Source organism: Acetatifactor muris (assembly GCF_024623325.1).
Lineage (GTDB): Bacteria > Bacillota > Clostridia > Lachnospirales > Lachnospiraceae > Acetatifactor > Acetatifactor muris.
The window spans coordinates 1-90718 of record NZ_JANJZD010000023.1 but is presented as its reverse complement, the minus strand read 5'-3'; the positions used below and the strand labels follow the sequence as shown (position 1 = coordinate 90718).

The 90718-nt window shown below is 48.1% G+C and carries 90 protein-coding genes, 1 tRNA gene and 1 pseudogene; 60 read left to right on the top strand and 32 right to left on the bottom strand.

Annotated features, from left to right (window positions below):
• The 5 genes from NSB25_RS19810 to NSB25_RS19790 all read left to right on the top strand — a co-directional run.
• A partial coding sequence (locus NSB25_RS19810) for an ATP-binding protein (RefSeq protein ID WP_172455311.1) occupies window positions 1-308 on the top strand: 308 nt, incomplete at its 5' end.
• A complete protein-coding gene (locus tag NSB25_RS19805) occupies window positions 305-502 on the top strand; it encodes a transposon-encoded TnpW family protein (protein ID WP_016227620.1) in 198 nt (65 codons plus the stop codon). The genes NSB25_RS19810 and NSB25_RS19805, both read left to right, overlap by 4 nt.
• Before the next feature lie 133 nt (window positions 503-635).
• A complete protein-coding gene (locus NSB25_RS19800; RefSeq protein ID WP_257479303.1) occupies window positions 636-2255 on the top strand; it encodes a recombinase family protein in 1620 nt (539 codons plus the stop codon).
• Window positions 2256-2509: 254 nt separating this feature from the next.
• Window positions 2510-2722, top strand: coding sequence for a helix-turn-helix domain-containing protein (locus NSB25_RS19795; protein WP_103242497.1), 213 nt, complete (start codon window positions 2510-2512; stop codon window positions 2720-2722).
• Between the two features lie 39 nt (window positions 2723-2761).
• The gene (locus NSB25_RS19790; protein ID WP_103242499.1) at window positions 2762-3256 is read left to right on the top strand and encodes an AAA family ATPase; all 495 of its coding nucleotides are present in this window, start codon (window positions 2762-2764) and stop codon (window positions 3254-3256) included.
• 44 nt (window positions 3257-3300) lie between these two features.
• Here NSB25_RS19790 and NSB25_RS19785 read toward each other — a convergent pair whose 3' ends face one another.
• Window positions 3301-3624, bottom strand: coding sequence for a helix-turn-helix domain-containing protein (locus NSB25_RS19785; protein WP_103242496.1), 324 nt, complete (start codon window positions 3622-3624; stop codon window positions 3301-3303).
• Between the two features lie 128 nt (window positions 3625-3752).
• Between NSB25_RS19785 and NSB25_RS19780 the strand changes: the two genes are divergently transcribed.
• Entirely contained in the window at window positions 3753-4571 is an 819-nt protein-coding gene (locus tag NSB25_RS19780; RefSeq protein ID WP_103242495.1) for a hypothetical protein, read from the top strand.
• 45 nt (window positions 4572-4616) lie between these two features.
• Here the strand turns inward: NSB25_RS19780 and NSB25_RS19775 are convergent, their stop codons facing one another.
• Window positions 4617-5429: a helix-turn-helix domain-containing protein gene (locus NSB25_RS19775; RefSeq protein WP_103242494.1), complete on the bottom strand. Its 813-nt coding sequence runs from the start codon at window positions 5427-5429 to the stop codon at window positions 4617-4619.
• A 248-nt stretch (window positions 5430-5677) separates the two neighbouring features.
• Between NSB25_RS19775 and NSB25_RS19770 the strand changes: the two genes are divergently transcribed.
• The 6 genes from NSB25_RS19770 to NSB25_RS19745 all read left to right on the top strand — a co-directional run bounded on the left by NSB25_RS19770 (window position 5678) and on the right by NSB25_RS19745 (window position 7795).
• Window positions 5678-5824, top strand: coding sequence for a hypothetical protein (locus NSB25_RS19770; protein ID WP_172455310.1), 147 nt, complete (start codon window positions 5678-5680; stop codon window positions 5822-5824).
• A 137-nt stretch (window positions 5825-5961) separates the two neighbouring features.
• A complete protein-coding gene (locus tag NSB25_RS19765; protein ID WP_172455309.1) occupies window positions 5962-6153 on the top strand; it encodes a hypothetical protein in 192 nt (63 codons plus the stop codon).
• Entirely contained in the window at window positions 6154-6492 is a 339-nt protein-coding gene (locus NSB25_RS19760) for a DeoR family transcriptional regulator (protein ID WP_103242491.1), read from the top strand.
• Window positions 6489-6788, top strand: a complete 300-nt coding sequence (locus NSB25_RS19755; protein ID WP_103242490.1) for a DUF3847 domain-containing protein — start codon at window positions 6489-6491, stop codon at window positions 6786-6788. The genes NSB25_RS19760 and NSB25_RS19755 overlap by 4 nt, the downstream gene beginning before the upstream one ends.
• Entirely contained in the window at window positions 6785-7105 is a 321-nt protein-coding gene (locus tag NSB25_RS19750; RefSeq protein WP_103242489.1) for a transposon-transfer assisting family protein, read from the top strand. The genes NSB25_RS19755 and NSB25_RS19750 overlap by 4 nt, the downstream gene beginning before the upstream one ends.
• 336 nt (window positions 7106-7441) lie before the next feature.
• The gene (locus NSB25_RS19745) at window positions 7442-7795 is read left to right on the top strand and encodes a VOC family protein (protein WP_103242487.1); all 354 of its coding nucleotides are present in this window, start codon (window positions 7442-7444) and stop codon (window positions 7793-7795) included.
• 49 nt (window positions 7796-7844) lie between these two features.
• On the opposite strand, the gene NSB25_RS19740 is transcribed toward NSB25_RS19745, so the two are convergent.
• Window positions 7845-7997 (bottom strand): hypothetical protein, encoded by a 153-nt coding sequence (locus NSB25_RS19740; protein ID WP_172455308.1) that lies wholly within the window; start codon window positions 7995-7997, stop codon window positions 7845-7847.
• On the opposite strand from NSB25_RS19740, the gene mobQ reads away from it, so the two are divergent.
• From mobQ to NSB25_RS19645, 19 genes and pseudogenes are all read left to right on the top strand, one after another.
• Entirely contained in the window at window positions 7980-9569 is a 1590-nt protein-coding gene (gene mobQ, locus NSB25_RS19735) for a MobQ family relaxase (protein ID WP_103242486.1), read from the top strand. The genes NSB25_RS19740 and mobQ overlap by 18 nt on opposite strands.
• Before the next feature lie 63 nt (window positions 9570-9632).
• Window positions 9633-10268, top strand: a complete 636-nt coding sequence (locus NSB25_RS19730; RefSeq protein WP_103242485.1) for a CHC2 zinc finger domain-containing protein — start codon at window positions 9633-9635, stop codon at window positions 10266-10268.
• A 13-nt stretch (window positions 10269-10281) separates the two neighbouring features.
• Complete coding sequence (locus NSB25_RS19725) at window positions 10282-11574, top strand: virulence-associated E family protein (protein ID WP_103242484.1); 1293 nt, start codon at window positions 10282-10284, stop codon at window positions 11572-11574.
• 240 nt (window positions 11575-11814) lie between these two features.
• Entirely contained in the window at window positions 11815-12012 is a 198-nt protein-coding gene (locus NSB25_RS19720; protein WP_103242483.1) for a hypothetical protein, read from the top strand.
• Between the two features lie 6 nt (window positions 12013-12018).
• Window positions 12019-13683: a recombinase family protein gene (locus NSB25_RS19715; protein ID WP_103242482.1), complete on the top strand. Its 1665-nt coding sequence runs from the start codon at window positions 12019-12021 to the stop codon at window positions 13681-13683.
• A gap of 89 nt (window positions 13684-13772) precedes the next feature.
• Window positions 13773-13856, top strand: a pseudogene (locus tag NSB25_RS19710) (Maff2 family mobile element protein); the annotation flags it as partial.
• 19 nt (window positions 13857-13875) lie between these two features.
• Window positions 13876-14745, top strand: coding sequence for a VirB6/TrbL-like conjugal transfer protein, CD1112 family (locus tag NSB25_RS19705; protein ID WP_103242481.1), 870 nt, complete (start codon window positions 13876-13878; stop codon window positions 14743-14745).
• Between the two features lie 177 nt (window positions 14746-14922).
• The gene (locus NSB25_RS19700) at window positions 14923-15324 is read left to right on the top strand and encodes a PrgI family protein (RefSeq protein WP_009447135.1); all 402 of its coding nucleotides are present in this window, start codon (window positions 14923-14925) and stop codon (window positions 15322-15324) included.
• A complete protein-coding gene (locus NSB25_RS19695; protein WP_103242480.1) occupies window positions 15275-17713 on the top strand; it encodes a VirB4-like conjugal transfer ATPase, CD1110 family in 2439 nt (812 codons plus the stop codon). The genes NSB25_RS19700 and NSB25_RS19695 overlap by 50 nt, the downstream gene beginning before the upstream one ends.
• A complete protein-coding gene (gene dcm / locus NSB25_RS19690) occupies window positions 17710-18657 on the top strand; it encodes a DNA (cytosine-5-)-methyltransferase (protein WP_103242479.1) in 948 nt (315 codons plus the stop codon). The genes NSB25_RS19695 and dcm overlap by 4 nt, the downstream gene beginning before the upstream one ends.
• A 25-nt stretch (window positions 18658-18682) precedes the next feature.
• Window positions 18683-20752, top strand: coding sequence for a C40 family peptidase (locus NSB25_RS19685; RefSeq protein ID WP_257479304.1), 2070 nt, complete (start codon window positions 18683-18685; stop codon window positions 20750-20752).
• A 38-nt stretch (window positions 20753-20790) separates the two neighbouring features.
• Window positions 20791-21069 carry a DUF4315 family protein gene (locus tag NSB25_RS19680; RefSeq protein ID WP_009003586.1) on the top strand — a complete coding sequence of 93 codons (279 nt, stop codon included), beginning with the start codon at window positions 20791-20793 and terminating at the stop codon, window positions 21067-21069.
• Window positions 21062-21781, top strand: coding sequence for a DUF4366 domain-containing protein (locus NSB25_RS19675; RefSeq protein ID WP_103242735.1), 720 nt, complete (start codon window positions 21062-21064; stop codon window positions 21779-21781). Before NSB25_RS19680 ends, NSB25_RS19675 begins: the two co-directional genes overlap by 8 nt.
• Window positions 21778-21966 carry a hypothetical protein gene (locus NSB25_RS19670; RefSeq protein ID WP_004607959.1) on the top strand — a complete coding sequence of 63 codons (189 nt, stop codon included), beginning with the start codon at window positions 21778-21780 and terminating at the stop codon, window positions 21964-21966. The genes NSB25_RS19675 and NSB25_RS19670 overlap by 4 nt, the downstream gene beginning before the upstream one ends.
• Window positions 21967-21981: 15 nt before the next feature.
• Window positions 21982-24072 (top strand): DNA topoisomerase 3, encoded by a 2091-nt coding sequence (locus NSB25_RS19665; RefSeq protein WP_103242736.1) that lies wholly within the window; start codon window positions 21982-21984, stop codon window positions 24070-24072.
• A 239-nt stretch (window positions 24073-24311) separates the two neighbouring features.
• Window positions 24312-28601 (top strand): YodL domain-containing protein, encoded by a 4290-nt coding sequence (locus NSB25_RS19660; RefSeq protein ID WP_257479302.1) that lies wholly within the window; start codon window positions 24312-24314, stop codon window positions 28599-28601.
• Between the two features lie 3 nt (window positions 28602-28604).
• Complete coding sequence (locus NSB25_RS19655) at window positions 28605-29558, top strand: hypothetical protein (protein WP_103242751.1); 954 nt, start codon at window positions 28605-28607, stop codon at window positions 29556-29558.
• On the top strand, window positions 29555-29767 hold the full coding sequence (locus NSB25_RS19650) for a transposon-transfer assisting family protein (RefSeq protein ID WP_004607965.1): 213 nt from the start codon (window positions 29555-29557) through the stop codon (window positions 29765-29767). Before NSB25_RS19655 ends, NSB25_RS19650 begins: the two co-directional genes overlap by 4 nt.
• Window positions 29764-30129, top strand: coding sequence for a cysteine-rich VLP domain-containing protein (locus NSB25_RS19645; protein ID WP_103242660.1), 366 nt, complete (start codon window positions 29764-29766; stop codon window positions 30127-30129). Before NSB25_RS19650 ends, NSB25_RS19645 begins: the two co-directional genes overlap by 4 nt.
• Before the next feature lie 177 nt (window positions 30130-30306).
• Here NSB25_RS19645 and NSB25_RS19640 read toward each other — a convergent pair whose 3' ends face one another.
• The 4 genes from NSB25_RS19640 to NSB25_RS19625 all read right to left on the bottom strand — a co-directional run bounded on the left by NSB25_RS19640 (window position 30307) and on the right by NSB25_RS19625 (window position 32883).
• A complete protein-coding gene (locus NSB25_RS19640) occupies window positions 30307-30558 on the bottom strand; it encodes a helix-turn-helix domain-containing protein (RefSeq protein ID WP_103242661.1) in 252 nt (83 codons plus the stop codon).
• Between the two features lie 63 nt (window positions 30559-30621).
• Window positions 30622-31971, bottom strand: coding sequence for a relaxase/mobilization nuclease domain-containing protein (locus tag NSB25_RS19635; RefSeq protein ID WP_103242662.1), 1350 nt, complete (start codon window positions 31969-31971; stop codon window positions 30622-30624).
• Window positions 31932-32261 (bottom strand): plasmid mobilization protein, encoded by a 330-nt coding sequence (locus NSB25_RS19630; RefSeq protein WP_004081247.1) that lies wholly within the window; start codon window positions 32259-32261, stop codon window positions 31932-31934. The genes NSB25_RS19635 and NSB25_RS19630 overlap by 40 nt, the downstream gene beginning before the upstream one ends.
• Before the next feature lie 268 nt (window positions 32262-32529).
• Window positions 32530-32883, bottom strand: a complete 354-nt coding sequence (locus NSB25_RS19625) for a helix-turn-helix transcriptional regulator (RefSeq protein WP_103242663.1) — start codon at window positions 32881-32883, stop codon at window positions 32530-32532.
• Between the two features lie 182 nt (window positions 32884-33065).
• Here NSB25_RS19625 and NSB25_RS19620 point away from each other — a divergent pair, with 182 nt between their 5' ends.
• The 11 genes from NSB25_RS19620 (at window position 33066) to NSB25_RS19570 (ending at window position 41176) form a co-directional block, all read left to right on the top strand.
• On the top strand, window positions 33066-33710 hold the full coding sequence (locus NSB25_RS19620; RefSeq protein WP_103242664.1) for a TetR/AcrR family transcriptional regulator: 645 nt from the start codon (window positions 33066-33068) through the stop codon (window positions 33708-33710).
• A gap of 78 nt (window positions 33711-33788) precedes the next feature.
• On the top strand, window positions 33789-34625 hold the full coding sequence (locus tag NSB25_RS19615; protein ID WP_103242665.1) for an ABC transporter ATP-binding protein: 837 nt from the start codon (window positions 33789-33791) through the stop codon (window positions 34623-34625).
• Window positions 34626-34627: 2 nt separating this feature from the next.
• Window positions 34628-35398, top strand: a complete 771-nt coding sequence (locus NSB25_RS19610; RefSeq protein ID WP_103242666.1) for an ABC transporter permease — start codon at window positions 34628-34630, stop codon at window positions 35396-35398.
• 100 nt (window positions 35399-35498) lie between these two features.
• The gene (locus tag NSB25_RS19605; protein ID WP_103242667.1) at window positions 35499-35825 is read left to right on the top strand and encodes a PadR family transcriptional regulator; all 327 of its coding nucleotides are present in this window, start codon (window positions 35499-35501) and stop codon (window positions 35823-35825) included.
• A gap of 99 nt (window positions 35826-35924) precedes the next feature.
• The gene (locus tag NSB25_RS19600; protein ID WP_103242668.1) at window positions 35925-36653 is read left to right on the top strand and encodes an ABC transporter ATP-binding protein; all 729 of its coding nucleotides are present in this window, start codon (window positions 35925-35927) and stop codon (window positions 36651-36653) included.
• Window positions 36653-37375 carry an ABC transporter permease gene (locus NSB25_RS19595; protein ID WP_103242669.1) on the top strand — a complete coding sequence of 241 codons (723 nt, stop codon included), beginning with the start codon at window positions 36653-36655 and terminating at the stop codon, window positions 37373-37375. The genes NSB25_RS19600 and NSB25_RS19595 overlap by 1 nt, the downstream gene beginning before the upstream one ends.
• 34 nt (window positions 37376-37409) lie before the next feature.
• Window positions 37410-37598: a cysteine-rich KTR domain-containing protein gene (locus tag NSB25_RS19590; RefSeq protein ID WP_103242670.1), complete on the top strand. Its 189-nt coding sequence runs from the start codon at window positions 37410-37412 to the stop codon at window positions 37596-37598.
• Window positions 37599-38072: 474 nt separating this feature from the next.
• On the top strand, window positions 38073-38513 hold the full coding sequence (locus tag NSB25_RS19585) for an RNA polymerase sigma factor (protein ID WP_103242672.1): 441 nt from the start codon (window positions 38073-38075) through the stop codon (window positions 38511-38513).
• Window positions 38494-38754: a helix-turn-helix domain-containing protein gene (locus tag NSB25_RS19580; RefSeq protein ID WP_103242673.1), complete on the top strand. Its 261-nt coding sequence runs from the start codon at window positions 38494-38496 to the stop codon at window positions 38752-38754. Before NSB25_RS19585 ends, NSB25_RS19580 begins: the two co-directional genes overlap by 20 nt.
• Window positions 38755-39231: 477 nt before the next feature.
• Window positions 39232-39399 carry a transposon-encoded TnpW family protein gene (locus tag NSB25_RS19575; RefSeq protein WP_257479301.1) on the top strand — a complete coding sequence of 56 codons (168 nt, stop codon included), beginning with the start codon at window positions 39232-39234 and terminating at the stop codon, window positions 39397-39399.
• A 100-nt stretch (window positions 39400-39499) separates the two neighbouring features.
• Entirely contained in the window at window positions 39500-41176 is a 1677-nt protein-coding gene (locus NSB25_RS19570; RefSeq protein WP_257479300.1) for a recombinase family protein, read from the top strand.
• Window positions 41177-41224: 48 nt separating this feature from the next.
• On the opposite strand, the gene NSB25_RS19565 is transcribed toward NSB25_RS19570, so the two are convergent.
• The 7 genes from NSB25_RS19565 to NSB25_RS19535 all read right to left on the bottom strand — a co-directional run bounded on the left by NSB25_RS19565 (window position 41225) and on the right by NSB25_RS19535 (window position 45377).
• A complete protein-coding gene (locus NSB25_RS19565; RefSeq protein ID WP_103241121.1) occupies window positions 41225-41431 on the bottom strand; it encodes a recombinase family protein in 207 nt (68 codons plus the stop codon).
• Window positions 41424-41621 (bottom strand): hypothetical protein, encoded by a 198-nt coding sequence (locus NSB25_RS19560; RefSeq protein ID WP_103241122.1) that lies wholly within the window; start codon window positions 41619-41621, stop codon window positions 41424-41426. The genes NSB25_RS19565 and NSB25_RS19560 overlap by 8 nt, the downstream gene beginning before the upstream one ends.
• A gap of 297 nt (window positions 41622-41918) precedes the next feature.
• Window positions 41919-43235: a DNA primase family protein gene (locus NSB25_RS19555; protein WP_172455204.1), complete on the bottom strand. Its 1317-nt coding sequence runs from the start codon at window positions 43233-43235 to the stop codon at window positions 41919-41921.
• On the bottom strand, window positions 43192-43848 hold the full coding sequence (locus tag NSB25_RS19550) for a CHC2 zinc finger domain-containing protein (protein WP_103241123.1): 657 nt from the start codon (window positions 43846-43848) through the stop codon (window positions 43192-43194). The genes NSB25_RS19555 and NSB25_RS19550 overlap by 44 nt, the downstream gene beginning before the upstream one ends.
• Window positions 43849-43973: 125 nt before the next feature.
• Window positions 43974-44291: a hypothetical protein gene (locus NSB25_RS19545; protein ID WP_242982540.1), complete on the bottom strand. Its 318-nt coding sequence runs from the start codon at window positions 44289-44291 to the stop codon at window positions 43974-43976.
• 373 nt (window positions 44292-44664) lie between these two features.
• The gene (locus NSB25_RS19540; protein WP_103241125.1) at window positions 44665-44994 is read right to left on the bottom strand and encodes an HTH domain-containing protein; all 330 of its coding nucleotides are present in this window, start codon (window positions 44992-44994) and stop codon (window positions 44665-44667) included.
• Window positions 44995-45038: 44 nt separating this feature from the next.
• Window positions 45039-45377, bottom strand: a complete 339-nt coding sequence (locus NSB25_RS19535) for a DeoR family transcriptional regulator (RefSeq protein ID WP_103241126.1) — start codon at window positions 45375-45377, stop codon at window positions 45039-45041.
• Window positions 45378-45757: 380 nt separating this feature from the next.
• Between NSB25_RS19535 and NSB25_RS19530 the strand changes: the two genes are divergently transcribed.
• Window positions 45758-46099, top strand: a complete 342-nt coding sequence (locus NSB25_RS19530) for a plasmid mobilization protein (RefSeq protein ID WP_103241127.1) — start codon at window positions 45758-45760, stop codon at window positions 46097-46099.
• 428 nt (window positions 46100-46527) lie between these two features.
• On the opposite strand, the gene NSB25_RS19525 is transcribed toward NSB25_RS19530, so the two are convergent.
• From NSB25_RS19525 to NSB25_RS19485, 9 genes are all read right to left on the bottom strand, one after another.
• Window positions 46528-48207 carry a sensor histidine kinase gene (locus NSB25_RS19525; RefSeq protein WP_103241128.1) on the bottom strand — a complete coding sequence of 560 codons (1680 nt, stop codon included), beginning with the start codon at window positions 48205-48207 and terminating at the stop codon, window positions 46528-46530.
• A complete protein-coding gene (locus NSB25_RS19520) occupies window positions 48204-48881 on the bottom strand; it encodes a winged helix-turn-helix domain-containing protein (protein ID WP_016230362.1) in 678 nt (225 codons plus the stop codon). Before NSB25_RS19520 ends, NSB25_RS19525 begins: the two co-directional genes overlap by 4 nt.
• Before the next feature lie 2 nt (window positions 48882-48883).
• On the bottom strand, window positions 48884-49528 hold the full coding sequence (gene phoU, locus NSB25_RS19515; protein WP_016230361.1) for a phosphate signaling complex protein PhoU: 645 nt from the start codon (window positions 49526-49528) through the stop codon (window positions 48884-48886).
• Window positions 49528-50307, bottom strand: a complete 780-nt coding sequence (gene pstB, locus NSB25_RS19510) for a phosphate ABC transporter ATP-binding protein PstB (protein ID WP_103241129.1) — start codon at window positions 50305-50307, stop codon at window positions 49528-49530. The genes phoU and pstB overlap by 1 nt, the downstream gene beginning before the upstream one ends.
• The gene (pstA, locus tag NSB25_RS19505; protein ID WP_016230360.1) at window positions 50304-51167 is read right to left on the bottom strand and encodes a phosphate ABC transporter permease PstA; all 864 of its coding nucleotides are present in this window, start codon (window positions 51165-51167) and stop codon (window positions 50304-50306) included. Before pstA ends, pstB begins: the two co-directional genes overlap by 4 nt.
• Before the next feature lie 6 nt (window positions 51168-51173).
• Window positions 51174-52043 (bottom strand): phosphate ABC transporter permease subunit PstC, encoded by an 870-nt coding sequence (gene pstC, locus NSB25_RS19500; protein ID WP_103241130.1) that lies wholly within the window; start codon window positions 52041-52043, stop codon window positions 51174-51176.
• A 38-nt stretch (window positions 52044-52081) separates the two neighbouring features.
• Window positions 52082-52891 carry a phosphate ABC transporter substrate-binding protein gene (locus tag NSB25_RS19495; RefSeq protein WP_103241131.1) on the bottom strand — a complete coding sequence of 270 codons (810 nt, stop codon included), beginning with the start codon at window positions 52889-52891 and terminating at the stop codon, window positions 52082-52084.
• A gap of 411 nt (window positions 52892-53302) precedes the next feature.
• Window positions 53303-53671 carry a hypothetical protein gene (locus tag NSB25_RS19490; RefSeq protein WP_103241133.1) on the bottom strand — a complete coding sequence of 123 codons (369 nt, stop codon included), beginning with the start codon at window positions 53669-53671 and terminating at the stop codon, window positions 53303-53305.
• 191 nt (window positions 53672-53862) lie between these two features.
• Window positions 53863-55200 carry an ATP-binding protein gene (locus NSB25_RS19485; protein WP_103241134.1) on the bottom strand — a complete coding sequence of 446 codons (1338 nt, stop codon included), beginning with the start codon at window positions 55198-55200 and terminating at the stop codon, window positions 53863-53865.
• A gap of 309 nt (window positions 55201-55509) precedes the next feature.
• On the opposite strand from NSB25_RS19485, the gene NSB25_RS19480 reads away from it, so the two are divergent.
• A complete protein-coding gene (locus NSB25_RS19480) occupies window positions 55510-56799 on the top strand; it encodes an RNA polymerase sigma factor (protein ID WP_103241135.1) in 1290 nt (429 codons plus the stop codon).
• Window positions 56800-56860: 61 nt separating this feature from the next.
• Here the strand turns inward: NSB25_RS19480 and NSB25_RS19475 are convergent, their stop codons facing one another.
• Window positions 56861-58054, bottom strand: coding sequence for a glycoside hydrolase family 5 protein (locus NSB25_RS19475; protein WP_242982541.1), 1194 nt, complete (start codon window positions 58052-58054; stop codon window positions 56861-56863).
• A 285-nt stretch (window positions 58055-58339) separates the two neighbouring features.
• Between NSB25_RS19475 and NSB25_RS19470 the strand changes: the two genes are divergently transcribed.
• The 7 genes from NSB25_RS19470 (at window position 58340) to NSB25_RS19440 (ending at window position 67954) form a co-directional block, all read left to right on the top strand.
• Complete coding sequence (locus NSB25_RS19470; RefSeq protein ID WP_103241137.1) at window positions 58340-59314, top strand: ABC transporter ATP-binding protein; 975 nt, start codon at window positions 58340-58342, stop codon at window positions 59312-59314.
• The gene (locus NSB25_RS19465) at window positions 59311-60138 is read left to right on the top strand and encodes an ABC transporter permease (RefSeq protein WP_242982542.1); all 828 of its coding nucleotides are present in this window, start codon (window positions 59311-59313) and stop codon (window positions 60136-60138) included. The genes NSB25_RS19470 and NSB25_RS19465 overlap by 4 nt, the downstream gene beginning before the upstream one ends.
• Before the next feature lies 1 nt (window position 60139).
• On the top strand, window positions 60140-60916 hold the full coding sequence (locus NSB25_RS19460) for an ABC transporter permease (RefSeq protein ID WP_103241138.1): 777 nt from the start codon (window positions 60140-60142) through the stop codon (window positions 60914-60916).
• 162 nt (window positions 60917-61078) lie between these two features.
• The gene (locus NSB25_RS19455) at window positions 61079-61438 is read left to right on the top strand and encodes a response regulator (protein ID WP_103241139.1); all 360 of its coding nucleotides are present in this window, start codon (window positions 61079-61081) and stop codon (window positions 61436-61438) included.
• A complete protein-coding gene (locus tag NSB25_RS19450; protein WP_103241140.1) occupies window positions 61438-63999 on the top strand; it encodes a hybrid sensor histidine kinase/response regulator in 2562 nt (853 codons plus the stop codon). The genes NSB25_RS19455 and NSB25_RS19450 overlap by 1 nt, the downstream gene beginning before the upstream one ends.
• A 49-nt stretch (window positions 64000-64048) precedes the next feature.
• The gene (locus NSB25_RS19445) at window positions 64049-66733 is read left to right on the top strand and encodes a DegV family protein (protein WP_103241141.1); all 2685 of its coding nucleotides are present in this window, start codon (window positions 64049-64051) and stop codon (window positions 66731-66733) included.
• A gap of 60 nt (window positions 66734-66793) precedes the next feature.
• Window positions 66794-67954, top strand: coding sequence for an amidohydrolase (locus NSB25_RS19440; protein WP_103241142.1), 1161 nt, complete (start codon window positions 66794-66796; stop codon window positions 67952-67954).
• A 117-nt stretch (window positions 67955-68071) separates the two neighbouring features.
• On the opposite strand, the gene NSB25_RS19435 is transcribed toward NSB25_RS19440, so the two are convergent.
• The gene (locus tag NSB25_RS19435) at window positions 68072-71128 is read right to left on the bottom strand and encodes a type III restriction-modification system endonuclease (protein WP_103241143.1); all 3057 of its coding nucleotides are present in this window, start codon (window positions 71126-71128) and stop codon (window positions 68072-68074) included.
• A gap of 17 nt (window positions 71129-71145) precedes the next feature.
• The gene (locus NSB25_RS19430) at window positions 71146-73104 is read right to left on the bottom strand and encodes a site-specific DNA-methyltransferase (RefSeq protein ID WP_103241144.1); all 1959 of its coding nucleotides are present in this window, start codon (window positions 73102-73104) and stop codon (window positions 71146-71148) included.
• Window positions 73105-73261: 157 nt separating this feature from the next.
• On the opposite strand from NSB25_RS19430, the gene NSB25_RS19425 reads away from it, so the two are divergent.
• The 6 genes from NSB25_RS19425 (at window position 73262) to NSB25_RS19400 (ending at window position 79917) form a co-directional block, all read left to right on the top strand.
• Window positions 73262-73993, top strand: coding sequence for a response regulator transcription factor (locus NSB25_RS19425; RefSeq protein WP_103241145.1), 732 nt, complete (start codon window positions 73262-73264; stop codon window positions 73991-73993).
• Window positions 73994-73999: 6 nt separating this feature from the next.
• The gene (locus NSB25_RS19420) at window positions 74000-75772 is read left to right on the top strand and encodes a sensor histidine kinase (RefSeq protein ID WP_103241146.1); all 1773 of its coding nucleotides are present in this window, start codon (window positions 74000-74002) and stop codon (window positions 75770-75772) included.
• Window positions 75773-75934: 162 nt separating this feature from the next.
• Window positions 75935-77335 carry an ABC transporter substrate-binding protein gene (locus NSB25_RS19415; RefSeq protein ID WP_103241147.1) on the top strand — a complete coding sequence of 467 codons (1401 nt, stop codon included), beginning with the start codon at window positions 75935-75937 and terminating at the stop codon, window positions 77333-77335.
• A 123-nt stretch (window positions 77336-77458) separates the two neighbouring features.
• The gene (locus tag NSB25_RS19410) at window positions 77459-78364 is read left to right on the top strand and encodes a carbohydrate ABC transporter permease (RefSeq protein WP_103241148.1); all 906 of its coding nucleotides are present in this window, start codon (window positions 77459-77461) and stop codon (window positions 78362-78364) included.
• A gap of 22 nt (window positions 78365-78386) precedes the next feature.
• A complete protein-coding gene (locus NSB25_RS19405) occupies window positions 78387-79235 on the top strand; it encodes a carbohydrate ABC transporter permease (RefSeq protein ID WP_103241149.1) in 849 nt (282 codons plus the stop codon).
• Window positions 79236-79371: 136 nt separating this feature from the next.
• On the top strand, window positions 79372-79917 hold the full coding sequence (locus tag NSB25_RS19400) for a Uma2 family endonuclease (protein WP_103241150.1): 546 nt from the start codon (window positions 79372-79374) through the stop codon (window positions 79915-79917).
• Between the two features lie 63 nt (window positions 79918-79980).
• Here the strand turns inward: NSB25_RS19400 and NSB25_RS19395 are convergent.
• Window positions 79981-80053: transfer RNA gene (locus NSB25_RS19395), tRNA-Ala, on the bottom strand.
• Between the two features lie 232 nt (window positions 80054-80285).
• Here NSB25_RS19395 and NSB25_RS19390 point away from each other — a divergent pair.
• Window positions 80286-81866 (top strand): hypothetical protein, encoded by a 1581-nt coding sequence (locus tag NSB25_RS19390; RefSeq protein ID WP_103241151.1) that lies wholly within the window; start codon window positions 80286-80288, stop codon window positions 81864-81866.
• Here NSB25_RS19390 and glnA read toward each other — a convergent pair.
• The 5 genes from glnA to NSB25_RS19365 form a co-directional block, all read right to left on the bottom strand.
• Complete coding sequence (glnA, locus tag NSB25_RS19385) at window positions 81854-83233, bottom strand: type I glutamate--ammonia ligase (RefSeq protein WP_330406172.1); 1380 nt, start codon at window positions 83231-83233, stop codon at window positions 81854-81856. The genes NSB25_RS19390 and glnA overlap by 13 nt on opposite strands.
• A 221-nt stretch (window positions 83234-83454) precedes the next feature.
• Entirely contained in the window at window positions 83455-84492 is a 1038-nt protein-coding gene (locus NSB25_RS19380) for a sensor histidine kinase (protein ID WP_103241152.1), read from the bottom strand.
• A gap of 2 nt (window positions 84493-84494) precedes the next feature.
• Entirely contained in the window at window positions 84495-85277 is a 783-nt protein-coding gene (locus tag NSB25_RS19375; RefSeq protein ID WP_146040122.1) for an ABC transporter permease, read from the bottom strand.
• 21 nt (window positions 85278-85298) lie between these two features.
• Window positions 85299-86222, bottom strand: a complete 924-nt coding sequence (locus NSB25_RS19370) for an ABC transporter ATP-binding protein (RefSeq protein WP_103241198.1) — start codon at window positions 86220-86222, stop codon at window positions 85299-85301.
• A 268-nt stretch (window positions 86223-86490) separates the two neighbouring features.
• Entirely contained in the window at window positions 86491-87174 is a 684-nt protein-coding gene (locus tag NSB25_RS19365; RefSeq protein ID WP_103241199.1) for a response regulator transcription factor, read from the bottom strand.
• Between the two features lie 438 nt (window positions 87175-87612).
• On the opposite strand from NSB25_RS19365, the gene NSB25_RS19360 reads away from it, so the two are divergent.
• Both NSB25_RS19360 and NSB25_RS19355 read left to right on the top strand, forming a co-directional pair.
• Window positions 87613-89859 (top strand): helix-turn-helix transcriptional regulator, encoded by a 2247-nt coding sequence (locus tag NSB25_RS19360; protein ID WP_172455200.1) that lies wholly within the window; start codon window positions 87613-87615, stop codon window positions 89857-89859.
• Window positions 89860-90034: 175 nt separating this feature from the next.
• Window positions 90035-90718, top strand: a 684-nt coding sequence (locus NSB25_RS19355) for a sugar ABC transporter permease (protein ID WP_257479299.1), incomplete at its 3' end; no start/stop codon positions are given.

Here is a 90718-nt window from a genome sequence, read left to right as displayed (position 1 = left end):
GCCTTTGCAGCTTCCACCTGCTTATCCTTGACGATTTCGGCATGGAGCGTGGCACGGAATACGGTTTAGAGCAAGTCTATAACGTGATTGACAGCCGATACCGCAGCCAAAAGCCGCTGATTGTCACAACGAATTTGACGCTGGAAGAATTGCAGAACCCGGAGGACACCGCCCACGCCCGGATATATGACCGCCTTACGGAAATGTGTACCCCCGTCCGCATTACCGGGGAGAATTTCAGAAAAGCCAAAGCACAGGCGAAAATGGAACGCCTTAAAATGCTGCTGAACAGAAAGGAGAGCCTATGACCGACACCCCCAACAGAAACGCCGCCACTACCGCCCGCCGCCCGGATTGCGTGACCGAGGTACGCCGGGGGAATACCGTCCTTGTGGTTTCCGGCTATTTCAAACAGGACACCACCGCCACCGCCGCCGACAAGATGATGAAAGTGCTGGAAGCGGAAAGCGCAGCCGGGGGAACTGCCGCCCATGCCATGTGAAGTGACATTCCTTGCTGAAATTTATCCGACATTATGTGTCATAAAGTAACAAAAAGGACTGTACAGCCAGCCCCGCCCTATGGTATAATAGACATACGGAATAGTGGGCTGGCTGTCGGAAACGGAGGAAACCATGTTAAGACAGACCACCCAAAAAATCACCGCCCTTTATCCGAGGTTATCCCATGAGGACGAGCTGCAAGGCGAGAGCAATTCCATTAGCAACCAGAAGCGAATCCTTGAAAACTACGCAAAACAGAACGGCTTCGGCAATCTGAAATGGTACACGGACGACGGATTCTCCGGGGCAAATTTCCAAAGACCCGGCTTCCAGTCCATGCTTGCCGACATTGAAGCGGGGCTTGTGGGAACGGTTATCGTAAAGGATATGTCAAGGTTAGGGCGAAACTACTTACAAGTGGGAATGTACACGGAAATGATTTTCCCACAGAAAAACGTCCGTTTCATTGCAATCAATGACGGCGTTGACAGCGCACAGGGCGAAAATGATTTTGCGCCTTTGCGAAATATTTTTAACGAATGGCTGGTGAGGGATACGAGCAAGAAAATCCGGGCGGTAAAACGCTCAAAAGGCATGAGTGGGAAGCCTGTCACAAGCAAGCCCGTGTATGGCTACCTCATGGACGAGGACGAAAATTTCATCATTGACGAGGAAGCCGCCCCCGTGGTGAAGCAGATTTACAGCCTTTGCCTTGCCGGGAACGGACCGACCAAGATAGCCCGTATGCTTACGGAACAGGAAATCCCCACGCCGGGAACGCTGGAATACCGCCGGACAGGGAGAACCCGCCGCTACCACCCCGGCTACGAGTGCAAGTGGGCGGCGAACACCGTGGTGCATATCCTTGAAAACCGGGAATACACGGGCTGCCTTGTGAACTTCAAAACCACCACCCAATCCTACAAGTGCAGCAAGATTATCTACAACAGCGAGGACAAACAGGCAATCTTCGAGAACCACCACGAGCAGATAATCGATAAGGACACATGGGAGCGTGTGCAGGAGCTACGCAAGCAACGCAAACGCCCTAACCGCTATGATGAAGTGGGCTTGTTCTCTGGCATACTGTTTTGTGCGGATTGCGGCAGCGTCATGTACCAGCAGAGGTATCAGACGGATAAACGGAAACAGGACTGCTACATATGCGGCAGCTACAAGAAGCGCACGGCAGACTGTACGGCGCACTTTATCCGCACCGACCTCTTGACTGCCGGAGTGACCGAGAATTTACGGAAAGTCACCAGCTACGCCGCCAAGCATGAAGCCCGGTTTATGAAGCTGTTGACCGACCAGACCGAGGACGGGAGCAAACGCCGGAACGCCGCCAAGAAGAAAGAGCTGGAAGCGGCAGAAAAGCGGATTGCGGAACTCTCCGCTATCTTCAAGCGGCTGTATGAGGACAGCGTGGCGGGGCGCATATCGGACGAGCGTTTCATGGAGCTTTCGGCAGACTATGAAGCCGAGCAAAAGGAACTGAAAGAGCGTGCCGCCGTTCTGCAGGGCGAGCTTTCCAAGACGCTGGAAGCCACGGCAAACGCTGAAAAGTTTATGAAAGTAGTCCGCAAGTATACCAGCTTTGAGGAACTCACCCCTACCCTGTTGCGGGAGTTTGTGGAGAAAATCGTAATCCACGAATCGGAAGCCCTTGACGGGAAACGGCGGGGGAAGCTCCGCAGACAGGAAATCGAAATCTATTACTCTTTTGTCGGCAAGGTAGAATTGCCCGACTAAAGCCCGACCCGTCCGGCAGTCAGCCGGACAGGGAACGGCAAAATTTTTTACACTTCTTTTACTTCTTTATCTCACATGAGCAAAAAGCCAGGGCATGAAGCAGCTTATGGCTAAGTAGATGTAATCAAGAGAAGAAAGGAAAAGCACAATCCAGACGGAACCGGCGGTTGTGTCAAGAAATGTTTGTGGGATAGCAAGAATTTTGATATAATAGGAGCAGGAACCCCGTAACCGGGAGAAAGGCAGGAGGATAAATGCACATAAGCTATAAACCCCTCTGGCATACGCTGGTTGAGCGCAATATGAGGAAAGAGGACTTGCGGATTGCCGCCGGTCTTACCACAAATATGATTGCAAACATGGGTAAGGGAAAAAATATCAGCATGGAAACGCTGGTTCGTATCTGCGAAGCTCTGAATTGTGGCATTTTGGATGTGATAGAATTAGAAAAAGATGATAATAACTGAGCAAAAGACTAAGAAATCTCAGATTCTATGGAGATGATTATGAAAACATTATACCTTATCGGTGGGACAATGGGCGCTGGTAAAACGGCAGTAAGTCAGCAGCTCAAAAAGGACTTGCCAAATTCTGTCTTTCTTGACGGAGACTGGTGTTGGGATTCCAGCCCATTTCAGGTAACAGAAGAAACGAAAAAAATCGTAATAGACAACATTTGCCATTTGCTTAATAATTTTTTGAGTTGTTCGGTATATGAGAATATCATTTTCTGCTGGGTAATGCACGAACAAGCCATTATTGATTCTATTATCGAAAATTTGGATATAACCAACTGCGATGTGAAATGTATTTCACTTATTGTAGACTCTGATAATTTGATGAATAGGCTAACAAGAGATGTTCAGAAAGGTATTCGTAGTGCTGATGTTATTGAAAGAAGCATGGCAAGAATTCCTCTGTATCAAGCATTAAATACAATCAAAATAGATACAAACAACAAAACGATACCTATGATTTCAGATGAAATAAAACAACTTTAATTATCCGTAATAATTCAGCCAGCCGGAACCGGCTGGCTGTTCTGTTACTCCTTATGCTCCAACACTGCTTTTATCATGGCAAGTGCAAGCGCCTGTTTGCTGGGAGAAGTATCCTTCCAGAGTGCTTCTATCTCCCGGATGGTACTAATTTCATTTTCTTCCAGTTCGTCTTGCAGAAGATAATCCGGCGAGATTTTCAGAGCCTTGCAAATGTCTATGAATACCGGCAGGCTGGGCATTTTTACGCCGCCCTCAATCTGCCGGAGGTAAGTAGCGTTGATATTGCACATTTCCGAGAGCCGGTCAGCAGTTAAGCCCCGGTCTTTCCTTACTGCGTTGATACGCTTCCCTAATCCATTCTTTTCCATAGTCTACACCCATCTATTAGCTATCAGTTATCATTTTGTACACTTTAAGACTATAATATGATTGCTGTTTTCAATAGCTTCTGATAGACTATAAGATATTAGCTTATGGCTTTTTGGAGGGTATGGATATGAAAAATATATGGAGAAAGCTGCGGGAAAATTGGCTGGATTTCTGGGAAGATGATGAACTGGACATGGACAAAAAACATCTAAGCCAGAACGACAAGCGTTCCCTGCTCTATGGTGGTTTTATGATAGGGGCTGTCACATTTATTTTTCTCTCAATCGGGATTATGGTTGGAAATATATGGACGAACCACCGAAATCAAAAAGATATGGAAGAACTCTTAGGAACAATCGCTACCTACATGGCAACGGCCACTGATGATGAATACGAGGAAATCGCCCAAACTATCCGGCATGATTTAGTGTACAGCCAGTACGGGCAGGACATTGAAAATCTTATCCGTTATATCCCGAATACGGCTGACGGCTGCTGTCTGGAACGGGGCTTCCCTGAGCGTATCAATCTGGTTTTCCTGAATACCGGCGAAGCCTATGGGATGGAAATATTCGATGAAACCGAACCGATTGAAAGCCAACGGGAAAGAGGCGGCACAATGATTACCTCTGGATACGATGAAATCAGTGAAGCCCATTTGATGATGATGTCAAATCCCAACATGGACAGCGCCACCGCTTCCATTGACCGGGGACGGGGCATTGTGAGCGCCCACAAAATGAAAACGCATTTTTGTGATGATTGTATCCGGAAAATCCTGACTACCGTTGAAGATGAATTTATGGACGAGGCCGTAATCTATGACGCCGAGGAAAAGACCTTCTACCCTGTCACAGAAGGGGATTTACAAATTGGAGATTATTCTTTCCACACCTACTATGAGGATGGCGGCTATGAGATAAAAATTGCATATACCGGCGAATAAAAGACGCTGCCGTTGCAGGAACACCCATTCCCACAACGGCAGTTTTTATTTTCCCTTGCGCCGGAAGTTGAACGGGCTGTTTTTGATGTTCGGAGATTTTGACAGTATCTTTTTCAATATCTTCTGTTCATCCGGCGGCAGTTTGTAAAAGTCAATGCCGAGCATGTTGAAAATGACCGCCCACACCTTTCCGAGATAGTCCCCGGAGGATTGAATAGCTTTCCGAATATCTAACGCCACTTTTTTTGCAGCAGAATAATCCGGCGTACTGTCAATGTCATGCTCATGGGCTTTCCGTATGTCGTGGAGAATGGCGTCCCATGTTTTGTGCGTCACATGGCAGAAGAAATCTTCTTCCTTTACTTCTGCGGCAAGGATAGTCTTTGAATAGAAATCATTTTCTGCCTGTTTGTATTTCTGAACGATAGTCTGCCGCTGTTCTTCCAAAGACTCATAAAGGGTACGGAAAGTAGAGGTCGCATGACCGTCTATATAAATCTCCGTGTCGGTCATAAGCTGCTCAAATTTATCGTTGGTAGCAATCTCGCAAAGGAGCCGGTTGTTGATACGACCGCTTTTCAGCAGCGCCACCATTTCATCTGTCAAATGTAATTCCATTAAGGGCGTGTTGGCCTGCTCTCTGTTTTCTGTCCGGCACAGCAGATAATCAACGGACACCTGATAGAAGTCTGCCAGCGTCACAAGGTTGCCGTGGTTGATCTCCTTATAGTCGTTTGCTTCATAGCTGGCAAGGGCAGATTTTGAAATACCTGTCGCCTTTGATAATTCCTCCAGATTTAAGCCTTTATCCTTGCGTAGCTCCCAAAGACGTTCCTGTATGGTAGTCGCTCTCAGCATAGATTGTTCACTCCTTCCTGCGGCTGGCTGCCGCTGTTAATGCCATTATACCATACCCGTCCGCAATCGTGGAAATTTCCGTTTTTCTCCCCGAAATCCTACTTTGTGGATATACGGCACAGGGCACAAAAATGGTCTATGATACAGGTAGTTCATCGATGGATTATTCCAATCGAATGACCGGCCTGTATGGGATATGTCCCCCGGCGAAGTAGCGCAGCGACTTCCGGCAAGGAATTGGAGGAACCTTGACCGCAACGAGCGTACCAAAGGGGACAAAACGCCGCCGCAAGAACCGGGGGCAGGAACGACATCAGGGAGAACCGGCGAAAATGAACACCGAATTGATACCGAAACACAACAATCCGATAGGGCATAGTCTACCCTATCCGTAATACTGCGGGGGATTTCCGGGCGGCTCTATGGCTGTATTTTCCTTGAAAATCGCCCCGAAACACGACACTAAAATCTGCTATCCGTCTATTGCGGCTGTTACGGCTGAAATGGGCGGATTTTTGTTTAAGGAGGCACCATGCCGAGAATGCCGAAAAAGAGGAAGCTGGAGTTGTCCTTCTTCCTCAATGAACGGGGGCGGGTAACGTACAACGACCTTTGCCGGAAATGCCAGCGTACTTGTAAGCAGAGCTTCCGGGCGGTCATTGTAGACTGTCCCCATTATCTTTCCAAACGCTCAAAACGAAAAGTAAAGGAGGACACCGATTGAATGGAAGTTGAATTTATGACCGCAGACACCGCCCTGCCGCCCTGTATGCCGCTGCCGAGAGCCATGCTGCGGCTCCCGATCAGCAGCACCGCCAAGGTCATGTACGCCCGGATGTTGGATATGATTTTCCTATCCGGCATAGAGGACGCCAATGGGATTTTATTTATCCATTTCCCCATTGTGGAACTGGCGTCGGCACTTGCCCGCAGCGCCATGACCGTGAAGCGTTCCCTGAATGAATTAGAAGACGCCGGACTGATACTGCGAGTGCGTCAGGGCTTCGGAGAACCCAACAAGATATATGTACTCATTCCCAAGAAGGAGGACAACCGCTTATGAGTGAAAAGCTGGAAAAGCTCAATCAGGAGATAGAGAAAACGGAAAAGAAGCTGCGCTGGGCGGAGCAGGAGGAAAAACGCCTTATCCATCAGGCAAAGACGCTTACCCGGAAGGAACGGACGCACCGGCTTTGTACCAGAGCCGCCATGCTGGAAAGCTACCTTCCCCACCCGGGAGCCATCACGGATGAACAGGTCAGTTTGTTTTTGAAGCTGCTATTCCATAAAGACAGCACCCGGCAGCTTATGGAAAAAGTATTTGCCGGAACCGGCACAGCAAAGGAGGGCACAGAATGAAGATGGATTTTTCTAAAGACGAGCTGGCTATGGTCTATCAGTACGCCGCCGGTACAAAGGACGACACCCTTGCGGGGCTGAAAGAAATCGTGCCGGTTATCCGTGACCGGCAGACAAGGGAGATTGTGGAGAGTACCATCCGAAAGCTGGACGCCATCCCGGAGCCGGAGTGCCGCCGCTTTATCGCTGATACAAAACAGCACTTTATCCAGAAACGGGACAATTCCATCCGGCGCAGGCTTGCCGAAGCCAGGGCACAGACGAGGACGCAGAAGCCACAAACCAAGAGAAAGCAGCCAGACCGGGAACGGTCATAATCGCTTCCAGAGCCGCCGCCCGTGGGCTGCCCCTCTGGAAGAGGGCGCAACTATACACCGGTCGAGCCGGTGCGTTGCGCCCTGCCGGGGGCTTCCTGCGGAAAGCGGATGATTTCCAGCACACTTGCGGCTGCTTCCAATCATCACAGGGGACGCTGCGCTTCCCCTGCGCTGGCTTGTGCCAGCTACCCCTTTGTGTACTTACCGCCCGAAAACATTTTGCGCTGTAAGCTGTTCTCGTTTAGCAAGTTTACAATTCTTCTATTCCCAAAAGTGACCGGTCATAGTATAATAAAGCTAGCGACAAATCGGAATTGAATTTATGGAGGTGTTTTTATGAAAATTGGCGAAGTGGGTTTATTAACAAACGACGTACCAAGGCTTGCAGCCTTTTATAAACAACTACTTGAAATTGAAAATGACAGTAATGATGAAACCCATCAGTTTATTATTACCGAAGAAACCACTTTGACCATTTATAATGATGGGACAGAAAAGAATAATCAAAATCAGAATATTTGCTTAGCGTTTACTGTCGATGATATAGAAAAAGAATATGAAAAGGTATTAGCTATGGGAGTCAAAATTATCGAAGGCCCTACAAAACGACCTTGGGGTGCAATTAACATGAGTTTTTATGATCCTGATAATAACATGATTTTCTTTAGGAGTTTTCCAAAAAACAGCTAACTTCCCATTTATCGACCTGTCCATCATCGGGCCAACCTGACCCGAACTTTCAAAACTGAATATAGCCGCCACCAGCGGCATCACCGAGCAGGAAATCAGAAACGGTTTCTTGCTTTTCTTTTGCCCAAAATGAGGTGGCAAACCACCACTCTATCCAATCAAACACAGGAAGGAGGAAGCCGTTATGCCCTGTCCCCACCATGATATAAAAATCGTCCAGCGCAGCAACCGCCAATCAGCCGTAGCCGCCGCAGCTTACCAGAGCGGCGAACGGCTGTTTTCCGAGTACGACCAGAAGCAGAAATACTATTCCGAGAAACGAGGGATTGTTCACACCGAAATCATGCTGCCACCCCACGCCCCGCCGGAGTACGCAGACCGCAACACTTTGTGGAATGCCGCCGAAGCCGTAGAAAAACAATGGAACTCCCAGCTTGCCCGCAGGATCGTACTTGCCATACCGAGGGAAATTCCCCGGTCGCAGCACGCCGACCTGATCCGGGACTATTGCCGGGAGTTTTTCGTTTCCAAAGGCATGATTGCCGACTTTGCCATTCACGATAAGGGGGACGGGAATCCCCACGCCCACATCTTGCTGACCATGCGGGCAATGGACGAAACCGGGAAATGGCTTTCCAAGAGCCGGAAGGTTTATGACCTTGACGAGAACGGCGAGCGTATCCGGCTCCCATCCGGGAACTGGAAAAGCCACAAGGAGGACACCGTGGACTGGAACGACCAGAAATACGGCGAGATATGGCGGCAGGGCTGGGCGGCTGTCGCCAATCGCTATCTGGAAGCCAATGACCGCCCGGAACGCCTTGACCTTCGTTCCTATGAACGGCAGGGGCTTGATAAAATCCCCACCGTCCACATGGGGCCAGCGGTCAGCCAGATGGAGAAACGAGGGATACAGACCAACATCGGCAACCTGAACCGGGACATTACCGCCGCCAACCGGCTCATGCAGTCCATCCGTCAGATGGTGCGCCATCTGAAAGGCTGGATTGCAGACCTGAAGGAGAAAAAGGCCGCCCTGCTGGAAGCCTTGCAGGAAGCGAAGGAACCCACCCTGCCGGAACTGCTGAGCAAATATCTGGATTTGCGCCGGGAGGAGCGCACCGGCTGGACGAGCAAAGGCCAGCTCAAAGGCACTGTAAATGACTTCAACAAGGTAATGGAGGCCATCCGCTATCTGCGGGAAAAGGAGCTGTCCACCGTGGAGAGTTTGGACGCCTATCTGGATACCGTCAGCGGACAGGCCATTTCCATCCGGGAAGAGATGAAGCCGAAGGAAAAGCGCATGAAAGAGATCGACACCCTGCTTTCCCATATCGCTAACTTTGAAGCCCACAAGCCGGTTCATGCGGAATATGCCGCCATCCGGTTTAAGAAACCAAAGGAACAGTTTGCAGCCGACCGTCGGGACGAGCTGGACGCCTACAATGCCGCTGTCCGCTATTTCAAGGTGCATTTGGAGGGAACCAAGTACAGCACCAAAAAGCTGAATGAGGAACGGACGCAGCTTGCCGGAGAGGTGGCCGAGTACAGGGAACGCCTGTCGGCGTTGCAGGAGGATGTGAAGATTCTCCGGGATGTGCGCCACTGGCTCAATCAGGTGCTTCCGTCCGAGCAGTACCGCCAGACCGCCGAACCGGGCAAGAAACCGTCCATCCAGCAGGCGGTCAAAGGCCGGGCGCAGCGTATCCGGGAGGAACAGACCGAGAAACGCCAGCAGCCCCGCACAGAGAAAAAACAGGATATAGAACTTTAACAGGCGCTTGCCATTTTCTTTTCGAGAATGACAGGCGCTTTTCTTATTTTCAGGAGGATTTAGTTGAATGTATTTGAAGCTGTCAAGCAGTCTGTTACCACCAGGCAGGCTGCCGAGCATTTCGGAATCCGGGTGGGACGGAACGGGATGTGCGTCTGTCCCTTCCATGCAGACAAAAACCCAAGCATGAAGGTTGACCGGCGTTTTCACTGTTTCGGCTGTCAGGCAGACGGGGATGTGATTGATTTTGTTTCCCGTCTGGAAGCTGTCAGCCCCAAGGAAGCCGCCCTTATGCTGGCGCAGGCGTTTTCCATCCCTTATGAGGACAAGGAGCCGCCCCGTCACAGAAAGCCCCGGCAGGAAACCCCGGAACAGCGGTTCCACCGCATGGAACGCTATTGCTTCCGGGTGCTGTGCGATTACCGAAACCTGCTGCGCCGCTGGAAACGGGACTATGCCCCCAAGACACCAGACGAGGATTTCCACCCGCTGTTTGTGGAAGCCCTACAAAAGCAGGACTATGTGGACTATCTGCTGGATGTGCTGCTCTCCCCGGACATGGAGGAACGGGCAGCCCTTATCATCGACTGTGGAAAGGAAGTGAGCAATCTTGAAATACGAATGGAAGAGCTTGCCGCCGGAGATACGGCAGGCCGCAGAACAGACCATACAAGAAGCACCGCCGCCCCGGAGCGTTGAGGAAGTCAAAGCCATGCTGGAAAGCACCGAGAAAGGCGGCGTCCGCAACAGTATCCGCAACTGCCTGACCGTCTTTCAGAATGACCCGCTGCTTTCCGGGGCAATCGCCAAAAATCTGCTGACCGAGCGCACCGACATCATCAAGCCCATCGGCTACCACCGTACCGGCACCGCCATCACAGACACGGATATGAACTATCTGCTCCTGTATCTGGAAGAAACCTATGGGCTGACCAGCGAAAAGAAGATTGCCGCCGCCATCGGGATCGTTGCCAACGAAAACGGCTATCACCCCATCCGGGACTACCTGAACGGCCTTTCATGGGACGGAACCGAGCGTATTTGTACCTGCCTGCACCACTTTTTAGGAGCCGACAGCGACCAGTACACCTATGAAGCCCTGCGGTTGTTCCTACTGGGAGCCATCCACCGGGCATTTCATCCCGGCTGCAAGTTTGAGGTCATGCTCTGTCTGGTGGGCGGTCAGGGAGCTGGGAAATCCACCTTTTTCCGGCTGCTGGCCGTGAAAGACGAGTGGTTTTCCGATGACCTTCGCAAGCTGGACGATGACAATGTGTACCGCAAGCTGCAAGGCCACTGGATTATTGAGATGTCGGAAATGATCGCCACCGCAAACGCCAAGAGCATTGAGGAAATCAAGTCTTTTTTGAGCCGACAGAAGGAGGTCTATAAAATCCCATACGAAACCCACCCGGAGGACAGGCTGCGGCAATGCGTGTTCGGCGGCACTTCCAATGCCCTGGACTTCCTGCCCCTTGACCGTTCCGGCAACCGGCGCTTTCTGCCGGTCATGGTGTACCCGGAACAGGCGGAAGTTCACATTCTGGACGATGAAGCCGCTTCCAGAGCCTACATGGAGCAGCTATGGGCGGAAGCCATGACCATTTACCGCAGCGGGGATTTTGAGCTGTCTTTCAGCCCTGAAATGGTGCGCTATCTCAAAGAACACCAGGGGGATTTTATGCCGGAGGACACCAAAGCCGGGATGATCCAAGCATATCTTGATCGCTATACCGGCAGCATGGTGTGTTCCAAGCAGCTTTTCCGGGAAGCTCTGAACCGCCCCTTTGACGAGCCGAAACAATGGGAAATCCGGGAGGTCAACGACATTATGAATCATTGTGTCACAGGCTGGCACTACTTTTCCAATCCCCGGATGTTCCCGGAATACGGCAGGCAGAAGGGCTGGGAGCGTGAAACGAAAGCAACGGGCACCAGCAACAGAGCCGAAAAAATTCCGGAGGGATTTGTGGAGGTCACAGAGCAGATGGAGCTTCCTTTCTGAAAATCCTCCCCGTTGCCGACTTTGTTGCACTCCCGTTGCCGGGCTGGTTGCCGGAGAAAGCCCCATAACTGCGGGCTTTTTCCCCTATCAGCAACCAAAGCAACAGAAAAATAAAAGAAAATATAAATTGTAACCAAACCGCCAGACAGAGATGGTTTTGAAGTTTTTTGAAGCCCGTTGCCGGACTTCGTTGCCGACCTTCTCCTTGTCTGCCTATTCTATTATGGAGGATAACTGCCTATGGCAAAAACGAAAACAGAGATTCATGTTACCACAGTTTTTGACGGCGAGCTGGACGCAGCGGATGTCTTTGTGAGCCTGATTGCCCAAAAATTTGGGCAGAATACCGGCAAGGATAATCTTGTGAAAACACAAGATTTAGGGTATAATAAAGACGAGGTTCAGAAGAACCGTGTTCCGTCTGGATTGTGCGGGTAAACGGTTATGATGAACGGATACGAATACACAGGCATGGACGCAATTCTGGCGGGCAGCTTCCGGGCGGCCATCTATTGCAGGCTTTCCAAAGACGATGACCTTGACGGGGAGAGCGCCAGTATTGCCAACCAGCGGGATATGCTGGAAAGCTACTGCGAAAAGCAGGGATGGGAGGTTGTGGCAGTCTATCAGGACGATGGTTACACGGGGCTGAACATGGAGCGCCCCGACCTGAAACGGATGTTAAAGGCCATCGAGCGCAGGCAGATAAATCTTGTGATAACGAAAGATTTATCGAGGTTGGGCCGAAATTACTTGCAGACCGGCACACTGATCGAGGACTTCTTCCCTCGTCACGGCGTCCGCTATATCGCCATGAATGACGGTATCGACACCATGCGGGACAACAACGACATTGCGCCGTTCAAGAACATCCTGAACGAGATGTACAGCAAGGATATTTCCAAGAAGGTACATTCCTCGTATCTTCTGAAAGCCCAGCAAGGCCAGTTTACCGGCTGTGTGGCTCCCTTTGGGTATCGGAAAGACCCGGAGGACAAAAACCACCTGCTGGTGGACGAGGAAACCGCCCCCATTGTCCGGCAAATCTTCCTTTGGGCGTTGGAAGGACACGGCCCCAACTTCATCCGGCGCAGGCTGGAAGAACAGAAGGTGCCTTGCCCTACATGGTGGAACCGGGAACGGGGTTTCCGCAATGTCCGCACCAAATGGGAAAAGAAAGACCCGGAAAACGGGCGGTATATGTGGGACTTCTCTGTGATAAAGGACATCCTGATGAATCCCGTTTATACCGGGGCGATAGCTTCCCAAAAGAAGGACTACCGCTTCAAAATCGGCACCATTGGCGAGAAGAAGCCGCAGGACTGGATTGTGGTGGAGGAACGGCACGAACCGCTGATTGACAGCAAAAGTTTTGCCATCGTGCAGGACAAGCTGAAATCCCGCCAGCGCCCCCGGCAGAATGGGGAAACTAGCCTGTTTGCCGGACTTATCAAGTGCGGCGAGTGCGGTAAGTCGCTGACCATCCGCACCACCCACGCCAAGCACCCGCAGCAGATTTACGCCTGTAAGACCTATGGTGCGTTCGGCAAGAACCACTGTTCCCAGCACCGGGTGGAATACGATACCCTTTACCACCTTGTCCTGAACAAAATCCGGGAGTGCGCCAAGGCTGCCCTGACCGACGGGGAGGCCATTGCCGGGAAGCTGACCGACACCTGCGAAGCCGAGCAGAAAGGCCAGCGGGAAGCGTTAGAGCGTTCTCTTTCCAAGGACGAGGAACGGATCGAGGTGCTGGAAAAGATGGTGCTGCGGCTCTATGAGGACATGGTTGCCGGGCGGATCAGCGAAGCCAACTTCAATCTCATGCTGGACAAGACGCAGAAGGAACAGGCTGAACTGAAAGAACGGGTTGCACAGGGGCGCAAGAAGCTGGCTGATGAAATGCGGCTGGCTATGGACGCCAAACAATGGGTGGACGCCATTCAGGAATATGCCGACATCACGGAACTGGACGCAGCCACCTTAAACCGCCTGATTAAAGAAATCGTTGTCCATGAACACATCGACAGCGATAAGACACGACACATTTCTATCGAAATTCACTTCAATCTCAAACCCATCCCGGAGGTGGAACAGGTCAAGGGCTGACCTGTCCTTGCCGGGGCGGTTCTAAAACAATTCCATATATTTTTTGACACGCCGCCGCCCGCCATCGAGCAAGGTTTTACTCCTAATTAGGGATAAAACAGCTCATGGCGGGCGGCGGTGTCGCCCTTATCGGCATGACCCTTGTACCGCTGCTTTCCGGGCTGTTCGGTTAAGAAGCGCGGGTAAAGGCTTATGCAGAGCATACTTGACGCGATTAACGAATGGATAAAGGAAATCCTCATAGGAGCCATAAACGGTAATCTGTCAACTATGTTCGGGGACGTAAACGAGAAAGTCGGCACCATCGCCGCAGAGGTAGGGCAGACCCCGCAAGGGTGGAACGCGGGTATCTTCTCCATGATACGGACGTTATCGGAGAATGTAATCGTACCCATTGCGGGGCTTGTCATTACCTACGTCCTATGCTATGAGCTTATCAGCATGGTAACGGAAAAGAACAATATGCACGACGTTGACACTTCCATGTTTTTCAAGTGGGTGTTCAAGGCTTACGTCGCAGTCTATCTTGTGACGCATACCTTTGACATCACTATGGCGGTGTTCGATATGGCGCAGCACGTTGTTTCCGGCGCGGCGGGGGTAATCGGCGGTAGCACAGAGATTGATGTTGCCGCCGCCCTGTCGTCCATGCAGAGCGGGCTTGACGCTATGGAAATCCCCGAACTGCTCTTACTTGTCATGGAAACAAGCCTTGTGAGCTTGTGCATGAAGATAATGTCCGTACTGATAACCGTTATCCTCTACGGGCGCATGATAGAAATTTACCTTTACTGTTCGGTATCGCCTATCCCATTCGCAACAATGACTAACCGGGAATGGGGACAGATAGGAAACAACTACCTAAAATCCCTGTTCGCTATCGGTTTTCAAGGCTTCCTCATAATGATATGCGTCGGCATTTACGCGGTTTTGGTAAACAACATGATAATAGCGGACAACCTGCACAGCGCGATTTTTTCCCTTGCAGCCTATACCGTTATCCTCTGTTTCTCCCTGTTCAAATCCGGCGCACTGGCGAAGTCGATTTTCTCCGCGCATTAGCGGCGTGTCAAGGGTAGGGTGGAGATTTTCAGAGCGAAGCGGCGAAAATACGACCCGACCTTGACGCGGGAAAACCCCATAGAATAGGGACGGGCAAAGGGCAGAAATTGACCTTTGCCTTGATTACCCCTATGGGAACTTACAGCAGCACAAAACCCAGAGAAAGGAGGTTTTCACTTGGCGTATGTACCCGTACCCAAAGACTTATCCAAAGTCAAGACAAAAGTAGCGTTCAACCTTACCAAACGGCAGATTGTATGTTTTGCGGCGGCTCTCCTGTTCGGCTTGCCGCTTTTCTTTCTGCTTAAAGACAGCACAGGCACAAGCCTTGCGTCTATGGCTATGATTGCCGTCATGCTGCCCTGTTTCCTCTTTGCCATGTATGAGAAGCATGGACAGCCCCTTGAAGTGGTGGTGAAGAACATCATACGGACAAAATTCATAGCCCCTAAAGAACGACCATACAGGACAGACAACTTTTATTCCGTCTTAGAACGGCAGAGAAAACTTGAAAAGGAGGTATCAGCGATTGCAAAAGGAAACACGAAGAAACAGCGCGGCGGGAAGCGTAAAGCCTAACCCGCCCCGCAAGCTCACCCGCGCCGAGAAGAAGCAGATTGCGGAAATCATCAGACAGGCAAAGGGCGACGGGAAAGCCCACACCGCGCAGCAGACAATCCCCTATATCCAGATGTACCCGGACGGTATCTGCAAGGTTACGCAGCGCAAATACTCAAAGACCGTCGCCTTTGAAGATATTAACTATCAGCTTGCACAGGCAGACGACAAGACCGCCATTTTTGAAAACTGGTGCGACTTCCTAAACTACTTTGACGCTTCCGTTTCGGTGCAGCTCTCTTTCATCAATCAGGGGACGCAGCGGGGCGAAGCGGAAAAGGCGGTCAATATCCCAGCACAGGACGACGCTTTCAATTCTATCCGCACAGAATACCGGGATATGCTGCAAAACCAGCTTGCAAAGGGCAACAACGGGCTTGTCAAGGCGAAGTATATCACCTTTGCCATTGAAGCCGACAGTCTGGGCGCGGCGAAATCCCGCCTTGCCCGTATCGAAACGGACGTGCTGAACAACTTTAAGCTCTTGGGCGTAGCTGCCCGCCCCATGACAGGCTATGAACGCCTTAAAATGCTGCATGGCATTTTCCACCCGGAGGGCGGGCAGTTTGCCTTTGATTTTTCATGGCTTGCCCCGTCCGGGCTTTCCACAAAGGACTTTATCGCCCCGTCCTCTTTCCGTTTTGGCGAGGGGCGTTATTTCCGTATGGGGCGCAAAATCGGCGCGGTTTCATTCCTTGAAATCCTTGCGCCGGAGTTAAACGACCGTATCTTATCGGATATTCTGGACTTGGAAACGGGCGTTATCGTCAATCTGCATATCCACAGTATCGACCAGACCGAAGCCATAAAGACAATCAAGCGGAAAATCACCGACCTTGACAAAATGAAAATCGAGGAACAGAAAAAGGCGGTACGCAGCGGCTATGACATGGATATTATACCGTCCGACCTTGCCACGTTCGGCAGCGAAGCGAAAAATCTCTTACAGGACTTGCAGAGCCGGAATGAAAGAATGTTCCTCTTGACGTTCCTTGTGGTGAACATGGCAGACACAAAAAGGAAACTGGAAAACGACGTGTTCGCGGCGGCGGGCATAGCACAGAAGAACAACTGCGCCTTAACCCGCCTTGACTACCAACAGGAAGCGGGGCTTATGTCCTCTGTACCGCTTGGGGAGAACCTTATCCCCATTCAAAGGGGGCTTACCACGTCAAGCACCGCTATCTTTATCCCCTTTATCACACAGGAGCTTTTTCAATCTGGCGCGGCTTTATACTACGGCTTAAACGCCCTGTCTAACAACATGATACTCTGCGACCGCAAGCAGCTAAAGAACCCCAACGGCTTAATCTTGGGTACGCCGGGAAGCGGGAAATCCTTTGCAGCCAAACGGGAAATGACAAACGCTTTCCTCATTACCGACGACGACATAATTATCTGCGACCCGGAAGCAGAGTATTTTTCCCTTGTGCAGCGGCTTGACGGGCAAGTGATACGCTTGTCGCCTACGGGCAAGGGCATTGACGGGAAGCCCCAGTATGTGAACCCTATGGATATTAACCTTAATTACAGCGAGGACGACAGCCCCCTTGCGCTGAAATCCGACTTTATCCTCTCCCTCTGCGAGCTTGTCATAGGCGGCAAGGAGGGCTTGCAGCCCGTCGATAAGACCGTCATTGACCGCGCCGTTAGGAACGTGTACCGCCCTTTCCTTGCAGACCCCGCCCCGGAGAAAATGCCGATTTTGGGCGACCTCTACGACGAGCTTTTGAAGCAGCCGGAGCCGGAAGCGGCGCGTATTGCGGCGGCGTTGGAGCTGTATGTTTCCGGGAGCCTTAACGTATTTAACCACCGTACCAACGTGGAACTTTCTAACCGCCTTGTCTGCTTTGACATCAAGCAGCTTGGGAAGCAGCTCAAAAAATTAGGTATGCTCATTGTGCAGGACCAGGTATGGAACCGCGTCACCGTCAACCGGGCAGAAAGGAAATCCACCCGGTATTTTATGGACGAATTTCATCTTCTCTTGAAAGAGGAACAGACCGCCGCCTATTCCGTTGAAATCTGGAAGCGTTTCAGAAAATGGGGCGGCATACCCACAGCCATTACGCAGAACGTCAAAGACCTGTTGGCAAGCCGAGAAGTGGAGAATATCTTTGAAAACTCTGATTTTGTCCTCATGCTCAATCAGGCGGCGGGCGACCGGGCTATCCTTGCAAAGCAGCTCAACATCTCCCCGCAGCAGATGAAATATGTCACCCACACCGAAGCGGGCGAGGGGCTTATCTTCTACGGGAACGTGGTGCTGCCCTTTGTAGACCGTTTCCCGAAAGACACCGAGCTTTACCGGGTAATGACGACGAAGCCGGAGGAAGTAGGCGAAGCATGATAAAAAACGAAAAAAATATAAAACCACTGACACATTTAAGCCTGTTTACCGGGATAGGCGGCATAGACATAGCCGCCGAAGCCGCAGGCTTCACAACCGTCTGCCAGTGCGAATGGGCGGATTACCCAACCGCAGTATTGGAAAAGCACTGGCCGGACGTTCCACGTTTCAGAGATATACACACTCTGACAAAGGAGGCTTTTTATGAACGGACAGGAAAAAAAGAACTCACACTGCTCTCCGGCGGCTTCCCATGCCAGCCCTTTTCCAGTATCGGGCCAAAAAAGGGGTTTGAGGACACCCGTTACCTCTGGCCGGAAATGTGCCGCGTCATTAACGAACTCCGGCCCCATTATGTGCTTGGCGAAAATGTTGCTAACTTCATCAATATGGGGTTCCACAAAACGCTCATTGACCTGGCAAAGGCGGGATATGCTGTTTGGACATTCGTACTTCCTGCTTGTGCCGTCGGCGCATGGCATGAACGCAAGCGAACTTTTATCGTGGGGATTGATGTTTCCTACTCCCCTTGCCGCCGACACAGGCTCAAGGACAAGGACGGAACGGATAAGCATATCCCCAAACGGGGCGTTCCGCCGGAAGAAACGGGACGGGAGGTACTGGTCGGCGGGGCTTTCGGAAACAATCTATTTTCTGACGCCGGTAACAGACCCGTCCCTGCGCTTCAACCCGGAATGGGTGGAATGGCTGATGGGCTTCCCACAGGGGTGGACGGAAATATCCTCTGGTGCATAGAGCCTACGGATATTCCCCGGCTGTCCCCGAACACAAAGGACAGGTCAAAACGCCTAAAAACGCTTGGGAACGCCGTAGTGCCGGCACAGGTTTACCCAATCTTAAAATATATCGCGGACATGGAAACCGGGAAATGTTCGGAATGGTGCGTCTGGGAAAAGGAGGGGGCAGACCATGAAACAGTATAAATCCAGTGACAAGACCATGCTGAAAATGACCCGCGAGGGGGCTGTCGAGGTAAGCGCCGCCACCGGGAAAAAGAAACGTATCAGCAAGCGGATAAGGGACGCGGACTTTGCAAAGACCGAAGCACCGCAGCCGCCGGAACAGGCAGCGCAGCCCCTACCGGGCGGCGCAACTTCCCCGCCCTTAACCGACACGCCGCCACTTCCCCATGCGCCGGGGGCAGAACGGGAACAGGACACCGCAGCAGCCGAGCGCGTCTTGGAGCGTATCGACGGGGCGCGTACCAGAAAGGCGAGCAAAAAGGCAGCGAGGAAAGCACAGGCAGAAGCCACAGCAAAAGAAAAATCTTCCCGCTTGCAGTTTACCGACGAGGAACGGGCAACGCCGGAGCTTGAAAAGTATATCCGAAAATCGGACAAAGCAGCCGACCGTCTGGACGCGGCAAAGGCGGCTATCCCCAAAGAAAAGAAACTTGTACGGGAGCGCACCTTTGACGAAGCCACCGGGAAAGGCAAGACCCGCCTACGCTTTGAGGAACGGGAAAAGCCCATAGGAAAGAACAAGCCCCACAATAACCCGCTATCCCGCCCCGCACAGGAAGCGGGTATTTTCGTCCACAACAAGATACATTCCGTTGAAAAGGACAATTCCGGCGTTGAGGGGGCGCACAAATCCGAAGAACTGGCAGAGCGCGGCGCAAAGTACGGGGCGCGGAAAGTCAAGGAGGGCTACCGCAGCCACAAGCTCAAACCCTACCGGGCGGCGGCAAAGGCAGAGAAAGCGGCGTTCAAGGCGAATGTGGATTTCCAGTACCACAAAGCCCTGCATGACAATCCGCAGATTGCAAGCAATCCCCTTTCCCGCTTCATGCAGAAACAGCAAATCAAGCGGCAGTATGCAAAGGCAGCGAAAAAAGGGGGCGCAAAAACGGCGCAGAAAGCCGCAGAGAACACCCGCAAGGCAGCAAAGAAAACAGCCGAGGAAACCAAACGGGCAATCGCTTTTGTAGGGCGGCACCCGGCGGGCGTATGTATCGCCGTTGCCGCGCTGCTCTTATTCATCATGGTATCGGCGGGGCTTTCCTCTTGCGGCTCTATGTTCTCCGGCTTGATGAACGGCATACTTGGGACTTCCTACACGTCGGAGGACAGCGACCTTGTGGCGACGGAAAATAATTACGCCGCAAAGGAAAACGAGCTTCAGCAGCAGATTGACAATATCGAAAGCACCCACCCCGGCTATGACGAATACCGCTATGACCTTGACAGTATCGGGCATAACCCCCATGAGTTAGCGTCCTACCTCACCGCCCTTTTACAGACCTACACCCCGCAGAGCGCACAGGCAGAACTAAACCGCGTCTTTGCCATGCAGTACACTTTGACGCTGACGGAAGAAACGGAAATCCGCTACCGCACAGAAACAAGCACAGACCCGGAAACCGGGGAAACGACCACCGAGGAAGTACCCTACGAGTACCATATCCTCAACGTGAAGCTGACGAACAAGCCCATTTCCGAGATTGCGGAGGAACTTCTAACGCCACAGCAGCTTGAAATGTACCGCGTCTATCTGGAAACAAGCGGCAACAAACCGCTGATTTTCGGCGGCGGCTCCCCCGATATGGGCGCGTCCGAGGATTTAAGCGGCGTACAGTTTACAAACGGCACACGCCCCGGCAACACCGCCGTTGTAGACCTTGCGAAGCGGCAAGTCGGCAACGTAGGCGGGCGACCCTTTTGGAGCTGGTACGGCTTTAACAGCCGCGTGGAATGGTGCGCCTGTTTCGTTTCATGGTGTTACAATCAAGCCGGAAAGAGCGAGCCGCGCTTTGCCGGGTGCCAGTCACAGGGCGTACCCTGGTTCCAGTCACGCGGGCAATGGGGCGCAAGGGGCTATGAGAATATCGCCCCCGGCGACGCTATCTTTTTTGACTGGGACGGGGACGGGAGCGCAGACCATGTAGGGCTTGTTATCGGAACGGACGGGGAGCGCGTCTATACCGTCGAGGGCAATTCCGGCGACGCCTGCAAGATAAAGAGCTATCCCGCCAATTATGGCTGTATCAAGGGCTACGGCTTAATGAATTGGAACTGACAACAAAAAATTGAAAATCTGAAAGGAGAAATTGATTTATGGCTATGAACAAAATTGAACGTATCGACAAGGAGATTGCAAAGACCCGCGAGAAAATCACCGAGTACCAGAATAAATTAAGGGGGCTTGAAGCGCAGAAAACCGAAGCGGAAAACCTGCAAATCGTACAGCTTGTGCGCTCCATGCGCCTTTCCCCGCATGAGCTTTCCGCTATGCTTTCCGGGGGCGGTATTCCGGGCATGGAAGCCGCGCCGGGCTACCCCGCAGAACCCGCAGACCATGACAACGAAGAAATGGAGGACACCGAGAATGAATAAGAGCAAATTTATCCGCAGCTTTTTTGTGCTGCTTACCACATTTATCTGTATGGGCGGCTTTTCCGTCACCGCCTTTGCACAGACCCCGGAGGGCGAGGACGCTACCAATGACAGCGGCGTTGTCTACGAGGAACCCCAAAAGGAAGAACCCCTCACCCCGGACGGGAACGCGACCCTTGTAGACGATTTCGGCGGCAACAAGCAGCTTATCACCGTAACAACCAAAAACGGCAATTACTTTTATATCCTCATTGACCGGGACGACGAGGGCGAGGACACCGTACATTTCCTTAATCAAGTGGACGAAGCCGACCTCTTAGCACTTATGGAGGACGGAAGCACCGAAACAGCCCCGCCCGCCGTTTGCAGTTGCACCGAGAAATGCGAAGCCGGGAAAGTAAATGTGAGCTGCCCCGTCTGCAAGGACAACATGACCGCTTGCAGCGGCAAGGAAGCGGAGCCGGAAACCGAAGAACCAACGGAGCCGCCCAAAGAAAAAGGCAATACGGGCGGGCTTGTGCTTTTCCTTGTCGTGGCACTTCTTGGCGGCGGGGGCGCGTTCTATTATTTTAAGTTTATGAAGCCGAAGCAAAACGTCAAGGGCGACACCGACCTTGAAGATTTCGATTTTGACGATTACGACGAGGACGAGCCGGAGCCGGACGAGGGGGACGGGCTTTCTGATGAAGAACAGGAGGACGAGGAAGCATGACCCTGTTTACCGACAATCCCTTTGAAAAGATGATGATTCAAAGACCGGGCGGGCGGCGTGACAATGCGCCGCCCGTTCCCCATTCCCCGGCTTGCGCTTCCTGTCCGTACAAAGGGCAGCTCCCTTGTGTGGGCTACTGTCTGAAACAGGTACAGGAGAAAAAGGCAAGCGAGCCGGAACGCTGAAAGGAGGATTTTTTCATGGCACTTAGACTTGTGATTGCAGAAAAGCCGAGCGTGGCGCAGACTATCGCCGCCGCGCTTGGCGTTAAGGAAAAGAAAGACGGATATATCGAGGGCGGCGGCTGCCTCATTTCATGGTGCGTCGGTCATTTGGTACAGCTTGCGGAAGCTGCCGCCTACGGGGAGCAATATAAAAAATGGAGTTTTGAGAGCTTACCCATTCTGCCGGAGGAATGGCAGTACGCCGTTGACCCGGACAAGGGGAAGCAATTCAAAACCCTAAAAGAGCTTATGCACCGCGCCGACGTTTCCGAAGTGGTAAATGCGTGTGACGCGGGGCGCGAGGGCGAATTGATATTCCGCTTTGTCTACGAAGCGGCGGGCTGCAAGAAGCCTATGCGCCGCTTGTGGATTTCCTCAATGGAGGACGGGGCGATTAAGGCGGGCTTTGCTTCCCTCAAAGACGGGCGGGAATATGACGCGCTCTTTGCGTCTGCCCTCTGCCGCGCAAAGGCTGACTGGCTTATCGGCATTAACGCCACCCGGCTTTTCTCCTGCCTGTATGGAAAGACCTTGAACGTGGGGCGCGTCCAGACCCCGACCTTAAAAATGCTCACCGACCGGGACGCGGCTATCTCCCATTTCCAGAAAGAAAAATATTATCATGTGCGCCTTGATTTATCCGGCGCGGAAGCGGCAAGCGAAAGGATTTCAGACAAGGCAGAAGCCGCCGCGCTGAAAGGGGCTTGCGAAACAGAAACGGCGGTATGCGTTTCCCTTACCAGAGAGAAGAAAACCGCAGCCCCGCCGAAGCTCTTTGACCTTACCTCTTTGCAGCGGGAAGCGAACCGCATTTTTGGCTACACCGCGAAGCAGACCCTTGACCTTGCACAAGCCCTTTATGAAAAGCGGCTCCTTACTTATCCGAGGACGGACAGCAGCTTTCTTACTGACGACATGGGCGGCACCGCAGCGGGCATTATCACGCTGCTCTGCGAAAAGCTCCCCTTTATGGCGGGCGCGGGCTTCACGCCGGATATTGCAAAGGTATCAGACAGTAAAAAAGTATCAGACCATCACGCAATCATTCCCACTATGGAGCTTGCAAAGGCTGACCCGGACGCGCTGCCGGAAAGCGAGAAAAATATTCTTACCCTTGCGGGGGCGCGTCTGCTCTTTGCCACCGCCGAGCCGCATATCTTTGAAGCGGTTACGGCGGTTTTCTCATGCGCTGATACAAAGTTTACGGCGCGGGGAAAGACGGTGCTTTCCGACGGTTGGAAAGGGATTGAACACAGATACCGGGCGACGCTTAAAGATAAGCCCGACCCGGAGGACGGGGAAAATGAGGGCGTGACGCTGCCGGAACTTTCCGAGGGACAGGGCTTTTCTAACCCCGCCGCAAAGGTAACGGAGCATACCACAACGCCGCCGAAGCCCCACAGCGAAGCGTCGCTTCTCTCTGCTATGGAGCGAGCCGGGAACGGGGACACCGACCCGGATGCGGAACGCCGGGGGCTTGGCACTCCCGCCACCCGCGCCGCCGTCATTGAAAAGCTGGTAAAGGGCGGCTTTGCAGAGCGCAAAGGCAAGCAGCTTATCCCCACGCAGAACGGAGCCGCCCTTGTATCAATCTTGCCGGATATGCTCACTTCCCCGCAGCTTACCGCAGAATGGGAAAACAATCTGACGCAGATAGCAAAGGGAGCCGCAGACCCCGGCGAATTTCTGTCCGGCATTGAAGCTATGGCGCGGGAGCTTGTGCAGACACACGCCGCCGCACTGGACGGGAAAAAGGATTTGTTCCGAGAGGAAAAGCCCTCTATTGGCAAATGCCCCCGGTGCGGTTCCCCCGTCCATGAGGGAAAGAAAAACTACTATTGCAGCAACAGGGAATGTGCCTTTGTCATGTGGAAGAACGACCGTTTCTTTGAGGAACGCAAGACCGCTTTTTCTGCGAAGATTGCCGCCGCGCTCCTTAAATCCGGCAAGGCGAATGTGAAAAAGCTCTATTCCCCGAAAACAGGCAAGACCTACGACGGAACTATCGTTTTAGCCGATACTGGCGGGAAATACGTCAACTACCGTATCGAAGTGCGGAAGAACTAAAAACTTGAATAGCAAGCATAGGAAGCGGGTACCCACTTCCGTAAATCCCTGTCCTGCCGCTGACGCGCCGGACGGGGATTTTGCTTGTTGGGAAGTTTCCCAAACCCTCTTTTGCGGAGGGCTTCACCCTCTAAAAATTTTCAAAAATATTTGGCAGAAATGCGGGCGTACCCGTAGTAGACCATGCAGCCCAAAAATGCAGCTTATGACGCTGCCGCAGAGAAAGGAGGTTTTTCACTATGGCAAGTTTACGGGACACCGTAAAGGACTATCAAGACGAGCTTAGGGACGGTATCGCATGGGTGGCGTTCTGGAAACAGGGGCGTTCATGGAACGCGGAATATTTTCATCTTGATATGGACGATACGCTCTACCCGGAGGACAGGAGCCGGTTAGAGGAAATCAAAAGCACCGACCCCGCCGCCGTTATCTTAAACGGTTATTACTGCGGGCATTTAGGCGAGGACATGAGCCTTGACGAGCTGACCGCCGGAGTGCGCTACCACTATGAAAACAGCATGAACGACATTGACGGTTTTATCGGGGCGCATGACGACAGGCTTCCCCCGGAGGTTATCGAGGAAGCGAGAGCCTCAGCCCATGAAGCGGGGCTTCCCTTTTCCGAAAAGCCCTACCGGGACGGGGAGGATTTTAACCCCTATGTATTTGACGGGAGCATGAGCATTGAAGATTTTGAGCTTATGCACCGCATGATGAACGAAGAAAGGAGCGAACAAATGGCAGAACCGATTTTAAGCGGCTATCTTTCCAATCTTGGGAAGTACACCGAGGGCAGACCCGCGGGCGAATGGGTGACGTTCCCCACGACTGCCGAACATCTGAAAGAAGTCTTTGACCGTATCGGGATTGACTTCAAGCACTACGAGGAATGGCATTTCACAGAATTTCAATCCTCTATCCCCGGCTTGACGGAACATTTAAGCGAGTATTCCCACCCCGACGAGCTGAACTATTTAGGGAAGCTCTTGGAAATGCAGTTTGACGACGACCGGGAGAAATTCATTGCAGCCATTGAATACGGCGACCATGCCGACAGCTTACAGGACATCATCAACCTTGCACAAAACCTTGACTGCTACTGGCTTTATCCGTCCGTCCACAGTGAAGAAGAATACGGGCATTATCTGGTTGATGAACTGGAAGAACCGGAGCTATCCGACGAAGTGAAACGGTATTTCATGTATGAGGAATACGGGCGGGACGCTTCCATTAACGACGACGGTATGTTTACCGAAAAGGGCTATATCTACAACAACCGCAACACCTTTACAGAATGGTACGACGGGCGCGACGTGCCGGAGGAATACCGGGTAACGCCGCAGCCCCCGCAGCCAGAACGCCCCGACCCGGAAAAAGAAGATTTTGACACTTCCGCAGCGCAGCCCGCCCTTGCCGCCGAGCCGCGCCCGGTTATCCCGATTATCCCTACTGCGGACACTTCCGACGGGAAGCTGAAAGAGATTGCCGCCCATTTGGAGCGCGGCATTACAGAACTGTTTGACAGTGAACGCTATGCGGACTATCTGCGCGTCATGTCAAAGTTTCCGACGTACAGCTTACGGAACACTGTCTTAATCGCCATGCAAGCCCCAGACGCTACCCATGTCATGGGCTATAACGCATGGAAAGACCCGCTTATCGAGCGTCATGTAAAAGCACATGAAAAGGGCATACGGATTATCGCCCCTACTGAAAAGACCATACGCAAACAGGTTGAAAAACTTGACCCGGACACACAGAAGCCCATAATCGGCGCGGACGGGAAGCCCGTCACCGAAGTACAGGAAATCAAGATACCGAAATTTATCGTCGTTTCTGTCTTTGACGTAGCGCAGACCGAGGGAAAGGAGCTTCCCACCCTTGCCACCGAGCTGACGGGCAATGTGGAACGGTACCCGGATTTTTTCGCCGCCCTTGAAAAAACGTCGCCCTTTGCCGTTGGCTTTGACGAACTGACAGGCAACGTAAAAGGACGCTGCAACTATGAGGAAAGAAAAATCATCATCAACGAGGGCATGAGCGAATTACAGAACATCAAAACCGCTATCCATGAAATCGCCCATGCGACGCTGCATGATACCGCTATCGACGCGCCGGAACGCCCAGACCGCCGCACCCGCGAGGTACAGGCGGAAAGTATCGCTTACACCGTCTGCCAACATTACGGGCTTGACACGTCGGACTATTCTTTCGGCTACGTCGCCGGGTGGAGCAGCGGGCGGGAGCTTTCCGAACTGAAAGGCTCTCTTGAAACCATCAAAAGCACCGCCGCAAAGCTGATTGAAACCATTGACGGGCATTTTGCAGAAATCCAAAAGGAGCAGACGAAAGGACAGGCACAGGAACAGCCGCAGCCCGAAGCAGTCACAGAGCAGCCGGAAATCTCCGCGCCAGAACAGCCGGAAACACCCCCACAGGAACAGGCAGACGCGCCACAGGAAACCCGCAGCGAAGCCACGCAGCCCGAAGCCGGGACACAGGAAACGCCGCCCGCTGCCCCTTACTATTCTATCAATGAAACCGCCGCCCGCCGCGCAAAGGATATGAACAGCTTTTACGATTACAAACCGGGCAGCGCAACGGCAGAATACCGCAGCTACATTGACGAAGCCGTACAAATCGCGGAACGGCAGAAAAAACGTGTTGACCCTATGTACCATGAAAAGATTGACAGTCTGCTTGACACTTATGCCCGGAAACTGGCGGCGAATATGAACAAGGGCTATGAAATTGCGGGGCGCGTTCCCTCTATCTTGATTGCCGGAGGTTCCAACTTCCCCACAAGGAAGAAAGAAAAGCAGAACGCCGCCACTGACCGGAATATGCAGGAATACCGGGACATACAGGGCTTGCTTGATAAAATCCGCAGTACAGGAATGGGCGGTATCAGCGCGGACGACCCGCAAGCAGTCGAGAAACTTCAAAAGAAACTTGCGGGACTGGAAAAATCACAGGAAACCATGAAAGCAGTCAACGCCTATTACCGCAAGCATAAGACCCTTGACGGTTGCCCGCATTTGCCGCCGGAGCAGCTTGAAAAGCTGAAAGCGGATATGTCGAGCCAGTGGCATTTAGGGGACAAGCCCTTTGCGTCGTGGGCGTTATCCAACAACAACGCAGAAATCCGGCGCGTCAAAGACCGCATTAAATCCCTCTCACAGACAAAGGAAATCGGTTTTGTCGGTTGGGAGTTTGAGGGCGGTAGCATGGAAGCCAACACCGAAGCGAACCGTCTGCAAATCTTCTTTGACGGGAAGCCCGACGAAGCGACGCGGGAAGAACTGAAAAGCAACGGTTTTCGGTGGTCGCCCAAAGCCGGGGCATGGCAGCGGCAGCTTACCAATAATGCCTATTATGCGGCAGATTATGTGAAATCCATTCAGCCCCTTACCGGGGAAAAGCCCACTGATTTACTGCGGGAGCATATCCGCAGCCAAAAGGAAGCGGCACAGGCGCAGCCCCCACAGGAGTACATCTATCAAGTACACGCGAACCCCCGAAGCGACAGCCGGGAAAATCTTTCTATTCTGCAAGCATACGTTCCACAGGAGGACGGGAAAGCCAAAATAGGCGACGTTCTGTATATCGGCACACCCGAAAAATGCCGCGAGCTTATGGGGCAACTGAACGCTGGGGAACTGACACAGGCAGAGGTAAAAGAACTTTACGCAAAGGCACAGGAAACGGCGCAGACCGCCGGACAGGACAAAGACACCTTTTCCATTTACCAGATAAAGGGCGGGGACGAAACAAGGGACTTCCGCTTTGAGCCTTACGACCGCCTGCAGGCGGCGGGGAATGTGGTTGACAAAGCGAACTATGAACTTGTCTATTCCGCGCCCCTTGCGCCGGAAACTTCCCTTGAAGATATTTACACCCGCTTCAATATCGACCACCCCAAAGATTTTAAGGGACACAGCCTTTCCGTTTCGGACGTGGTAGTGCTTCATCAGAACGGACAGGACACCGCGCATTACGTTGACAGCTTCGGTTATAAGGAAGTGCCGGAGTTTTTACAGGAGCAGAAACAGCTTACCCCGGACGACTTGGAAACGGGCGAAACTGTCAAGACACCGAGGGGGACTTTCCATGTAACCGCCATGAGCCGGGAGCAGATAGAAGCCGCCGGATATGGCTTTCACCACCAGTCGGACGACGGAAAGTATCTGATTATGGGGAACGGGACGCGGGCGTTTGCCGTTGCCGCCGAGCAGCCGCAGCGGGACAATCCGCTGAAAGCCGCCGAGCAGAGCGCGGAGCAGAACGAAAACATGATTGACGGTATCATCAACAACACCCCTACCGTTGACGAACTCGAAGCAAAGGTAAAGGCGGGCGAGCAGATTTCCCTTGTTGACCTGGCTAACGCGGTCAAAGCCGACAAAGAGCGCGGCAAGGAAACGAAGCCGGAAAAGAAGCCCTCTATCCGGGCGCAGCTTAGGGCTGACAAGGAAAAGGCGCAGAAGAAAAACGCAAAGCAGAAATCGCAGGATTTGGAAAGGAGCTGACCCATGCCAAAACAGAATAAATTTGAAAACGTGGATTTGTTCGCTTCCCTCAATGCGGTTATGAAGCAGAACACAGGATTTTACCAGAGCGATTTAGAGATTGACAAAGAGATTATCGCAAAGGCGGCGGCAAGCCCCCGCAAGGAGGACAAGACCCTTTTGTGGTTCTGCCGCCCGTCCGGGACGCATTGCTTCCGGGAGCGCGACGTTTTCCTCAAAGATACCGCGCCCCACAACACATGGCGTTTTTACATGGAGCAGACAAGCGACCGCGTTCTTGCCTATGCAATCGAGCTGATGGGAACGGAGCGCGGGAAAATCAAGGGCAACCTGTACGAACTGGACTATGCCAAACATTATGAGCGCGTCAAGGAAAAGGAGCTGCCCGCCGATACGGTCAAGCTGATTTATGAGCGTGGGGAACGGGAGATACCCGCCGGGCGGTTCTTCAACGGCAATCCCGACCCGCAGCTTGGGAAGTTTGAACGCTTTGAAGCCGTACCCAACGACCCGGACGCGCTGCAATCGCTCTTACAGGAAGAACGGCGCAGCCGGGAGCAGCTTTCACCGGGGGACTTCAAGGCGCATATCACAGCCTTGCGGGACGGGCTGATTGAAACGGAAGCGCGGCGCATTGTGCGGGAAATGAAGCGGCACTATGAGCCGAACAGCCCCAACAAGACCCATTTCATGGCAGAGCTTTCCCCGGCGTTCATGCGGCTTGCAGCCACAAAGGACACTGACCGCCTTTTCTCCATGCTGCCCTACAAGACACTTTCCTTTTCCAAAATCGAGGGCAGACATGGGACGTATGCGCTGATTGACAAGGGGGAGAACCGGGACAGGGAGATAAGGAAGCCCCGCCCCTCTATCCGGGCGCAGCTTAAAGCGGACAAGGCAAAGACCGCCCCGAAAAAGGCGGCGGCGAAAACAAAAAATCACGATATGGAGGTATGAGCATGATTAGACTGACTGTTGAAGAAACAAACCTTTTGAGCATTTACAACGAGGGCGGCAAGCGGGCTTTGATTGAGAATGTCAACGCCGCGCTGCCCTACATGGACGCGGATATGCGGGAGCTTGCAAAGCGCACCCTTTCCAAAGTGGACGCTTTGACCGAAGCGGAATTTGCAGAGCTTCCCATTTACGCCGCTGATGAAGTATGAACGGGGTTAAGCGGCTGACGCCGCCCCAGAGCCGGAAAGTCAACGCCCTTGTGCGCCGGACGTGCTGCAACTATGATAACGGGAACTGTATCTTACTGGACGACGGGGACGAGTGCGTTTGTCCGCAGCTCATTTCCTATTCGCTTCTCTGCAAGTGGTTCCGGGTTGCGGTGCTTCCCGCCGACAGGCTGCTTTATGCGGAGCTTTACCAGACAGGGGATAAGAAGAAGTGTACCGAGTGCGGCGCGTTCTTTGCGTCAACCTCTAACAGTGTCAAATACTGCCCCGTCTGCCGGAAGCGTATCACCCGCCGACAAGCTGCCGAGCGCATGAGGAAAAGCCGCGCCCCTGTTACGCAGTAGGCGCGGAAAACCCCTTGATTTACAGGGCTTTCCGCGCGTGAAAATCGGACAGGCGATACTTTATACCTTTACCCCCGAAAATGGCGTTCTACTGCGTAACATTCACGAAAACAGCACCCATAAAAAGACAGGGCGCGGAAGTCATATACTGGCTTCCGCGTCCTGTTCTTTTTTTGCCTATCTGACATTTCCCTTTTCCATTTCTTCAAGTGGGAACTGCGGGAGGGCTTCTATCAGCTTCTTTGTGATAGACTGGCGCATATCTTCGTTGATTTCCTGTTTCGTGCTTCCGTCCGGCTGTCTGACCGCTACCGTCGATAGCCTGTCGATTTCGTCCTTGTAGCACTCCACGACTTTCTCCACCGCCCAATTTTCCCCGGCAACGGCGGCGCGTATGGTTTCATATTCCGGCATTTTCTGGTTTTCCATGTTCAACGCTCCTCTGCTTTTTGATAGCCCTATCATAGCACAGCGGCGGGGATTTTGCTATCCTTATCCACGCTCTGTTTCTTTTTCCCGTTCCGGCTGTCTGTCTGCCTGTAAAATGCTGTCAATGTTCTGCTTGATAATATCATATTCCCGGACTTTCTTTTTCAATTTTCCATAGTCGGCGTAAAGGGCTTCTTTCTGCGCTTGGAGGGCTTCATACTCCGATTGCAGCGCGGCGAGGTTCGGGAGCTTCGCAATGCCCGCCGCTTTCAGTGACCTTGCGGCGGCTTCATGGAGGATAATTGCCTGTTCCTGTCCGGCGCGGTACTTCTCCCTGTTCCTTGCCTTGCGGTATGCGTCATAGACAGGCTTTGTCTTTTGATAGGTGGAAACATTCTTGATAAGCACCGCCATTTCCGCAAGCCGCTTTTCGGCGTTCTTCAATGCGTCTGCCGCCTGTCCGCTTTCCGCTGCCATTTCCAGGATCCGGCTGACTAAATCCGCGTACTGTTCAATCTTGTTTTCGGTGAGAAAGTTCATAGTCTTTGCCGCCTGTTTCAGATTATGGATTTTCGCCCACTGTTCATAGCCCCGGCTCTGCGCCGCCTTGATGCTGTTCTCAATGTCGATAAGCAGACTGACGCCGCCGCGCTGCTGTTTAGGAGCTTTGACGGTCCGGGTGCGCTTGCCCGCTATCCGTTCCCTTATGGCTTCCTCTGTATAGTCTGCGCCGAGGGTTTTAAGGCGGGTGAAGCGTTCCTGTCCGGGGGCGCGGCATGACACATATTTCCCCGGCTTTATCTCATAGCCCGCCGCCTGTAACCGCGTTAGCAATTCCTCAAAACTGGAAACTTGGGGGATAAGCGCGTCAACAGCGGTTTTCAGCTTGCCTTTCCAACTTGTACCCGTCTTTTCTGCCTGGTACTCTGCATAGCTCTTTCCCTTGCTGCCCTTGCCGGGAACGACGACGGACAAACCATTCTCCCGGCACAGCTTGTCGCTCATGTTCCGTATGCCGTAATAGCTCCTTTTGTTGGAATTGTATTTGTGGTGGTCTACAAAATTCACCGCGCAGAAAATGATATGGTTATGGACGTGTCCTTTGTCAATGTGCGTCGTGAGTACATATTCATGCTGCCCCTTTGTTACCGCGTCGGCAAGCTGCTTTCCGATTTCATGGGCTTTCTGATAATCGACTTCCCCCGGCTCAAAGGACTGTATCAGATGAAAGGCTAAATTGTTCCCCTTTTGAAGTGCTTGGGACAAGGTATATTCAAACTCAATATCTGCCGTTTCATAGGAGCAGCCGAAAGAGGATATGAGCATTTTTCCGTCCGTCTTGTCCGGGTTTTCGATATAGTCAAGGGCTTTGCTTAGAGTGCTTTTAATAGGCTTAATCTTTGTAACCGCCATATCTCCGCAAGCACCCCCTTTATTTCCTCTATATCCTCTTGGTATGCGTTTCCCGTCGCGTTTACGCGGCGTGCTATCTGGTTGACGTTGACCCCGATTTTCTGTATCTCTGCGGTCATTGCCTTAATGTCGCTGTGGTCTATCTGAATGATGTACCCGTCAATGGCAATCTTCCGCAGATATGCCGCCATGTTCCGGGTGGGTACGAGCTTCATTTTTTCCAGTATTAAATCCCGTTCCGCTTCCGTCACTCTGAATTTGATTTGCACCGTCCTTTTCCGTCCGTCCATTGCTTCGCTCCTTTCCTTTCCGTTCCGAGGGTTTGGGACACTTCCCAACAAGCCATTTTCAACCGACGCGCCGCAGCGCGGGAGGGGGAAAATACGGAAGTGGGTACCCGCTTCCTATGCTTGCTACGAATGTTTTTATCCTTTAGGCTCTTATCCCCTACTACGGAGAAAAAGCGATTTTGCCAAACTTCCGCAAAAGAAAAACGCTGCAATCTCAAAAAAAGATTACAACGCTCTCTATACTCTGTTCAGTTTTGACGGACACATCTTATCTGCCCTCTGTTTCGACTTCCGCTATCTCTTTTGCCGTTGCGGTCACAATCCGTATGCCTGTATCGCTCATACCGTCAAGGAGCGCGTCAAGCTGCCGCCGCTGCGTGTTCTTCTCCGGCGGCGTTTCCAAAAGGAACTGGTCTACGGAGATATTGTAGCGGAGCATAAGCTCAAAGAAAATCTGTAAACTTGGGTGCTGCCCCTTGTTCTCAATGTTCGCAAGGTAGCGCGGCGAGATAAACATTTCGTCGCTTACTTTCTTGCGGCTCTCCTTGCGCCCCTCACGCGCTGCCTTGATTGCTTCACCAAAAGCCTTAAAGTCGTATCGTGGTACTGGTCTTTTTGCCATAGTTATTCACCCTCTTACATTTTACTGTTCCCCTTTCTTCTTGGATATGTCTACACAGTTCTATCAGTTAGCCAAAATAGAGCATATATACTTGTAACCTTTTCCTTGAAGTCTATTGACAACGCAAAGAATAAGAGCTATAATAGGCAAAACATACATACGTATGTTTTGGAGGTGATTGTATGCCACGTTCTGATAAAAAAACGAAACAGGAGATATTAGAAACAGCCACACGTCTTTTTGCCGAAAAGGGATTAGAAAATGTCAATGTTGAAGATGTTGTAAAGGAGCTTGGCGTAACTCGCGGAGCATTTTATCATTACTTCAAATCACGTGAAGAATTGATTTCCGGCGTTATGTATAAGTCTTTTAATGACAACAATCCGTTTGTCCTTGCTAACAGGCAGAAAGAGCTAAACGCCCTTGAAAAACTTAGGTTTGTATTCAAACTTGACCTCACGCCCCGTTTGGATATGAGCGATAGTTTAAGAGCAGAAATGAAAAAACTATCAGATAGCCCTGTTGTCTTTAAGAACGAAATGCTTACGCAAGTAAATGTAGTAGCTCCCTACGTTGAAAAACTGTTGATTGAGGGAAATACGGACGGTTCGATTTCCGTAAAATACCCAAAGCAAACAGCGCAAGTTATCTCTATGCTGATTGCTTCATGGTTAAGTCCTTTTACATTTCAAGTATCTTACAATGAGTATTCCGATAAAGTATCATTTCTCGAACAGTTGGGACAAGTGTTGGGCGTACCCTTTATGGATAAAGAAATGAAAGAGCTTCTGGACGAAATAGGCAAACACGAATTTGAAATAGAATAAAGTCTTAATTTAACTGCCCATATAGGCAGTTAAATTAAGACCAAAAACATACATACGTATGTATTGAAGGAGGATAACATGATAGAAACTATGATTGACGTATCGGGATTAAAAAAATCTTATAAGGCAAATCACGTCTTGAAAGATGTTAGCTTTACTGTCCGTAAAGGCAGTGTTTTTGCTCTGCTCGGCTCAAACGGCGCAGGGAAAACAACTGTCGTAAAAATCCTTTCTACATTGATGAAGCCGGACAGCGGCAAAGCAACCATTAACGGCTTTGATGTGGTTCGTCAAGGATATTATGTGCGTGAGTGCATTAGTCTGACAGGGCAATTCACAGCGGTAGATGAAGTTTTGACGGGTAGAGAAAATCTAAACCTTATCGGACAGCTTAAACGTCTGAACGATGTCAAAAATAAGGTGAATGAGTGGTTGGCTTTCTTCCATTTGCAGGACGCAGCAGACAGCAAAGTATCTACTTATTCTGGAGGTATGCGTCGCAGATTAGATATAGCCATGAGCCTTATGGGAAAGCCACAAATTATTTTTCTTGATGAACCCACCACTGGGCTTGACCCTCAAAATCGTATCGCTATGTGGGATTTAGTAAAAGAATTAGCTGCCGGAGGAACAACGGTATTCCTTACTACACAGTATTTGGAAGAAGCAGAATATCTTGCGGATTATATCGCCATTCTTCATGGTGGTGAGATACTTGCAGAGGGGACACCGCAATACCTAAAAACAATAATGCCGCAGCGCGGCGCCCAACTCAATTTTCAAAGTGAAGAACAAGCAGCCGAAGCAATGGCATTATTAAATGAGAACGGTATAACGATTGACAGCTTTGAGCAAAAACTCCCCTCTTTGGAAAAAGTGTTTTTAACGTTGACTGATGAAAAAGGAGGAAAATAATCGTGCATAAACTCAAAAGTATATCATTTCTTGACTCTTGGATAATGTTTAAACGCTGCCTGCTTATTTCTTTGCGAAACCCCGAAGCATTGTTAATGGCAACAATAACACCATTCTTTTTAATGCTCTTGTTTGGAACGGTATTTGGGAATATAGCAGATGTGGGAAGCCTAAACTACATTGATTTTATTGTGCCGGGAATTATTATGCAAAGTCTTGGACAGGCCTCTCAACACTCGGCAATGAACGTCGCAACAGATATGACAAAAGGCATAATAGACCGTTTCCGTTCTATGTCAATTTCAAAATCTGCCGTACTGATAGGTCATACTGGTGCGGGCGTAGTGAGAAATACAATTTCAAGCACCGTAATCATCATTACCGCCTTTGTCCTTGGTTTTCGGCCACATAGCAGCTTTGTGGATTGGCTTATTGTTGTAGCCTTGCTTATCTTAGTAAACATTGCGATTTCATTGCTTGCTGTACTATGTGGACTAATTTCAAAATCGCCGGAAGGCTCCAGTGGTCTAATGTTCCCACTCTTTATTTTGCCTTTCATCAGTTCCGGCTTTGCTCCTACTGATACCATGTCCGGCGGTATTAGGTGGTTTGCAGAAATACAACCTATGACACCGATTATTGACAGTATTCGTGCCTTGACGCTTGGCTTGCCTTTGGGGAACAGCTTGTGGATAGCTCTTGCTTGGTGCATAGCAATAATTATAATTGCGTTTAGCGCAGCAGCACAAGTTTATAAGCACAGACTATCATAGGCACATTATACCTTTTACATATTTTTTTATAACAGCTTTATAGATTCACATATGGAGAGAACTTTATGAGATATATAAAAACAGGAAAGGAGTATATTGCATGGTTTTTAACACAGGCGCGGCATTGCTGGATGCCGTTGTGCTGGCTATGATATCCCATGAGCCAGAGGGTACATACGGGTATAAGATTACACAGGAGGTGCGGCAGGTCATTGAAATTTCTGAATCTGTGCTGTATTCAGTTCTGCGCAGGTTACAGAAAGATGAGTGTCTGGAAGCGTATGATATGGAATGTGCGGGGCGCAACAGACGTTACTACAAGATTACGGAGAAAGGAAGAACACAGCTTAATCCGTATATTAGCGAGTGGTATCGGTATTCTGCCAAATTGAACGGTATCTTTGAGGGATGTTTAAGGAATGGATAGAACAGAATTTATGAGCAAACTGTCGGCTCTGCCTGGTGATGTGCCGTCTGCGGAGCGGGAAAAGGCAATACAATATTCAAAATACGAGGAGGAAATCTAATGTCAACAGAACAAGCCATTCACACGAAAGGATTATGCAAATCCTTTGGAAAAAATGAGGTGCTTCGTAAATGCTCATTAACCGTAGAAAAAGGAACAATATACGGCTTTTTGGGTATCAATGGAGCAGGAAAAACAACTATGTTCAAAATACTAACCGGCTTATTAACCCCTACTTTGGGCGAGGTTCAAGTATTAGGAAAAGATGTTACAGTACAGAAAGCTGATATATTACGGCATATCGGCAGTATGATTGATGTTCCTGTTTTTTACGAACATTTATCAGCAAGAGAAAACCTAAACATACATCTTGCCTATATGGGTGTTAAAAAAGCCGATACGGAAACGGCCTTATCCAAAGTTGGATTGCAGAGCGTTGGCAATCAGCCCGTTTCGGAGTTTTCACTTGGTATGAGGCAACGTTTGGCTATTGCACGTGCAATGGTACATCAGCCTAAACTGCTTATACTGGACGAGCCTGTTAATGGGCTTGACCCCGTAGGTATTCGTGAAATGCGTGATTTATTCAAAAGCCTTGTAGAAAAGGACGGAATAACTATTCTTTTTTCAAGTCATATTTTATCTGAGGTAGAACATATAGCGGATAAAATCGGTATCATTTCAAATGGTGTGATTGTGCGGGAAATGACATTGCAGGAATTGAAAAAAGACAGCTCATTTAACCTTGAAGAATATTTCATTTCGATTGTGAAAGAGGGGGAAAGATAATGTTGAATTTGATAAAACTTGAAATTAAACGTAACCGATTGAAAGGCTACATAACTGCGGGACTTTTAATTACAGTTGCAGTATTAGGTCTTGTTTACTTATTTGCTGCAATACCACATCTTGACGCTTCTGATACAGATGTTCAGATATTTATTACATATAACGGCATAGCCACCTTATCGTTAGTTGTTGCTACGGCTTGCTTTTCTATCTTATCGTCGGCAATGTATAACAGATTTATTGTTGAAGAATATGCAAGCAAAAAAGTTTTTTTGCTTTTCTCATACCCTGTTAAGCGAAGCCGAGTATTATTGGCAAAAGTTATAACTGTATTTTTGTTTACATTTGTTTCCATGCTGTTTAGCGGCGTGATTACTTTTGCAATATTCTTTACCACCGAAGCGTTTGTTCCTATTTGTCAAGAAGCTATAACAATGTCAACGCTATTCGGGATTGCAATATCGCTTATTGCTTACTCTATAATAGCTGCTGCATTGGCGGTAATATCTTTGTGGTTTGGATATTGGAAAAAATCCGCTTCTGTAACAATTATAGTGGGCGTGATTGTTTCATGTGTTTTCGGTAGCTTTGCGTCTGAAATCCTTTTAGCAGGAGGGATATTTAACAGCGTTATTGTTCTTGTGATTGCGGCGGCAAGTATATTAGTTGCTTTCGTTTTGACAAAAGCACTCTCTAAAAAAATCAGCACTATGGAGGTGTAACACTTTCAACTTGGACGGAAAACAAGGATTTTCTATGATAGCTGAACAATGGTTATTATGCCCGATATGCGGCAACAAAACGCGGGTAAAGATACGCGGCGACACGATACTTAAAAACTTCCCATTGTTCTGTCCGAAATGTAAACAGGAAACGCTTATCAATGTAAAGCAACTGAATATGTCAGTTATTAAAGAGCCAGACGCACAGACGCAGAGCCGATAAACTTGCGAGTAATCGCAGTTTGTCGGCTCTCTTTATATCCCCCAATATTAAGCCGTTTCTATAAACTCATTACCCTGTCTATCAGTGGCGGCTTTGAATAAATCAAGGCTGCCGTTTCTTTCTATCCTCTAAAAAGAAATGACGCCACAAACGCCAACAGATACGGCGGCTAAAAGGAGGTAGCCGCCATGAAGCGCAAAGCGTATCGACAAAATCCGACGGTCATTGACATATCAAAAAAAGCCCGACCACCGCCGGGAACCTCTCTACCCTTGAATATGAACTGTCTAATCATCTGAATACTTTTTACAATACCCTTGCGCCTGTCCGGGCTTTTCGGACAGGCGTATTTTGCTGCTCAAAAAATTTTTTGAAGAAATTTCAAAAAATCTTCGGCGTTTTTGAAAACCGCCGTATTGCCCCGCGAAAAGGGGGAAGCACCACCAACTTTCCAACGAGAAAGGAGGTGAGAATGTGGAACCTAATAGCAAGGAGTTTTACAAACAGTGTGCTTTTCAGAAGTTTTGTAATACGGTATTGCACAATGAAGCGTGCGACACTCATAGAGAGCTTCGCAGACACAAGGCAAAGGAAGTGACCTTTTCTGACATGACCTTAGACGAAACACGACAGCTTCATACGTTTGATGAATATTTCAAACGGGAAACCGCCGAAACCGTCTTTGAGAAAGCCGGTAAGAAAATCACGCCGAAGCTGCTTCTTGAAGCAATCCGTACTTTGCCGGAAGAAAAGCGCAAAGCCATATTGCTGTATTACTTCGAGGGAATGAACGATACCGAGATTGCGGAGCTGTTCAATACGTCGAGAAGCACGATACAGTACAGGCGGACAAGCTCTTTTGAGAAATTAAGAAAATATCTGGAGGAAAATGCTGATGAATGGGACGAATGGTAACGAACCCGGCTACCCGGAAAAAGCCCTTGTTCCCTATCCTGTCATTGTGGCAGCGACAAAGGGCGACCCGGACGCCATGAAGATTGTCTTGCAGCATTTCAGCGGCTACATAGCCCGCCTTTCCATGCGGAAGCTGTACGACGAGCGCGGGAACGTCTATTTCGGCGTAGACCACGACATTCGGGAACGGCTGCAAGCAAAACTGATGATGGCTGTCCTCACCTTTAGGACAGAGGAATAACCGCAGCGGCGGCGGGACGCTTTCTCTCACCCCCTTTTCCGTTCCGTTGCTGACGCGGGCAGCACAGCCATTCTGAACCTTGAAAAAGAAAGCGGCGCAAGATAACGGCGACGCAGCATAGGGCAAATCGGATACGTTCCTTTTGCGCCGAGCCATACGGCGGGTGCGCCATGACGCTATCCCGGCAGGAGTATTCCCGCCCGGACAGACGAGCGACCAACACCGCGCCGGAAAGCAAGTGTAGCGGCTTGCGGGCGACGACACGCAGAATATACAATGATACTTCCTTACAGCCACAGTCCGAGCGTTAAGAGCGTCGCAGGCAATGGGTAGGGCTGCATGAGAACCATGCCGGGGTGAAATTCCCATGAGGTTATGCTAATAACCGTCCGATTAAAGCCTTTGTTTTCTTGAATAGTGGACTTGCTGCTATTCATAGACTGTATTATATGTTTGCGAAAGAAAGGGGGATTTTCTTTGACGCAAAACCAGACGCCCGTTACCACAACGGAGCATAAAATCGGAAAAGTTACTTACCTTATATGTTCGTCCGCAAGTGAACACGCGACGGACACACTGGATAAAAAGATAAAAAAGCTCATTCGCAAAGATATGGAGCTGAACACCGCAAACGCCCGGAAATAGGGCGTTTCTTCACATTTTATACATGACACAGGCAGCGGTATGTGGTATAATATAGACAGTACAAATACCATGCTTGTCTGTCGTCGGAAAGGAGGACAAAATGTTACAGACAGACAAGATTACCGCTTTATATTGCAGATTGAGCCAGGAAGATATGCAGGCCGGGGAAAGCGAGAGCATACAGAACCAAAAGCTGATTTTACAGAAGTATGCTGACGAACACCACTTTTTCAACACGCGCTTTTTCGTAGACGACGGATTTTCCGGCGTGAGCTTTGAGCGTGAGGGGCTTCAAGCCATGCTGCACGAAGTTGAAGCCGGGAACGTGGCGACCGTCATAACAAAAGACCTCTCCCGTCTGGGACGTAATTATCTGAAAACCGGGGAGCTGATAGAGATTGTCTTTCCCGAATACGAAGTGCGCTACATTGCCATTAACGACGGTGTAGACACAGCGAGGGAAGATAACGAGTTTACCCCTCTGCGGAACTGGTTCAACGAGTTTTACGCCCGCGACACTTCAAAGAAAATCCGGGCTGTCAAACAGGCAAAGGCGCAGAAAGGCGAGCGCGTCAACGGCGAAGCCCCTTACGGCTACCTTATCGACCCGGATAACCGCAATCATCTGATACCCGACCCGGAAACGGCGCACGTCGTAAAACAGATTTTTGCAATGTATGTACGGGGCGACCGTATGTGTGAAATCCAGAACTGGCTGCGGGACAATGAAATACTGACCGTCGGGGAACTGCGCTACCGCAGAACAGGAAGCAACCGCCACCCCCGCCCACAGCTCAACGCATGGTACAACTGGCCGGATAAAACGCTGTACGACATTCTGACAAGGAAAGAGTATTTAGGGCATACCATAACCGGGAAAACCTACAAGGTATCTTATAAGTCGAAAAAGACGAAGAAGAACCCGGAGGAAAAACGGTATTTCTTCCCCAACACTCACGAACCTTTAATTGATGAAGAAACCTTTGAGCTTGCACAGAAGCGGATTGCCACCCGGCACCGCCCGACAAAGGTTGATGAAATCGACCTGTTTTCCGGGCTTCTCTTTTGCGGGGACTGCGGCTACAAAATGTATGCAGTACGCGGAGCCGGGACGCTTGAACGGAAACACGCCTACACTTGCGGCAACTACCGCAACCGGGCAAGAAATGATATGCTCTGCACTACGCATTATATCCGCAAAAGCGTATTGAAAGAACTTGTCCTTGCAGACTTGCAGCGCGTAACGTCTTATGTGAAAGAGCATGAACAGGAATTTATCGAAACCGCTAACGAGTGTAGCGCAAAGGCAGTACAAAAGACGTTGACACAGCAGCGGAAAGAGCTTGACAAGGCGCAGAACCGTATGAACGAGCTGAACATCTTATTCCGCAAGCTCTACGAGGATAACGCTTTAGGAAAACTTTCAGATGAACAGTTTGCTTTTCTGACTTCCGGCTATGATGAAGAAAAAAAGACGCTGACCCGGAGGATTGCGGAGCTGTCACAGGAAATCGACAACGCCACCGAGCGTAGCGCGGACGTGAAAAGGTTTGTCGCACTGGTACGCAAGTACACCGCCATTACCGAACTGACCTACGAAAACGTCCATGAATTTATTGACCGTATTCTTATTCACGAACTGGATAAGGAAACGAACACCCGCAAAATCGAAATCTTTTATAGCTTTGTCGGCAGAGTTGATACAGGCGATAAGCCTACCGAAAGTATCTCCTATTTCAGACAGATAGGAGCCGACGTAAAGAGTTATGCTATCTAACATACATCAAAAAGAGGTAAGATAACACCCTCTGCAAAAAAGGTATCGTTATCTTACCTCAACAAAATTCGTACCGCTCCAACCGTCGTCAACGTAGGTTTCCACAACCTCTATCCCGTGGTACTGTGCGTACTGCATGAGCATCTGCTTCTGGCTCGTTATGGAATTGCTTTCCCTGTCCGTGATGCCGTCATCAACGGACAATCGGGTATATAACCCGCCTTTTGGTGCTGTTTTGTATGTAGTCCTACCCATTCGCTTCTCCCTTCCAGGAAAAAGCTGGTGAACTGCAAAGTGGTTCTTCGGTTTCTATTATATCGGAATCCCACGATGCCTGCAAGCACTTTTCCTCTTTGTCGGAATTTAATATTGCCCTCACAAACGCATCCTGCGGCGTTCTCCTGCTGTCAAATACCCTTGTCACGATAAGTTTTGTTTTATTCAAATATATTCCCTCCAAATTTCACTCTAATATCAGATGTTTTCCGTGCCCTGCCCTGAAAAATAAACGCCCGGCAAGGTGTAAAATTACTCTGCCGGATAACAGACGCTTTGAAAGGACGTAATATAGACGCTTCCAAAATGCGCCCGAACCCTTGTATTTCCTGGCTTTATACGCTAAGACACTTCTTTTTCTATTTTAAATTTAAAAGAATTTATATATATAACAGGGAATCCCCCATAGCCGTATGTATATATAAAAAGGATTTGGCGATTTACACGTCTAAGCGTCCGTTGCGTCTTAATGCCTTTCCCCTGTCCGCATTTTTACATGGATACCCTTAAACCCCCTTGCGGTCTTTCCGTTTCCGAGTGCGATATTATTGGTATAGGTCAGTTTGTATTTATCCTCATTCTGCCGTAAAAAGTTGGAGAAACTGCGCTCCCCCAAAGGCTTTTCAAGGTTGTCCTCGCACCACTGGCCGTATGCGCCGTAAAGCTGCTTTGACGTGGCGTGTGTGCCTTTCTCAAGCCGGATATAGCCCTCCGACTGCATGAATACGATGATGTTGTTCCCGTCCTGCATGGCTTTTGTCAGGTTGTCCTCCGCCCGTTTGCTTATGGTGAAGCTGTACCCGTTGTCAATCAGGCGGTGCAGCCCCTCAAGACACCATAGGAATATGCCCTCAGCTTCAGCAATGAGCTTCTCTCCGAGGAACGGGTCGTATTTCCTGTCCGGCTTGCGCTCCTTGACAGTGAGGACAATCTGCCGCCGGAAAAAGCCGTAGGAACGGTCATACAGTGAACCGAGGTTGCCATTCCCGAAGCAGATGAACCTCACGCACAGATACCCCTGCTCGCTCTGCCTGCCCTTGCGCTCCAAATCCGTTTTATCTTCCAGCGTCACTATGGATTTGATGTTGTTCGTCTGCGGGAGGGCTTCCAGCTTCATGTCATCATCAAGCATCAGCAGTTTCCATTCAAGGTCTGCCCTTGCGAAGCGGTCAACCTCCACTTTCTGTATGCTGCCCGTGTTCATGCTGTCACCGAGCAACGCCCTCAGCACCCTGCCGATGCGTGACTTGCCTTCCCCGCCTTTGCCTATGACAATCATCATTTTCTGCCCTTTGGTAGTCGGCTGCAGCATATATCCCATAAATTCCTGCAACGTGATGATGTCCTCCGGCTCTAATAGCTGCCCTACAAAGGAAAGCCACTGTGACGGCTCAGGCGCATCCGGCGCATACCGCACCGGGAGCCTGTTCATGCAGAACTCTTTCTGTGAGGAAAAATCCCCCGACAGGAAATAGGTTCCGTTCGCCACATGGATACGGTCTGTCTGGTAGGGTATCGGCGGGGAGTAGCACCTGATCCGCAGCGCATCCAGGAGCGTTGTCGCCTTTTTTGCGATGCCTGATGTGACATAAGGCGCAATCTTGTAGTATATCTCCGCTTTAATCTGCTCCGCATCCCCGATTGCCCCGTTTACGTCAAAAAAAGTGCCGTGTATGCACTTCATAGGGTGTCCTGCGAGGAAATCCTCACAGAAAAGCACGTCATTGACCTTGTTCCCGTCAAACCATGTTTCCGGCTGTGACGCCTGCTCCATTTTCTCCATTGTCTTTTCCAGCGCCGCCCTCTGCTCCGGCGGCACACTGTTCCAGTCTTCTTTCAAATTTCAACACTTCCTCTCCATAATCCGCCACTAACTGCACACGCTCCGGTAGCGGAGCGCACAATAAAACATCCAGCAGGTACTCAATATAGTCTTTCTTTTCCAACGCTTCACAGAATAACGGGTTCCATTCCCCGTCCGGCTCCTGCGGCGCATATTGTTCTTTCCACTGCCTTAAACAGCACAGGTAATCGGAAAGCACACGGAAACACTTCTTTTCCGCCCTCTCAAACCTCTGCTCCGGTGACAGCTTCCGCTTCCGCTTTGGCGGCGGCTTCCTGCCCCTGTTATCCTCAAAACTGATACCGAAATCCGACGCTATCCGCAACGCCGCTTCTTTCTTCCCAAGCCCGTAATACTTCGCCACAAAATCAATGGCATCGCCCCTTTCCCCGCACCCGAAACAGTAATAGCGGTTATCAATCTTCATGCTCGGGTTTTTGTCCTTGTGGAACGGGCAGACCGCCATGCCGCTGCGGTTTATCTTTATCCCGCAATACTCCGCCGCCTGCCTTGCGGTAATGCCGTTCTCCCTCACCGCTTCAAATACATTCATTGAAACCTCCATGCACGCAAAAAAGGCAGCTACAAACCTGTCAAATAGGTTCATAACTGCCTTAACGCTGTGTAAATCAATTATCAGTGGACAATGCCCACAGTCATTCTCACTTAACCAAAAATCTAAAAACTGTCTATATAAGTATGGCTGCACCCTTTCCGCCAGTTCCCGATCAGTGCGTAGTATAATGGGATAACATGGCTGTTGTCCTCCGCTGCCTTCACGCCGACATACCCGTTATGTGCGCTGAATGTTTCAAAACAAAGCGCAACATCCTCAAGCTGCTCCGAGCCGACGATATCCTCCGACAGATAGACCATGCCGCTTTTTGTCACCCTTATCTGGTTGTTGTGCCTGTCATTCCCGCAGGCAATCAGCATACGGAACTGCTCAAGGGTGATTGTCCTGATGTCATACGCCTTTATCCTCTGCCCGTTCAAAATAATAGATTTTCCCCTCTGTATGGGAAACATTTCCTCTTGTATCATCCGCCAATAAAAATCCCCGTTTTTACAAAATTTTATATCCCGCAAGTAGCTTCTGGGAGGGAAGCCCACATTGGAATCGCACCATCATCTTTGTGACCGTTTTACGGAAGTATCATTATCAGGAAACAGTGTCATGGCGCAAGGTTCCCACACCTTGTTTGCTTTAAAACATCTCTCGCTCTTGCCTGTCCAGTACAGGCGGTCATGGCGTGCTTTGGCACAGCTCGGCTGTTTCATACGTCTTGCAGGATTGCCCATATTCAGTTGTCAGTATACCTTGCGGTTTTCTCTCCGCACCATAAATAAGGTATGCCCGTCTGCCCGGTTAAATTTCCAGCTTGTCCGCCCCGTATTTATGGATAATCCGGAACAGGATTTCCTTCTCTTTCCCCTCCGCTTTCCCATATAGCCTGCACAGTGTTTCAAGCTCCGTTTCTGTGAGGGTATTGGTATAGGGCTTGTAGTTATGCGTGATAAAAACCCCGCCGCCACAACCCGGCTTTGTATAAATCGGGTAGTCAAAAGTCAATGCGAAAATATCATGGTGTATCGTGCGTATCGTAACGCCCAATTCCCACGCAAGCTCCCTTGATGTTATATGCCCTTTGACAGATAAAATGCTGATGATTTCCATTCTCCGGTGTGCCGTGTCCATGCTGCACCTCCCCTCACTTCCCGGCTTGAAAACTGCCGGATTTTTTATGTATTCCTTTCACAGTACGGCCCGAATTCATGTATGATTGACAGGACGGTTTCCCTGTCTTTCCCCATACATCCCACAGCGAGTTTTTCCAGGCATTCCAGTTGTTCACGGGATAGGGAGTTCTGGTATTTTCCTGCCCCGTCCATGAGGGAGTAGCCGCCGTTATATCCCTGCTTTGCAATCACGGGAAGTTCCTCACCAATAACTTCAAAATCCCTGCGTATGGCGTTCTTCCCGACACTGTACATAGCCATGAGCTTCGGCACGGTCAGCCTTTTCCCCGACAGCAGCATACGCTCGATTTCCCGCCGCCGCTGGAATGCGTGGTCTAACATTTTTTCACCCCCTTTCTCCGCTGTTTGTGATGTTAATTGTAGATAAAGGAAGTTCCCGTATATGGGTACGTTCCTCAAAAAAATTTCTGCCTTTTCTTACAGACAGCTAAAACCAGAAACTTTCTCTTTGAAGTAATAGCAAGCACTGCCTGTGTTCCCTCACAGGCTCCGATTTTCCCAAATCCCCCCGGAGCGGGAATCTGGAAAATCTGCTTGTAAGGGGAAGAATCCCCCTAGCCCCCTCTACGCTCAAAAATCATAAAATCTCCTGCCAGGATTTCTGATTTTTTTCACTGTTTTTTTGCACGAACAACCCCCATAGCAGGATTGAAGATTGTGTAAAATCCTTTCAAAAATCCAACACGGAAAGGAGATAATAAATGGCAAACCGTGAGCGCAAAAATGAGCTGAAAATATATCTAAGTGACAAGGAGCAATACATACTGGAACAGAAAGTAAAAATCTCCGGCATGAAAAGTAAATCCTCTTTCCTCCGCCGCCTGATTTTGTACGGCTTTGTCTATGACATTGACTATTCAGACCTGCGGGAATACAACTACACGCTCGGAAAAATCAGCGGCAACTTAAACCAGATCGCCAAGCGAATGAACGCCACAGGCAACGTCTATAAAGCCGATGTGGAGGAAGTGAAAAAGCCGATGAAACAGGTGTGGGATACACAAAAATCCATGCTCTCAAAACAGCCCTCCATGAAGCAGTAAGCCCAAGCGGAATCCACTTCCAGAAAGGGAATAGTTCCAGCCAGATTTTTCACATAAATACGCAACAGATAAACTGTAATAAAAGCCAAAATCAGACAAATTTCGCACCATTAAAAAAGGTGTACCGCAGTGAAGTTTATTTCTTCCTTGCGGTACACCTTTATGTGTGCAATTATTCTTTGTTTTTGTCTTTGGTGTGTATACAGTTTTCGCTTTTTTCTAATCATATCTTTTCCTTACTGATAGTCTATAAAAAAGAATGGCAGTTTTACATTCAAATAAAACCGCCATTCTTAAGCTCATGCGCTATATATTTTTCATAAAATTACCGTCAGCGTTTGCTTTGAATATTTATAAAGATAATTTTATGAATGCTTTGTAAAATATAAAAGTTATGTTTTGTATAATTTATGTAAAATACAGGTTCTTTAGGAAAACTGCACCATATCACTTTTATCTTGCTGAAAAATAATCTGTATAACCGTTCCTTGCCCCAGGCTGCTTTGCAGTTCAATCTTGCCATTCAAGTATTGTACAGCATGTTTTACAATAGATAGTCCTAATCCCGTTCCGCCTGATTCCTTAGAGCGGCTCTTGTCTACACGGTAAAATCGTTCAAAGATTCTTGCCTGATGTTCCGGCGGTATGCCGATTCCCGAATCCTTCACAGTAATCGAGGCACTATTTTCCTGACTGCTTATAGCTACTTCTACCGTACCGCCGTTCTTATTATACTTGATAGCATTATCACAGAGGTTAAAAATAATTTCTGTTAAGAGCCGCCGGACACTTTTAATATAAACCTTTTTTCCTGTTAAAGCCACTTCAATATCTTTTGCCGCTGCTATATCTGCCAGTCCTGCCATCACCTCAGATGCGACCTCATATAAATCAACATTTTCAAACGGCATATCGCATCCCTCGTCTAATTGGGATAAACGGATAATATCATCAATTAATGTTACAAGCCGCCCTGCCTCTGTGCGGATATGCCCTACAAAGCGTGTCATATCCTCCGATTTTACAAGACCGTTCTCCATTAACTCCGCACTCCCCATTATGGATTGAAGCGGAGTTTTCAATTCATGTGATACGTTGGCAGTAAACTCCCGTCTGTTCCTTTCTGCGAAAGCTGCTTCTGTTATATCAAAGGCAAGAACAACCGCCCCAATTACAATACCGTTAGATTCAATGCGGTTGACATGGATCTGATACTCTTTTCCCTCACGTTCTATGCGGATTTCGCTGTGTCCACTTGAAAATGCGTCCTGTATGGCGTGGCTCACATTATGGCTTCTCTCTACTGTCAGAAAATCTTTACCTATGCTGGAACATTTCGTATGAAACAGCTTCAGCGCGGCAGGATTAATGTTCAGAATTATATTTTTCTCATTCAAAAGGACAAGCCCTTCCGTCATGCCATATGTAATCTGTGCAAATTCATCATTTTTCCTTTGGAGTTCCGACAACTGCATATCAATCTGCTTATGCTGTTTATTGATACGGTTTAATAGGGGAGCCAGCTCCTCATAAGTATCGTTTTCCAGCGGTTTTTCTAAATCAAGTCTGTTTAACGGCTCCATGATATGTTTAGAAATACGGCTTGCTAATACTCCTGATAAAATGAGTGTTACAACAACTACAATTAAAATCGGCTGTATCATCCCCAAAACAAGCACCCATATCGTAACGCTGCTGACAGAAATCCTTAATACTGAACCATCATTAAGCCGCCTTGCACAGTAAAGTGTTTTTTCTAAAAGAGTCGTGGAATAACGTGAGCTTTTTCCCTCTTTATTCCGCAGGGCTTCTTGAATTTCTTCCCTGTCCGCATGGTTTTCCATACTTTCCCCGTCAGACTGTGTATCATATATAACATCTCCATTTTCAGCAACCCATGTCAGACGGTACTCCCTTGACTGTAATTCCTCCAGATAGTTCCGTCCATCCTTTTCAACGGCTATGGCAGCTAAAGACAGTTCATCCTCCAACTGTTTTCCCTGAACATTACTGAAATAACTGTAAAGACATCCCATGATGATAACAAGGCTTGCAATCAGGACAGCCCCCGCTACAACCATAATTGATTTAAAAATTTTCTTTGTCATGCCTGCACCTCTAACCTATAACCAACACCACGCACTGTTTCAATCATTTTCCCATAATCCCCCAGTTTTACACGCAGAGTACGGATATGCATATCAACCGTTCTCGTTTCACTGACATAATCAGCTCCCCATATGTCATTAAAAAGCTGGTCACGGGAAAATGCGATGCCCGGACGGGAAAGGAACAGCCGGAGAAGTTCAAATTCTTTTAAGGTAAGCTGTATTCTTTCATTATCAATGGAAACTGTATGTTCGTCCAGATTGACAACAAGCCCCCCGGCTTTCAAAAGATGTTCTACCTCTGTAGGATTGCACCGGCGGAGTACCGCTTTCACACGGGAAACCATCTCCATCATCCCAAAAGGCTTTACAAGATAATCATCCGCACCTAAATCAAGGCTCTGGATTTTATCATACTCCATGCCTTTTGCAGTTGCCATGATGACGGGAATCCTGCAAGTGTCAGGGCTGTCTTTTAAAAATTTCAGCAGTTCCACGCCATCCTCTCCGGGCAGCATAATATCAAGAATTATCAAATCCGGCTTTTCCATAGATAAAGCGTCACGAAAGGCTATTGCATCCAAAAATCCTTTTGCTTCAAAATCAGTGGAATTAAGCGTATATACCTCAATATCCCGGATACTGTCATCATCTTCCACACACCATACTTTCATAATCATGCTCCTTTATGTTCTCCTGTCACGGAAAAAGCCACCCACTCTGCAATATTTACCGCATGATCCCCGATACGCTCAAAATATTTGGCAATCATCAGTAAATCCAGCGCATATCCTCCGTCTGTCGGTTTTTCTGCTATCAGCTTAATCAGAGATGACTTGACCTGTAAAAACAAATCGTCAACCACATCATCACGGTCAATCGCCGCACCAGCCAATACTACATCCTGTTTTACAAAAGCGTCAATGCTTTCTGTAACCATCTGGCTCGCCGCATCTGCCATAAACCGGATCTGTTCACATTCCCCTCCAGTCCTTCCGTCAAGAAACGTGATAATTTCCGCAATATCCGCCGCCTGTGTTCCAATACGCTCCATATCAGTAATCATTTTAAGGGCTGCAGATATTTGCCGTAAATCCCTTGCTACCGGCTGTTGCTGTAACAGCAGTTTCAAACACAGTGTTTCGATTGTGCGCTCCATCCGGTTAATCTCTCCATCAAGGGATAAAACCTTGTCTGCCAGCTTTATGTCGCCCATAGTTAATGCTTTTGAAGCAGCGGCAATCGCTTCCTCACACATTGCCCCCATTTGGGTAAGCTCTTTATTCAGCATAGCAAGCTGTTCATCAAAACGACTTCTCATTATCCAAACCTCCCCGTAATATAATCCTCCGTCCGCTTGTCCTTTGGTTGCTCAAACATCTTTTCCGTATTTCCATACTCAATTAAATTGCCAAGGAGAAAGAAAGCCGTATTATCGGAAATCCGCACAGCCTGCTGCATATTGTGCGTTACGATGATAATAGTATACTTTTCTTTAAGTTCCATTGCAAGTTCCTCTATTTTAGATGTGGAAATAGGGTCAAGTGCGCTTGTAGGCTCATCCATCAGAAGCACATCCGGCTCCACCGCTAATGCACGGGCAATGCAGAGCCGCTGCTGCTGACCGCCTGACAGTCCTAATGCCGATTTTTTCAGCCTGTCCTTTACTTCATCCCAGATTGCCGCCCCACGCAGAGAGCGTTCTATTATATCGTCCAATTTTGCCTTATTTTTCACTCCGTGTGTCCTCGGCCCGTAAGCAATATTGTCGTAGATGCTCATAGGAAAAGGATTCGGCTTTTGAAAAACCATGCCAATACTGCGGCGAAGCTCATTGACATCGACATCTGCATCAAAAATATTATCGCCCCTATAATACACTTCTCCTGTAATCCGTACACCAGCGATAAGGTCATTCATTCGGTTTAACGATTTAAGGAAAGTAGACTTCCCACACCCGGAGGGGCCAATCAGTGCCGTAATGCTCTGTCCTTCAATCTCAATATTTACATCTTTCAAAGCCTGTGTACTGCTATACCACAGGCACAGGTCTTTTACCACCATGGCAGGACTTTTGTCATGATTCATTATATTATTCATACATTTCTCCTTTTTTGGAAATATCTGCTCGCCAGTGTAGCCGACAGATTGATGAACATGGTCAAAATCATCAGGATAGCGGCAATTGCAAAGGCTATACCAAATTCCCCGTTTTCTTTTGCATAGACATATAATGCGACCGTCAATGTTGCCCCTGCACTGCCAAGCCCTTCAAGAATCCCGTTCAGGGCATGGGCAAAACCAGCCGTAAAAAGAAGTGCCGCTGATTCTCCCAAAATTCGCCCCACTGACAATATACAGCCTGTTATGACTCCATCAATACAACCTGGAAGCACAACGGTATAAATCACACGCCACTTTCCAGCTCCCAGCCCAAAAGCACCTTCACGGTAACTTTGCGGTACTGTTTTCAGGCTTTCCTGCGTTGTGCGCATAATCGTAGGCAGATTCATGATTACCAACGTAAATGCCCCCGCTAAGAGGGAAGTTTTCATACCAAAAAACTGACAGAAAAACAGCATACCTACAAGTCCATAAATAATAGACGGAATCCCTGATAAGGTTTCGGCTGCATACTCAATCATTTCTACCAGTTTCTTATTTTTGGCATATTCTGTAAGATAAATCGCCGCACCAACTCCAAGCGGGAGAACAAATACCAAAGTTGCCGCAACAATATAGACTGTGTTAAGAATATCCGGCAGTATCCCGATCCGGTCAGACAGATAACTCGGTTTCGTAGTAAGCAGCTCCCAAGATACATTCGGCAGCCCTTTCCACAATACATAACCAATCAAAAATAATACCAATGCACAAGTAATGCATACGGAAATCCCCATCAACACACGCATGGCTGTAATATATGTTTTCCTTCTAAGGGAAATTGATTGTTTTTCCATCTATATTTACTCCTTGCTTTGTTTCAAAAAGAAATTTAATACGGCATTTATCAGCATGATAAAGAGGAATAAAACCAGCGCAATCGAAAATAATGCCTGTTTCTGTAAACTTCCGTCAGACGCATAAGACATTTCACTTGCCACAGCGGTTGTAAGGAAACGGACGCTCTGAAAAATTTTCGGCATATTGGGGGCGTTCCCCGCCACCATCATAATAGCCATAGCCTCGCCGATAGCCCTGCCAACGCCTAACACAACAGCCGCCGCAATGCCGCTTTTTGCCGCCGGAACGGATACACGGAAGTATGTTTCAATCGGTGTCGAACCAAGCGCAAGGGAAGCATCCTCATATTCCTTTGGAACAGCTTCTAATGCCGTAAGCGACACTTTAATGATTGAGGGTAATATCATAATTGCAAGTACAATGATAGCAGCAAACAGGCTGGCTCCATCGGGGATATGGAAAACAATCCGTATCCCTGGCACAAGCACCATCATTCCCACAAGCCCATAAACTACCGACGGAATGCCAGCCAATAAACTTACCGCTGTTTCAATAACGGTTTTTATTTTTAACGGCGCAATCTTAGCAAGATAAACTGCTGTCATAAAGCCAATTGGCACTCCAAGTACGATTGCGCCAGCCGTACCATAAATACTGGTAAGGATAAACGGAAAAATCCCATATTGCGGCTGTGCTGCTGTAGAAGCCCATTTCTTCCCGAAAAGGAAATTCAAAACTCCTATTTTTCGGATAGCCGGAATCCCTGATATGACAAGGTAAACGGTAATCAGGAGTACACAGCCAACTGTAATCAGACCAAGTATCAGGAATATGCCATGTATGGCATTCTCCATGAACTGTTTTTTGTTCATTTGACTTCACCTTCCAAAACCTTTCATAATCCGCCGGATTATTTATTTACTGGTACTGCACCCGCAGATGAGATAATCTCGCCTGCTTCAGATGAAGTAATATAATCAAAGAATTTCTGTGCAGTTGCCGAAAGCTCTGCGCCGCTCTTTGTCACTAACACAAACGGACGCTGCACCACATAGCTACCATCTTTTACCGTTTCCTCCGCAGGTACAATACCGCCGACAGAAAGGGCTTTTACCGTATCCTTTACAGATGCAAGGGAAGCATATCCGATTGCCGCCGGATTGCCTGCCACCGTTGTAATCACATCCCCGGTAGATGTAAGCTCCTGACGGTATTTGCAGGCATCCTCCGTGTCCGTAATGGATTCAAAGCCATCTCTTGTACCGCTCCCGGCTTCACGTCCAATCAGGACAATTTCCAGATTATTGCCGCCTATATCCTGCCAGTTTGTTATTTCCCCTCTATAAATCCTGCTAATCGTTTCAAGGTCAAGGTCATTTACCGGATTATCCGGATTTACAATGACAGCAATCCCGTCAAGCGCAAGCACCGTTTCAGTCAATCCCTGCGCTTTTTCTTCTTCCTTTAAGTTACGGCTGGAAAGACCAATATCGCAGCGTCCTTCTGCCACAGCCGTAATTCCGGAGCCGGAACCGGTAGGGTTATATGTAAAGGTTACACCGGAATTGTTTTCCTCAAAAGCTTCGCCCAAAGCACCGATTACTTTTTCCATAGAGGTTGAGCCATCCGTGGATACTGTTTTGCTGTCCGCCTTCCCGCATCCGGTCATAGCTACGAGTGCAAGTGATAAAGTGGCAACAAAAGTAACAATTTTTTTCATAATAATTTTCTCCTTTTTTCTTTGTGATATTTTCTTCTACGCTTTTTATCATAAATACTGCTTGTAAAATCAAAAACATAACTTATGTCAAATTTTTGTAAAATGAACAGACTTACCATAAAAACTGCATCATGGAAATGTGCATAACTGACTATTCCGTCATGGATAACTCTATTCACAGGACATGGAAAAGCAAAGTGCAGCTTTCCCACATCCTGCAAACAGAGTTACCCACAACTCCATAAGATAGCCAGTTATACGACATTTCCACAATGCCGATTACGGCGAAATCCCACTCATTCATTCCACTTTTTCATAAAACACAAATAAGAAAAGCTCTGCATCTCACAGAGCCTTTCTAACCTTTGATTATTCGCCAACTACCGTTCCATTTTCCTCACAAAAACAACATTATAGATATATCTCTGCCGCTTTTGCAAAAGCAGCTTTCCTCATGATAAGTTCCGACTGTTTTTCTTCCGGCAAACCCTCAAACACACCTTTATAGCCCTTCTCCAGCAACGGTGTGCCTTTTGCCAGTAAATACAGTTTTGTATTCAGCCATTCTTCCCACAAATCTTCAAATAGTTCCACACTGTCTGTAAAAGTTATGGCATCTTCAAAACCATGTGGCAGATTATAATATTTTAGCATTACAAAGCCATACCTGCCTACATCAAGCACTACGATATTCTCCATCTCATACAGCTCTGCAAACGCATCTACCACCTTTTGACACTTTGTCCGTTCTTCCTCTGTGATATAAATTTTCTTTTCCATATAGCCTTACCTCGTTTCTTATAAAATTTTACCATATTCATTTTATAAGAACCACCTGCACACCAGCTTTTCTTCCACTTGTTTTTGGCAAAACCCACTTTACTAACAATTCACTTCACCAAAAAAGGGGGGCTGCTCGCCCCCTTTGATGTTTTTCGCTTCCACAATAAATCAACACATCCTAATTCCTATCATGGTCTCTGTTCTACTTTCCAATATCCTTTTTTAGCGGAGCCCACTCTGATAATGCTCCCACTTTCTTTCAGCAACTTTATTTTCTGTGAAATCGTTTTCCGACTGACATTCAGTCTGCCTGCTATCTCCTCATAAGTAGCATATGGATTTTCCATTAAAATTTCCAGCACTTCTCTGCTGTTTTCAGTCACCTTTTCAGTCACCTTTTCAGTCACCTTTTCAGTCACCTTTGCACTTTTCAATGCCTTAAATTTCACCATTATGTCTTCACCATGCACAATATATTCTGGTTCTTCCGCACCTAATTTTTTACAGGCATCACAGATTTTCTGAATACCTCGCCCCCAGCTTTCAATGTATCCGGCCCTGTAAAATACTCTTGCAATATCCGGATTATAGGGTTTTGAAGTATGAGCACTTAAGAGAGTCTCTGCCGTCCACCCAAAAGGCAACATACTACAATTACTGACATACATCACCTCATCTTCTATCCGAATCTGAACTGGTACATTATCTGCCCAATTACAATGTATCAGAGCATTATAGACAGCTTCCCTTATTGCATCACGCGCAAATGGATAGGTCTCCACCCTCGTCTCTTTATAATAAGAAACAGCGGCTTTTAAATATTTCAAATAGATTAATTCAATCACCCGATCTGCCATAATAAGAAGTGAACCATGTATTTCGTCCTGATATAAAAGCTCACTTCCCTCAAATTTACCGATTTTCACATAACAACCGCCAATTATCTTCTCTGGATTCCTGTAAAAGCATAAAGCGCCGGCACGCTTCAATTTACCATCAACCAGCAAATACAATTTTTCTAAAAGCTCCTCATCAGGAATGTTCAAGTCTTCCTTTGCCATACGACCGCTTCGAAACGCTTCCCTCCTGAAAATATCAAGGCTTTCCCTGTCTAAATCTGCTACTGAAATATTAGATACTACTGCCGCGTCCCACTTCGTACCTGTCTTTACCATTAAAAAGTTGGTCAAAGCATTTCCTCTTAACTGCTGTTTTGTACTTCCGCTGCGGTAATGATACTCACCATCGTAATTTACTGGGAACATCCATGGATTTACTACTATTTCAATATAATCCAGGCCGTTTTTATTCAACAAATTTACATCTGCAACAATACCAAGTTTATTCTGAACTTTGTTAGGAATATCCTCCAACAATTTCTTACTGTTTTTCACACCGATTACAGTACCATCATCTTTCGTCCCAATATATATTTTCCCACCCTGAGCATTGGCAAATCCACAGATCCACCTCAAATATTCATCTCGCCAGGATTCCTTCCACTCTATATTCTGACTCTCTCCCATTACAAGCCTCCTTCGTTCAAATGGATATGATATTTACTTCCTTCTCCATATAGTCATCAACATTTCCATTGACATTCTTATCTTTCCTGGTCTATTATAGGAACCGCTTCGCGAACCATATAATCATATTACTATAACAGAGGCTGCTTCACAATTTCTATTATGCAGATTTTATTATAGCCAATAGAAATAAATACTACAATTAAAATTGCAGGAAATATTTTATTTTACCGGAATGAACCTTTTGTGTCATCCGCCCGTCTATATAAATGAAACCGGTTTTATTTCAGACAGACTGGAGGTGATGATATGGATGATTTTGAGCAAATGCTGCAGACCGAGCGAGTATCCCTGGAACGATTTGTACGGTATCGTCTGCCTTCCAGAGAGGACGCGGATGACGTACTCCAGGAAATATACCTGTCAGCCTATCAGAAATTTCCTCAGCTGAAAAACAAGGCTTCCTTCAAAGCCTGGCTTCTGGTCATTGCCAGGAACAAATGCAATGATTATTTCCGAAGAAAAGCGGCTCAGCTTGAAATTCCCGTGGATGAACTGACGGAGACAATACTCTCCGACAGCAGGCAGGGACTTTCTGAGAGAAGTTATGTACAGGAAACACTGGATTTGCTGGGGGATAAGGACAAACAGATTCTTTACCTGTATTTCTGGAAGGAAATGCCCCAGACAGAAATTGCCAAAAAGCTGAATATCCCTGTGGGAACTGTAAAAAGCAGGCTTCACACGGCAAAGCAGAACTTCAAAAACCAGTATCCGTATCCCACTGGTAATATGTATCCCGGAAATGGGACGAAAGGAGAATGTACGATGAAGAAATTACCTGAATTTATTCCGGAATATACGATAACGGAAAGCAGCAAACCCCCGTTTTCCGTAAAATGGGAGGAACTCATGGGATGGTTTCTTGTCCCGAGACCGGGAGAAAAGCTTTCCTGGGGAATGTACGACATTCCCTCCCGCAAGTGCAGCCATGTATATGATATGAAAGTCACCGGAAAGGCAAAGGTACATGGTATCGAAGGTATAGAACTCACAGCAAGGGAAGCTTCTTATTCAGACAAAAGCGACGTAATCCAACGTACCTTTGTGGCTCAGCTTACCGATACCCATTGCCGATATCTGGCAACGCTCCGAAATGACGGTGATGTCAGAAATTATATCACATTTCTGGACGGCGATGAGTTCATGCCTAACTGGGGCTTCGGCGAGGACAACTGTGGAAATGAGATAAATCTGTCTCCGAAGGGTGATATCCGGAGAACAGGCACCATTGTCACAAGTGCTGGCAAAGAATTTCTGCTGGACATTGTGGGAAGATATACCGTGACAATCGGAGGAAAGCATTACGACACTGTCTGTGTCATGGATATCGAGACCTATAACTGCGGCGTGGTATCGGAACAGTACCTGGATACCAACGGAAGAACCATTCTCTGGCGCCGCTTTAACCGCGATGACTGGGCCTTCGACCGCTATAAGAAGAAATGGAGCGAACAGCTTCCGGAAAATGAACAGCTCACCGTAAACGGTATCACATATGTTCAGTGGTATGACTGTATTACGGATTATATTCTCTGAGATACCATGGACTATCGGAGATAATGAAACGGACACGGAAGACCTGAGACAACCGTGTCCGTTACTTTACCTGACCACTGTCAGACCAGCTTCTCGAATTCTCCCCCACAGAGGCCGCATCGCGCCGCTCCCTCAGCATCCCATACAGCCATTTGCCGGAATCGCTTAAATCTTCCACTGAAAAACTCTCTGTTTTCTCACAGTTGCTCTTGAGAATTGCCGAGGTCTCCGCCTTATTCGACAGATTCCAGGCAACATAGCTTATATTATGGGAATCCATGACCTCAATCCACCTGTCTGCCTGCTCCGCATTGATGGCACCATTGCCGGAGGCATCGCAGATGCCATATTCCGACACAAAAACGGGAAGACCGGATTCCACAGCCTTCACCATGGTATCCCGCAGGGAATCTGTATGTGTGGCCGCATAGAAATGCAGAGTATACATAATATTGTCATACCCCTGAATGGGATCTGCAGCTGCCTGGTCCACATACTGAGACCAGTTTGGCGTTCCCACCAGAATGACGCCCTCTTTGTCATTTCCCCGAATCACTTCAATCACCTGCTCCGCATAGCTCTTTATCTCCCCCCAGGAAACGTTCCCGTTGGGCTCATTACAGATCTCATAGAGCACATTGGTATATCCTGCATATGCTTCCGACATTTCTCCGAAAAATGCCAGTGATTCCTCAAGATATTGATTGGGATTCCCGTCTGATAAAACATGCCAGTCAACAATAACATACATGTCATTATTTGCAGCATACTCCACTCCCCCTTTGATCAGAGCCTTTAGCTCCTCTCTGTCTCCGTCTGTACAATACCCTCCATTCTCCGCAGTGTACATGGCCAGCCTTATCACATTGGCTCCCCACTCTTCTTTCAGCTGTCGGAAACAGGCCTCGTTCACATACGACGGATACCAGGCCAGACCATGGGTGCTGATTCCCCGCAGCTGTACGGGATTGCCGGCGGCATCCACCAGCTTTGTCCCCTCCACTGACAGCTGGCCTACAGTCTGCTCTCTTCCCTGCGAACCTTCCTCATCACCGGAAGGCACATCCATATACCCCTTCGAAGCTTCTCCCATAGAATGTTCCTCTTTGTTTTCACTTTTCGAAGCACTTTCTTCCATCGATTCTTCTAACCGGTTTTCCCCGGCGGTAATTTCACTCGGATTGTCTTCCGCCACATCTGTTGCTTTTTCTGTAATTTCTGCTTCAATTATGCTTATTTCCGATTCTGCTTCCACAGCGGAATTCCCACAGCCGGAAATGCAGAGTATTCCTGTTAACAATATAGAAAATGCAATGTACTTACTGACTGATTTCCACATCTTTGTTTCAGTCCACTCCTTCTCGGTTTTTATATTTTATTTCAAAAAAATAAGGACGCAAAAACGTAAATTATTTTTGGCGGTCCTAATTGTATATGTTACCACAAACAAAAATACAAGTCTACTCTTTTTTCTGAAAAATGTTACTATATTGTTGCGGCTGTCACAGGCCGACTACCAGAATGCAGGAGGTGCGACGCAATGATAGAACTCTCAGGAATAAGTAAAACATACCGTGTGGCCAGAAGGCCGGCGGGTATGGGAAATGCATTGAAATCCCTTTTTTCCAGAGAATACACTTTGATCCCTGCCCTGACAGATGTGAGCTTTACCATCCGTGACAGAGAGATGGTGGGATATATCGGTCCCAACGGCGCGGGAAAAAGTACCACAATCAAAATTATGTGCGGAGTACTTACTCCGGACAGCGGAACCTGTGTGATCAACGGCAGGGTTCCCTACAGAGAAAGGATTGCCCATGTGCGGGACATCGGCGTGGTATTCGGTCAGCGAAGTCAGCTCTGGTGGGATGTCCCTGTGGCGGACAGCTTCGAGCTGATACGTGACATTTACAAGGTAAAGGAGGACCGCTACCGGAAAAACGTCAATGATTTGACAGAACTTCTGGATCTGGGAGACATCCTGCAGACTCCGGTCCGAAACCTGAGCCTGGGCCAGCGAATGCGCTGTGAAATAGTGGCCTCCCTGCTCCACGATCCCAAAGTGCTCTTTCTGGATGAACCTACCATTGGGCTGGATGCCGTCTCCAAAATTGCCGTGCGGAAATTTATCCGGCGTCTGAATGTGGAAAGGGGTACCACCATCCTGCTGACCACTCATGATATGCAGGACATCGAAGCGCTGACACAGAGAGTGCTGTTGATCGGTAAGGGAAAGGTTCTGGTAGACGGAACCCTCGCCGGCCTGAAGAAGCATATCGCCTCCCGCAAAACCATGACAATTGAATATCGCGGACCACTTCCCACACCGATAGAAGGCATGATGCCGCTGCAGTCCGACGACGGAAGACTTGTCCTGAGCTTTGACCCTTCCGAAATTCCGGTATCCGAGGCAATCACATATTTCGCGCAGAATACAGATCTGCTGGATGTGTCTGTCTCAGATGTCACCACGGAAGAAATGGCGGCAAAACTGTATAAGGAGTATAACCTGTGAAAATAAATATGAATACAAACTGTAAAATGTATTTCTCCCTTTTTCGTATTCGTTTCAATTTCAATCTCCAGTACCGGGCTGTGGTATTGGGCGTCATCATAAAAGGCTTTTTCTGGAGCCTCATGGAAGTTCTGGGATATCTGGCTCTGTACCGCACAAATCTCACAGCTTTTCCCATGGAACTGTCCCAGACAGTTTCCTATGTGTGGGCTCATCAGTCCTTTATCGTGCTTTTTACAGTGGTATTTGCAGATGGGGAGATTTACTCGTCCATACGCTCGGGTGCCGTGGCCTGTGACCTGGCAAGACCCGCAGGGCTTTATGGATGGTGGTTTTGCCAGTCAGCTTCCAATCGACTTTCCTTCGCCCTGGTAAACTGTCTGCCGGTTCTGCTTCTGGGAATGCTCCTGCCAAAGCCTTACGGACTGACGCTTCCCACATCTCCCACACAATGGATCCTCTTTACACTGTCTGCAATGACTGCCTTTGGCGTCACGGTGGCTTTTGCCATGCTGATGTATGTGTCCCTTTTTTACCTGGTCTCTCAGCGCGGCATTCAAATGATGGTGCGTCTTACCTCCATCTTCTTCTCAGGAGGAATCATACCGCTGCCCTTTTTCCCTGAGCCGGTGCTGCGGATTGTGCAGTGGCTTCCCTTTGCCGCCATGCAGAATATGCCTCTGCAGATTTTCTGCGGCCGGATGATGGGAAGCGATGCGGTAAGGGGAATCTGCTTTCAGCTCTTCTGGCTGGCCATACTGGTTCTGACCGGCAGAGCTGCCATGGCCCAGGCCACAAAAAAAGTGATTATAAACGGAGGCTGATATGCGATTATACTGGAATTATTTTGTAATGGAGCTGAAAAGTCAGATGCAGTACAAAGTCTCTTTCTTTCTGACAACACTGGGGCAGTTTCTCACTGCCTTTACCTCTTTTTTCGGTATCAAATTTATCTTTGACAGAATCAACGGGGTAGACGATTTTACCTATGGCCAGGTACTTTTGTGCTTTTCTGTGATTATGTTGTCCTTTTCCATCGGCGAAATGATTGGGGGCGGGCTGGCAGTATTCCCCGGTCTGCTGAAAAGCGGCGAACTGGACCGTATCCTGGTAAGGCCCAGAAGCATTCTCCTGCAGCTTATTGTACCCAACATGGATTTCACCAGACTGGGCCTTCTCGTCCAGGCCATTATTGTCCTGTGCATAGCGGTTCCGGCCAGCGGAATCCGGTGGACTCCGGCGAAAGTGACGGTTTTCATCATGATGGTAATCTGCGGAAGTGTCATATTCTTCTGCATTTTTCTGATGATTGCCGCTGTTGCCTTCTTTACCATAGGTTCTCTGGAATTTCTGAACATTTTTACCTATGGAATGCGTCAGTTCGGAAGATATCCCTTTTCCGTGTATGGAGAACCTATCCTGAAGTTTCTCACCTTTGTGGTCCCTCTGGCACTGGTGCAGTATTATCCGCTGCTGTATCTGCTGGATCAGGGAGACAGCTTTCTATATATAGTGTCACCTCTGCTTTCATTGCTCTTTCTGCTGCCGGCCGGCCTGCTGTATCGGGTTGGACTGCGGAATTATAAATCCGCAGGATCGTAAACTGTTTGAACTGCCTGTATGTTTTGACTGTCTGAACTGTTCCATAAATAGTCATTTATACATGAAATCCCGGCATCAGAACTGTTGACTTTAGAGGCATACTGATTTAAAATAGAGAGTGGATTGTTTTCGGAAATCATAAGAATTGAGAAGGAGACGCCTATGCAGAAACGTATCTTGATAGTGGATGATGACGCAATGAATTTGAGAAGAACCGCACTGATTCTGGTGAAGCATTATGAAGTAGTGTCTGTGGAATCAGGAGAAGCTGCTCTTTATAAGCTTGAAAAGGAAAAATTTGATCTGATCCTCCTGGACATTGCAATGCCGGGGATGAGCGGTATTGAGACTTTTGAACACATGAAGGACAAAAATATTGAAACTCCGGTAATTTTTCTGACCGCGTCCGGAGATGAGGATGACGTGATGAATGCCATCAGGCTGGGGGCAGTGAATTATCTGAAGAAGCCCTTTATGCCTAATGCTTTACTGGATCGTGTTGAAAAGGAGCTTGATCAATAATGAGAACGGAAGCACAGACAAGCATGCATATACTGATGGCCTCCACCCTCAGTATATTGAGCGTAATACTGAGTCTGATTACTCTGAGCATGATGTGGGAGCTGTGGATGATTCCTCTGATTATCATCAGCTGTCTGGCAGTGTGGTGGCTTCATATCGGAAGAATCGGTTCAGATCTGCTCTATGAAAATATCTGCACAGGATTACTTTTAATTGAATTCTTTTTCTTCGGAGTACACCATACTACACTATACGACATTCCTCTGGTTGCCTGCGTGGTGCTCCTGCTTTTGTCCCTGCTGAATCGAAAGCGGCTGCTGTATATGGCAGCCGCTCTGTATGCGTCACTTCTGCTGTATCATGCCCTGGTATTGGATAATATCAACACCAGCCTGACAGAGCAGTCCGTGCTGCGGCTGCTGATGGGTGTGGCAGCAGTAGCAGGTGCAGTGACAGTGGGAAGGTATCGAATCAACAGAAGACGCAAGGAGTATGAAAAATATGCTTCCATGCAGGAGCAGCTGGCGATAGCCGTGCAGCAGAATGCCGATTTTCTGTCAAATGTATCCCATGAACTGCGGACTCCGGTCAATATGGTAATCGGAATCAGTGAAGTGACGCTGGGAAAGGACATTTCTTCCGAAGTTCGGGAAAATATACAGTCCATAAAACTGGCCGGCAAGCGTCTGTCAAGCCAGATCAACAATATTCTTGACTATACGGAAATCGTGGAGAACACTCTGTCCGCAGCGAAGGAAGCTTACAAGATTACTTCAGTGCTCAATGATGTAATTACCACAACGGCACTGCAGAACAGCAGCCACCACCTGGAGCTGATATTTGATATGGATCCGCGAATACCGACCACTCTAATAGGAGATGCGGAAAAAATCTCTCATGTGCTGAACATTCTCCTGGAGAATTCTCTTAAGTTTACCGAAGAAGGCGGTATAGATGTCCGGGTCGGCTTCCGGCGGGAAAACTACGGAGTCAATCTGACCATCGATATCAAAGATACCGGCATCGGCATGAAGTCTGAACAGCTTGACCGGATGATTGACGATTTCTATCAGGCGGACTCCGGAAGTCGTCGATATGTGGGCGGACTCGGCCTGGGAATTCCCATTGCCAGAGGCCTGCTTCACGCCATGGGCGGTTTTGTCCATTTTGAAAGCGAATCGCAGCAGGGACTGCAGGTACATATCACAATTCCCCAGGGTGTGGAGGATGAAACTCCCTGCATTATAGTGCCGGAAGCTTCCAAGCTGTGCATTGCATGCTTTTTCAAGCCGGAGAGGTACAGTCGTGATGAGGTCAGAAAATATTATGATGATATGATCCTGCACATAGTGGAGGGGCTGGGTATTGAAGGCTATCAGGCCCATAACTTTGAGGGATTATTGAAGCTGCAGCGAGATCATAAGCTGACTCACATCTTCATTGCCCAGACAGAGTATATGGCCAACCCTCCTTATTATGAGGAAATGGCGAAGACAATACCCGTTGCAGTGATTGCTGAGAAATCCTTCACTCTGGATGAAGACAGCCGTCTGAAAGTGCTGCGTAAGCCTTTCTTTGTTCTCTCTATCGTAAATCTGCTTGGTGTTACAGAAGAGGATACCTGTTTCGAAGAAGCCCGTGCTGCAGGGCACAGACCTTTTACCTGTACAAATGTCAGAGTATTGGCGGTGGATGATGAAGAAATGAATCTTCTGGTGGCCAAAGGTGTCCTTGGAAGCTACGGCATTCAGGTGGACACATGTCTCAGCGGAAAAGCGGCTGTAGAGCGGTGTGCTGAAACTTCATATGATGTAATCTTTCTGGATCATATGATGCCCGGCTTTGACGGGGTGGAAACACTGCGGCGTATCCGGGAAATGAATAACGGCATGTACAAGGATCTGCCTGTGATTGCTCTGACGGCAAATACCATCAGCGGTGCCAGAGAAATGTTTCGAAGCGAAGGCTTTACGGAATTTATTCCCAAACCCATTGAACGCTCTGTTCTGGAAAGGGTTCTGCGCCGGGTTCTGCCGGAGCACTGTATGGTATATGACACAGGTACTTCAGACACAGAGCCGCTGTCAGAGAATCCGGAAGAAGGCAATACTGTCAGTGCGATAGAAGAAAAGGTCTCCGAAGCCGAAGATATACGCCACCGTGACGATCCAGTTCCTGAAGATTCTAACACAGAGACGGAGAAATCTTCCCGGTCTTATGGTTCGCTTGTACGGGCCGGTATTAACGTGGGGCTGGGACTGGATTACTGCAGCGGAGAAGAAGAATTTTACCTGGAAATGCTGCAGATGTTCCATGACCAGGAAGCAGAGAAGCGTTCAGAGCTGATTGCTCTCTATGACTCTGCCAACTGGAAGGATTATGCCATCAAGGTCCATGCACTGAAGAGTACTTCACTGACTATTGGTGCTGAAGAGCTCTCCAAACAGGCCAAAGCCCTGGAACAGGCAGGTAAGGAAGAAAATGTCGCATACATTCAGGAAAATCACCCGCTGTTGTTGCAAATGTACCGGGAAATCTGTGAAAGTATTTCCGGTATATAGACAGTTATTATGATTTGGGCTGCCGCAAATCGGCAATATGGAGGTCAGCGTGATTAAAAAATGGTTGGAAATTATCTTTGATCATAAAGTCAGTTTACGGGAACGTATGTTTCGCCTGGTTACCGGTATCAGTATGGTGGCTTTGATATTCATACTGATTCTGGGCAGATATACAGGAAACCTGTTTCTGTTGGCAGGAAGCCTTATCTATATGTACATAGTGGCCAAAATCAGTATTCAGAAAGAAGCCATCAATGCAGGAGCCACAGCCACCGTAATTCTCCTGCTTGTGCTGTTTCCGGTGGTTTTTTTCACTGGGGGCGGCATTTACGGAGGCGTACCGGAATGGTTTGTTCTCTGTTTCATTTATATCAGCGTTACGTTGGAGGGAAGGCGTAAACCTCTGTTCTTCCTGCTCTGTATCGCGGAGACATTGATCTGCTATTATATCGCCTATCATTATCCGGAACTACTCATACCCACTACCACGGCCCAGGCCTATTTTGATTCCGTACGTTCCGTGATTCTGGCCGGTGTCCTGACCAGCGTGCTGCTCCTGTTTCAGAACCATCTCTATGAAGTGGAGAATAAGCTCACCATTCAGCAGAAGAAAGAGATTGAAGAACTGAATCAGGCGGAAAATCACTTTTTCTCCAGCATGAGCCATGAGATCCGTACCCCTATCAATACCATTATCGGACTGAATGAAATGATCCTGCGTGGAGACATTTCCGATGATATCGCCGAAAATGCAAGGAATATTCAGGGCGCCAGTAAAATGCTGCTGACTCTTATCAATGATATTCTGGATTTGTCCAAAATCAAATCCGGTAAAATGGAAATTGTCAACACATCCTATGAGACAGGAGAACTTTTTTCAGAAATTGTGAACATGATCTGGATTAAGGCCAGGGAAAAAGGTTTGGAATTCCGGCTGCAGGTAGATCCTTCCATGCCCAGCATGCTCTGTGGAGACGAAGTACGTATCAAGCAGGTACTGGTTAACCTGCTGAATAATGCGGTAAAATACACCAAGGAGGGCTCTGTCACCCTCTCCGTGCGCTGTGAACGCGTAGGGGTGAACAGGGTGCGGGTCTGGTATTCTGTAGAGGATACCGGATTGGGCGTAAAAAAGGAAAATATTCCTTATATCTTCGACGCCTTTAAGCGGGTGGACGAGAAAAAAAATCGTCATATCGAAGGCACCGGGCTGGGGTTGAGTATTGTCAAACAGCTGGTAGAGCTGATGAACGGTGAAATCAGTGTCAACAGCGTATATATGAACGGCTCCACCTTCCTGGTGACACTGGAACAGGATATCATGAACGAAAAAGAGCTGGGAACCTTCACTCTGACCTCCCGCACAAAAGTCCATGAGGGAGCGCAGTATCAGCGCACGTTTGAGGCACCGGATGCTCATCTGCTGGTAGTGGATGACAATGAGATGAACCTGTTGGTAGTCAGCAAGCTGCTTTCAGATACCAAAATACATATTGATACGGCTTCCAGTGCTGCCGAGTGCCTGAAACTGACGCAGTATCAGCATTATGACTGTATTCTGATGGATCATCTGATGCCTGAAATGGACGGAATTGAATGTCTTCATGCCCTCCACGCCCAGCCCGGAGGCCTGTGTCAGGATGTTCCCGTAATCGCGCTGACTGCCAATGCAGGAAGTGACAATCAGCAGCTTTACCGAAAAGAAGGCTTCAGCGGTTACCTGGCAAAACCTATCAGTGGTGCACTGCTGGAAGCTGCTGTGCTGAGTATCCTGCCCAAAGAACTTGTGCATCTCAGCGAAGTGGCCAGTCAGTCTGAAATCGGAAAAGATGTCCTGATTTTTGAGCAGGCTAAGAGAATATCCCTGATGGTCACCACAGACAGTGTATGTGACCTTCCCGAATCCCTGAGAAAGGAGTTCGGCATTAAGATATGTCCTTATTATATCTGTACGGAGCAGGGACGTTTTCTGGATAATTCAGAGCTGATGGCAGAGGAATTGCTGTCCCATATAGCAGAAGGAAACGAGGGCAATTCCCATCCTCCGGAAGTGGAAGATTACGAAAAGTTTTTTGCCAGAAGGCTCAACGAAGCCCAGAATGTGATACATATCACCATGGCAAAGCATGTCAGCGAAGGATATCACAATGCGGTGGAAGCGGCAAAATCCTTTGAAAATGTTACGGTAATCGATTCAGGCCATCTTTCCAGCAGTATGGGACTGTCAGTGCTGTATGCGGCATATATGGCGGAGCACCACGCTTCGAAGGACGAAATCATTAAGACAGTGAAGAAGCTGCGGCGCTATATTTCCTCTGCATTTATTATTGACAGCACTCATATGATGTGTCGGGCGGGCCAGATATCCAGAAAGATACAGATTATGTGTGATGCGTTGCTTCTGCACCCGGTTATTGTACTGCGGAAGAGCCGCATGGCCGTAGGCAGCATGGAGATGGGCAGTTTCAACCATGTGATAAAAGGCTATATCAAAAAGGTTCTTCTGCACCCCGGGGCAATTGACAGACGTATCCTGTTCATCACTTACGCCGGAATGGATGATAAAAGTCTGCAGTATATTCAGGAACTGGTACGCCAGTACTGTCCTTTTGAACGGGTTTACCTGCAGAAGGCATCCTCCGCCATTGCCTGCAACTGTGGTCCCGGGTCCTTTGGTCTGTTATTCATGCGGAAAAACGATGCCTTGATTACCTACTCCGACGCAGGGAAATAAGGCTATAGAATATCAAAAAGCAGTACAGCACATGTTCTGCGGACAAAAGGAGGCAGCATTATGTTATTTGTAAAAAATGGAATGATTCACGACGCTATCCATCCGGAAGCTTTTCTGGCAGATATCCTGGCAGAAAACGGAAAAATCAGGGCAATCGGAGAAAATCTGGCCGTTCCTGACGGTGCAGAGATAGTAAACGCAGAAGGTTTGCAGGTCTATCCCGGTTTTGTGGAAGCTCACGGCCACATTGGCCTGGACGGTTACGGAATCGGCTATGAAGGAATGGATTACAATGAAATGAACGACATCCTCAGCCCTCAGATGAGAGGTATCGATGGTGTAAAGCCTCTTGATGCCGCCTTTCCCAAAGCCGCAGCAGCAGGTGTCACCTGTGTCTGTGTAGGGCCCGGAAGCGCCAACGTGCTGGGCGGCACATTCACCACCATCAAGACTGCAGGTAAAAGGGTGGATGATATGGTGGTGCGTGACAATGTTGCCATGAAATGTGCCTTCGGCGAAAATCCAAAGAGAGTCTATCGAGATAAAAAAGATTCCAGCCGTATGACCACAGCTGCCCTTCTGCGTGAGATTCTGTTCAAGGCCCGGGAATACATGGAGAAAAAGGAAAACGCAGGAGATGATATCTCCAAACGCCCGGCCTTTGACATCAAACTGGAAGCTCTGATTCCTGTCCTGAAAAAGGAAATTCCCCTGAAGGCTCATGCCCATGCGGCGGAAGATCTGTTCACCGCTCTTCGAATTGCGAGAGAATTTGATCTGAAGATTACGCTTGAGCACGTGACGGAAGGGCATCTGATTGTGGAAGAGCTGGCGAAGGAAAACGTTCCTCTGGCAGTGGGCCCTACCCTGACCAGCGCGTCCAAATACGAGCTTCGCAACAAGAGCTGGACCACTCCCGGCCTGCTGGCTGCGGCAGGCTGTCAGGTATCCATCATCACGGATTCCCCTGTCATTCCCCAGGAGTATCTGCCCCTCTGCGCAGGACTGGCAGTACAGGCAGGAATGGATCCCTTTGCAGCGCTGCAGGCCATTACCATCAACCCCGCCAGACATGCCGGCATTGCGGACAGAGTCGGTTCTCTGGAAGCCGGCAAGGATGCGGATATCGTTATTACCGACGGTTGTCCTTTCCAGGTGTCCACGACGGTAAAACATGTATTTATAAACGGAAAAGCCATTTCGCCTGACTGCTCTGTGTAAATGCGGAGCAGTTCTGCAGTTCCTCCCGCAGGGTTGCCGCCTGGGCCATTTTGGACAGGGGCGCCCTGTAAACCTGCAGAGAAAGCGTATATTGCAGCGCGCCTCCTGCCGCTGACATTACCCCATCACTTTATCCAGCAGCGCCTGATAACTGTCTACCACTTCATAGGCCACACTGTCGCCGCAGATTGCCTGAAAATGCACCCTGGCACAATGGACTTTACTTTCTTCAATCATCCTCAGCTGCATGGGCGTCCCGGCCCCCTTTGTCTCAGCCACCAGAAACCTGTATTTTGCCATTCCCGGCCGAAATATAATAGCCCAGTCCGGACTGTAACGCCCCACCGGTGTGGAAATGGTAAATCTCTTCGGCAGCTTTACATACATAAGCACCTGGTCATCGGCTTCCAGCTCGGCAGCAAAATCCCGTTCATTCGTCGAATCGTATAATACATGATCATACAAATGTTTCTCCGCCTTCATGGCGTTGAGTCCCAGCCTTCCCTTCATGCCCTGCATGGTGAGAATGGCCTCGTCATACCTCTTATCCAGCTTCCTGTACGTAATGTGCCTGATAACAGCGGCCGCCTTCTCCTCATTAATCAGAGCCGCCGCCCTGATCAGGAATTCTTCCGGATTCTCTTTAAACTGGTCGAAGACCTTTTTCTCTATCCCGGTAAGAATGGCGATCACTGCCTTCCGTGTCAGATCTGTTTCTTCCACAAGCTTCCCCACCAGATCATACTTTACACTGTTATTTATCCTTAACTGGTCCTTCGTGCCGTAAGTAGAAGACTTCTTTTTCTCAAAGGAAGCGCCTTCCTTCAGTTCTTCTTTCGATCTGATTTCCTTCATTTCCCCGGCTTCCACCCGGAAAAATAATTTCGGAACCCGCAGTCTGCCGTTCAACGTGAAAATGGACTGACGAATCAGCTCATCCGTATCAAAGTCCACCCGATAGACGGACCTTGCGCTGATTTTCTCCCACAGCTCCCTGAATTCAGGAAGCTGAATTTTTCTCTCATCCAGCTTTAATACTACATTGCCTTTGCGCGCGTCCTCCGGAGCCATCTGTTTCTCGTCATAGACAGCATCCAGAATTTTAAGAATTGCCGCCGCGCTGTCGGCCACCTCCTCCGCAACCTGCACCGCTCCGTTGGCTTTCGCTTCATAATACTGGTCAGTCAGTCCGCCCTTTTTATTCACATAACCATTGACCACCAGGTCAAAATAAATGGCCTGCGCGGTCTCGGCATCTATCACCTGTTCATTGCCTCCCACATCCCGAATCACTTTTCCCTTGAAAAGCTCTGCGTTCACTACTCTGGGACGGTCTCTCACTGCCTCTGCAAGTTCGGACTGCAGGCCTTTTGCAAAGCTGTCATAGCTCTCGCTGGCAATGACAGTCAGCACGTTCACGTTATGAACCTCGTCTCCCAGCATTCCCACGTCCATACGCTCTCCGTCCTGATTGACGCACAGCCGAAGCCCCCGCCCTACCTCCTGGCGCTTGCGGACCTCACTGCTGCTCTGCTTCAGAGTACAGATTTGGAATACATTGGGATTATCCCAGCCTTCCCGAAGTGCAGAATGAGAAAAAATAAAGCGGACAGGAGAAACCTTCGGATTCCTTTCCAGAAGCAGCTCCTTGTTCTTCATAATTAAATCATAGGCATCCGTGTCATCGGAAGTGCGTTCTTTCCTGTCGCCAAGTCTGCTGTCTGTCAGCTTTCCCTTCTTATCCACCGAGAAATAACCGGCATGCGTATCCTCCGGACGAATCGCAGACAGATACTCCAGATAGTCCTCATCCCCCAGCTCCAGCTGCAGGTTCTCTGTAATATCCCTGTATTCCTCCTCAAACATATCTGCAAACATTCCGTTGGAAGGATTCCCTGCCTCGTTATACTGCCTGTAGTGCGCGACTTCATCAATAAAAAAGAGGGACAGCACTTTAATGCCTTTGTGGAACATCTGCCGTTCTCTCTCTATATGCGACAATATGGTCTCACGAATCTGAATACGGCGAATCTGCGCCTCGCTGACCCTGCCGATTACATCCCCGGCATACAGCCTGATTCCATTTAAAAATTCCACGGAATCATCTCTTCCGTCAATGGCGCTGACCACAAATCCATCCTTATATTCTTCCATGTGACCGGAATTCTCATACAGGCTGTATCCCACATTCACATTTCTGGAGATCTTGCGCAGGCCGGACGCTCCGCGGCAGTCAAACTGAAGAGTGGCTGTAGGGTCCTTCCGGGAAAGGTTAATTCCTTCCAGATAGACATAGCTCTCCGTGGCGCTGGTTCCCGATTCCGTAATGCCCTTCACCGCAATTTTTTTCACCAGCTTTTTATTATAGGCTTCCATGGCATCCAGCCGATATACCATATTATAGATGCTGTCCGCCTTATGGGTGGCGGAATATCGCAGAGTGAACAGCGGATTGAATTCTTTCAGTCGTTCTTTTGTCTGCTTCCCCTCTACAGACTGAGGTTCGTCGATAATCAGAATGGGATTGGTCCGGGCGATCCGGTCAATGGGTCTCCGGGACCGAAACGTATCCTGCTTCATATAGATGCGCCTGGCGTCCTTTCCTCTGGCATTAAACGCCTGGGCGTTAATAATCATCACATTGATGGCGCTGTCCGAAGCAAAGCGGTCCAGCTCTGTCAGCCGCGCGGAATTATAAATGAAGAAACGGATTTTCTGATTATATTCCTCCGCAAAATGTTCCTGCGTTACCTGAAAGGACTGATACACCCCTTCCCGGATAGCCACGCTGGGAACCACCACGATAAATTTACTCCAGCCGTAATGTCTGTTCAGCTCATACATGGTTTTAATGTAGGTATATGTTTTACCCACACCGGTTTCCATCTCAATAGTCAGATTATATCGTCCCTCCAGTTTCGGTGAAAATGCAATCTGGTTGACCCTCTGAATCTTATGAATATGCTCCAGAATCACACCGTCGGTCAATTCCGGCACAAGGGGCTGATTCCTCCATCCAATCGACTCTTCCTCCTCATTGATGGAGTGCTGGACATATCCTTCTCTTTTTTCCATAGTATAAAAAGAGGTCAGAAATGGCTGCCCGGCGAAGACGTCCACTACGGCTTTCGCCGCATCCGCCTGGAACTTCTGATGCTTGAACTGCAATTTCATCCTGTCTTCGCCTCCTTTTAAATTGCTTTAATTCTGGTATCCGGCGCCAGAACTTTGAAAATCTGGCCCACATTCAGCTTTGCCGGACTATTCTCAAACCCAAAATCCCGAAACACGGCACGCCTGGGTCTGCGGGCCGCAATTTCCTGTATGACATTCTCAGGAACTGCCTCATCAAAACAGGCAATCAGTTCCCCTTCATTGTAGGTGTGGATGGTACAGTTTCCCAGCTTTTCGCTTCGACAGGTCATCGTCAGCGGAAGGCCCCAGTCCAGCAGACAGCCGAACAACAGGTCCAGATCCGTGCGGTCTGCCCTGACATTGGATTCCAGCTGCAGAAGCATGGACTGGCTGTATTCTTCCGCACTGTAATAAATGTCATTCATATTGGACTCGTCAAGCCTGAATACACGGAAACCCACATCCGGGGCACTTCCGGACCACACACCTGCCTTTATCAGCCTCTCTCCTGCCCGGCGGATGCGCTCCTTCCCGATATCGCAGATGGTACGAAATCCCGCCTTACCGGCTTCCGTCCCTTCCCCGCATATTTCCGGCAGCTGCGCCATAATAAATCTGCGTCTTCCGCCGTCTTCCGCATTCAGCTGCATCACTGCCTGTGCTGTGGCGGAGGAGCCTGAGAAGAAGTCCATTATGATGTCATCCCCCCGGGTCGTATACTCTGCCAGTGCCTTCGGCAGCGATACCGGTTTGGAATAATCAAACACACTGGTCTCAAAAAATTTCAACAGATTCTTCTTGGCATTGTCGTTGGAATATTCATTATTTACAAATTCCAGCGTTGAGATCGCTTTTGTCCGCTCCGAGTATTCGACGGCAAAGCCGGAATCCGTTCTCACAATCCTGGCCTTCTGATAGGTCTTAGTATAGATTCTGGAACGTTTTCCCCTCTTTCTCACCACGATAAACCCGTTCTTATATCCAAATTCAAATAACTCACGGCTCCAGCGCCATGCCCAGTCAGCCCTGGCATGTCTGCCCGCCTTCCGCTCCAGATACTTCTCATAGGAAGGTCCGGGATAAAAGGTTTCTCCCTCCAGCTCAATTGGGTAGTCCAGGCTGGGGCTGTACTGAAGACTGTCATAATCCAGCGTCTGATTCAGCTTATACTTCCCCCGCTGCGCTTCATATTCATCGGAGAACCGATAGCCTGTATCCGTGTGCGGCGGCAGATAAAAACCGGTCTCAGACGACTTGCCGAACGCCAGCACATAGTCGTGATTCCGGGCAATGGCCTCCGTGGTTTTTCCCGCTCTTTTGGTCACACGGGGGAAACATGCCAGATAATTATCGTCCCCGAAGACTTCACAGCAGATCTTCTGCAGATTAAACAGTTCGGTATCATTGATGGAAATAAAAATGACACCATCCTCCCGAAGCAGATTTCTGGCCAGCATCAGCCGCGGATACATCATGCTGCACCAATCTGAATGATATCTGCCGGCAAGCTTTCCGTTCTTACGCCGGTAATTTACATGTCCCTCTTCATCAAAATATCCTGTGCCTTCATTATACGCTTCCTTGTCCATCAGAAATAAATCCGGATATATAAAATCATGTCCTGTATTGTACGGCGGGTCAATGTAAATCATCTTCACACTGCCCAGATAGCTTTCCTGCAGCAGCTTCAGAATCTCCAGGTTCTCTCCCTCCAGATACAGATTTTCAGTAGTATCCCAGTCTCTGCTCTCCTCCGGACAGGGCCGCAGGGTATTTCTGGTAATCCGCCTGGCCTCTGCGGCGGCAGCCTTCTTCCCCACCCAGGTAAATTCGTAGGCTTCGTCAGCCTCCGCCGTCTCATTTGAGAGCATCTGCTTCAGCACTTCAAAGTTAACTGACTTTTTGAATCCGCCGTATCCATCCGGAGATTCCGCAATACAGTTTGGGAACAATGCTCCGATTTTTTCTATATTTTGCGCTGTTATGTCCTTCGACTCCATGCGCATTTTATCCATTGTCTTCCCTCCCTGTTCCCCATCAATCTGTTCTCGATTATACCATTAAAACGAAAAAGACGCAATTGATATAAACGCCAACCCTGCTATGGCGAAACCCGGTGGTTTGTGATAGAATGAATTCACGGCATACAGCGGCCAGAAAGAGAGTCTGATTATGTATACATTGGTAATCATTGATGATGAAGAAAAAATTGTAGAAGGTATCGCCCATCTGTTTCCCTGGGAGGAAATTGGTTTTCAGGTAGTCCAAAGCTTTACAAATGCGGCTCTTGCTCTGGATTATATCATAAAGAATCCTGTGGATGTGGTGCTCAGCGATATAGAAATGCCGGGAATGAACGGTCTGCAGCTGTGCGAAGCCCTTCAGGCAATAGAGGGAATTCACATTATATTTTTCAGCAGTTACCAGAATTATGAATACTTTCGTTCTGCCATCCGTCTTTCTGTAGACGACTATCTGCTGAAGCCCATCAACTACCCGGAATTGCTCACCTGCTTTGCCAGAGTAAAATCCCAGCTGGATGAAGAGCACAAACAGGTGGAAGAACTCTCCGGCGGCTATTATGAGCAGATTGTGGCCAGAACCATACAGTATCTAAAGGAACATTACCGCCAGGCTTCCCTGGAAGAAGCGGCTGAGCAGGTTAACTTAAGTCCGGCCTATCTCTCCAAAATATTCAAGGAAAAAAGCGGCACCGGCTTTTCCGATACATTGTCCTCCATCCGTATGAACAAGGCCAAAGAAATGCTGGATGATCCCCAATACAAAAGCTATGACATCGCCTACTATCTGGGATATGATAATCCGAAAAACTTTTCCCGGGCTTTCAAGGCTTACTTTGGCATGAGTCCTTCTGAGTACCGCAGCAGAACTACGGAGGAATAGACCTTCATGATGAGAAAATATTTCCTGAAAAGAGTACAGAAATTTTTCCTGTATATGATGCTTCCCACCCTTCTCGTCTTCAGCCTGTCGCTGTTCCTTCTGGTCAGGACAAGCCATGAGAAAATGGTGAATGAAGGCCGGCAGACTGTGGAAGCCATACGGGCCGGTCTGGAACCCGTCATCAATAATGCGCTGAACCAGAACGCCCTGTTCTCTACCACTACCAGAATGTCTCTGGCCATCCGCAATCTGCTGACCGGCAAACAGCTATCTTATTCAGACTCTGTCTTTATCAGCAGTATGCGCTCCATGCTGCACAGCATTATCATTACCCATGATTACATTTCTGCCATTTATCTCTATCTGGATAATGGGACACATTTCTACTCCACAGACGGAGGTATCCTGAGTACTGCCAACAGCAGTGACAGCACCTGGCTGCAATATTATCAGGAAATGCCGGAGAATCAGCAGAATCTGGTAATAGCCCGCAGCTCCAACCGCTATGTTGCGGAAGAGAATACCATAACAATCTATCAGCGTCTGCTGCTCCAGAAAGGCTGTATTGTAGTCAACATCAATATCAATCGCTTCAAAGATATGCTGAGAACCATGAATCCTGATAAAAATGAAACTGTTTACATCCTGAACGGCGAGAAAGAGATTCTGGTATGGCAGAATCAGGACAACAAAAGCCTTGAGCTCCCGGCAGATTTCTTTTCCCGGATGACGGCAGGGCAAAATGAAACTGTCAGGGAAGCGTTTGAAACCTCAGGAAACTTCATCACCTGGGTTAACAGTCGGCGCTGTCTGGTCAATGTGGAACATTATACCGACCAGAACCTGTATGTGGTTTCCATGATTGACGCCACGTCCGGTAATGATCTGATCGGGGAGATGCTCTGGGTTTACGCGTTGATTTTTATCTGTAACTGCATCGTCATTCTGGTCATTTCCTATTGGACCACAAAGCGTATCTTTGACCAGATTCAATATATGATAGATGTATTTGATGATGCGGAGAAGGGAATCTTCCATGCGCAGGAAGATCGCCATCCCCTGAATGACGAGTACAGCCTGGTCATGAACAATGTCATGCATACCTTCCTGAACAGCTCTTATCTGAACATGCAGCTCAAAGAGCGGGAAGCCCTGCTGGAAAGCGCCGAGTTAAAAGCATTACAGTTGCAGATAAATCCTCATTTTCTGTTCAACACCCTGCAGTCAGTAGAGTTACAGGCCCGTAAAATTCTGGGGCGGGAAAATGATATGAGCCGAATCCTTCAGAATGTGTCAGACATTTTAAAGTATTCTCTGCAAAGTGCCAAACGAACCGTGACAGTGGAAACAGAGATTCGATATCTGAAAAAATACGTGGAAATCCAGAGATTTCGCTTTGGGGAAACTTTTATTGTGTATTATGAAGTAGATGAAAAAGCGCTGCAGGGACAGGTTTTTAAGCTGATGCTGCAGCCCCTGGTAGAGAACAGCATCCTTCACGGCGTGCGCAATCTGGAACGAACCGGTTACATTAAAGTGAAAATCCTGCGGCGCGGAGAAGAACTGGTCTGCTCTGTAACTGACAATGGCAGAGGATTCAGCAGAGAACGAATAAATGAGCTTTACGAACGGATTCATGATGAGCAAAGCGAAAGCATCGGACTTACCAATGTAAACCGTCGGCTGAAACTGACATACGGCGAAAGCAGCGAATTAAAAATCCGCTCCAAAGCAGGGATGGGAACGGATATCCTCTTCCGGATTCCCTGGTGTGAATAAAAGGCTCAAAAAGGTGTCATCTTTTATTACTGACAATAAAAGATGACACCTTTTTCTGAAAAGTAAATAAAGAATGAAGAATTATTGAATTTATGCTACCTTTTAACAGTCTCCGAAATCTGCCATAATAAATTTATAAAACAATCATAGGAGGTTAAGTTTATGAAAAAGAAATTATTATCCGGAATCCTTGCCGCAACTATGGTTACAGGATTGCTTGCCGGATGCGGCAACTCTGACAATCCGTCATCTCAGGCATCAGGAAATGCTGACGGAAGTTCTTCCACTTCATCCGAGGCACCTGCAGATAACACATCGTCTGATGCCCCCCCTGCTTCCAGTGATGAGCAGATTACCCTTCGTTTCTCCTGGTGGGGCGGCGATGAGAGACTGGCAGCCACTCTGGAAGTAATTGATCAGTTCCAGGATCTGCATCCCAACATTACCATTGAAGCTGAGTATGGCAGCTCTGACGGTTATCATGACAAGCTGGCAACACAGCTGCAGGGCGGCACGGCGCCTGATATTATCCAGGTAGACCCCGAGACCTTCCCCCAGTATGTAACCGGAGGCGCAGACTATTTCATTGATCTGAACGACCTTAATTTTGATTTCTCCAATTTTGAAGAGTCCTATATCGGACAGCAGGTAAATGGCCGTTATGACGGACATCAGTTCGGTATCCCTACCGGCCTGGCCGGCGGCGCGGTGCTGGTAAATCAGGATCTGGCCGATCAGTTTAATATCGACTTTACCAAACAGTTCAGCTGGGACCAGTTGCTGGAATGGGGCCGTCAGGTACATGAGGCAGATGAAAGCGTATATCTGCTCTGTACAAACCAGTCTTACATCACCAACCTGATCTTCTTCAATATGGCAAAACAGCTCAGCGGGAAAACGCTGATTGATCAGGAAAACGTTGAATTCACTCTGTCAGAGGAGCAGCTGACTCAGATTTACTCCTACATCAAGGCTCTGTATGACAATAATGTCATTCCTCCTGCATCTTATATGGCGCAGTATGAGGGCGACAACCTGCAGTCCGATCCCAACTGGATGAGCGGCAAATATGTATGCACATTGTCTTACATTTCCACCATTGAGGTTATGACTGCTGCCAATACCAATGCCAACTACAGCGTAGGAATGCTGCCTAAGCTGGATGACAGCAAAAATGACGGATACATTGTAAACTGTCCTCAGGTTCTGGGAATAGCCAAGAGCTGTGAGCATCCGGAAGCTGCTGCTATGTTCCTGGATTACTTCTTCAACAATGATACAGCTCTGGAAACCCTTGGCACCACCCGTTCCGTACCCCCTACCGAGAAAGCGCGTACTATCTGTGCTGACAAAGGTATCCTGAATCCTCTGGTTGCCAATGCCGCTGATATTGCTTCCTCTTACAGTGGTCTGGCCAATGACAAATACTCCTCTCTGCAGGAGCCTAAACAGATTCTGAACGACCAGATCGAAGCTGTAGGTTATGCACAGTCTACACCTGAAGACGCTGCAAAGGAAACTCTGAACCTGATGAACAACTACATCAGCAATATTCAGAAATAATTTATCCAAAAGAATCTTAAAGAAGAAGGGCTGTACGAGGCTACAGCCCTTTTCTATAGTAAACGGCTGATAAAATCGTCGTTTTCCATACATAGTCGGCACCACATGCCGGAAAGGAGTCTCATGAAAGCAAAGACAAAAATCCGTACTTCTGCTTACCGCAAAAGGGATTACCAGGCATTCCTGTATCTCCTGCCCTGGATTCTGGGATTTTCTCTTTTACAGCTTTATCCCTTTATAAGCTCCCTTTTTTATTCTTTTACAGATTATCAGATTACAAGCAAACCGGTCTGGGCCGGCTTGAAAAACTATATCAACCTTTTTACCACTGATTCAGAATTTACCAATTCTCTGAAGGTTACCATCACCTATACACTGTATACCGTACCCGGAAAATTGATTATGGCTCTGGCCGTAGCAGTATTTCTGAACCGGAATATCAAGGGAATCAATCTGATCCGCACCCTTTACTATATACCTTCCCTGTTCGGCGGAAGCGTTGCCACCGCTATTCTGTGGAAGCTGCTCTTCCTGGACAATGGCGTCATCAATGCCTTGCTGACCACACTGCATCTGCCCAATATCCAGTTCTGGGGCAATCCCAAAACGGCGCTGCCCACCATCTGCGCTCTGGAAATCTGGCAGTTCGGTTCTTCCATGGTCATGTTCCTGGCAGCATTGAAAAATGTGCCCACAGATTTGTATGAAGCGGCTGCCATTGACGGTGCGAAACCGGTTCAGCAGTTTTTCAGAATTACCATTCCGCAGATTACACCCATTATCTTCTTCAATCTGATCAATCAGACCATAACAGCGCTGCAGAATTTTACGTCCGCTTTCGTTATTACCAACGGCGGCCCCATGAAGTCTACTTATGTGCTGGGCATGAAACTTTACAAAGAAGGCTTCTCTTACTTTAAGATGGGGTATGCCAGTGCCATTTCCTGGGTTATGTTTGTCATCATCATGGTCGTGACACTGATACTGTTCCGCTCTTCGTCAATGTGGGTTCACTATGCGGACGAATGACAGAGAAAGGAGTACATGAATTATGACTTTAAAGAGTAAAAGAAAACATAATATGTTCTTTACCTATCTCATCATTGTCCTGATAGGCATCATATTGTTATACCCAATCGCATGGATGTTTTTCGCTACCTTTAAAACCAACGATGAAATTTTCAACAGCATTAAGCTGCTGCCCAACAGTTTCAGCTTTCAGAATTTCATCGATGGATGGAACGGCAGCGGGCGCGTAACCTATGCCACTTATTTTCTGAACACCTTTTTGCTGGTACTGCCTACCGTAATCTTCACCATTGTATCCAGCTGTCTGGTGGCCTATGGCTTTGCACGTTTCAAGTTCCCGGGAAAAAATATCCTGTTTGCCCTCCTGATCTCCACCCTGATGCTGCCCAATGCAATCATCATTGTGCCTCGTTATACAATGTTCAGCAAACTGGGCTGGATCAACAATTACATGCCCTTTTATGCGCCGGCCATCCTGGCCTGCTATCCGTTCTTTGTCTACATGCTGATACAGTTCCTGCGCGGAATTCCCAGGGATCTGGATGAGTCCGCTTACATCGACGGCTGCGGTACCTTCCGCACTCTGGTATCCATCCTGCTGCCGCTGATGAAACCGGCTCTGTTCTCCGCGGCCCTGTTCCAGTTCCTGTGGACATACAACGATTATTTTAATTCCCTGATTTTCATTAATTCAGGGTCCCGCTACACCATTTCCCTGGCTCTGCGGCTGTCTCTGGACTCCGAGTCCGTGGTAAACTGGGGAAAACTGATGGCAATCTCCTTTATTTCCGTGACACCGCTGTTCATTCTGTTCTTCGCGGCACAGAAATATTTCGTGGAAGGTATTGCCACTTCCGGATTAAAGGGATGAGATTAAAATGCTGAGAAAGAGCCGCAGCGCCATGAATATTTTAGTGAAAAGTATATTGCAAACCTATTCCGCACATGCGATAATAGCGGTAAGCAAAATGCACTGAGAAATCTGAGAAAAGGCTGGGAAAGCACTCATGGCAGTAGCGCAGAAAAAAACTTACACAATAGATGATATCTATGTCTTGCCCGATGGGCAGAGAGCTGAGCTGATTGATGGACAGATGTATATGATGGCGCCACCACTGCGAATCCATCAGGAGCTTGTGAGCCAGTTCACAAAAGTAATAGGACAATACATTGATGCACACGGCGGTCTGTGTAAGGTTTATCCTGCCCCTTTTGCCGTATTCCTGAATGCAGATGACAAGAACTATGTAGAACCGGACATTTCCGTTATATGCGATAAAAACAAGCTGGATGACAGAGGATGCAACGGGGCTCCGGATTGGGTCATCGAAATTGTCTCCCCCAGCACAGAGCGCATGGATTATGGAATCAAACTTTTTAAATACCGTTCTGCGGGTGTGAAAGAATATTGGATCGTAAATCCCCTGAGCCAGACCGTGAATGTCTTTGATTTCAAACACAATGAAAAAACCGGTCAATACAGCTTTCATACTGATATTATTTCATGTATTTACAATGATTTAAGCATCAAAATTGCAGATTTGCTTTCATAAGGAAAATCATTACAGAAGAGCCGCAAACCAGGTTTGCGGCTCTTCTCTGCCCAATTCTTAAAATGGAGCATATGGGATTCGAACCCACGGCCTCAACAATGCGAATGTTGCGCGCTCCCAGCTGCGCTAATGCCCCATCTTCTATCTTATCATGTTCAGGGCAGCTACTGCCGTGAACATGATAATTATATCATAACTGCTGAAAAATGCAATAAAAATTTTCATCTGCATTGCTCCATGTTTATCTATAGTCCTGTATTGACTTGGGGTAATGCACAGAATATAATAATGTTGCCGTTCAAGGCTGATATATAAGAAGAGCTATGGAAAATACAGTGCTCTCAGTATGGGCAGGAAGGGATACAACAATGGCAGAAAAAATAAAATTTGTGGGGGGAAAACTTGAAAAAATTGCCGGGAAAATGTTGCTGTTATTATGTATCTGTATTTTCTGCGGCCTTACCTATTATAGTGCAAAATATACAATGGTAGACAGCATTATGGATATACAGGACAATCCGGGACTAAATTTGCTTATATTGGCGGTTATTACGTCAGCTGCTGTTCTGCTGCACGGAATTTTGCACATTGATCGTCTTCGTTTTGTCAGGCAGCGCCTTATTATGTGGAGACCATATATACTCGGTGTCTTATCGCTTTATGTGTATATCATCAGTTTGATATGGGTTCTCAATAGCCATGTGGCACCCGGTGGAGACGGCAGTCCCCTTTGTAATGTAGCTCATCGAATGATAACAGGCAACTTTGTTGACATGAATACTGCCGGTTATATGACTATTTTCCCGCATCAGTTCAGCCTGCTTTCCGTAATTCATCTCATCTTTAACTTGTTCGGAGTATGGAATTATCAAGTATTTCAGCATCTGAATGCCTTATGTATGCCCCTGCTTTTTTACAGTGGTTACAAATTTTTGCAGATTATATGTGAGAAATCGGAAGTGATAATTTATTATACGCTTTTCTTCCTGGGATGTCTTCCGCTATTTTTATATGTACCTTTTGTGTATGGGGAGGTTATGTCCATTACCTTTACCATGGTATTGATGTGGCAGGTGCTCAGATACTGTAAAACAGGTAAAAAAAGCTGCTTTTTATGGGGGACAGTGGCAATTGTTCTGGCCTGTATTGTGCGTAAGAATTCTTCCATTGTATTGGTCGCAGCAGGGATTGTTCTAATCATCCATTCGATCAGAAAGGCAAGTCTGTGGGGAGTGGCCTGGATTTTGTTGATGGTTTTGACAGTTTCCGGCTCTGACCAGCTGATTCATGCGCATTATGAAAAAATATCCGGCTTTGAGGTGGCCGGCGGTGTTCCCTATATCTCATGGATTCGTATGGGAATGCAGGACTCATGGACAGGGCCTGGCTGGTTTGATAACAGTAGTATAGATATATACAGGGAACATAATTATAATACAGAAGAGACTGCATTGGCTGAAAAAGAACATCTCAGAGAAATTCTGAATACTATGTGGAATGACAAATCCTACAGCATTGACTTTTTCCGCCGGAAAATATTGTCCCAGTGGAATTCGCCGGGATATCTGTACATAGATGAGACAGGACAGTTTGACTGCGAACCGTATGAACTTCCGGAACCTGTAAAACGCATTTACTATGACGATGTGCCGACTGTGCTGGCTTATATGAACCGATATCAATTTATGCTTTATTTTTATGCGGCAGTGTCAGCCATCGTATTATTTGCAGACAGGAAAAAAGAGCATTGCACAGCAGAGCATTTACTGTACATTGCCATAGTCGGCGGCTTTCTGTTCAGCGCATTGTGGGAAGCCAGCAGCCGTTATATCCTGCCATATGCAGTCTATATGGTTCCGCTGGCCTCACTGGGAATGTATCGACTGACAACGATCATAACGACCAAAATAATAAACTGTCGATATTTACGGATTCCTTATAAATCATAATACATCCGAAACTCCGCCGGATTGGGAATCTGCTCCAGCTTTCTCACTTCTTCCCGCTTCCTCGCCACCCACACATCAATCAGGCGCTGCGGGAAGACACCGCCCTTCGTCAGGTAATCATGATCAGCTTCCAGCGCATCCAATGCTTCGCCCAGAGACTTCGGCAGTCCTTTTATCTTCTTCTGTTCCTCTTCTGAAAGTGTATACAGATTAAAATCGTACGGTCCCCAGCCGTGCTCCGCCGGGTCGATCTGCTTCTCAATCCCGTCCAGTCCGGCCATTAATATGGCCGCATAAGCATAGTAAGGGTTGGCTGTGGCATCAGGATTGCGCAGTTCGAAACGCTTCGTTTCCGGAGATTTGGCATAGGCCGGAATCCGGATTACCGCGCTGCGGTTGGAAGTGGCATATCCGATGGTCACAGGCGCCTCGTATCCCGGCACCAGCCTCTTGAAAGAATTGGTGGAAGGATTGGTGAAAGCACACAGGGAAGCAATATGCTTCAGCAGGCCCCCAATAAAATAATGTGCGGTACGACTTAGCCCGGAATAGCCTTTCTCGTCATAGAACAAAGGCTGTCCATCCTTGAGAAGCAGCATATGTACATGCATTCCGCTGCCCGCTTCCTGATAAATGGGTTTGGGCAGAAAAGTGGCTGTCTTACCCTCCCGTGCCGCCAGATTCTTAATGATGTATTTGATAATCATGGTATTGTCCGCCATGGCAGGCATGTCGGCAAGCTCCACCTCAATCTCCATCTGGCCCGGTCCTCCCACCTCGTGGTGGTGGTATTTCACCCGAATTCCCCAGTCTTCCATCATCATGCACATCCGGCTGCGCAGGTCATATCCCACATCCTGGGGCGCCGCCACATGATACCCGCCTTTGTGAGGCACTTCATAGCCGTTATTGCCCGGCGTATCCAGGCTGTGATTCCAGTCCGCCTGCCTGGTATTAATGCGGTAGCCGCACTGTCTGGACGTCACTTCGAAGCGGGCACTGTCGAAAAGATAGAATTCGAATTCCGGTCCGATCACCATTCTGTCCGCAATTCCGCTTTCCTTCATATATTCCACAGCACGCAGACTGACATTCTTCGGATACTGGTCAAAAGGCCTGTTCTCCCCTTTTCCGATAGTACATACGTTACCGCACATAGTCAGAGTAGGCACCTCTGCAAAAGGGTCCACATAGGCGGTATCCGGGTCTGGCAGAAATACCATATCACTCTTCTCAATGGGTGCATAGCCATAATTGGAACCGTCAAAACCGATACCATAGGTAAAAGTATCCACGCCAAACCGTTCCACAGGAATCGTGATGTGTCTCCAGCGTCCGTCTATATCCGTCATCTTGAAGTCTATCATACGGACCTGCTTCTCCTGGCATAATTTTGTAATTTTTTCGACTTTGTCCATTAAAGTTACCATACCTTTCCGCATTCTGCACATTTTACGCTTTCAGCCTGCAAGTTATAATTTCGCAGCAGCCGGGCCTTCAGCCGGGCTACTCCCTTTTTTATCATATGTCATTGATGTAAGCTCTGTCAAGAAGGTGCAGTAAAATACTTTATTCTACATTATTGCGTTTATTCAATCCCATCTGCCGCCGTCAAAGTTTTTCTCAATATCAAAGTCAGACGCAGAATTTTTCCTGTTTCATCCCTCCCGGCGGTTTCTCCTGTCCCTTTTGGCGCTCTGCCCCCGACGTTTTCTTCCGTTCTGCCCGGCTCTTTGTCTCCATGTCTTACCATAACTTCCGCCTTCAATTCTCCTCCCATTCTCTCCGCCAGTGTTCTGGCAATGGTCAGTCCCAGCCCGGACCCAGCCTGTCCTCTGGAGCGATCTGTCTGGTAAAACCGTTTAAAAAGGTCAGACACCTGTTCCGCCTTCAGATTCTCCGTATCATTGACAAAGAAAATACGGACCTGTCCGGCCTCTTCCTCCCTGTAAATGTGCAGAAAACTGTGGGCATATCGTCCTGCGTTCTGAAAAAGGTTGGTAAAAATCCGCTCCAGCGCTTCCGCATTTCCCCACACTGTCACGGCATGTTCCGGCAGTTCACAGCTTACCTGCAGACAGGCTTTCTCCAGTATCAGAGAATTATCTGCAAGGCTTTCTCTCAGGATTCTGCCCGCATCTGCCTCCTGCATTTCATAGCCTTCCTCCACAGCAGTCAGCCGGGAATATTCATAAAACTGCGAAACCAGCCTTTCCATTTTCCGGGCATTTCTCTCAATTGTTTCCAGGGATTCCTCCATCCGGGCAGAGCACTCCCCATGCTCACAGTCCTCCTGAAATCTGCGGTTCCATTTCAGATAGCCCAGAATTACGGTTAACGGCGTCCTCAGGTCATGGCTGATATTCTCAATCTGCTTCTGAAATTCCCTTTCCCGCTTCCCATATTCCACACGTTCCCGCCGCCCCTCTTCCAGAGTGCCGTTTATGGATTCCGCCAGTTTTTCCAGTTCCCGGTCCGGCACAGGCAGATGGAGGATTTTGTTTGCGTCAATATCACACCGGATACCCGCCAATTCTCTGTTCAGTTCCCGCAATGCATGCTTCAACAGCAGATAGCGGACGGAAAAATACAGGCCTGCTGCTACAGCCAAAATCAGAATAAGCATCTCTAAATATCCCTTTTTCTCAGCGACAATACACCTGCAATACTAAAGATAAGAATTCCCAGTACGCCGGAAATCACACATTTCGCCATTCCTTCCGGCGTACTCCATATGGTAATACATTCACTCATGGTAACCTGCATTTCCACAGAGAAAAAGTTAGCCGGCAGCCATCTGGCTATATTCAGCAAAATGGCCGATTGATCTGACAGGTACATTCCCGCTAACAGCAGAGCTTTTGGGATAAATACCAGCAGCCCCAACCATATCAGGATGCTTACCAGCACTTTGTCGTATACTTCCAGAAGTACTATTGCAAGAATCAGTGCTGCCGCGGCAACCAGGGAAACCGCCGGGATTTCCAGCAGCAAATCTTTTATTTCCACAGGTCCCTCCTTTGGCAGAAGCAGTACCGCACTGGCAATATAGACAGGCATGACAATCAACAGTATCCCCAGAGACGTAAGCAGACTGACAATACATTTCCCTGCGAAAATCTCAATTCGGGATATCCCACAGGCAATGCTGTTACCCCTGGTGCCGTTTCTGTTATCCGCCTCATACAGCATTACCGCCACGTCTCCTGCCCCATAGCAATATATCATCGGACCGGCTACCAGCATGGAATAGGAAAAAGAGGTAATTCCATAACGGAAATGATCCATACTGCTGAACAGACGTAAAATCAGATTCATCAGAAAGACCAGTACAGTCAGAACAATTGCGGTCTCGTGAATTTCTTTGCTGTGGAAGGCTCTGTAGAGCTCACTTTTTATATAATTTAACATGATTCCTCCTTCCTGCATGTCTTACACATGCCTGACACCCTTTTTCAGATTGATATAATAATCCTCCAGAGAAGCCCGCTTTCTCTCCAGTCCCCGCAGATATAGTCCATTCTCCGCGGCCAGCCTGCTGTAGCTTTCCGGTTCTCTCCGCGGATGAGCAATCTGTATGGTCTGCTCCGGCAGGACTCTGAAGCCTTCTTCCGGAAAGTACTTTTCCAGTAGAGCCGCGAACGTTTCCGTGTCAGATACTTTGATATCCAGATAATCCATACACTTTTCCGCCAGATCTTCGGCTGTGATTTCTTCCAGCAGCCTGCCCCTGCTCAGGAATCCGAAGGTGTCTGCCGTCTGTTGCAATTCCGACAGAATGTGGCTGGAGAGCAGTATGGTGATCCCCTTTTCCGCATTCAAACGATGTAGCAGCCTGCGGAATTCTATAATGCCGCTGGGGTCCAGTCCGTTGATGGGCTCGTCCAGAACCAGCAGTCCGGGTTCCCCGATCATGGCAATCGCCAGACCCAGACGCTGCTTCTGTCCCATGGACAGTTTCCTGCATTTGCATTTCCGTTTTTCCCAGATTCCGGTAAGCTTCAGCATTTCCTCTGTCTTCCCTTTTCCGGGGACACCTTTCTGGATACGATAGTACTCCAGCACCTTTTCCGCGGACATCCCCGGAAATAATCCTGGCTGTTCAATCATAAATCCCATCTGCCTGCGGCTGCGCCGGAGTTCTTTCTCCTCATACTGATCAAACAGCCGTATTTCTCCTTCCGTACAGAATACATGGCCTGCCAGCAATTTTAAAAACGTGGATTTCCCGGCGCCATTGTCGCCTATGAGACCATAGATACTTCCCTCCCTCACCCGCAGGCTTACTTTGTCCAGCGCCAGAACGGAACCATAAGATTTTGAGACCTGGCTGGTCTCTATCACATAATGACTCATTCCTCGAACCTCCTGTTCCTGAACGGACAGCAGCTTTGTTGTCAACAGGGCCGCGGCTCCTGTTCCAGCGCAAATTCTGCCGGCCGTTTCAGCTTTCTGCAACATCTGCCGGCCAGGTGTTTTCTCATTTCCAGGCATGCCCCTTAATCTTTTCACACTTCAGCCGACAGATGTATCATAATACCTGCGGTATGAATAAGTCATAAATAACCTTTAAAGAAGTTGTAAAGAATTTTGTATCTCCGGAAAAATCTGTGCCTTTTCAGCCTTATCCCAGTTTAAAGCCGATGCCATATACTGTCCGAATATATTCTTCTCCACAGCCGGCATCCCGAATCTTCTTCCGCAGATTACTCACATGGACATTGACCGTATTATTTTCCCCATAATAGCCGCCCTGCCACACCAGTTCATAAAGGTTTTCTCTGGAATATACCTTCCCGGGGTTCTGCAGCAGCAGAAAAAGAAGTTCATATTCATGTGCTGTCAATGCCAGCTCATTATCATTTACAGTCACCTTCCTGGACTCAGGATAAAGCTTCACTTCCTTATAACGCAACGCCTTCTGTCCCCCGGTCGTCGTCCCGCCGCGCCTGAGTGCCGCCTGGATCCTGGCGATCACTTCATCCGGCTCAAAAGGTTTCTCAATATAATCATCCGCCCCTGTTTTCAGAAGGTTCACTTTATTTCTCCGGTCTCCCTTTGCAGAAAGAATCAGTACCGGAATATCGCAATTTAACTCTGTCCGGATCTTTTGCAGCAGTTCTTCTCCTGACAATCCCGGCAACATCAGATCCAGCAGAATCAGATCCGGCTGCTGTGCTTCCAACAGAAGCAGCGCCTCCGTCCCGGAATAAGCCTGTACCGGCAGATATCCCTCTTCGCTCAGCAAATCTGCCAGCAGTTTGTTGATACTCGTCTCATCTTCCACAATCAATAATTTGTTATTCATTTCGGCCTCATTTCCACGCTGCAAAATATAATGTTCATAACTCTGCATATCCTGAAACTATTAATCATTTATCACACAGTCATTATAGCAAAGCAGAATTGAAAAGTCACTGTTTGACATCCGGAATTTATCATACCACATTTGCTTATAAAGCAATCCGGTTAAATCATGCCCTGCAGTCTTTTCATAATTATCGGCTTTACGGGAAGGACTTGCACACCCAAATTTTATTTGCTAAAATAAACATGTTCCCTTAAATTCAGATTTGCCGCATAAGAAATGATGCGAAAAGGAAAACTATTGAAAAAGTCGGAAAAAAAAGACAAAAACAACATATTATTAGGTTATTTGCGGACATATCTGATCGTCCTCTTTATACCGCTGATGATATGTTCTCTCTATTCTATCAGAGTCCTCAAAATTATCGAAGAGGATGATGTGTCAAAAATTACAGAAGAATACGAACATTCTGCAGAATCTGTGGATACCTTTTTAGACGAGGTGGAGCGAATTGGCCGGCTGATTGCTGATAATGCTAAAGTTAGACAGTTTGCAGGCAGGACAGACTGCTTCTCTTATCCCAATTTATATAAAATCATAGAATTACAGAACACTTTATCTGATATATCATTTTCAGATAGTCAGATATTCAATTATTTCATTTTCTTTGAGAAGGGAGAAGCCGTTATCAATTCCAAAGCGGCCTACACTTATAAAGACTTTTACGATATATACCTGCACGAAGAACAATACAAAACATATGATGACTGGTATTCACAGGAGCAGCACAGAACCCGCAAATACGGTCTTGCCACTCTGCAGAATTATAAGCTTTGTACAGAAAACAGTATATTACCCATGCTCACATATGAAATCCCGGTGACATCCTATTCTCTTTCTGATAAATGTATTATTAAAATATATATCAGGAAAGAAGCTATTGAATCTCTTATGCCGGCCATTTCGTATACTGGTGTGCAGTTTATTACAGATCGTCAGGGAAATGTAACTTATTTTGAAAATTATAATTTATTTGATTCAGACATTTCCATGACTGCCATTGAAAATACAGCCGATGCAGGCAGTCTCTCAAATTATATTTCCGAGATCATAAATCTTACAAAAAACAAGAGCGTATCCGCAGAAGGTGTCTCCTGCAAAATGGTCAGGTATCAGGGAGAGCAATACTTACTTGTACAATGTCATTCCTCCCGTTCCGGCCTGACTTACTATGCATTGCAGTCATCCCTGGCAGTAAAAGTCCGTGGTTATACCACAGTTCTATATATGTTGCTTATAATCTCCATTGCCGCCATGGTAGGTATCCTGCTCAGCATCAAAATGTCAACCAAAATTGCCAAACCGATTAATGAACTCATAAATGACATAAACGATGTTATGGAGAGCGGGCCCGAATTAGATCACAAAACCATATTTTCCCATATGCAGAAGTCTTATAAAAGGTTGAAAGACATTAATACAGAATTGCAGGATGTCATAGAATCTCAGCAACCGTATCTAGAGAATTTCTTTCTGAATCAATTGTTATACGGAAAGGCAGAACTGGAAGAAGATATCGGAAAAAATGCAGAATATATACACTTTGATTATCATGATAAAGTATTCTGGGTTGTCATTTTCAAATTAGACGCAGCTACAGAAACAATATTTGAGCCGGAGGCAGATGTCCAGAGTCTATATATCCTCTCGATAACAGAGGCTGCCAGAAAAGTATTACCGGATATCTGGATGGTGAATAATGGGCACGATAAAGCCGTTGCAATTCTCGCTTTACCCCGGAACAGACAGGAAAATTACAGATGTTATACGGAGGAAATTGTACAAAAGGTAAAAAATGAGTTGCTTCCCCATGTAGCAAAGCTGTTGTCTGTATATGGTGGTACCCTGGTGTCAGATCTGTCAGACATCAGCACTTCCTACGAAAATGCCGCCATTATGCACATATATATAGGCCAGACATTTGATGCCAACATTTTATGGTATACAAATCAGAAGGCAGAAACTCTTTCCTATCCATCTGCGGAAAAAAGCCGGATTCTGTTCCGTCAGGTATTGCGGGGTGAAGCAGAGTCAGTATATGTCAGTTTCAAGGAGATAATCCAGCAATATTTTATCAATGGTAATTTCAGCACCTATATGCAGAATCTGCTGTTGGACGACCTGCAGATCAATCTGGTAAAAATCATAGAATTGCTGGAAATGGAGGAAGAACAATACAAGGAATATTATCTTATGCTGGAGCAGAATCACAATGGGAATCTGTTGGATCGAATCCGAATTACACAAAGTATATATCTACAGACCAGTCAATATGTATATGAACAAAAAACAAAAAAAACCTTCGACCTGGCGGCAATCACTGCTTACATAAATCTGAATTTCGGAGACAGCAGTCTGTCCTTGACCAGCGCAGCAGAAGCACTCCGGATGAACGAAGGCTATCTGTCCGGCAGATTCAAGCAGGAAACGGGGATCAATTTCTCCGCGTATGTGGAAAAGGTCCGGATGAATAAAGCCAAGGAACTGTTGAAAGCAGGTAATTTAACCATAAAAGAAATAGCAGCATGTACCGGGTATACTTCAGAGAACTCCTTCTGTCGTGCGTTTAAGCGTGTCACAGGGGTAAGTACCTCCGGGTGGAAGAACATTGACTCCAGGGAATAAACCCGCATAAATAAAGGGAAACACAGGATTGAATATTCATTTCAGGGCAAGTGAATATTCAATTTTTTTATGCCTTTTTTCGCGGGGAAAGTGTATATGCCAATATGAGAAGTGTATATATACAGAGCCTGGAAACTGTGCTTCAATAAAATCCAACAGGAAAGGAGACAGACTGATGACAATGAAAAGTATAAAAAAGCATCGTCCGGCAGACCGGAACAGCCTGCTGAAATATTTCAAAAACCATTGGGAACTATATATAATGATACTCCCTCCGGTAATACTGTTGCTTGTTTTTGCATACGGCCCCATGTATGGAGTCATTATTGCCTTTAAAAATTACAAAGCGACTTTGGGAATCTTGGGAAGTCCCTGGGCAGAACAATACGGATTCTATCATTTTATCAAATTCTTTAAGAACTACAACTTCATTGAATGTCTGAGAAACACACTTGTGCTCTCTGTATATTCTCTGCTGGTTACGGTTCCCTGTTCCGTTGTCCTGGCTCTTTGTCTGAATTATACCAAATACACAAAATTCCGCAAAACAGTCCAGATGATCACTTATTGTCCATACTTTATCTCTACGGTTGTCTTTGTGGGAATCATAAGGCTGATTCTGGATACAAGAATCGGTGTGTTGGGTAGTATTGTTTACAATACCTTTGATCTCAATATTATGGGCAGTGCCTCTGCGTTTCCCTCACTCTACGTATGGAGCGGGGTGTGGCAGGGAACCGGTTACGGCGCCATCATCTATCTGGCCACTCTGGCCGGTGTAGACATGCAGCTGCACGAGGCGGCTATTATTGACGGCGCAACTCTGCTCCAGAGAATCCGGCATATTGATCTCCCTGAA

Excerpts from the sequence above, each read along its gene's own strand:
- NSB25_RS19805 (WP_016227620.1), top strand. The coding sequence starts at position 305 with ATGACCGACACCCCCAACAGAAACGCCGCCACTACCGCCCGCCGCCCG.
- NSB25_RS19800 (WP_257479303.1), top strand. The coding sequence starts at position 636 with ATGTTAAGACAGACCACCCAAAAAATCACCGCCCTTTATCCGAGGTTA.
- NSB25_RS19795 (WP_103242497.1), top strand. The coding sequence starts at position 2,510 with ATGCACATAAGCTATAAACCCCTCTGGCATACGCTGGTTGAGCGCAAT.
- NSB25_RS19790 (WP_103242499.1), top strand. The coding sequence starts at position 2,762 with ATGAAAACATTATACCTTATCGGTGGGACAATGGGCGCTGGTAAAACG.
- NSB25_RS19785 (WP_103242496.1), bottom strand. The coding sequence starts at position 3,624 with ATGGAAAAGAATGGATTAGGGAAGCGTATCAACGCAGTAAGGAAAGAC.
- NSB25_RS19780 (WP_103242495.1), top strand. The coding sequence starts at position 3,753 with ATGAAAAATATATGGAGAAAGCTGCGGGAAAATTGGCTGGATTTCTGG.
- NSB25_RS19775 (WP_103242494.1), bottom strand. The coding sequence starts at position 5,429 with ATGCTGAGAGCGACTACCATACAGGAACGTCTTTGGGAGCTACGCAAG.
- NSB25_RS19765 (WP_172455309.1), top strand. The coding sequence starts at position 5,962 with ATGCCGAGAATGCCGAAAAAGAGGAAGCTGGAGTTGTCCTTCTTCCTC.
- NSB25_RS19760 (WP_103242491.1), top strand. The coding sequence starts at position 6,154 with ATGGAAGTTGAATTTATGACCGCAGACACCGCCCTGCCGCCCTGTATG.
- NSB25_RS19755 (WP_103242490.1), top strand. The coding sequence starts at position 6,489 with ATGAGTGAAAAGCTGGAAAAGCTCAATCAGGAGATAGAGAAAACGGAA.
- NSB25_RS19750 (WP_103242489.1), top strand. The coding sequence starts at position 6,785 with ATGAAGATGGATTTTTCTAAAGACGAGCTGGCTATGGTCTATCAGTAC.
- NSB25_RS19745 (WP_103242487.1), top strand. The coding sequence starts at position 7,442 with ATGAAAATTGGCGAAGTGGGTTTATTAACAAACGACGTACCAAGGCTT.
- mobQ (WP_103242486.1), top strand. The coding sequence starts at position 7,980 with ATGCCCTGTCCCCACCATGATATAAAAATCGTCCAGCGCAGCAACCGC.
- NSB25_RS19740 (WP_172455308.1), bottom strand. The coding sequence starts at position 7,997 with ATGGTGGGGACAGGGCATAACGGCTTCCTCCTTCCTGTGTTTGATTGG.
- NSB25_RS19725 (WP_103242484.1), top strand. The coding sequence starts at position 10,282 with ATGCTGGAAAGCACCGAGAAAGGCGGCGTCCGCAACAGTATCCGCAAC.
- NSB25_RS19720 (WP_103242483.1), top strand. The coding sequence starts at position 11,815 with ATGGCAAAAACGAAAACAGAGATTCATGTTACCACAGTTTTTGACGGC.
- NSB25_RS19715 (WP_103242482.1), top strand. The coding sequence starts at position 12,019 with ATGATGAACGGATACGAATACACAGGCATGGACGCAATTCTGGCGGGC.
- NSB25_RS19705 (WP_103242481.1), top strand. The coding sequence starts at position 13,876 with ATGCAGAGCATACTTGACGCGATTAACGAATGGATAAAGGAAATCCTC.
- dcm (WP_103242479.1), top strand. The coding sequence starts at position 17,710 with ATGATAAAAAACGAAAAAAATATAAAACCACTGACACATTTAAGCCTG.
- NSB25_RS19685 (WP_257479304.1), top strand. The coding sequence starts at position 18,683 with ATGACCCGCGAGGGGGCTGTCGAGGTAAGCGCCGCCACCGGGAAAAAG.
- NSB25_RS19680 (WP_009003586.1), top strand. The coding sequence starts at position 20,791 with ATGGCTATGAACAAAATTGAACGTATCGACAAGGAGATTGCAAAGACC.
- NSB25_RS19675 (WP_103242735.1), top strand. The coding sequence starts at position 21,062 with ATGAATAAGAGCAAATTTATCCGCAGCTTTTTTGTGCTGCTTACCACA.
- NSB25_RS19670 (WP_004607959.1), top strand. The coding sequence starts at position 21,778 with ATGACCCTGTTTACCGACAATCCCTTTGAAAAGATGATGATTCAAAGA.
- NSB25_RS19665 (WP_103242736.1), top strand. The coding sequence starts at position 21,982 with ATGGCACTTAGACTTGTGATTGCAGAAAAGCCGAGCGTGGCGCAGACT.
- NSB25_RS19660 (WP_257479302.1), top strand. The coding sequence starts at position 24,312 with ATGGCAAGTTTACGGGACACCGTAAAGGACTATCAAGACGAGCTTAGG.
- NSB25_RS19655 (WP_103242751.1), top strand. The coding sequence starts at position 28,605 with ATGCCAAAACAGAATAAATTTGAAAACGTGGATTTGTTCGCTTCCCTC.
- NSB25_RS19650 (WP_004607965.1), top strand. The coding sequence starts at position 29,555 with ATGAGCATGATTAGACTGACTGTTGAAGAAACAAACCTTTTGAGCATT.
- NSB25_RS19645 (WP_103242660.1), top strand. The coding sequence starts at position 29,764 with ATGAACGGGGTTAAGCGGCTGACGCCGCCCCAGAGCCGGAAAGTCAAC.
- NSB25_RS19640 (WP_103242661.1), bottom strand. The coding sequence starts at position 30,558 with ATGGAAAACCAGAAAATGCCGGAATATGAAACCATACGCGCCGCCGTT.
- NSB25_RS19635 (WP_103242662.1), bottom strand. The coding sequence starts at position 31,971 with ATGGCGGTTACAAAGATTAAGCCTATTAAAAGCACTCTAAGCAAAGCC.
- NSB25_RS19630 (WP_004081247.1), bottom strand. The coding sequence starts at position 32,261 with ATGGACGGACGGAAAAGGACGGTGCAAATCAAATTCAGAGTGACGGAA.
- NSB25_RS19625 (WP_103242663.1), bottom strand. The coding sequence starts at position 32,883 with ATGGCAAAAAGACCAGTACCACGATACGACTTTAAGGCTTTTGGTGAA.
- NSB25_RS19620 (WP_103242664.1), top strand. The coding sequence starts at position 33,066 with ATGCCACGTTCTGATAAAAAAACGAAACAGGAGATATTAGAAACAGCC.
- NSB25_RS19615 (WP_103242665.1), top strand. The coding sequence starts at position 33,789 with ATGATAGAAACTATGATTGACGTATCGGGATTAAAAAAATCTTATAAG.
- NSB25_RS19605 (WP_103242667.1), top strand. The coding sequence starts at position 35,499 with ATGGTTTTTAACACAGGCGCGGCATTGCTGGATGCCGTTGTGCTGGCT.
- NSB25_RS19600 (WP_103242668.1), top strand. The coding sequence starts at position 35,925 with ATGTCAACAGAACAAGCCATTCACACGAAAGGATTATGCAAATCCTTT.
- NSB25_RS19595 (WP_103242669.1), top strand. The coding sequence starts at position 36,653 with ATGTTGAATTTGATAAAACTTGAAATTAAACGTAACCGATTGAAAGGC.
- NSB25_RS19590 (WP_103242670.1), top strand. The coding sequence starts at position 37,410 with ATGATAGCTGAACAATGGTTATTATGCCCGATATGCGGCAACAAAACG.
- NSB25_RS19580 (WP_103242673.1), top strand. The coding sequence starts at position 38,494 with ATGAATGGGACGAATGGTAACGAACCCGGCTACCCGGAAAAAGCCCTT.
- NSB25_RS19570 (WP_257479300.1), top strand. The coding sequence starts at position 39,500 with ATGTTACAGACAGACAAGATTACCGCTTTATATTGCAGATTGAGCCAG.
- NSB25_RS19565 (WP_103241121.1), bottom strand. The coding sequence starts at position 41,431 with ATGGGTAGGACTACATACAAAACAGCACCAAAAGGCGGGTTATATACC.
- NSB25_RS19555 (WP_172455204.1), bottom strand. The coding sequence starts at position 43,235 with ATGGAGAAAATGGAGCAGGCGTCACAGCCGGAAACATGGTTTGACGGG.
- NSB25_RS19550 (WP_103241123.1), bottom strand. The coding sequence starts at position 43,848 with ATGAATGTATTTGAAGCGGTGAGGGAGAACGGCATTACCGCAAGGCAG.
- NSB25_RS19540 (WP_103241125.1), bottom strand. The coding sequence starts at position 44,994 with ATGGACACGGCACACCGGAGAATGGAAATCATCAGCATTTTATCTGTC.
- NSB25_RS19535 (WP_103241126.1), bottom strand. The coding sequence starts at position 45,377 with ATGTTAGACCACGCATTCCAGCGGCGGCGGGAAATCGAGCGTATGCTG.
- NSB25_RS19530 (WP_103241127.1), top strand. The coding sequence starts at position 45,758 with ATGGCAAACCGTGAGCGCAAAAATGAGCTGAAAATATATCTAAGTGAC.
- NSB25_RS19525 (WP_103241128.1), bottom strand. The coding sequence starts at position 48,207 with ATGACAAAGAAAATTTTTAAATCAATTATGGTTGTAGCGGGGGCTGTC.
- NSB25_RS19520 (WP_016230362.1), bottom strand. The coding sequence starts at position 48,881 with ATGAAAGTATGGTGTGTGGAAGATGATGACAGTATCCGGGATATTGAG.
- phoU (WP_016230361.1), bottom strand. The coding sequence starts at position 49,528 with ATGAGAAGTCGTTTTGATGAACAGCTTGCTATGCTGAATAAAGAGCTT.
- pstB (WP_103241129.1), bottom strand. The coding sequence starts at position 50,307 with ATGAATAATATAATGAATCATGACAAAAGTCCTGCCATGGTGGTAAAA.
- pstA (WP_016230360.1), bottom strand. The coding sequence starts at position 51,167 with ATGGAAAAACAATCAATTTCCCTTAGAAGGAAAACATATATTACAGCC.
- pstC (WP_103241130.1), bottom strand. The coding sequence starts at position 52,043 with ATGAACAAAAAACAGTTCATGGAGAATGCCATACATGGCATATTCCTG.
- NSB25_RS19495 (WP_103241131.1), bottom strand. The coding sequence starts at position 52,891 with ATGAAAAAAATTGTTACTTTTGTTGCCACTTTATCACTTGCACTCGTA.
- NSB25_RS19490 (WP_103241133.1), bottom strand. The coding sequence starts at position 53,671 with ATGGAAAAGAAAATTTATATCACAGAGGAAGAACGGACAAAGTGTCAA.
- NSB25_RS19485 (WP_103241134.1), bottom strand. The coding sequence starts at position 55,200 with ATGGGAGAGAGTCAGAATATAGAGTGGAAGGAATCCTGGCGAGATGAA.
- NSB25_RS19480 (WP_103241135.1), top strand. The coding sequence starts at position 55,510 with ATGGATGATTTTGAGCAAATGCTGCAGACCGAGCGAGTATCCCTGGAA.
- NSB25_RS19470 (WP_103241137.1), top strand. The coding sequence starts at position 58,340 with ATGATAGAACTCTCAGGAATAAGTAAAACATACCGTGTGGCCAGAAGG.
- NSB25_RS19460 (WP_103241138.1), top strand. The coding sequence starts at position 60,140 with ATGCGATTATACTGGAATTATTTTGTAATGGAGCTGAAAAGTCAGATG.
- NSB25_RS19455 (WP_103241139.1), top strand. The coding sequence starts at position 61,079 with ATGCAGAAACGTATCTTGATAGTGGATGATGACGCAATGAATTTGAGA.
- NSB25_RS19450 (WP_103241140.1), top strand. The coding sequence starts at position 61,438 with ATGAGAACGGAAGCACAGACAAGCATGCATATACTGATGGCCTCCACC.
- NSB25_RS19440 (WP_103241142.1), top strand. The coding sequence starts at position 66,794 with ATGTTATTTGTAAAAAATGGAATGATTCACGACGCTATCCATCCGGAA.
- NSB25_RS19435 (WP_103241143.1), bottom strand. The coding sequence starts at position 71,128 with ATGAAATTGCAGTTCAAGCATCAGAAGTTCCAGGCGGATGCGGCGAAA.
- NSB25_RS19430 (WP_103241144.1), bottom strand. The coding sequence starts at position 73,104 with ATGGATAAAATGCGCATGGAGTCGAAGGACATAACAGCGCAAAATATA.
- NSB25_RS19425 (WP_103241145.1), top strand. The coding sequence starts at position 73,262 with ATGTATACATTGGTAATCATTGATGATGAAGAAAAAATTGTAGAAGGT.
- NSB25_RS19420 (WP_103241146.1), top strand. The coding sequence starts at position 74,000 with ATGATGAGAAAATATTTCCTGAAAAGAGTACAGAAATTTTTCCTGTAT.
- NSB25_RS19415 (WP_103241147.1), top strand. The coding sequence starts at position 75,935 with ATGAAAAAGAAATTATTATCCGGAATCCTTGCCGCAACTATGGTTACA.
- NSB25_RS19410 (WP_103241148.1), top strand. The coding sequence starts at position 77,459 with ATGAAAGCAAAGACAAAAATCCGTACTTCTGCTTACCGCAAAAGGGAT.
- NSB25_RS19405 (WP_103241149.1), top strand. The coding sequence starts at position 78,387 with ATGACTTTAAAGAGTAAAAGAAAACATAATATGTTCTTTACCTATCTC.
- NSB25_RS19400 (WP_103241150.1), top strand. The coding sequence starts at position 79,372 with ATGGCAGTAGCGCAGAAAAAAACTTACACAATAGATGATATCTATGTC.
- NSB25_RS19390 (WP_103241151.1), top strand. The coding sequence starts at position 80,286 with ATGGCAGAAAAAATAAAATTTGTGGGGGGAAAACTTGAAAAAATTGCC.
- glnA (WP_330406172.1), bottom strand. The coding sequence starts at position 83,233 with ATGATAGACTTCAAGATGACGGATATAGACGGACGCTGGAGACACATC.
- NSB25_RS19380 (WP_103241152.1), bottom strand. The coding sequence starts at position 84,492 with ATGCTTATTCTGATTTTGGCTGTAGCAGCAGGCCTGTATTTTTCCGTC.
- NSB25_RS19375 (WP_146040122.1), bottom strand. The coding sequence starts at position 85,277 with ATGTTAAATTATATAAAAAGTGAGCTCTACAGAGCCTTCCACAGCAAA.
- NSB25_RS19370 (WP_103241198.1), bottom strand. The coding sequence starts at position 86,222 with ATGAGTCATTATGTGATAGAGACCAGCCAGGTCTCAAAATCTTATGGT.
- NSB25_RS19365 (WP_103241199.1), bottom strand. The coding sequence starts at position 87,174 with ATGAATAACAAATTATTGATTGTGGAAGATGAGACGAGTATCAACAAA.